We start from the raw sequence: 102,211 nt of genomic DNA on the forward strand, positions 1-102,211 counted from the left end.
ACAAGTTAGCCTGTCATTTCTTAAGTGCGGTTCATCTAGTTTCTTGTGTCGTTTGGCTTAATTGATGACACGCCCTAGTTTATTAAACCACTTTAATTTACACGTGCGCTACAAAAAGTAGCGTAAACGTAAATTTATAATGTCTTCCTATATGTTAATTTAAATTCAGAAGGATTGACGTTTCATAAGCAATGCTTATTAGTAACTGTTAATGATTTTTATTTGTGAGTGATTAACAATTAGAAATGAATAACGGTATAAGCAAGGGTTCTAAGGAAAGACAATCTGACCGTAAGGCCGTGATAAAAAATCAATAAATTGTAGTCATTTAATCATTAAGGACAATGTTATGAAACTGATCAAAATCGCCACTCTTGGCACCTTAGCACTTTCAATTGCAGGTCTTAGCGCTTGTAATAATATGATGCCAACCAAAACTCCGGTCACAAAAGCGCCAATGCAAAGCCAACCTATGGCCAGTATGAACGTAGTACAAATTGCCCAGAGCAACCCTGATTTTTCTCTATTGGTTGAAGCAGTAGTCGCCGCTGATTTGGCAGGCGCGTTATCTGATACCAGTGCCAGCTATACCGTACTTGCGCCAACCAACGCAGCCTTTGTACAGGTATTGCAAGAAACGGGCATGAGCAAAGCTGAGCTGTTTGCCAATAAGCCATTATTGACTAAAATCCTGACTTATCATGTGCTAAAAGGTAATACGCCTGTTTATCAAAAACACGTCAGACCTGGTAATTACACCATGCTTAGTAATGACACGCTAGTGATCACGCCACAAGGCAGATTACTGGATGAAAATGGTCGTACAACCAAGATTCTAAAAACAGATATCGCGGCGAGTAATGGCGTGGTACATGTGATTGATAGAGTGCTGTTGCCTAAATAAGGTGCTTTTACTTAAAGCTGTTGAATAAATAAACAGCACAAGAATAAATAGCATAACTGTGATAAAGCATTTTATACCTTACTCACTTAGGTAGTATTCAAGGTCATATAAGATATAAGCAGTTAATAGTACATAAACCATTAATAGCCTATAAGCCGAGATTGGTCGTTAAGCTGGTGATTCTTTAAGCTAACGATTCTTTAAGCTAGCGCCGGTGCGCTATACGTGATCGATACAGTGTTGCTACCTAAGTAAGCACTAAGTAAAAAATAATCAGCTAAGATGATAGGCGTTGAACCATAGTAATTAATGTGTTACTCGTTTACCAAGACTGTCCTTTCATAAAGCTTTAAACCTAAATAGCTCCATCCATAAACCAGTTATCTCAAAGGAATGCCCTATGTTAAAAAAGAATTTGTTATCTATCGCCGTTGTTACCGCTGCTATGTCGTTAGCAGCCTGTAACGATAAAGAAGCCGTTACTGAGCCAGTTGAGCCAGCAGCAACCACTGATGTGGTCGTAGAGCCAGAAGTTGCTCCTGAAGCAGTCGCAGAAGCTGATGCAGCACCTATGCCTGAAGCTGCAGCGACCCAAAGTATTGCTGAAATGGCTGCCGCCAACCCAGATTTATCAATACTAACTGCTGCATTGAAAGCTGCTGGTCTTGATACGATGATGATGGACGCAGGCACATATACTGTCTTTGCACCTACTGACGAAGCATTTGCTGCGGTATTGACTAAATTGAACGTGACCAAAGAAGAGTTGTTGGCTAATACTGATTTGCTAAAAAGTGTACTACCGTACCATGTTGTTCCTATGGTAGTGAAAGCCGCTGATATTCCTTATAATACAGCTATTGAAACCGTTAACGGTCAAACCATCATGATCAGTGATGCTAACGTTATTACTGATGCAAGTGGTAATACAGCAAACATCACTGGAACTGATATGATGGCAACCAACGGTGTAGTACATGTAATCGATACGGTCTTATTGCCTAAATAAGGCTTAATCATCAAAAATGTTGATAGTTAACAATATAAAAAGCCTAGCCACTGAGCTAGGCTTTTTTGTGACTACTAACTTATCGCAAAATATATCGCTATCTTTATGAGTCATTTACGCCCATAAAAAAGCCCGAGACTCTAGCCTCGGGCTTTTTGTTTTTATCGATGTTATCAATGCAATAGTATCAATGTCATCGATGCTGCTTAGATAACACTACAGTTGAGTAGATTATAGACGCTCTTTATGTAGTGGATCTTGTGCTGCCATTCTTTGTTGCTGTTTTAGATGACGCTCTTCCCAATACGTGGCGTTTTTGATACCAAATTTCGCTGGATCAAAAGTGTAGTGTTTCACGCCAGCTTTACGTTGTGCTTCGTAATCTCTAAGCATGGTAAGCGTTGGACGCGCCACGAAGAAGATGACCAAAATACCAACGATATTGAGCCAAGCCATAAGACCAACACCGATATCACCAATAGCCCAAACATAGCCTGCTGAGTTAAGACCACCGTAGGCAACCATCACCATGATTAAAACTTTAGCTAAGAAAAGACCTGTTTTATGAGCACCGCGACCGATAAAGCGTGTTAGATAAGTAACGTTAACTTCAGCAATATAGTAGTAAGCCAAGATGGTGGTAAAGGCAAAGAAGAACACAGCGATTGCGATAAAGACATTACCAAAAGTACCGTATACTGATTCCATTGCCATTTGGGTAAAGGCAGGTGAGTTAATTTCAGTAGCAGCAGCTACATTTTGTAGAATGAACTGACCTTCAGGTAGCGTACCTTGAATGTTATACATGCCAGTAGATAAAATCATAAATGCGGTAGCAGAACAAACCAGTAATGTATCAACGTAAACTGAGAATGCTTGTACCAAACCTTGCTGTGATGGATGCTCAACTTCAGCAGCAGCAGCAGCGTGAGGACCGGTACCTTGACCTGCTTCGTTAGAGTAAATACCACGTTTTACACCCCAACCAATGGCGGCACCAAAACCAGCTTGCGCAGTAAAGGCATCACCGATGATCAAACCAAATACATCTGGGATCAAACTGAAGTTACTGAACATGATAATTAAAGCTAACAAAATATAACCGATTGCCATAAATGGAACGGCGTACTCAGTAAAGGTTGCAATACGTTTGATACCACCGAAGATGATGATACCTAAGATTACCAAAATGATAGCAAGACCGACCAGACGCATAGAGCCGACTTCTAATCCTGCCACATTCATGATAGTTCCTTCACCCATGACTTGGGCAAAAGCACTAATAACGCCATTCGCCTGTACACCAGGTAAGAACATACCACATGATAAAATAGAAGCGATTGCGAAAAGTATACCGTACCATTTTTGACCAAGCGCACGTTCAAAGTAATAAGCCGGACCACCGCGATATTCGCCAGTGATGACGTCTTTTTCTTTATAAATCTGCGCCAGAGTTGACTCGACATAAGCAGTAGATGCGCCTAAAAAAGCCACAATCCACATCCAAAATACAGCACCAGGACCACCGAAGCCGATAGCTGCAGCTACCCCTGCGATATTCCCCATGCCCACACGACCTGCTAAGGATACGGCAAGTGCCTGAAATGATGAAATACCCTGTGCACTCGACTTACCTTTAAACAATAAGCTGATCATCTCACCAAATAAACGTACTTGTACAAAGCGCGTCATGATGGAATAAAATAAACCTGCACCCAAGCATAAATAAATCAGTGCTGGGCTCCAGATAATTCCGTTTACTAAATTGACTAAACCTTCCATATGTATATTCCTAGTACTGTCTCAAAGTGGCTATATATGATGATGCTAAAAGTAAGTTTGCTATTTAATATCCTTATTAAAGCAAACCCCTCAAATAATCTGCATGCACTTAAACATAGTCGTTAATCTTTCGTCTTGTTTAAGTTTCATACGCGCTTAGCCACCAAGAATGGACTGTAGTTGTCTGTTTTTATCCGCTTGTATTATTAGCCTTATTAATCGTAGGCAACCGCTTGTCTATACATCATCATAAATGTCATAAGCGACATATTGATTATAAGGCAGAGCAGTTATAAATAGACCAGCGGATAAAACAGGCGGTTATAGTTCATATAAATAGCCATCGCCTCAGTCATTGAGAGGATGGTACTTAACTTTTTATGAGTCATATCAGCTGACTACACTTGCATAGTAGTAGGGTAATAAAGCAACCTGCATGCATCTATCAGGCCTTTTTAATGAGGTATTGACGACTTGCTAGTATCAAACAGGTTATAAGTCCACTACCAAATGTATTCAAACCGTACAGCTACGTAACTGCAATTTGCCATATTTTTTAGCTAATTACTAGAATTTTCTTTATCAGGACGTTCATAACTCAGTGTTCGGTCGCTTTTAAATTATGATAAAGACCGATAGACTCTCGTATCTAACCCAATGTTTTAGTGATTTTTTGAGCACTTATTCAGACTTCATCATTATTTGCCAATCAATAAATTTATAAAAATGTACTGACGTCTTTACTAAAAGCCGCGCTTTGCGGTTGTGTTTTGGTAACGATGAATTGTAAAAGTAACCTGATAGCGCCATTATTAGCACAATGTATAGTAAGCGACACATTTGTAGCGTACAAAATATAAGTTTATATAAATGTGTCGGATTAAAAAGCCATTTAAAAAACGTCTTATTTATCATTTTAGGAGAGTCAACGATGACGCGTAAATCTTTTGTAAAACCTATGTTGCTATCAGCCGTATTAGCCACTTCTACCGTTGGTTTGAGCGGCTGTGGTTATAACAATCTACAGGCGCAAGATGAGCAGGTCACCGCTTCGTGGTCAGAAGTTGTCAACCAATATCAGCGCCGCTCGGACTTAGTACCAAACTTAGTCAAAGTCGTACAGCAATATGCTAAGCAAGAACAAGAGGTCTTTACCCAAGTTGCTGCCGCGCGCTCACAAGCTGGCGGTATCACCATCACTCCAGAGCTGCTCAATGACCCTGAAGCGATGGAGCGTTATGCTGCCGCCCAAGATCAGATGACTGGCGCGTTATCACGCCTTATGGCAGTATCTGAGCGTTATCCTGACCTAAAGTCAGATGCGTTATTCCAAGACTTACAGGCTCAGCTTGAAGGTACGGAAAACCGTATCGCCGTCGCGCGTAACCGTTATATTCAAGAAGTTCAAGGCTATAACACCACAGTGCGCCAGTTCCCAACCAATATTACCGCCAAAGTATTTGGTATGTCGCCAAAGCCAAACTTTAGCGTTGCCAATGAAAAAGAGATATCGACTGCACCAAGCGTAAACTTTGGTGATGACAATACGAAGACAGCTCAGTAAAGTGAAATCGTGGCGGATAAAAATGAGTGTTTATAGTGAGTTTTTCTATTGAACGCTTTCATATCCGTCGCTTTGCCGTTAGCTTGGTTTTGCAGCCATTAATTTAGTCCAGATGTTATTTGAGGTGGTATAGATTAGATGATTCATTCAAAAGCACTCTTACCAGCATTATTATTGACACTAACTATCGCTAGTGGCTCGCTGTTGCATGCTGCGCCTAATGCCGATGGCAGTGTTAACGATAATATTGCGGTTGCTAGCGATAGCGCCTCAGATATGCAAAGTCGTAGTGTCGAGGATTTGGTGGCTATTGCAAAAGCTGCCGAGTCTAACGAAGCCATTAACGATGCCGTCTTAGGTAACGAAGCGATTAATGAAGCTATCCTTGGCAATGATGCTATTAATCCCAATGCTACTAATTCTAATAATAATACGACTACCTCGCCAAACTCTAATCGACCACCGGTACAATCAAGCGCCCAAAGTGTCGATGCCGATAAACTCATATTAAATTCACCCGTTATTGACCAAGCCAATATCTTAAACCCGCAAGAAAAACAACGCTTAGAGGCGCAGCTAAGAAGTATCTATCAGCAAGGCTTGGCGCAAGCCGCAGTTGTTATTGTACCGACGACCAATGGCGTGCCAATCTTTGATTATGCGCTAAAGGTTGCAGAAAAATGGCAGCTAGGTAATAAAGATATCGACGATGGTTTGCTAATGGTGGTTGCCGTTAATGATCGCGATATGTATATTTTAACGGGTTATGGGTTAGAAGGGGTGTTGCCCGATTCTGCGGTTAACCGCATTATTCGTGAAGATATTACGCCGCTATTTAAGCAAAATAATTACGGCGCTGGGATATTGGCGGGCGTTGGCGCTCTGCAAACACGTTTGACCGCTGATCCTGAAGTTTTAGCGCGTGCCGATGCGCAAGCAGCCGAACGTAGTCAGAGCCAAAATGACATTGGTGACAGTCCATCACCAGTGTTTTTATTCGTGATGGCGATGATATTTGGCAGCTTTATTACCAGTATCTTTGGGCGTATATTTGGCTCTATTTTGACCGCTGGCGGCTTCTTTGTAGGCTCGCTGGCCTTGGGCGGCGGTTTCTTTATGACTTTAATTATGGCGATATTTTTATGGCTGTTTTTAATTTCGCGCGGCTCAGGTGGCGGGCGCGGTGGTCGTGGAGGACGCGGCGGCGGTGGTGGTATGGTGTTCTTACCGGGTATGGGCGGTGGTAGTGGCGGCTTCGGCGGCGGTGGTTTTGGTGGCGGCGGCTTCGGTGGAGGTGGCGGCGGCTTTGGCGGCGGCGGCGCGGGCGGTTCTTGGTAAAGGCGGTTTTGATAAGGGAAAGTCAGGTTCAGACATTAGATGACTGCCAGCAATGGCGTACTTGAGGAAATAATATAATGGTAAAAAGCAATTCGTCGCAGGCAAGTTTTGCTCGTTGGTGGCGTCAAGTACTGTTTGTCCCTATGCTGCATAGCAAATGGCTAACGCCCGCCGCTAAAGCGCGGCTAACAGAGCAGGTGACGTTGGCTGAGCGTGGGCATCGCGGTGAGGTGTTTTTAATTATAGAAAATCACTTACCTATCCAAGATGCCTATTTTCTTGACTGTCGCGATCGGGCAATTGATTTGTTTAGTGAATATCGCGTTTGGGATACTGAAGAAAATACCGGCGTTTTGATTTACGTCAATATCTGCGAGCATAAGCTAGAAATAGTCGCTGATCGCGGTATCAGCACGCACGTGAGTCCGACCGTGTGGAGCGCTATGTGTGAAAAAGCGGTCTCAGGTATCGCCAATCAAAAAACTGAAGAAAGTTTATTAGAACTACTGGATGAGGTAGGCCAGTTATTGCGTCAGTACTATCACCTTGAACATGATCCTGCCGGTAACGAGCTGTCTGATACCGTGGTATTTTTAAAATAACGACTTTAAAATTGGGGCTTTAAAGTTGTGATTTTAAAATAGTGTTCTAATATTTGTCTTTTGAATGGTCTTTATCTAACAATCTTTATAAAAGTGTATTTACAACTAGCATAAAGGGTTTGGTGTTTGTCTATAGGGTTTTATGGTTAATTGAAATATAATACTGCCTCTAAAAATAGAGCGTGCCGACAAATGGAGCGCTTAATAAATGCCCTCACTGGAATACTATGATTGAATTAATAAAGAAACTGCCAAAAGCAGAGCTACATTTGCATATTGAAGGCTCATTAGAGCCAGAACTGATGTTTAGATTGGCAAAAAAGAATAATATCGCCATCCCTTATAATGATATCGAAGACGTGCGCCGCGCCTATAATTTTACCAATCTGCAAACCTTTTTAGATATCTACTATGCGGGTGCCAATGTCCTGATTACCAAAGATGATTTTTATGATTTGACATGGGAATATATTCTCAAGTGTGTGCAAGACAATGTCATTCATACTGAGATATTTTTTGACCCGCAAACGCATACCGCAAGAGGTGTGCCTTTTGAAACGGTTATTACGGGTATCAAAGAAGCGCTCGCAGATGCTAAAGCACAATATGGCATTACTTCTTGTATTATCATGTGTTTTTTGCGCCATTTATCGCAAGAAGAGGCGTTTGCGACTTTAGAACAAGCGCTAGCGTTTAAAGACGACATTATCGGGGTTGGTCTGGATTCTTCGGAGTTGGGTAACCCTCCTGCCAAGTTTAGAGAAGTCTTTAAAAAGGCAAAAGAAGCGGGCTTCAAATTGGTCGCTCATGCTGGTGAAGAAGCCGATTTTTCGTATATTTATGAAGCGTTAGATCTATTGGATATCAATCGAATCGATCACGGAGTGCAATCGATAAAAAGTGCCGCATTAATGCAACGCTTAAAAGAGGAGCAAATGCCGCTGACGGTTTGCCCAAATTCTAATATTGAGCTCAAAGTTTTTGATAGTTATCAAGCGCATAATATCAAAGCGCTATTAGATTATGGTCTTAATGTCAGCGTCAACTCCGACGATCCTGCTTATTTCAAAGGCTATATCAATCAAAACTTTATCAATCTATGTGAAAACCTGCCGTTAACGGAAGGCGATATTGTTACTCTGGTAAAGAATTCTTTTAGATCTTCATTTATAGATGATGAATTAAAAGAAGCTTACTTAGCGAAGGTTGATCTTGCGCTACAATAAGTACTGACTGAAAAAAGCGCTGATTGCATACATTATTAATTATAAAGGCTTAACGGTTATAAATCGTTAAGCTTTTTTTTGCTACCTACTATTATTTTTAGGATAAATCCACTATAGCGCAGTGATTTTTTGGATTAGTAGCGGCATGATTATGCCTGCTTTTTCCGCCAAGGTAATATCAACGATAGTATTGGGTGCCGGATTTGGATTTATCTCGATGATTTTGGCACCATTATGCTTTGCTAATTGCGCCAGCCCAGCAGCAGGGTAGACGAGACTTGATGTGCCAATACTGATAAACACTTCACAATGAGCCGCTGCTTGTTCTGCCGTCTGCCATGCTTGCACAGGTAACGCTTCGCCAAACCATACGATATCAGGTCTGATATAACCATCACAATGCGAGCAGCTAATCAGTGCGTCGCTATAATCCATAGTGTCAGCGCTGCTATATGAGCCTCTAGATTGCTTTTGATAGGGCGCATCGCATTGGCTACAACGATTACGCCATAAATGCCCATGCAGATGGGTTGCCGTACTGCCAGCTTGTTCATGCAAGTCATCGACATTTTGGGTAATAAGCGTTACTTTCTGACCAGATGATTGAGTATGATACTGCCACTGCTCTAAGGCATCATGGGCAGGGTTCGGTTTTTTATCCGCAACCACTTGTCTGCGCCACTGATACCATGATCAAACCAGCTTTGGGTCGCGCGTAAAAGCCTCTGGTGTCGCCAATTCTTCAGCACCATAATTTTCCCATAAGCCTGTTTGCTTATCTCGAAAAGTGGGGATACCGCTTTCGGCGGAAATTCCTGCGCCTGTTAAAATACAAATATGCTGTTTTGCGCCCAGTAGTTTGGCAGCACGTTCGACTTCTGCTATTAACGCTGCTGATAATTCTGCTAACATGACCTAACCCTTATTAACGATGGATATAGACTTCTATGATAGATGGAATGTGGTGGCTTGTCATATTGCTCGCGGTGGTTGCCGGACTATGGTTGTTAGCAAAAGCGCGCGCACCTAAAGCTACTGATAAGCACAGGCTAAAGTCACAACGCACGAAAACACCGATAAATGATGCGTTGCAAAAAACCTCAGCTCTGGTGCAGCAGTATTTTCCTGACTATCGTGTCAACCGTAAAACCAATCATTTGCTTATCAGTAAGCAAGATAAAAAAATTGCTATGATTACGATTGATAAAAAGATTGCCGCCGGTCAGCGCCGTTTGGGTGACGTACCCGTGATTAATTACCACCGTGTACCTAGCGGCGCCCAATTAACGGCAAATTTACAAGATGCAGAATAGGGTTATATAAATTGAGTAAATTTAACAACTCTATGTACAACATTTCATAGATGTTAGCGCACAGTTATACGCAGCATTTAAGAACGCCAAGCGTTGCTGTTAAAGTGTTATAGAGATGATGAGTAGGAGTAGAGAAAGGTAAAAGAGTACTGATTATGGTGATTGGTGCGCTCGGCGGGAATCGAACCCACGACCCTCGGCTTCGGAGACCGATACTCTATCCAACTGAGCTACGAGCGCATAATTTATCGACTACCGCCAAACCAATTAACACTGAATATAAATGAATGTAATCAGTCGCAGTTAGAACTACAAGGCGTGTAAAATTAAGACCGCTTAGTCTAACAAATAAAAGCCATAAAGCCAATGAATGAAGGCCGCTATTGAGGTTTTTTAAGAAAAAACACCATAGTCGGTAAACAGGCATGGCAATCTACCTGTCTTTTCCCTTATAATGTCAGGGAGAATCCATATTTATAATCACCGATTACAAGCGCGCCTGCATGCAGGATGGCTGTTTGCTATTGATAACTGTTTGGTTGTCAAAGGAGGACAGACAGAATGTCTAAGCTGTGTTGGCCCTTGTATACGCAATAAGAGAACGTGACGAATGAGAAAAGTAGTTATGTTATCGGCAGCTGCCATTCTAGGAATCGCTAGTATCGCTGTGAGCCAAGCCGAAAGTGTTGTAGACACGCCTGTAACCGTATCTGATGTCGCAGAAGGGCAAGACGTTGTCGAAAACGCACCGCAAAAGTTAGGTGACGATACCCAAGCGGCTGCAGATACCACAGATAGCGCTACAGCTACTGATGAAACTGCGCAAGCAGACGCAACCGCTACAGATGCGCCAGCTGAAGCAACGGCCGCTGCAGCACCTGCTGCTGAAGAGCCAATTCCAGAGGACACACCGCAAGTACAAAAGCTGATTGCTTTGTATCCTAACTTGATTGCCCGTATCCAGCCTGTCGCTAAAGTATGCTTTGAAGACGATGAAGTCTGTGACGTGACCGCACGTTCTGCTGGCCCATCAGCGGGCGATGGTCCTCGTGATGGTAAAGCCGTTTATAGTGCTGTCTGCCAGACTTGTCACGCGTCAGGCTTACTTGGCTCGCCTATGTTAGGTGATGCTGGTGCTTGGGGACCTCGTATCGCAAAAGGTAAAGAGACTTTGTATACCCATGCTATTAACGGCTTCAATGCCATGCCTGCCAAAGGCGGCGCAGATATTCCTGATGAAGAAGTACAAAGCGCAGTTGATTATATGGTTGGTGAAGCGAGCTAATTAGCCGATTCATATATAGCAGAACAAGAGACGATAAAATAGTTATCGTCCCCTATTTTGCTTTTTTATCATTATTCTGCTCAGCAGTTTAAACTCAACGTAATATTCTTTAGCTTGTTTTCAAATATAAATGTTTTAAATAGCGTTTATATATAGTCAGCTTATAAAGCGCCTATTTCATTTAATGAGGTAGGCGTTTTTTTTATGGCTGATGATTGATATTATTAATATCGTTAATATTATGGTTATGTAGTCGTTATGCCATACTAGCGTTGAAATCTGCCTGTACTAGCCTCACATCAAGAAACGAGAGCAATGGTCAGAAAAATTAATTTGCTCAACTCACTTTTTATATTCTTTTATAGATAAATCACTAATAAAGAGGTATTCATGTCTGAAGTACCAGCGCTATCTATCCAGAACTTATCCAAAACTTATGATAACGGGTTTTCGGCATTAAAAGATGTCAGTTTAACGGTGCCACAAGGTGGATTTTTTGCGTTACTAGGGCCAAACGGGGCTGGTAAATCGACGATGATTGGTATTATTAGCTCGTTATTTAGGCCAACCAGCGGTAGTGTAAATATTTTTGGTGTTGACCTATTAGCCAATCCTTCAGTTGCCAAGCAATACTTAGGTGTGGTGCCGCAAGAGTTCAATTTTAATCAGTTTGAAAAAGTCGAAGATATTCTGATAACGCAGGCGGGTTACTTTGGTATACCTGCCAAAGAGTCAAAGCCACGTGCTGAGCGCTTACTAAAAGCATTGGGTCTTTGGGATAAGCGTGATAGTAAGTCGCGTGAGCTGTCGGGTGGTATGAAGCGCCGCCTTATGATTGCGCGTGCGCTGATTCATAAGCCCAAATTATTAATTCTTGATGAGCCTACTGCTGGCGTAGATATTGAACTGCGCCGCTCGATGTGGGAATTCATGCAGCAAATTAATATCGAAGAAAAGACTACAATAATTCTCACCACGCATTATCTAGAAGAGGCTGAGCAGCTGTGTAAGCGCATTGCAATTTTGGATCACGGTGAGATTCGGATTAATACTGAGATGAAAGATTTACTGGCGCAGCTGTCGGTTGAGACCTTTGTGTTGGATTTGACTAAGCCGCTTACCCAGCCTTTACTCATTGATAAGGTAACAAAGATTACCCAGCCCGATGAGCTAACGGTCGAAGTGACGTTGAGTGAAGGAGAGACGCTCAATTGTGTTTTTGAGCAACTGACTAAACTTGATATTAAGGTTGCAAGCATGCGCAATAAGTCTAACCGCCTAGAAGAATTATTTATGCGGTTGGTGGATAAAAATATTCAGAATGAGGACAGTATGAAGGAGGCAGGATTATGAAACAGGACGTCACTCATGAAATTACTATTGATCCTAATAAGACGATGTCTAGCGCCAAAAAGTGGATTGCTTTTCAAACTATCTTGGTAAAAGAGATTCGTCGCATTCTGCGTATCTGGCCACAAACCTTATTGCCACCGGTCATTACTATGGCTTTATACTTTATCATCTTTGGTAAGATGATTGGCTCGCGAGTGGGGGACATGGGCGGTGTGCCGTACATGCAGTTTATCGTGCCGGGTCTCATCATGATGGCGGTGATTACCAATAGTTACTCTAACGTGGTATCGAGCTTTTTTAGTGCTAAATTTACCGCCAGTATTGAAGAGCTATTAGTGTCTCCAGTCTCTAAACACGCCATATTAATGGGTTACATCGGCGGTGGTATTTTCCGTGGTCTAATTATTGCCCTTATTGTTTCTATCGTTGCCCTATTCTTTACTAAGCTGGGTATCGAGCATTTATTTGTTACGATATTTACGGTATTGGGAACGTCTATTCTGTTCTCACTTGGCGGTTTTATTAACGCCGCTTATGCACGCTCATTTGATGACATCACTATTATTCCAAGTTTCGTACTGACACCGTTGACCTTTCTTGGTGGGGTGTTTTATTCGATGGAGAACTTATCTTCATTTTGGTATAACGTCTCCTTGCTCAATCCTATCGTCTATATGGTAAACGCCTTCCGTTTCGGTATCCTTGGCTATTCGGATGTCAATGTGTGGTATTCGATGGTAGCGATTTTTGTATTTTGTGTGGTGTTTTATGTTATCTCTTATCGCTTATTAAGTGATGGTTCACATATTCGTTTGTAGTGCTGATCGCTTCAATTATTATAGTGATTGAGCGGTTATTTAAAATGTTTTAATGTTTAATATTAGGAAGTGCCAATGAGTATTCACGGTATTTTAGGCGAGAAAACTACCGATTATCCAACTGAATATAGTCCAGAAACGTTATATCCAATTGCCCGTAGTATGGGGCGAGACGTTATTGGCTGGCAAGCCGACAAGCTAAAGGTTGGTATTGACTGGTGGCAGGCATTCGAGATGTCTTGGTTAAATACGCAAGGTGTTTCGCAAGTGGCTATTGCGCGTTTCGGTATTCCGGCAAGCTCGCCATTTATCGTCGAATCTAAATCACTTAAGCTTTATTTAAATAGCATCAACTTTACTGAGTTCGCCGACTGGTCAGAGGTGCAAACGCTGATTGCTAAAGATTTATCGGCGTGCGTACAAGCAGCAGTAGAGGTTGAGTTATTCAGCTTAGAGAATGACACGTCAGGGCTGCTCATTGCACAGCCTGATGGTGTCTGTATTGATGAGGCACTTGCAAATAGAGGGGAGAGAGTAGCGCTAACGGAACACCCTGATGCGTCATTATTAGTAAGTGATTCAGTAGGTTCTAAAAAAGAAGTTGGCAAGATTTTTAGCTTTTATTCTAACCTGCTACGCAGTAATTGTCCGGTGACCAACCAGCCAGATTGGGGCACGTTGGCGGTTTCTATTACCAGTAACAAGGCAGTCGATGAAGCGAGCATGCTACGTTATATCTTAAGTTTCCGTCAGCATAATGGCTTTCATGAGCAATGCGTTGAGCAGATATTTGCTGATTTAAGTCAATATTATCAGCCAAGTGAGCTGATGGTTAGAGCTTGGTATACGCGCCGTGGCGGTATCGATATCAATCCTTGCCGTGTCAGTGATATAACCTTGCTACCTAAACCAAGTCGCTTGATTCGGCAGTAAATGAATGTTCACTATTATGTTGAATAATTAAGATTTTTAGCTTTAATAGATGAGCGTTCTTTTCTATACTCAATAAACCTTATTTCATTAATATTGAGATGCAGCTATGAAGTTAAAAACTGGCTTTTTAACCGCTCTAGGGACTGCTATTTTGTCTCTTTCTACCTTGCAGTTAGTACAGGCTGCATTTGTGGAAAATCAATATAACTGTGAAAATGCGTATATGGAAAAGGCTTATGATTGTGGTAACAATGCAATTATAGTCGAAAAAAACCGTCTTAATAAAATTTATCAGAGTGTTTATCGTACTTTGAATACGACACAGCAACAGCGCTTGGATAAAGAACAGCTCGTATGGTTAAAGACCCGCAATCAGAAGTGTGACTTTGGATATGACGGTCCAATGAATAATTCTGTGGTGTACGCCCAGATTAGCGCTAATGTTTGCACCGCTAATGAGACACAGAAACGCAGTAAAGCCCTTGCTAAGAAATATAATATTAAGTAGTTTATTTTAGACATAAAAAAAGCGCCTATTTCATTTAATGAGATAGGCGCTTTTTATGGCATAGTTTTTATTGAAAAACTATTTGCCGCTTACTTTTGCAATGACTTCTTCGCGGCTCAGCATTTGCTTTTCCGTTTCGCGGCGATTGACGTATTCGTATTTACCTTCAGCCAAGTTACGGTCTGAAACCACGATACGATGCGGAATACCAATCAATTCAAGATCGGCAAACTTAACGCCTGGACGCTCGTTACGGTCATCAAGTAGTACATTGATGCCTTGTGCTTTTAGCTCTTCATACAGAGCGGTCGCCGTCTGCATGACGGTTTCTTCTTTTGACTTCATCGGAATGATAGCCACTTCAAACGGCGCAATTGAATCATCAACGGTTGGCGTTTTTGGCCACATGATGCCGTTTTCATCGTTGTTCTGCTCGATAGCAGCAGCGATGATACGACTAACACCAATACCGTAGCAACCCATCATAAGCGTGACTGGCTTGCCATCTTCACCAGATACGGTCGCGTTCATCGCTTGTGAGTACTTATCACCCAACTGGAAAATATGACCCACTTCGATACCACGTTTGATTTTTAGGCTGCCTTTACCATCAGGAGATGGGTCGCCTTCCTGTACATTGCGCACATCAACGACGCGAGTAATGCTCGCATCACGCGCCCAGTTCATACCAACAGTATGTTTATTGACTTCATTGGCGCCCGTGACAAAATCTGACAAGGTTGCGGCTGAACGATCAACGAATACTGGCATATCCAAATTAACGCCAATATAGCCTTTATGCAGACCAGCGGCTTTGAGTTCTTCATCAGAAGCCATCGTGAGCGGCACATTGGCTTCTTCGATTTTTTCAGCTTTGATAGTATTGAGCTGATGATCACCACGTAAGACGATAGCAATTAACTGCGGTTCACCTTCTTCAGTATGACCATGAACGATTAAGGTTTTCACTGTGGTTTCTAGTGGTACGCCTAAATGCTCAGCAACGATTTTACAGGTGGTCATGTCTTCCGTTAAGACGTCTTCGCGCTCCATCTTCGGTGGCTGACGTTCAGCGATGCTTACTGATTCAGCAAGCTCAACGTTGGCCGCATAATCAGAAGAATCAGAAAAAGCGATATCATCTTCGCCGCTGTCTGCCAACACATGGAACTCGTGCGAAGCAAAACCGCCGATAGAACCGGTATCTGCTTGCACGGCACGGAAATCTAAACCCAAACGGGTAAAGATGCGCGTATAAGCGTCATACATGTCATGGTAAGTTTTTGCCAACGATGCTTGATCAACATGGAACGAGTAGGCGTCTTTCATAGTGAATTCACGCGCACGCATCACGCCAAAACGTGGACGAATCTCATCACGGAACTTGTTTTGAATTTGGAAAAAGGTAATCGGCAACTGCTTATAACTGCGCAGCTCACCTTGAGCAAGGTTGGTGATGACTTCTTCGTGCGTCGGACCCAAGACAAAATCGCGGTCATGACGGTCTTTGAAGCGTAATAGCTCAGGACCATAATCATTAAAACGACCGGTCATTTGCCAAAGCTCGGCAGGCTGGGTCATTGGCATCAGCACTTCTTGAGCGCCGACGTTTTGCATCTCTTCGCGAACGATGCGTTCGACTTTTTGCAACACGCGCAAACCCATCGGCAACCAGATATATAATCCAGAGGCGATTTTACGAATAAGACCTGCTCTTACCATTAATTGGCTTGAGGCGATATCAGCGTCGCTGGGAGTTTCTTTTAGCGTGGCAAACAAAAATTGACTGGCTTTCATAAATAAAGCATAACCTTATCAACGATAAAATAAATAAGAAATAGGAGGATATTGAGCGTGTGCTTTGATGGCCGACGCCAGCTTACCTTTTATCACTCGGTAATAGTCTAGGACTTGCCTAGCTAAAAAGTACTGCAACAAGCAGTACTTTAGTAGAAAGTGCGTTTATAAAACGCCTTGCAAAAGGTTGGAACTTTTATTTTTGTATGAATACATCAATATCGACAGCATCATATTCTTAACATAAAAGCCAGAAAAATGGGTGCATGCCAACATTTTGCTTATACAATCTGACTATGTTAGGTAAAGTTTGCCTAAGACGCAATGACTTTTTGTTGTTTCATCCCAAACATTATATAAACCGGCCTGGTTTGTTAAAAATAAGCCGCTTATTAGGTCGAAAATTAGTTATTTTTTGGCAAGTCGCTAGTCAAAGTTAGGCTTATTTAACATGAAAGAATGGCTAGTAACTTTTCTTGCGTAGATAGAGAGATATCAACTGTTATTTAAAAGCAGTTTGTAGAGAGTATATGATAAATATGGTTGTGTTGAGGATTGGTAGTAACTGCTTGAAATCGTTCTAAACAAATAGCATTAAAGGTTTAATATTTAGCAATTAAATGCTGATTAAAATTAATATAAAACCTTGAGGTAGTTTACATGGTCAACCCTGATAACCACTCTCCTGTGGGTAATAATAACGGCAATCGTTCGCAAGTGAAAAAACCTATCGCACTGATGTCGTGGCTAGTATTGCTTATTGGTTTAGCCGCGCTCGCTTTTGCGATTTATAGTCTGCAAAACCTCACCAAAGAAGAACCGATAGAAACCATTACCCGTGAAGGGGTAGTGATGCAAATCCAGAAATTAAATCGTTTAGAGACGGTGGCGTTTAGTGTCGATACGGTTATCACTAGCCAAAAACCAGGCAATTGGATGAAGCTGTGGCAAGATGAGCAAAAAGGCTTGTTTATCGCTCGTGGGCGCGTAGAAGCGGGGATTGATTTGAGTGCGTTGACGCCTGAGATGGTACAGGTGGTGCAACCTGAGATTGATGTTGATAAGGTGCAGGAAGCTAATGCTAATACGCCCGTCTCAATGATGCCGAAAATCACTATTACCTTGCCGCCATCAGAGATATTTTCGGTTTATCTAGACGATATCGAAATCTATGATTGGCAAACGGGCGCTTTTGGTATGATGCAGGTCGATCCAAAGATTTTGCAACAAGCGCAAAGTATGGCAAAAAAAGAAGTGCTTGAGCGTGCTTGCCGCGGTGATGTAATGAATATGGCATTAGAAAATGCGCAAACTCAATTGCAACAGTTATTTGCTTTGACTGGCGCCGTCGTAACGGTAACCACGCAGGGCGCAGGGGCGTGCCAATTGCCAACGGCTTAATGCTTAGGTTTTATTAATCTTAGATTCAAATAAGAAGCGCAAGGTTTTAGGGCTAGAATATGTTAGTACGAGTAGTTAACTCAAAATACTTTAACGAACCGCTACGCCGATTAACAGATGTTGCTTGAAATTATGAGTAATAGGGTTACTATATTATATAGCAGGACTTATTTATCATTAACGACAGCCTTATAAATGCTGTCGTTAAAATGAGCTTATATAATATAAGAGGTGGCATATATGACAACTCCTAATAATCAGCCGTCTACTCATGAGAAGCGCAAATTAACCAAACAACTCAAAGCAAAAGAGTCGCTATCTTTTGCGACTTGGGTACTGTTAATTATAAGCTTTACTTGTCTATCGTATGCCATTTATACGATTCAGACGCGAATAGTAAAGCCAGCTATCGATACGGGTAACGCTAAGGCGGCACAAAGTAGTTTGGTACAAACTGGCAGTACGCCGCAAAATAAAGCTAAACTATACAGCTAATGATCACTTCTTAAATATATCAGCTTTACGGCTTTTTTAAACTCATAACTGTTTTTTAAGTTCATGACTATTTTTTAAATTCAGCAATCGCTAATTGCCGGGCTAGTTTATGCTCAACCATTGGTGCTGGATAATCCAGTTTGTTAAACATATCTGCGCTGCTGATTGCTTGACGTAACTTCTCTTCTGAATGCAAAATACTGCTTGCAACGTCTTTCAATTCTGGCAGCCATGTCTTAATAAATAACCCATCAGGATCATGGGTCTTAGCTTGGCTAAAAGGGTTCATAATACGGAAGTAGGGTGCTGAGTCCGTGCCTGTCGACGCGCTCCATTGCCAACCGCCGTTATTTGATGCAAAGTCGCCGTCTATCAGCTGCTGCATAAAGTAACGCTCGCCCAAGCGCCAATCAATCAGTAAGTCCTTGGTCAAAAACATTGCCGTCACCATGCGCAAGCGATTGTGCATAAAACCTGTCGCATTGAGACAGCGCATCGCCGCATCGACCAATGGCACGCCTGTCTTACCTGTGCACCATGCATTAAAATCATCCTGATTATATGACCAATTAATCTTGTTATCTGTCTCTTCTTTATACGCTTTATGGCGAATAAGCTCGGGCTTATAGTCTAAAACATGACGATAAAAATCTCGCCAAGCCAGCTCACTTATCCATCGATTAATATCATTGTTATCGGACTTATCAAAGCTATCAAAATTGTCGCTATCATTACCCTGTAATTTCTCTAGGGCTTTTGTGGCTTGTAGATAGCAAAGTCTTGGACTGATTGCCCCAATGGTCAGGTAGGCTGATAGCTGGCTGGTCGCCTGTAAACTTGGCACATCACGGCTTATGTCATAGTTATTAATATCATCAGCGATGAAATCCTCTAAACGTTGGCATGCAGCCACTTCATCCGCAGGATACGCCGTCCTAGCTTGGTCAAGCTGAGTGTCAGTATTAAGGTGCTGATAATCAGCGCTATTCTCTAACAGTTTTTGATAATTTTTGACGGCTTTATTACTTAGTTGTTCTATGTCTTTGACCGTATGAGCACTGTCTTTTGAAGTTTTTAAGGTGGTTTTTGACTGGTTATTTACCGCCATGGCTTGGTGTACTTGTAAGCTGCTAACATCTAAAGTATGTCGCCATTTGTTATAAAATGGGGTAAAAACTTGATACATGCTATCGTCATTGGTGGTGATGGTCTTTGGTGGCAAGATACATTGGTCGTGCCAGCGGATAAATTCAATATCATTGTTTGCTAGTTGTTTGGTTAGTTCTTTATCGCGGTCAATCTCATTACCTTCATATTCGTGATTTGCCATTACGCAGCTGATATTATTTATCTCACACAACGTCGTTAGCGACTCAATACAGTCAGAAAAGCTTGCACAGACTTGTACGGTTAAGTTGATATTCAAGTGTTTTTGCAAAGATGTTGCTAAGATTGGCAAGGTGCGGGCGATATGATCAAGCTGTGTGAGCGACATGTCATGTGCTTGCCATTGTTCAGGTGTCATAAAGAAAATAGCACTTACTAATGCATTATCCTCATTTGCACGCTCGCAAAGCGCTGCCAATGCCGTATTATCATGAACTCGCAGGTCACGACGGAACCACATTAAATAATGAGTTGGGTTTACGCTCGTCGTATTGCTGTTCTTACTGCTATTGTTGCTAGCAGTGTGATGAGGCGTTTCCGCGACCGTTTTAGACATTCTGCTATTCCTATATTAATCAATCGCAATCATAAACAAAACTGTGAATAAAAGTATGCTAGGATAAGTTTTTGGATGCAATGGATTTGCCATTCAATTAACAAATTATCATATTTGCTTTTTAGCGTTGGCAATCAGTATTTATTGTCCGCTATATTAGTTAAGCCAATTTATCAACGTCATATTTAGTGTTATATCTACTTAGTGTTATATATAAGGTCACATTATGCAGGTTAAGTTTTGTGGTTTTACCCAGCCTAGTGATATTAAAATTGCTGCTCAGTTGGGTGTCGATGCCGTTGGCTTGGTGTTTTATCCACCGAGTCCGCGCGCTGTTACTATCGAGCAGGCGCAATTGCTAAGTGCTTCTTTGCCAGCTTTTATAAGTGTCGTGGCATTGGTGGTAAATATGCCGCGAGCAGAACTGATTGAACTGGCAAACCGTGTCTCTTTTGATATCATTCAATTCCACGGTGATGAAACGCCCGAGCAGTGTCAGCAGCTGGCAAGCGCGGTCAATAAGCGCTGGATAAAAGCGTTGCGTATCAATGCGGAACAGCACACCGCTGCTAGCGTAAGCGCCGAGATTAATGAGTTTGCTGCCGCTGGCGCGAACAGTATCTTGTTAGATGCTTATCATCCGCATAGGTATGGCGGTACTGGGGCACGATTTGATTGGAATCTATTACCGCAAGACAGCTCGCTGCCTATTATCTTAGCGGGTGGGCTTGACGCCTATAATGTCGCTGCTACTTTAGAGCTGCCTATTTATGCCGTCGATGTCAGCGGTGGGATTGAGTCTGACAAAGGCAAAAAAGACGCTGCCAAAATGCGCGCCTTTATGAAAGCGGTCAAACGCGACCAATGGCAAAACGAGACGCTTAGCGAACCTTCGAATATCAGTAATTAGCTTTGTAGCCGTGAACTTCTAACCGTTAAATAGCTAATTACGTAAAATATTTCCCCCTTATTTATTCTAAAAAATACCACTTATTATAGTAGGAATTATCATGAGTCATGTCGCGAGCAAAGATGTATCTGCCACTGCTAAAGCCATCAATACCTTTACCAACCCAGAAAACGTACAAGACTTTAACCAATATCCTGATGCGCGTGGACATTTCGGCGTTCATGGCGGTCGTTTTGTTTCTGAAACGCTGATGGCAGCATTAGAGGAGCTAGAGGCGCTATATACCAAAGTAAAAGCCGATCCGGCGTTTTGGGAAGAGTATCATAACGATTTGGTTAATTATGTCGGTCGTCCAACACCGCTTTATCATGCCAAGCGTTTGAGTGATGAGATAGGCGGTGCGCAGATTTACTTTAAACGTGAAGACCTCAACCATACAGGCGCCCATAAGGTGAATAACACCATCGGCCAGGCGCTACTTGCCAAGATGAGTGGTAAAAAACGTATCATTGCTGAAACGGGTGCAGGTCAGCATGGCGTAGCGACGGCGACGATTGCTGCGCGCTTAGGGTTAGAATGTATTGTTTATATGGGCGCTGATGATGTCGAGCGCCAAAAGATGAACGTTTATCGTATGCGTTTGCTTGGTGCGACAGTTGTGCCTGTTACCTCGGGTTCGCGTACGCTTAAAGACGCGATGAATGAAGCCATGCGTGATTGGGTCACCAATGTGGATAGCACTTATTACATTATCGGGACGGTTGCAGGCCCGCATCCTTATCCGCTATTGGTACGTGATTTCCAAGCGATTATTGGTAAAGAAGCGCGCATTCAGCATTTGCAAATGACTGGCAAATTACCAGATGCTCTAGTCGCTTGTGTCGGTGGTGGCTCAAACGCCATTGGTCTATTCTTTGATTTCTTAAACGATACAGAAGTGAAAATGTATGGCGTTGAAGCGACAGGTGATGGCATAGAAACAGGTCGCCATTCTGCACCATTAGCCGCTGGTCGTATCGGTGTCTTACATGGTAACCGTACGTATTTGATGGCGGATGATGAAGGTCAAATTCAAGAAACGCATTCTATTTCAGCGGGACTTGATTATCCGGGCGTTGGTCCTGAGCATAGCTTCTTAAAAGATATGAAGCGCGTTGAATATGTGGGTTGTACCGATAAAGAGTCGCTAGAAGGCTTTCATGAAGTGACGCGTAAAGAAGGGATTATCCCTGCGCTTGAATCTGCTCATGCCGTTGCTTATGCCTTGAAACTGGCTAAGACAATGACACCTGATCAAACCATCATTGTGAATATGTCAGGTCGCGGTGATAAAGATTTGCATTCAGTGATGAAAGCAGAAGGGATTGAGCTGTAGTCGCGTATTGTACTGCGAACTATCAATCCGCTTTTATAAACTAAATTGATTGGCTCTCTGATCAAATCGTAGAGAGCCAATATTGTCAGTTTAAATTAATTGTAGAGAACACTATGACCCGCATTGAAAGCACTTTTGAAACCCTAAAAGCCCAAAATAAAAAAGCCCTTATCCCTTATGTTATGGCAGGCGATCCTAATCCGAGTAACTTCGTTGGCCTCTTACATGACTTAGTTAAGCACGGCGCGGATATGATTGAAGTAGGCTTGCCGTTTTCTGACCCAATGGCCGATGGCCCAACTGTTGCATTGGCTGGCGAGCGTGCATTAGCAGCAGGAACCAGTACGCGTGATGCGCTAAAAATGGTGGCAGAATTCCGTCAGCAAGACACGCAGACGCCAATTATTTTGATGGGTTACCTCAATCCAGTTGAAATCATCGGTTATGATAAATTTGTCGCTTTATGCGAGCAGTCAGGCGTCGATGGTATTTTGATGGTTGATTTGCCACCAAGCGAGGCGGGTAGCTTCACTCAGCATTTAACTGAGCATGCGATGAATGAAATTTTCTTATTATCGCCAACGACTTTGCCTGAGCGCCGTGAGCAAGTACTGACCCATTGCGGTGGTTATATTTACTATGTATCGCTTAAAGGAGTGACAGGTTCGGCGACGCTTGATACCGATGATGTTGCGATCCAAGTACAAGCAATTAAAGCAGAGACAAACTTGCCAGTATGCGTGGGCTTTGGTATTCGTGATGCCGCTTCTGCCAAAGCCATTGGTAAGCATGCTGATGGTATTATAGTTGGTAGTGCGCTAGTACAAAACTTTGCTGATATAGATGCTAAAGATGTATCCGCAGTTGCAGCAGCTCAGCAAAAAATAATGGCAAAAATGGACGAGCTACGCGGCGCACTCGATAGTTTAACAGCCTAATATTGTCTCGAATATATTGGCATCAAAGTGTGAATAGCTCAGCAACGTCATCTTATTACTATTCATCAGAGAACCGATATAGATCTTTGTAGTAAAGGTTATTACAACTTTTATAACAATGTTTATAAAGACAGAATTAAATGACTTTGCTAAAGTTAGTTTACGTGTGTAAACTAACATCACATATAAATTATTACAGTTGCGTATAAGCGCCCTTTATAACTGCTGATGTTATAAGGCTATGTGACTTTTAAATTGATTCTTATAAACGGACTTCTTAGGGACAAGTAACTAAGCCAACTTGTTGATAAGCCTTTGATAATGGCGAATACTATGACTGATACGATAACAAAACCTGATATGACGACTGAAAAAAATGGTAATACTGCTGGGCAATCATGGTTTAATCGCCCGATACCGGGTATTAAACAGCAACTGACCGCACCTTTGACGGCGGTAGAGACCGAACCGTCAACGAAATGTAGCAGCTGTCATTCGATGATTACTAATACGGCGCTGATTTTTAATTGCTATGTCTGCCCACATTGTGACCATCATTTACCGATGAGTGCTCGTGAGCGCTTAAACTGGTTGCTCGATCAAGTAGAAGGTGAGCTTGGACAACAATTTACTGCCAAAGATCCATTGAGCTTTGTGGATAGTAAGCCGTATCCGCAGCGCATGACCGAAGCACAAGATAAAACAGGCGAGTCTGAGGCGCTGATTGTGATGTACGGTAAATTGCGCAATCTTGATATCGTTACGTGTGCCTTTGACTTCCGTTTTATGGGTGGCTCTATGGGCTCGGTGGTCGGCGACCGTTTCGTAGAGGCCGCTGAAAAAGCCCTTGAAGATAAAGTACCCTTGGTTTGTTTTGCTGCCTCAGGCGGTGCGCGTATGCAAGAGGGTCTGCTATCATTGATGCAAATGGCTCGTACTGCGGCGGCGATTGAACGCTTAAGAATTGCGGGCGTGCCATATATTGTGATATTGACGAATCCTGTTTATGGCGGGGTGACGGCATCGCTTGCTATGCTCGGCGATATCCATTTAGCAGAACCAAAAGCCATGATTGGCTTTGCTGGCAAGCGCGTGATTGAACAGACCGTGCGTGAAACACTAGAAGAGCCATTCCAGCGCGCTGAATTCTTGTTAGAGCACGGCGTGGTTGATGAGGTAGTCCATCGTCATCAGTTGATTGATACCATCTATCGCTTGCTAGCAAAGCTATGCCGCGTACCTAATGTTGATGCTTAATATACTGAGCTACTCAACAAATAGGTGATTGAATTTATCACTGCGTACTATTTAGTAGCATGCTAAATTCTGCCAATTATATAAAGCTAACTAATAGCATTTATCGTTAATAACGGTAAATGCTATTTTTGCTTTTCGGCCCAGTAGTTATATACTGTCTCTGTTTCCTAATTGACTACTGTCTAATTCTTTATTTTTTTGAAAAATTCTATATAGGTTCCGCCCATGTCTGACTCTTTAGTTTCTAAGCCTAATACTCCCACTACACATGCTAGTTTGAGCGAATGGCTCGATTATATGCAGCAGATTCATGTATCAGCGATAGATATGGGGTTGTCGCGAGTATTACCGGTTGCTGAGGCGTTAGGCGTGGTACAGTCAGCCAAAGACGATACTTATGTATTTACCGTAGCGGGTACCAACGGTAAAGGCTCAACGACTGCGGTCATCGCGCAGATGTGCCAAGAGGCAGGTTATAAAACCGCGCTGTATCAATCACCGCATCTGAGTGTATTTAACGAGCGCGTGCGCATCAATGGCGAGATGGTCAGTGATGAGACCTTAATTGATGCCTTTAGCAAGGTAGAGAATGCGCGGTTACAGTGCGCTTTGACCTTGTCATTCTTTGAGATGACAACGCTTGCTGCATTATTAATCTTTGCTGAAGCAGACTGCGATGTCTGGGTGTTAGAAGTTGGGTTGGGCGGTCGCTTAGATGTGGTCAATATTATCGATCCTGATATGACAGTGATTACTAACATTGCCATCGATCATGTCGATTGGTTGGGCGATAATGTCGAAGATATTGGCCGTGAAAAAGCGGGTATTTTACGCGATGGTATTACTTTAGTTTATGGCGCTACTGCGATGCCAGCTAGTGTACAGCAAGCGATTGATACGCATCAGGCAAGCTGTTATCAAGCTGGGCAAGACTTTGATTATCGTGAAGTGGATACAGACGTTTGGCAATATAGTAATGCCGCTGTCACCATGCAATTGCCACGCCCAGCGCTGTCGTTGACCAATACGGCCAATGCCTTATCAGCGGTGTTGGCTAGTCCATTAAATATTGATAAAAGTGCTATCGAACAGGCATTGCAGACGGTCAAGCTGGCTGGTCGTTTTGACTATCGTGAGACCCATAATCGTCATTGGTTATTTGATGTAGCACATAACGAGCAAGGTGTTGAGTTTTTATTGGCACAATTATTACCGCTTTGGCAACAGCATCTAGCGAAGCAAAATAGTTCCGAACAAGTAACTAGTAAATCTGCCAGCATTAAAATGCTATTTTCTATGTTGGGCGATAAGGATATTAATAAGGTCGTGCAGCATTTGACCGAAGCGGGCTTACCTATTAGCGATTGGTTTATCGCTGAGATTGATTATCCACGGGCGGCGAGCACTGAGCATTTGAAAAGTATCTTATCAAGCTATGTTGATAGTGCGCAAATACACGAGTTTCAACGTTTATCAGAAGCGACTTATGCCGTTATAGATGGTAGTCATTCGCAAGATTTAATCGTCGTATGCGGCTCGTTCCATACGATTGGCGAGGCGCTAGCGGCACTTTCGGTTGATCATTTAAGTTAAAATCGTGCTGATATAATGTTAGTCTTAGCAGTAGCATGACGGCAGACAGTAGGAAAAATATGCTTTATAATCAAATTGATTTAGCACCCTGCTATACAATGTTATGAGATAGAAGCTCGGCATAATATTTAAAAATGAATGGACGTAACTGGCGGCAATGGCAACTATTTAACTATCAAGGCTGTTTATTAAAGCTAGCTAAGGATAGTTTTGAGACGACCGTTTTTAAACGACAGTTGCGCCGCTCAATCAACCTTCTTACCAACTAAGAGACGTAAACGGATGAACTTTTCGAGACAAGCCTTATTGGGCATTGGGATGATTATTGGCGGTAGCGTGATGCTATACGCCATGGTGCAACAAATTGGTGATAGCAATAAACCACAACCAGCGTCAGCGATGATAGATAAGCCAAGCCCCGCACAAGAATCTCCTCAGCCATTAACGACGGATATCGAGACTGAAAAGCGGATCTTGGCACAAAAACAAAAAGAGCGCGCCGCTCGTGTTGCGGAACAAGAAAAGCGTGCCCAGCAGTTCTTAACCGAACAAGAAGCTGCTGAGGCCCAAGCATTGGCAAAAGCCCGTGCGGAAAGTCAGCAGTATATGGCCAGTAGCGCACGAGCTACTGAGGAGAGTGATAAATCCGACGCGGAAAAAAATGAGGCTACAACGCCAATAAAAAAGACTAGCGCTGCTGCGTCAGCTGAAAGCGAGACAAATACTGGCGACCAGCAGAAAGCTGCCCAAGCGCAAAAAGAGGCTCAAAGGCAAGCGGCGATTAAAGAGCAGGCTGCTGCTAAGAAACTAGCAGACAGTAAAAAAGAAGCAGATGCTAAGAAACAAGCAGATGCTAAGAAACAAGAGCAAGCTGCGGCTGAGAAAAAACGAGAGGCAGCAGAAGCGGCTAAAAGTGAGCCGCCTAAGTCGCCCTCTGATTATCAAGTCAAAAGAGGAGATGGGCTGATTAAACTGGCGCGGCAATACAATATGCCAGTGGAAGTATTGGCACAAGCGAATAACCTTTCACCGTCGACAGCGCTACAACTGGGTCAAAGTATTACCATTCCATCGCGTAAGCAGGTGGAGCGTTTGGCACGTGAAGCAGCCGCCGCTGAGCAGGCGCGCGAAGACAAGCGTCAAAAAGAAGAAGCTTTAGCTAAGAAGTCAGCGGATGCGAAGCGTGAAGCGCAGCAGAAACTCAGCGAAGCACGTAAAGAAGTAAAAGAAACGGATGCCAAAGGCAGTTTTGGTGTGCAAGTGGCTTTGGCAAATGACCAAGCTAAAGCGGATGAGTTAGCAAAGAAGTTACAATCTGCAGGATATCAAGTCAAGACCAGTCCGACCAGTCGCGGTGTGCGCGTCATCGTCGGTCCTGAACGTGGTAAAGTGGCAGCATTGGCGTTAAAAGATAAGATTAATAGCGATCCCAAAGTTAATACCACGAGTGCTTGGGTCTTATACTGGCGTTAAAATAGTGCCTATATTGCGACAACCAAATTACTATTTTTGCTAAATAAACAGCACAAGCTTAATTAGGGTTCTTTGTCTTTTCTGGTTCTAGCTGACTTTATTCAAACACGACATCTATTGTCGTGTTTTTTGTTTTAACGTTTGTCCATTTGCTCATACTTAGTTACGATGAGCGCCGCTCTTTCCTGCTTCTCTTTGTATAACCTGTCAGCCTGCAAAGGCTGCCCTGTCGCGGTCGGATATGTGTCGTAATTTGATTTGATTTGATTTGATGACACCATCACACGTAGTTGACTGCTTTCATTATGTATAAGGTAAAACTATGTCATTTGGCGTTATATTTTTAATACTGGCGGTTGGGTTTGTAGGGCTGATTACCCTGCCAAAACTGTTTTCTAACAAACAAGTCGCTGAACCTGAGCCGCCACCTGTGCGCGGTGATGAGCTGGCTATTTGGCCATTCGCACCCATGCCCATCATGACAGACACTGAAGTAATATTTTTCAAAAAATTGAAAAATGCCTTACCGGAATATCATATTTTTGTCCAAGTTCAGCTGTCACGCATCATCGAAGCCAATAGCAGTGAAACCTCCGAACGTAGCTTTTGGTTCAATCGTATTTGTCGTCAAAGCGTCGACTATGTCATTGTTGATATCGATGCTCAGACTACTTTGCTCGCCATCGAGCTTGATGATTGGACGCATAATAGTAAAGCGCGGCAAAAGGCGGACGATAAAAAGGATAAAGCGCTTGCCAGTGCCGGTATTGCTATCGTGCGCTTTCATGCCGAGCGTATGCCGAGTGCTGATATGCTGAGATATGAGCTGATGCAGGTGATTGAGAGTTATTAGGATTATAGTAAAAACTTAACCTTTATCTTTTGCTTAGTCGGGCTTTCTAGGATAAATAACTATTGGTCTATCACCTTCAAAATATAGCCCTGTTTTTAAGATAGCATTTTTAGAATTGATAAGTGGTAGCCGACGATTATCGTAGAAGTCGCGCTTACTAAACCATTCGATATAATGAGCAGCGCGCAATGTGCTGATGTCAATAGCCGCAAGAGTTTCGCTATCAGTTTTATCGCACCATTCGTGCATGGGAAAAGTTGGAGTTAGCCAAGTAGGGTAACTAAAGTGATGACGGTCTATGGGCAAAAAGAATCGCCCTTTTATCACGCCATAGCGCTTATCAATTTTAATTTGACTATGTTTTTCAGTATCTACCCATACGGTACGAAACTGCTTGGTTTGCATGTGGATCATTTTGCGCTGTAGATTGTCATTGGAATTGATACCAACCCAATTGATCGGCTCAAAAGGTGGGGAGCCCATAAAAAACTTAATCGCCAATTCCCAATGTTCCATTAGGTGTTCTTTATGATTGTACAAAATCAAATCCAGCTCACCAGTCGTCTGCTTACCGTTATACAACTGCACGTTACTAGCAAGCGTCTCGTATGGATGCAACTTACGCGTAAAGCCATCTGCTAGCCAAAAGGACAATAAGCCTTCAAAGTGAAAACCCAAGCGATTGGGGCTCGGACGTTTTAATAAATAGCGGGTCAGCGCCTGATACGCATTGGTGTTATCCAGCTCTTCTAAACGCTGCTGATAGGCTTCAAACTGCTGTCGCCAAAAGTTTGCGCTATGAACTGATACGGTATGTGTATTCCGATGCGGTGCAAAGTCCAGCCATTCGGTTAAGACGTTAGGGCAGGCAAGTACATACGCCAAATCACGTACATAAGGTCGCTGGTATGCTTCCCAAGGTGCGTTATTTATGAGAGTAGGAGAAGGCTGGGTGGTAGGCTCGATCATAGTTTGAAGCAAATTGAGTAATGGAGAATTTACCCTAACGGCTCGCTCGCTAAAAGTCTATAGGTAATCGCAATATGTTAAGATTGTAATTGTCTGGCAGCATGTACTTTGCCAATCATTCAATAATAATTAGGATTAACTTATGAAATACCTTTTGCAAATCGACTTTCCTTATAGCGGACCTTTTGGCAGTGCGTTTTTTGACGCCATGAAAGAGCTGGCCGAAGATATCGTAACCGAAAACGGTCTGGTCTATAAGCTATGGACAGAAAACGAAGAGACGCAAGAAGCGGGCGGAATTTATGTGTTTGATAATCTAGAGGATGCCAACAGATATTTAGAAAAGCATACCCAAAGACTGACTTCATTTGGTTTCAAAGACATTAAATCTAAAGTATTTATCATTAATGAAGCGCTAAGTGCGATTACCAAAGCGTCTTTATAATACTGAATGAAGAATAATTAAGTATAAAAAAGCCAGCCATTGAATTTAATGGCTAGCTTTTCTGTATTACTAGTATGTTTGGTCGGAACGGCAGGATTTGAACCTGCGACCCCTACACCCCCAGTGTAGTGCGCTACCAGACTGCGCTACGCCCCGAATGACTGACTATTTTACGCAAAATTATGTATATTGCAAGGGCTATTTATTTTAGCCAAAATCTACAATCATATTTTACATACCATAGTCAGCATAACCAATGAGCAGTTAACCTTAACCCAGTAGTTCTTTTAGAATTTGGTTCACTTGCTGCGGGTTGGCACTACCGCGGCTGGCTTTCATGACTTGACCAACCAGACCGTTAAAAGCTTTTTCTTTCCCGCCGCGATACTCTTCAACCATCGCTTGGTTTTTCGCAATGACCTCTTCAACGATGGCTTTAATAGCGCCCGTATCAGTTTCTTGCTTAAGACCTTTTTCTTCGATGATTTTATCAGCCGCATCATCAGCATTGCCGCCTTCACGCTCATAGAGAGCACTAAACACTTTCTTCGCCAATTTACCAGATAAGGTATCGTCTTTAATACGGGCTAGCATGCCAGCCAATTGCTTGGCGCTGATAGGGGAGTCAGTAATTTCTTTGTCATCTTTATTTAGCGCACCGAGTAGGTCACCCATGACCCAGTTAGCCGCCATTTTGGTATCTTGTTGCCCAACTTCAGCGACAACGGCTTCAAAGTAATCGGCTAGCGGACGGCTACCTGTTAGGATACGAGCGTCATATTCTGATAGACCAAGCGCCTCTTCAAAACGTGCACGACGGGCAACAGGCAGCTCAGGCATTGCCGCCCGAATGCTATCAACGGTATGCTGCTCGATACGCACAGGTAGCAAGTCTGGGTCAGGGAAGTAGCGATAGTCGTTGGCGTCTTCTTTGGTACGCATGGTGCGAGTTTCATCGCGCTCTGGATCATATAGCATCGTGGCTTGGATAACTTTACCACCATCTTCGATGATATCGATTTGACGCTCGATTTCACGATTAATGGCGCGCTCGATAAAGCGGAACGAGTTGAGGTTTTTAAGCTCAGTACGTGTGCCCAATTCTGCACCTGGCTTGCGCACAGAGACGTTACAGTCGCAGCGGAATGAGCCTTCTGCCATGATGGCATCTGAGATACCGAGCCAAGTGACCAGTTGATGAATGGCTTTGATATAAGCAAGGGCTTCATAAGCTGAGCGCATGTCAGGCTCAGAGACGATTTCGATTAATGGCGTACCAGCTCGGTTAAGATCGACGCCCGTCATACCGTCGACGGCATCATGCACTGATTTACCGGCATCTTCTTCTAGATGTGCGCGAGTGATACCCATGCGTTTAGGGTATTCGTTTTTCTCGCCTTCATTGACCACGACATCGATATAACCCTTGCCAACGATAGGGTTGGCCATTTGGGTGATTTGATAGCCTTTTGGCAAATCAGGATAGAAGTAGTTTTTTCGGTCAAACGTATTAAATAACCCTAGCTCAGCATTGACGCCGATACCGAATTTTAAGGCACGATCGACCACGCCGCTGTTTAACACAGGCAATACGCCTGGTAGACCTAAGTCAACGATACTGGCTTGGGTATTTGGCTCATGACCAAAGTCAGTTGGTGCGCTTGAGAATATTTTACTTTCGGTATTTAGCTGGCAGTGAATCTCAATCCCGATGACCACTTCATAGCCATCGACGAACAGCTCTTTGCGGACGATTTCTTGGTGAGCGGCATGATCAGTAGTAGTTGCTGTGTTCATTATACCGTCTCCTTCGCGATGGTAGAGTGTTGTAAGTGGTGGTCTGTATGCTGCTGGAATAGGTGCGCGGTAGAGAGCAGTTTGCTCTCACACCAATATTGACCAATCAATTGCAAGCCAATTGGTAAGCCGCTTGAGGTTAAACCAACAGGCTGACTAAGCGCAGGTAGACCGGCTAAGTTGACACCGATGGTATAAACGTCACCTAAGTACAGCGTCGCAGAGTCAAGGTCTTCACCAAGCTTATAAGCAGCGGTTGGTGCAGTTGGACTGGCGATGACATCACAGTTAGCAAAGGCGTCTTCGAAGTCTTTGACAATGATACGACGCACTTTTTGTGCTTTGGTATAATAAGCATCGAAGTAACCAGCCGATAGCGCATAAGTACCAGTCAAAATACGACGTTGTACTTCAGGACCAAAGCCTTCTGAGCGTGAGCGCGTGTACAAGTCGAGAAGGTCAGTTGGGTTTTCACAGCGATAACCAAAGCGTACACCATCGAAACGTGACAAGTTCGAAGAGGCTTCAGCCGGTGCGAGCATATAATAAGTCGCAAGGGTGATCTCAGGGTCAGTAATATTGACATCTACAATCGTCGCACCAAGCGTTTCATATTGTTCAAGCGCTGCACGTACCGCTTGCTCGACTTCCGTATCTAGTCCGCTCGTAAAGTAATCTTTTGCCACGCCAATACGCAAACCTTCTAATGGCTTCGCATTGTCGCCAGCAGCCGTTACCGCAGTATTTAAGTCTTGGACATAATCTGGCATATCATATTTGATAGAAGTGGCATCGCGTGGGTCATGACCAATCATTGGTTGCAACAGATAAGCACAGTCCATGGCACTACGACCCATGCTACCCGCTTGATCAAGGCTTGAAGCGTAGGCAATCATACCGAAGCGTGAGACGCGACCATAAGTCGGTTTGATACCCGTTAAGCCGCAAAATGACGCTGGCTGACGAATAGAGCCACCCGTATCACTAGCGGTAGCAACGGGCAAAAACCCTGCGGCGACGGCAGCAGCACTACCACCCGATGAGCCACCGGGTACATGATTTAAATTCCAAGGATTGTGTACAGCGCCATAATGCGAGCTCTCATTATCTGAGCCCATCGCAAACTCGTCCATATTGAGCTTACCAAGGCTAATCATGCCTGCCTTATCGATGTTGGAGACGATAGTAGCGCTATAGGGTGAGATAAAATTGTGCAGCATTTTAGAGCCACAAGTCGTCAATACACCTTGGGTACAAAAAATATCTTTGTGCGCCATGGGTACACCAAGTAATGGGCGCTTATCGCCTTGGGCACGCATCTCGTCTGCCGCTTGTGCTTGCGCGCGCGCAGTTTCAGAGGTATGGGTGATAAAGCTGTTAATCTTACTATCAAGGGCATCGATGCGTTTGATATAGTGTTCAGTCAGCTCAAGGCTGCTAAATTGTTTGTCTTGCAAGCCCGTAATAAGCTGCTGGGTACTTAATAGGTGAAGTTCAGACATAAGGTGTCGTCCGTCAAAATGTGAATAGCAGTAAATAGGATAAAATAAAGGTAAAAATTATTAGAATAATTATTCAATCACTTGTGGCACAAGGTATAAACCCGCTTCAACAGCAGGTGCCATCGATTGATTGCGCTCGCGATTGATATCGTGTTTGGCGACATCGGCGCGCAAATCTTGGCAAACTTCATGAATATTTGATAAAGGTTTGATGTCAGTGGTATCTACATTGCCAAGCGTTTGCATCAGCTTTAACACTTTGCTGATATCATCGGCGTAACTGCTGGCGGTATCTTCATCTACACCTAAGCGTGCAAGGCGGGCAACTTCTAGAATTTCTTGACGGCTGACATTGCTTTCAGCTGCTGTGATTGGCTGTGACATAATTTCTCCAGTGAAGGACAGTTTTTATTAGAGTAGAGAATAAATCAAATAGGTCAGTGTTCAGACAAATAATGGCTAAAGCACAAAAACATATTAAAAAAGCGCATTATCTGTATGTTTTATAGAGAGTGCCTTTATTATAAAGCATCTTACCCAAGATTACAGAGCATGGGCTTTGATTGCTGCACTATCTTTACTAACTTTACTAAAATAAAGAGATTTGCAAAATTGACCAGATAGTTATGGATTGATTATCAATTGCTCACTATTTGGTTATGAAATACGTTACAGTATGCACGCACTACTAAGCTCAACGTTAAGTAAGCTATTAAACAAACTGCTGAGCAAAATACCAAGTAAGGTACTTGGCAGCAATGTCACATAGCCGTAGTACCTCGTTAGTTATTGAATTAAATGATGTTTCAGATAAGGGAGTGGTATTATTCGCCATTTCAAACTTTGTAACAATTTTTATGGCTTAAGCCCGAAATTCTAGCGTGCTGATGCAAATATCTGTGTTTTTTTTGAGCTAAATCGGTATAATTTAGCTCAGTTTTTTCATTTCATCATTATTGCTTCGGTTTGACTGGTTGCGATGATAAACTCTCGCGACGGGTCATGTTCAACGACGACCTGCTTAATACTGACGAGTAAGCCCTCAGTCAATTTCGTTCGCCTCATTCGCCTCATTTGTAATACGCTGGATATATTAGTCATGAACCTGTTTGGATTCTTATCGAATAATATCGCAATCGACCTCGGTACTGCGAACACTCTTATTTTTATTCCTGGTAAAGGCGTGGTGCTCGACGAGCCTACGGTGGTCGCGCTACGCAGTAATCGTACCCAAAACCCTACCGTCGCTGCTGTTGGTGTTGATGCCAAGCAAATGCTGGGTCGTACGCCTGCCAATATTACGGCGATTCGCCCGTTAAAAGACGGCGTGATTGCAGACTTTGAAGTGACGCAAAAAATGCTCAAGCATTTTATCACTAAGGTTAGGGCTAAGCGTTTTATGGCCCAGCCTAACGTAGTGGTTTGCGTGCCATGTAAGTCGACCCTCGTTGAGCGTAAAGCGATTCGCGAAGCGGTCTCATCGGCCGGCGCAAGCAAAGTACTGTTGCTAGAAGAGCCAATGGCGGCGGCAATCGGTGCTGGCTTGCCAGTTCATGAAGCCAGTGGCTCGATGGTGGTTGATATCGGTGGTGGTACCACTGAGATTGCCGTTATCGCACTGTCAGGTTGCGTTTATGCCGAGTCGATTCGTATCGGTGGCGATATGTTTGATGAAGCGATTATCACGCATGTGCGCCGTACCCATGGTTGCGTGATTGGTGAAACCACCGCTGAGCGTATCAAACAAGAAGTTGGCTCGGCATTAAATGAAGACAGCCAGCTAGAAGTTGAAGTTCGCGGTCGTAGCATGGCAGAAGGTGTACCAAAGACCTTTACAGTCAATTCTGAAGAAGTGCAAAAAGCCCTCAGCGACCCATTAAGCGGTATCGTCAGCGCGGTAAAAACCGCACTCGAGCAAACACCACCTGAGCTGTCATCAGATATCGCAGAACGCGGTATTGTATTGACGGGCGGCGGCGCGTTATTAAGAGGTTTGGATAAGCTGATTTCAAAAGAAACGGGTCTACCTGTGACCGTTGCTGAAGACCCATTAACTTGCGTCAGCCGCGGCGGTGGTATTGCCCTTGATTTTATCAATAACAAAAGTCTAAATATGATTTTTGTCTAAATTGCTATTGTTCATATAATAGTGGGTACTGTTTATATAGGTGGTAATTGAGCATAGCTACATTTGCTGTGCTTGATAAACGCTAAAATGACATTACGTGAGCGCTTTATCATAAAAATCGTTTTTTCTTATTCGTTTTATTTTATTAAAGGTAGCCAATCAGGTTGCCTTTAATAACATTAACCCATACCAAAACCTATGCCAAAATTAACTAGCAGTACTATTTAGATTAACTGACTTAGATTAACTGGTAATCGGTTTCTAACATTTATCACTGCTATTTGTAATATGCTAAGTAAGAATTCGATAAGGTCATATTTTATAGCTTGATATTTGTTACTGTTATGTCAAGTAGCAATTATTGCTCACATTAAAACCTCTAGATTAGACCAACTATGATTCCAAGTATTTTTGCTCGCCAGCCACTCGCACTGCGTAAGACTGCTATTGTATTGATAGTGGCATTGGTACTGATGTGGTTTGATAGCAAAAATCCAGAATGGTTCAATCCGATACGTACCACTACCCATGCTGCTATGCAGCCTATTTATGAGCTGTCGTTATTGCCAAGCTATGCAAAACACTGGTCAAGCGGTAGTCTGCAGTCTAAAGAAGCGCTACGCCGCGAAAATATGCAGCTCAAATCGCAACTCATCCATGCTCAAGCCAAGCTGCAGCAGCAAGATTATATCTTAGCGCAAAATGCCCGCCTACAAGGTATCCTCTCGACGACGCGTCCCGAACAATTTGATTTGAATTTAGCTCAAGTAATTGGTACCGATACCAATCTACTCAGGCAAATTGTCGTCCTTAATAAAGGCGAGCAAGATGGCGTGCAAGTGGGTCAAACGGTCATCGATGAAGACGGTATCTTAGGGCAGATTATCAACGTTTATCCTAATACCAGCCGCTTATTACTGATTACCGATGAGCAGCAATCCGTTGCCGTGACCGTCAAACGCACCGGACAGCGGGCTATTGTTACGGGCGAGGGTATACCGACGTCTTTACGCCTTAATTATGTTTTTAAAACCTCAGATGTGCGCGTCGGCGATGAGTTGGTGTCATCAGGATTGGGCGGACGTATACCAGCAGGCTATCGAGTTGGTCGCATTGCTCATGTTGAAGACACGCAGGAGGATAACTTTAGAAGCATTGAAGTTACGCCAGCGGCAAACTTTATTGACAATGCTTACGTGCTGGTACTACAAGACAAGGTGATCAATAAAAATAACACAGACATTAAGGAAGATTGATAGGTTGCCTGCTGTTTTAACTCAATATAATAGTCACAGCTACCTCTTAACCACCGCTTTTATTCCCACCAATGCTAGATAAATCGTTACATAGCAGCCGCTAAGTATTCGCTAAAGGTAAGTATTCATGGCATATCCTGATTCTGAACATGCAACGGGGCTGTTGCTTGCCGTGATTGTCCTGAGCTTTATTGTCGCCTCATCGCTCAGTGTTTATCCATTAAGCCCGAGCATGGCAACATTGCGCCCGATGGTTATGATGATGGTGTTGATTTTTTGGCTCCTGTTTCAGCCCCGTTATGTCGGAATTTTTAGTGCTTTTATCGTTGGCATTATCGCCGATTTATTAATGGACACGCATTTAGGTCAGCAAGCTTTCGCCGCCGTGATGGTCGCAATGGTAATAAAAGTCACCAGCATTTATATCAGACAATTAAATACCATCAGCGCTTGGCTCATAGCAAGCTTAGGATTGGTCATATTCCAAGTGACTTTATGGATATTACAGATGTTTATCCAAAATACCTTTGTCGCCCAATCTGCCTTATCCTTATTAATGAGTATCATAAGCTGGCCGCTGGTGCTATTTATACTACGCAAATTTGCACGCTAGCTTATACTGTCATGTGTCTGCAAAACTAAAAAACCATAAATTTATAAAACAAGAGAATAGCGATGGAACTCATTTTAGCGTCTAGCTCACCGCGCCGTCATGAGCTGCTAACCAGAGCGCAACTCGACTTTACAGTGATGAGCGTCGATATTGATGAAACGCCGGATGCTAATGAATCTCCTAAAGATTACATTGAACGCATGGTCGCTACCAAGGCAGAGGCGGCACTCCAACAATTAAACAAAGAATTAAATAAAAACTTAAAAAATAATCAAACTGATTTACTTGAATCAATCATTATTTTAACCGCTGATACCATCGGTGTCTTAGCAGATGGCAAGACAGTATTGGTTAAACCAGATAATCGTAAAGATGCTTATCGCATGTGGCAGCAGATGTCCGATAATGTCCATGAAGTCTGGACAGCGGTGCAAGCAACTCAGGTGTCATTATCCTTTAAAGCGGCTAACGACCTAAATCACGAGCCAGTATTGCAAGTCGTTAATCAGCAACAAATCACTGAGCGTACTGAAGTGACTTTTATAGCGCTCAGCACAGAGATGATGAGTGATTACTGGGAAAGCGGCGAACCTGCTGATAAAGCGGGTGGTTACGGCATTCAAGGTTTGGGTGCAGCATGGGTGAGCCGTATCAATGGCAGTTATACTAATGTGGTTGGTTTGCCGCTTGCACAGACATTGGCGCTTATCAATGAGATAAAAGAGGATAAAGCCAAGATTTTCAATTCGCCAAAAGTAGATGCTTAACCCTGATGCACATAATGACACGGTAGGTTGATGGGCAAACGCAAGGCGCATTTGCTACACTGTGAGGCTACCAAACTATGAACGCTTCACCAGAAAGCTGAGTGATAAGAGAAAATATTATGTCCGAAGAGCTGCTGATTAATATTAGTCCCATGGAATCGCGCGTCGCCGTGTTAGATAACGGTATCTTAGGGGAGATTTATATTGAGCGTCATCATAAACTGGGTTTGGTCGGCAATATCTATCTGGGCACGGTAGTAAGGGTGCTTCCTGGTATGCAAGCGGCTTTCGTTGATATTGGACAATCGCGCACGGCGTTTTTACATGTCAACGATATGCAGCGTGAGCCGCGCCCAGTTGCCGAAAACAAAAGTAAAGTAAGTGACATCATCGATAATGAAAGTACTGTTATAGAAGCCACTACTGATGACCTAGCTGTTACGCCGCCGGTTATTAGTCCACAAAGCACTGAAGTCGTACCCGTTGCAAAAACCCTTATTCAACATCGTCTGCACGAAAGCCAACGCATTTTAGTACAAGTCACCAAAGATCAGTTGGGCAGTAAAGGTGCGCGCTTAACCACTAATATATCACTGCCGTCACGTTACTTGGTCTATCTACCATCAAGTGAGCATATTGGTATATCACAACGTATTGATGGCGATGAAGAGCGTACCCGTCTCAAGACTGAACTTACTAGCCTGATGCAAACCGTCAACCTAAAAGGTGGACTAATTGCGCGTACAGCAGCCGAGCGTGTCCCTGTCGATAAACTTGAAGAAGATATTTATTATTTATTACAATTATGGCGAACTATCTGCGCTCGTCGCCAAGAAATGAAGCCCAATCAAAGCTCCGAACTTATTTATCAAGAATTATCACTGCCGCTGCGCTCTATTCGCGATTTGGTACATGTTGGTACAGAAAAAGTAGTGATTGATAACGAACAGATTTATGAGCAAGTCAGATATTTTGCCAAAGAGTTTGTTCCTTTTGTCTATGATCGGATTGTGCACTATACCGCTGAGCAATCTTTATTTGACGTCCATCGGGTTGAAGACGATTTACGTGATGCTTTAAAACGGAGAGTCGACTTAAAGTCTGGTGGCTATCTGATTATCGATCAGACTGAAGCCATGACCACGATTGATGTCAATACCGGCTCTTTTGTCGGCGCACGCTCATTAGAAGATACCGTTTATAAAACTAATTTAGAAGCCACTCATGCGATTGCGCGGCAGCTGCGTCTGCGTAATCTGGGTGGTATTATCATTCTAGATTTTATCGATATGCTTGAGCAGCAGCATAAAGACGATATCCTTGAGAGTTTGCAAGCACAGCTAGTACAAGACTACGCCAAAACCAAAATTACCCAAGTCAGTGAGCTCGGTTTGGTGGAAATGACCCGTAAACGTACCCGTGAATCGCTCGGTCAGCAGCTTTGTGAGCCGTGCTCAACGTGTCAGGGTCGCGGCTTTGTTAAAACCGCTGAAACCGTCTGCTTTGAGATATTCCGTGAAATCATGCGCTGTGCACGTACTTATAACTCCCCTAAGAAGTTTACAGTCGTTGCCCATGCTGCGGTCATTGATTTACTACTCACTTCAGAGTCAGATACGGTGGCAGACTTGGAATATCTGCTTGGCAGAGTCATTACTTTTGATGTAGAAAACCTTTATACCCAAGAGCAGTATGATATTGTTTTAGATTAAGCATTCATTATTAAACACCCAAGGCAAGTATTTTGGAAATAAGCCACTGCATAAGTTAATCTTTAATGACCAATACTTCTATAAATAGCAGAGATGTACTGTACAAATAATGTTTTATATCAACTACTATCTGCCATCATTGCAAATAACCTCCTTGCAATGGGTTAAAAATTATGTATAATACAAACCACTGAATTATATATGCGCAGCCAATCAAACAGCTGGCGCTATGACAGCTAGAGCATCGTTTCTAGCACTATTTCATTATGCCTTTGCTGACATCCTATAATGGAAGGGTCGGCGGGGCTTTAAACTATTTTACTTTTAGTACGCTATAAGTTCCGTTAACGAACTCATTCTGGTTTAGAACAGAAGGCCGCTTTAAGTGAATATTTAACCAAACGGCTTTTGCTCATATCCTTGCAAAGCAAGAATGACAAAGGCACATATTAGGAGCTTGCTGGCATGGCTAACCAGAGAATCCGTATCCGTCTTAAGTCTTTTGATCATCGTCTGATTGATCAATCTGCACAAGAGATTGTTGATACTGCAAAGCGCACCGGTGCGCAAGTTTGTGGTCCTGTACCGTTGCCGACTCGCATTGAGCGCTTCAACGTTCTAACTTCACCACACGTAAACAAAGACGCTCGTGATCAGTACGAAATCCGTACTCATAAGCGTATGGTTGACATCGTTCAACCTACCGACAAAACTGTGGATGCGCTAATGAAGCTTGATTTAGCGGCGGGTGTTGACGTTCAAATTGCTTTGGGTTAATGCACATAAACACCCAACCCATTAATATAAGATATAAAGAGGTCTAAAATGGCGATCGGTTTAGTCGGTAAAAAATGCGGCATGACCCGTGTCTTCACTGAAGCAGGCGCATCTATCCCTGTAACAGTGGTTGAGATCAGTGCTAACCGCATAACTCAAGTAAAAAATACTGATGTAGATGGCTATCAAGCCATCCAAGTTACTACAGGTACCCGTCGTGACAGCCGCGTAACAGCAGCTCAAAAAGGTCACTTCGCTAAAGCTGGCGTTGCCGCTGGTCGTGGTGTTTGGGAATTTCGTGCCAATGACAGCGATCTTGAAGGTCGTGAGATTGGTGGTGAGATCCTAGCTGACTTGTTCGAACAAGGTCAGATGGTTGATGTCACAGGTAACAGTAAAGGTAAAGGCTTTCAAGGCGGCGTGAAGCGTCACAACTTCAGCATGCAAGATGCCACTCATGGTAACTCAGTCTCTCACCGTGCGCTTGGTTCAACTGGTCAAAACCAGTCACCAGGTAAAGTCTTCAAAGGCAAAAAAATGCCAGGTCAGATGGGTAACAAACGCGTTACCGTTCAAGGCCTAGAAGTGATATCGGTTGATGTTGAAAATGGGTTACTTGTCATCAAGGGTGCTATCCCAGGTGCCACCGGTGGCGATGTCATCGTACGTCCGTCAGTCAAAGCCTAAGCAAGGGGATTAACGTGGATTTAAAAACAGTTACAGGGGCGGCAGTTGAGCTTTCTGATACGGCTTTCGGTCGTGAATTCAACGAAGCATTAGTGCATCAAGTCGTCACCGCATATCTTGCTGGTGCTCGCCAAGGTACACGCGCTCAAAAGACCCGTGCCGAAGTTTCTGGTGGTGGCATTAAGCCATGGCGCCAAAAAGGTACTGGTCGCGCTCGTGCAGGTTCTATTCGTAGCCCAATCTGGCGTGGGGGCGGTCGTGCATTCGCGGCTAAGCCACAGGATTGGTCACAGAAAGTTAACCGTAAAATGTATCGCGGTGCGATGCAGTGCATCCTAGCCGAATTGATTCGTCAAGATCGTCTAATTTTGGTTGAAGAGCTAAGTGTTTCTGGCCCTAAGACCAAAGAGCTGATTGCAAAGTTAAATGACTTAGGCGCACCTCGTGCACTAATCGTCACCAAAGAAGTTGACGAAAACTTATACTTAGCGGCTCGCAACATTCCACACGTCAATGTACTTGGTACAAACGAAGTGGACCCAGTGAGCTTGATTGCTTTTGATAAAGTAATCATGTCAGTTGAAGCTGCGAAACAATTTGAGGAAGCACTAGCATGAATAACGCAAGACTTTATCAGATCCTAAGAGGACCTGTATTCTCAGAGAAATCTCAAATGCTTGGCGATTCACTTGGTGTGCAGGTATTTAAAATTGACTCTAACGCTACTAAGCTTGAAGTCAAAAAAGCAGTTGAGATGATGTTCGAAGGTGTTGAAGTTTTAAAAGTAAACACATTGAATGTTAAAGGTAAGACAAAGCGTTTTGGTAAGAACATCGGCCGTCGTAATGACTATAAAAAAGCCTACGTTACCTTAAAAGCTGGTCAAGATGTACAAATGGCTGATGCTGGTGAAGACGTCGCAAAAACGACTGCTTCTACTAGTGAAACAGCGAACAACGAATAAGGATTACACTCATGCCTATCGTAAAAGCAAAGCCAACATCACCAGGCCGTCGTTTTGTTGAAAAAGTGGTGCATCCACACCTTTACAAAGGTCGTCCTTTTGCAGCGCTTCTCGAATCAAAAAGTAAAACTGGTGGTCGTAACAATAATGGTCGCATCACGACTCGTCACATCGGTGGTGGTCATAAGCAGCATTATCGTATTATCGATTTTAAACGTACTAAAGACAATATCCCAGCCACGGTAGAGCGTATTGAATACGATCCTAACCGTACTGCGCACATTGCTTTACTTAAGTACGCTGACGGCGAACGTCGCTATATCATTGCTGCTAAAAAGCAAGCAGTGGGCGATACCGTTATGTCAGGCGAAAACTCTCCAATTCGCCCAGGTAACTGTTTACCGCTGAAAAACATCCCATTGGGTACTGTGATCCACAATATCGAACTTAAAATCGGTAAAGGTGCACAGATTGCTCGTTCTGCGGGTGCCAGCGTTCAATTACTAGGTCGTGACGGTATTTATGCTATTCTACGTCTACGTTCTGGCGAAACTCGCCGTGTACACGTGAATTGCCGTGCTGTTATTGGCGAAGTTTCTAACACTGAAAACAACTTGAAATCACTTGGTAAAGCCGGTGCTTCACGTTGGCGTGGTGTTCGTCCTTCTGTTCGTGGTGTTGCTATGAACCCGGTTGATCACCCACATGGTGGTGGTGAAGGTCGTAACAAAGGTCGCCATCCAACCAGCCCTTGGGGTCAGAAGTCTAAAGGACTTAAAACGCGTCATAATAAGCGTACTGACAGTATGATCATCCGCCGCCGCGCCAAGAAGAAATAAAGGAAGAATTTCATGCCTCGTTCATTGAAAAAAGGTCCATTCATAGACGCGCACTTGTTTGCTAAAGTTGAGAATGCATTAGACACCAACTCACGCAAACCAATTAAGACTTGGTCGCGCCGCTCGATGATTTTGCCACAAATGGTTGGCCTAACTTTATCTGTTCACAACGGCCGTACTCATGTACCGGTTATCGTGAGCGAACAGATGGTTGGTCATAAACTAGGTGAATTTGCCCCGACTCGTACGTATCGTGGTCATGGCATTGACAGAAAAGCTAAGAAATAAGGTGCTTACCATGGAAGTAACTGCAAAATTACGCGGTGCCGCCATTTCGGCACAAAAAGTTAGACTCGTTGCTGATGAAGTTCGCGGCAAATCTATCGAGCGTGCTTTGGATATCCTAACGTATAGTAATAAAAAAGGCGCTGTGTTCGTTAAGAAATGTCTTGACTCAGCCATCGCCAATGCCGAACACAACAACGGTTTAGATATTGATACGCTTAAAGTATCAACCATCTACGTTGATGAAGGCATTACGCTAAAACGTATCCTACCACGTGCTAAAGGTCGCGCTGATCGTATCAGTAAGCGTACTTGTCACATCACTATAAAGGTAGGAGAATAAGTTATGGGACAAAAAGTACATCCAATCGGAATTCGTCTTGGTGTTGTCAAAAAGCATAACGCAAACTGGTATGCTAACCCTAAACAATACTCAGAATACCTGATCAACGACATCCAAGTACGCGAGTATCTACGCAAAAAACTAGATAATGCTATGATTAGCAATATCATGATTGAGCGTCCTACTGGTGCTGCTAAGATTACCATCGCCACTGCGCGTCCTGGTATTGTTATCGGTAAGAAAGGCGAAGATATTGAAAGACTTCAAAAAGAATTGACCAAAATTATGGGCGTACCTGCTCAGGTCAACATTGAAGAGATCACCTCGCCTGATCTTGATGCTCATTTAGTAGCACAAGGTATCGCAAGTCAGCTTGAGCGTCGTGTGATGTTCCGCCGTGCAATGAAGCGCGCGGTACAGAACAGCATGCGCTCTGGTGCTAAAGGTATTAAAGTTGAGTTGTCTGGCCGTCTTGGCGGTGCTGAGATTGCTCGTACTGAATGGTACCGTGAAGGTCGTGTGCCATTGCATACACTACGCGCCGATATTGACTATTCGTCAGTACGTGCGGAAACCACTTATGGCACCATCGGTGTAAAAGTTTGGATCTTCCGTGGCGAAATCCTTGACGGTATGAACAGCGTTTATAACCCCGTTAAAGAAGAGCAGACTCGTGCGCCAAAACGCCGTGGTCGTGGAAACGGAAACCGTCGAAACACAGACAGAGGTTAAACTATGTTACAGCCAAAACGTACCAAGTTTCGTAAAATGCATAAAGGTCGTAACACTGGGCTAGCTCATCGTGGAAGCACCGTTGCATTCGGACAAATTGGTCTAAAATCTTTGACTCGTGGTCGTATGACTGCCCGTCAAATTGAAGCAGCACGTCGTACCATCACTCGTAAAATTAAGCGTGGCGGTAAAATCTGGATTCGTGTATTCCCAGACAAGCCAATTACCAACAAGCCATTAGAAGTACGTATGGGTAAAGGTAAAGGTCCTGTAGAATATTGGGTATGCGAAGTCAAACCTGGTAAAATACTATATGAACTTGAAGGGGTATCAGAAGAGCTTGCTCGCGAAGCCTTAACGCTTGCAGCAGCAAAACTGCCCTTTAAAACTACCATTGTTAAGCGGACGATAATGTAATGAAGATCAGTGAATTACGTGATAAATCATTAGAAGAACTGACTCAGTTACTTGATGAAAAGCAACTTGATGCTTTCCGTATTCGTATGGCTAAAGCAACCGGTCAGTTGGGGAATACCCATGAAGTACGTGTCAATCGTCGTGCGATTGCTCAGCTTCAGACTTTGATTAACGAGAAACAACGAGGCGACTCATGAGCGATAACAATCAAGCAACGACCAATGCTAGTGTTCTGACAGGACGAGTTGTCAGTGACAAGATGGACAAGTCCATCACGGTTTTGATTGAGCGTCTGGTTCGTCATCCTTTATATGGCAAACAGCTTCGTCGTTCTACCAAAATTAAAGCACATGATGAAGACAACGTTTGCCAACAAGGCGACCTTGTCCGTATCAAAGAAACGCGTCCAATCTCAAAAACCAAGTCTTGGACTTTGGTTGAAGTGGTTGAAAAAGTAGAAAAAATCTAAGTAAATTGCATTAAAAGCCAGAAGCTGTTAAAATGTCCGCCTTTTTAAGGATGCTGATTGCGCCGAGCGTATATCACTCACATTAAGAGTAAGCTGCGGTTATTTACATTAAATGCCGTCTACTCATACTGTGCTAGCGGCAGCAACTGGTTTTTATTGCTCATACGTGCGGAGTTAACGCTATGATTCAGGTTGAGTCAATGCTGGAAGTTGCAGACAATAGCGGTGCAAGACGAGTTCAGTGCATTAAAGTACTGGGTGGCTCTCATCGTCGTTATGCATCAGTCGGCGATATCATTAAAGTAACGGTTAAAGAAGCCATTCCTCGCGGTCGTGTTAAAAAAGGCGACGTGATGAATGCGGTAGTTGTGCGTACCAAAAAAGGCGTTCGTCGCCCTGATGGTTCGGTATTACGTTTTGATGACAATGCTGCGGTATTGTTGAACCAAAACAAAGCACCGATTGCAACTCGTATTTTTGGACCGGTAACTCGTGAACTACGTGGTGATCAGTTTATGAAAATTGTATCACTAGCACCAGAAGTATTGTGAGGTAATCCATGTCAAAATTACGTAAAGGCGATACAGTTATCGTGATTGCCGGTAAAGATAAAGGCAAACAAGGTACTGTACAAGCTGTAAAAAATGATCGTATTAAAGTTGAAGGCATTAATATTGTTACTAAACATCAGAAGCCCAATCAGGCAACTGGCGTTGAAGGCGGCATTCTTAAGCAAGAAGCTTTTCTACACATCTCAAATGTCGCAATCTTAAATGCGCAAACCCAAAAAGCAGACCGTATTACTTATCAGTTCGGCGAAGACGGCAATAAACAACGCGTCTATCGTTCGAACGGTGAAGTAGTGGCGACTGCGTAAGACACTAAGGGTGTAATGGTAATGGCAAGATTAAAAGCTTTATATAACGAAGAACTCAAGCAAAAGATTAAAGAAGAGCTTGGTTTAGATAACGTGATGCAAGTGCCTAAAATCACTAAAATCACACTTAATATGGGTGTAGGCGGCGCGTCTCAAGACAAGAAATTGCTTGAAGGTGCAGTAGCTGACATGACCGCTATCGCTGGTCAAAAGCCTGTAGTCACCAAAGCGCGTAAATCAATTGCTGGCTTTAAGATTCGTGAAGAATGGCCAATTGGTTGCAAAGTAACGCTACGCGGTGAGCAAATGTACGAATTTTTAGATCGTCTCATTGCCGTTGCAATTCCTCGTGTTCGTGACTTCCGTGGTTTTTCATCTAAAGCCTTTGATGGTCGTGGTAACTACTCATTGGGTATCAAAGAACAAATCGTATTCCCAGAAGTAGACTTCGACAAGATTGATCGTATCCGCGGTATGGATGTGACCATCACTACGTCAGCTGCTACTGATGATGAAGGTCGTGCGTTGCTTAAAGCATTCGGCTTCCCATTTAAATAAGGTAAAGACGTTATGGCAAAGAAGAGCATGATTAACCGCGAATTAAAGCGCGAGAAAATGGTAGCTAAATATGCTGACAAGCGTATCAAGCTAAAAGAAACTATCAGTGATATGACTGCAAGTGACGAAACTCGTATGGAAGCGATGTTAGAGCTACAAGCTTTACCACGTAACGCATCACCAGTACGTCTGCGCAATCGTTGTGCTATCACAGGTCGTCCTCACGGTTACTTCCGCAAGTTTGGCTTATCACGCAATATGTTGCGTGAGCGTGTCATGCAAGGCGATGTGCCTGGTGTTCGTAAAGCAAGCTGGTAAGGAGTAACTATATGAGTATGCAAGATACCGTTGGGGATATGCTAACCCGTATTCGTAACGCACAAATGGCTAATAAAGTATCGGTAGCAATGCCGAGCTCTAAACTACGTAAATCTATCGCTGACTTATTGGTTAACGAAGGTTATGTAGCTAATGCTGTTGTTACTGAAGAAGACAACAACAAAGCAACTTTATCTATCGAATTAAAATACTTCGAAGGTAAAGCTGTTATTGAAACGATTCAACGTTTCAGCCGTCCTGGTTTACGCCAGCATCGCGGTAAAGACGCTATCCCTACTGTTAAACAAGGTATGGGTGTTGCTATCGTATCAACCAGCCAAGGTATCATGAGCGATCGTGCTGCACGCGCTGCTGGTATCGGTGGTGAAATCGTTGCATTTGTAGCGTAAGCTAAACGACGATAAAGTCTATTTGATGCTTGTTAGACTGCTATCAATTGAGTAATGATAAATTATTTCAAATTGATAGGTGTCTAACGCCATCAATTATGCTAAACTAACACGCTTTTTAGCCTGTTAGTTTTTTCGCTAATAGAAGTAAGTTAATTTTTTAAGGAATATTCCTATGTCTCGTGTGGCTAAAGCCCCAGTAGCACTGCCTAGCGGCGTAAGTGTTACTTTGAACGATCGGCAGGTCGAAGTTAAAGGCAAGAACGGCAATTTGTCTTTACGCCTGCATGAATTGGTCGAGCTGAAACAGGAAGATGATGCAATCATTTTCTCACCTACAGTCGATTCAAAAGAAGCCATGATGCACACTGGCACCATGCGCGCTTTGCTTAACAACTATGTTACAGGCGTGAATGAAGGCTTTGAAAGACGTCTTCAACTAATTGGTGTTGGTTATCGTGCTCAAGCTACTGGTAATAAAGTAACGCTAAACGTTGGTTACTCACATCCAGTAGAATATACGCTACCTGAAGGTGTGTCGGCTGAAACCCCAACGCAAACTGAAATTGTTTTGAAATCAAACAATAAACAGCAGCTTGGTCAAGCAGCGGCTAATATCCGCGCTTTCCGTCCACCAGAGCCTTATAAAGGTAAAGGTATTCGTTATAGTGACGAGCATGTGATTCGCAAAGAAGCCAAGAAAAAATAAGGTGAGTTGAAATGTTTGATAAAAAAGCAGCTCGTCTACGTCGAGCAAAGAAAACCCGCGCACATATCCGTTTTTTAGGCGTTCATCGTCTAACGGTTAACCGTACGCCAAGACATATTTATGCCCAGATTATCTCTCCGAACGGTGGTGAAGTGATTGCTCAGGCATCTACCTTAGACAGCAGCTTGCGTTCAGGCGCGACTGGTAACGCTGATGCAGCGACGTCTGTAGGCCAATTAATCGCAGAACGCGCAAAAGCAGCTGGTATTACTAAAGTTGCCTTTGACCGTAGTGGTTTTAAATATCATGGTCGAGTAAAAGCTTTAGCTGAAGCGGCTCGCGAAAACGGATTGGAGTTTTAATCATGGCTAGAAATGATAAAAATGATAAAAATGAACAGACTGACGGTCTAGTAGAACGCTTAGTTACCGTTGATCGCGTTGCAAAAGTTGTTAAAGGTGGTCGTATTTTTTCTTTCACTGCTTTAACCGTAGTGGGCGATGGCAATGGCCGTGTTGGTTTTGGTCGTGGTAAAGCACGTGAAGTGCCAGCTGCTATCCAAAAAGCGCTAGAAGCTGCTAAACGCAATATGATTACTGTTGAACTTAATGGTGCAACTTTATTCCATCCGATCAAAGCACGTCATGGTGCTAGTAAAGTCTATATGCAGCCTGCATCTGAAGGTACTGGCGTAATCGCTGGTGGCGCAATGCGTGCAGTATTAGAAGTTGCGGGTGTTAAAGATGTTTTAACAAAATCTCATGGTTCTACCAACACTGCGAACGTTGTACGTGCAACATTCAACGGTTTACGTGATATGTCAACTCCAGAAAAGATGGCAGCGAAACGTGGTAAATCTGTAGACGAAATCTTGGGTTAACTTAGACTAGGTGAGTTACGATGAAAAAAATGAAAGTCACTCAATTTAAATCGGGTGCCCATCGCCTCAAGAGCCACAAAGCGAGCTTGAAAGGATTGGGTTTACGCCGTATTAATCATACTGTTGAAGTAGAAGATACTCCTTCAAACCGTGGTATGGTCAATCGCGTTAACTACATGGTAAAAGTGGAGGAAGCGTAATGGGACTTAGATTAAATGAATTATCACCAGGTGTTGGCGCAAAGAAAACTGCCCAACGTCGTGGTCGCGGTATCGGTTCAGGCCTTGGCAAAACCGGTGGTCGTGGTGTAAAAGGTCAGAAATCTCGTTCAGGTTCTAGCATTCGCTCAGGATTTGAAGGTGGTCAAATGCCTTTATATCGCCGTCTACCAAAATTTGGTTTTACCAGTAAAATGGCGATGACGACTGCTGAAGTTCGTCTGTCTGAACTGAACCAAATTGAAGGCGATGTGGTTAGCATTGAAACATTAAAAGCTGCTAACCTTATCCGTCACGACATGAAGCGCGCTCGTATTATGTTGTCAGGCGAAGTCACTAAAGCTTATACTTTCAAAGGTATCAAAGTGACTAAAGGCGCTAAGCTAGCAATCGAAGCTGCTGGTGGTAGCATCGAGGAGTAGTAACGTGTCAAAGCAATCAATGTCATCGTCTGGTATACCGCTCAATCCATTTGCCTTTATACGCAAGTATGATGAGCTTTGGTCGCGTTTATTATTCTTAATCGGCGCATTGATTGTTTATCGTTTTGGGTCGCATATTCCAGTACCGGGTATCAACCCGGTTAACTTGGCTGATCTGTTTTCGCGCAACGAAAATACCATTTTGAGCATGTTTAACATGTTTTCAGGTGGTGCACTAGAACGTATGTCCATTATGGCACTTGGTATCATGCCATATATCTCAGCATCGATTATTGTACAGATGATGTCTGCGGTATTGCCATCGCTAGAAGCCCTCAAAAAAGAGGGTGAGGCGGGACGACGTAAGCTAAACAAGTATACCCGTCAAGGTACGCTTGCGTTAGCCCTAGTACAGTCATTAGGGATGTGTGCTGGTTTAATCAGCCAAAACCTTACCTTATCTTCTGGTCTGACCTTTTATATTCCAGCGGTTACTTCATTGGTAGCTGGCGCTATGTTCTTAATGTGGCTTGGTGAGCAGATTACAGAACGCGGTGTAGGTAATGGTATCTCAATGCTCATTTTTGCGAGTATTGTGGCTGGTACGCCAGGTATGATTTCGCAGTCTATCGAACAGGTCAATCAAGGGCAGATGAACTTGATTGTACTCTTTATCTTTGTATTGCTAGGCATCGCAGTGACTGCCGGTATCGTTTATATTGAACGTGCTCAGCGCCGTGTGCCAGTGAACTATGCACAGAAACAACAGCAAGGTCGCAAGATATATGCTCAGCAGCAGTCACATTTGCCGTTGAAGCTGAACATGGCAGGGGTTATCCCCGCCATTTTTGCTAGCTCATTATTGTTGTTTCCAGCAAGTTTAGGGCAGTGGGTTGGTCAATCGGCTGATCCTACCTTGACGCAAAAGATATTGCAAAATATGGCATTGGTGTTGTCCCCAGGGCAGCCGCTATATTTGGTTCTGTTTGGCGCAATGATTATTTTCTTCTGCTATTTCTATACGGCACTGGTATTTAGTCCGCGTGAAGTTGCAGAAAACCTTAAACGTAGTGGTGCGTATATCCCAGGTATTCGCCCCGGACAACAAACTCAGCGTTACCTCGATCATGTATTAAACCGACTGACCTTTATTGGCGCGATGTATATGACGGTTATTTGTTTAATGCCAATGGTCGTCCAGTCATCGTTTGGTGTACCGTTTCAACTTGGTGGTACGTCGCTACTGATTATGGTGGTTGTGGTGATGGACTTCATCTCGCAAATCCAAGCGCATTTGATGACCCATCAATATCATGATCAGACGTTAATTCAATCGCCCACTCAACCTTAAATGAGCGGTACGATATTTCAAAGGAGTATGCTATGAAAGTTCAAGCATCAGTTAAGAAGATTTGTGGTAGCTGTAAAGTTGTGCGCCGTAAAGGCCGTGTACATATTATTTGTACCGCAGAACCTCGCCACAAGCAACGTCAAGGTTAATATTTTTAATAGAACAATGCGCTAAGCTTGTACTATTTACTAAATTAATACTTGAAAAATGACGGCGGATGGGATATCATCCGCCACTTGCCGTAGTTTATGCAAAACCTTTTATAAAATGTTCAATGAATAGATTGGTTTACCAACTCGAAGCAGTGATTATAATTATAAAAGCTTTAGTATTGACAGCAACAAATCTGAAAAGTAATGCCTTATCGATAGATAAAGCTTATTTTTCTTTAATGGAGAGAAATCAATGGCTCGTATTGCCGGCGTAAACATTCCGGATAATAAGCATGCTGTTATTTCACTAACTTACATCTTTGGTGTAGGTCGTACCACTGCTCAGAAAATCTTAGAAGCAGTTGGCATTGCCCCTACTACTAAAGTCAGTCAGTTAGATGATACACAGTTAGATGCTATCCGTGCACAAGTTGCAGAATACATGACTGAAGGTGATCTTCGTCGTGAAGTGTCAATGAACATCAAGCGCTTGGTTGATCTTGGTTGTTACCGTGGCATCCGCCATCGTCGTAACTTACCAGTTCGCGGTCAGAATACCAAGAACAACGCTCGTACTCGTAAGGGTCCGACACGCCCTCTCAAAAGATAATTAACTTAGGAAGCTAAAAGATGGCAAAAGACACTCGCAGTCGCAAAAAGGTGGCTCGTCGTTCAGTATCGGAGGGCATTGCCCATATCCATGCGTCTTTTAATAACACCATTGTTACGATTACCGATCGTCAGGGTAATGCATTGGCTTGGGCCACTTCAGGTGGACAAGGCTTCCGTGGTTCACGTAAATCTACACCATTTGCAGCTCAGGTTGCAGCTGAAGTCGCTGGTAAAGCGGCTCAAGAATACGGTGTTAAGAATATCGACGTTTTGGTCAAAGGACCAGGACCGGGTCGTGAGTCTGCGGTAAGAGCACTAGGTGCATTGGGTTATAAAGTCAACAGCATCTCTGATGTAACCCCAATCCCACACAATGGTTGCCGTGCGCCGAAAAAGCGCCGCGTCTAATATTAAAGACGAAGCTTTTTATCATAAGAGCTTATAGGAGACATAACAATGGCCCGTTATATTGGACCAAAACTCAAATTATCACGTCGTGAAGGTACAGACTTAGGCCTTAAGTCTGGTGTTAAACCATACGACGTAAAAACGAAAAAATCGGCTCGTCCACCTGGTCAACATGGTGTTAGCCGTAATAAAAGTTCAGAATACTCTCTACAGTTACGTGAAAAACAAAAAGTTAAGCGTATCTATGGTGTATTAGAGCGTCAGTTTGCAAACTACTACAAAGAAGCTGCTCGTAAGCGTGGCGCTACTGGTGAAAACCTGTTAGCAATGCTTGAGAGTCGTCTTGATAACGTAGTATACCGCATGGGCTTCGGCTCAACTCGCGCTGAAGCACGTCAGCTAGTTAGCCATCGCACTGTGATGGTAAAAAAAGCTGGCCGTGATGAGTTTGTTCGTGTGAACATTCCATCAATTCAGTTGCAAGATGGTGATGTCATCGCTATCCAAGAGAAGTCTCGCGAACAACTACGTATTAAAAACGCTATCGAATTAGCGACACAACGTGGTATTCCAGAATGGCTAGATGTTGACCACAGCAAACTACAAGGCACGTTTAAGAAAGCGCCTGATCGTATTGATCTACCTGCTGAAATCAACGAAAGCTTGATCGTTGAGCTATACTCTAAGTAAGTAACGTGATGCTCGATGTTATGAAAATAGCATTGAGCAATTGACGTTAATTAAACCAGTTTAATAAATCGAGGTGACATCATGATGCTAAGTGCAACTGAGTTTCTAACGCCGAATGCCATTAACGTGGATACGGTTAATGAAACGATTGCGAAAGTCACGCTCGAACCGTTAGAACGCGGCTTTGGGCATACCTTAGGTAATGCCTTACGTCGCATCTTGTTATCTTCATTACCTGGTGCTGCAGTCATTGAAGCTGAGATTGATGGTGTTGACCATGAATACTCAACGCTTGAAGGGCTACAAGAAGACGTGCTTGACTTGCTTTTGAACCTAAAAGGTTTGGCAATCACCCTTCATGACCAAAATGAAGTATTTTTGACCTTGGATAAACAAGGTCCAGGCACTATTACTGCTGCAGACATCACCTTGCCGCATAATGTTGATATTATCAATCCAGAATTGGTATTAGGTACATTAAGCGATCGTGGTCATCTTAAGATGCGTTTGCGTGTAGTAATGGGTCGTGGATATGAGCCAGCAAACCAGCGCCGTGAAGACGGTGACACTAAAGCGATTGGACGCTTAAAGCTTGATGCAAGTTTTAGTCCAGTACTGCGTGTTGCTTATCAGGTTGAGAACGCACGTGTAGAACAACGTACCGATCTTGATCGTCTTATCATTGAGCTTGAAACTAATGGCACTATAGATCCAGAAGAAGCAATTCGTAAAGCAGCCACTATACTACAACAACAGATTTCTATCTTTGTTGACCTAGAAGCTGAAGAAGCGCCTGAGCCTGTGAAAGAAAAAGAAGAGGTTGATCCGGTGCTATTACGCCCTGTGGACGATCTTGAACTAACGGTTCGCTCAGCCAACTGCTTAAAAGCTGAAAACATTTACTATATCGGTGATTTGGTACAGCGTTCAGAGACTGAACTACTAAAAACCCCAAATCTTGGTAAGAAATCATTGACGGAAATCAAAGACGTATTAGCGTCTAAAGATTTAGAGCTCGGTATGCGCCTAGATAACTGGCCGCCAGCTGACCTTCGTGTTGATGATCGCTTTTCTTATCGTAGCCGTTAAACTTTAAGGATTTTTGACTATGCGCCATCGTAAGAGTGGAGTCAAGCTGGGTCGTACCGGCAGTCATCGTAAGGCAATGTTTCAGAACATGACCAACTCATTATTTGAGCATGAACTGATCAAAACAACTTTACCAAAAGCAAAAGAGTTACGCCGTGTTGCTGAGCCATTAATCACTATGGCTAAAGAAGACAGCGTTGCTAACCGCCGTTTGGCGTTCAGCCGTATGCGTAGCAAAGCTATGGTAGGCAAACTATTTGGTACTCTTGGTCCTCGTTACCAAGCTCGTCCAGGTGGCTATTTGCGTATCGTAAAATGTGGTCACCGTGATGGTGACAATGCGCCAATGGCTTATGTAGAACTGGTTGATCGTGACTAATTTTACATGCTAATTGTAAGATAAAAAAAGCTCCAATTTATTGGAGCTTTTTTTTATGCGTTTTTTATCTATGTTTCTTTGTTTATAATAGCGAACTAACGTCAGCCGCACCTTGTCTGATGATTTCAGGCTGACCACTGGTCATATCTACAATGGTCGTCAGCTTGGTGGTTTTGATACCAGCATTAATGAGCCCGTCTATCTGATTGCCTAATAATTCTTCAATCTCGAAAGGGTCATCTAGAATTTCATCGCGATTCGGCATTATTAATGAGCTGGTCAAAATAGGCTCATCCATCGCCTCTAACAGCGCTTGAGCAATAGCGTTGCTTGGTACTCGAATACCAATGGTCTTTTTCTTGGCATGAGCCAGTTTCTTTGGCACATCTTTGGTGGCATTGAGGATAAAAGTAATAGGCGCGGGCGTATGTGCCTTGAGCTGTTTAAACTGGATGTTGTCTACGGCGGCATAATTGGCAATTTCGCTTAAGTCACGGCATAGCAAGGTAAACTGGTGCTTGTCATCAAGCGCGCGTATTTTTTTGAGTTTTTCTAGTGCATCCTTTGCACCTAATCGACAACCAAATGCGTAACTTGTGTCAGTAGGGTAGATAATCAGTTGATCTTTACGTAATAGGTCAGCTGCTTGTTCAATAAGTCGTGGCTGTGGATTCTCTGGATGAATGTAAAATACTTGCATAATCATTCCTCGTTTTATAATTATATATTATTTGATACTAGGTTTTGATATAAGAGATTTAATGAATCATGATTGAATCGAACAATTTCAATATCAGACTTTTTTCTGGTTAGCTATGCTAATAAATTATTAAGTATAGAAAAAATTAAAACTACCTACCCAGTATAACGCAAAGCAAATATAAGTTTATTGGTAAGGCGTTACTATGAGTAGGGAAACGTTAACGTTATAAAATGGATTACTCGTGATAAGTAGCAAGTATGATGTGAGCAGCATTGTGCAGCTAAGCAGCAGTATAGATAGTCAACAATGCCTGCAATAACGTTTTGGCATCACGTGGTAGTGTATGAGGCTCGGTAATGTACGCTTTGGCTTGTTGATACACATCATCGGTAAAGGTACTAGTGCTAGTATCAAAGTCTGCAAAGAGGTTGTCCTGTGATACTTGAAAATCACGACCGCAAGCCAAGCTAAACAAACCCTCAAGTGCCTGTGGTTTAATCTCTACACGCTCAAATGCTTGCTGCTGAGCTGCTGTGCGTCCATCAGGTGCATACCAGTAACCAAAGTCAGAGAGCTGTCTACGCTGTTCACCTGCAATAAAAAAGTGGCTAAGCTCATGCAATGCACTTTGAAAAAAACCATGGGCGAATTCAATACGTGCTGGCTGATTGTCTTTAGCAGGGAAATACTCTGGCTCCCCATTACCGCGAACTAAAATAACCTGTTGCTCAGAAAATAGGGTATTGAATAAGCTTATAAGCCAGTCGGTCGCTGTTTTTTCATTCTCATCAAAAGCGTTTGTATCTTCAGCATGGATAATTTTCAGCCATTGTTCTGACAGTGTTTGTAACTGGGGTTTTATTTTATTATCGAAATTAGCATTGGTTTTTTTACTGTCCAATTCATTGAGACGTTTTAGTAAGCGTTTAGCATCAGGCGTAGAAAGTAAGTGGGAAAAATTAGGGTTAACAGCAGGCGATATCATATTGAATAGCAACCAAGTAAAAGCAACCAAGTAAAAAAGTCAGAGCGCGTTATTTACAGACGCGAGCAATCTAAAGTAGATGCAAATCTATTGTGAAAACTAGTACCAAAAATCTTAACATACTAGCCCTAGCGCTAATCAGCGCTTTCCGTTAGTATGGCAGGCAATATTATACACCGTTTTTGATCAATGAGGCCGCGCATGTCAAGTACCCCAACAAACAAGCCGTCAGCGCTTCAGGCTGATAAAGCATCAGCTCCTACGTCAGCGAATCTTCCAGAACATATCTCCTTAAGTAAATGGGAAGACAGTGGTTTTGAATGGGTAGGGCAAGTCGCACCGGGCTCTTTTGAGCGTCTTAATGCCTTACTGACGACCGAGCATTTGCAGTCAGACCTTCAGATTAATGCCAATCTCTATCGCCGTAATAATGTCTTGCATCTCTCTTTTACCTTGAGCGGTGAGATATGGTTAACCTGCCAGCGTTGTTTGCAACCAATTGTGATTGATTTGACCGATGATTATGATATTGCATTGCTCGATAATGAAAGCCAAGTGCGCTTGGTTGGTGAAGAGCAGGACTATTTATTGCTCGATGAAATTATCACTGAGCCGGCTCCTGAGCGCTTATTACCGCTTAAAAAACTGGTCGAAGATGAGATTTTACTCAAAACACCGATGGCACCAAAGCATGATGATTGTGAGATGAGTGTTGAGCAGTTTGGTGAAATACCTGAAGAAGAAGAAACGGAGAATCCTTTTGCCGCTTTAGCGTCTTTAAAAGGCAAGTTATAACCTTATAAACTGTATTAGTGATAAATAGTATGGAAGTTTTAGACCATCTTTTTATCAGCTTTATGCAGAAGATTGAAAAGCAGGGCTTTATTAATCCGCGAAACATGCGTATAATGTCCCGTTTATTGCATTCTAGCAATCTGCTACTGGCAGATAGGCGCTGACCTTGCAAACTAACTATAGATTTTAGACGTTATCAGCACTTTAATACGTGGCAGTCTATTTAACTAATGATGCGTAAGACTTAGGTTGTTGTGATTATATAGCCTCTGTCAGTGTCGATTAAAGCTGAATTTCAAGCTTATCCCTTTTTAAGTATAGGAGCTATATCATGGCCGTTCAAAAAAGTCGTAAAAGTCGTTCACGTCGTGACATGCGCCGTTCACATCACCGTATGGAAATTGCTGAAATAAGCATCGATGCTACTACTGGTGAAAAACATCGTCGTCATCACATGACTAAAGATGGTTTTTATCGTGGTCGTCAGTTGTTTAAAGTAAGTCAAGATGCTTAATTTATTGTTATTTGATGGCGGCTAAAGATTATGATGGTTCTCATGACTGTCGATGTTCTTTATAACGCTATTATCCAGCAATTGGTTTGAGCTAAAGAAAGCCAAGTTATTTCGCTATCATATATTATGTAGCTGGATAACTTGGCTTTTTGCTATTCTTTTTTTAAGCAGTAATTATTATAAATAAACCATTTCACGCCAGTGGCTTGTTGGCAGCTATGCTAATGGCCTGCGTCAGTGTATAGTTTAATCACCGTTAGCTGTCTTAAAGGAATAATGATAGCCATCACTTTATATCATAAATCTTCTAATTACTTTCTAACTCTATAATGCACCCCATTAATTTAGGGGTATTGCCAATTAAATAAGGAATATTGGTTATGGCCTCTGTACCCGATATGATAAAGAAACAACCCACTCGCATCGCAGTCATCTTCCCAGGACAAGGCTCGCAAGTCGTCGGTATGCTGAGTGAGCTTGCTGAAACCTATCCTGAAATTCTTGATACTTTTACTGAGGCGAGTACGGCGCTTGGTGAAGATTTATGGGTAATTTGTCAGGACGAAGACAAGCTTAATCAAACCCAGTACACTCAGCCGGCCTTATTGACCGCTAGCATCGCCGTTTGGCGCATTTTACAACAAAAAATAAAAGATAAGCCTTGTTACCTAGCGGGCCATTCTCTAGGAGAATACAGCGCCCTGTGTGCCGCTGGTGTGATAACGCTTGCGGATGCGGTCAAGCTGGTACATAAGCGTGGCCAATTGATGCAAGCGGCGGTGGTTGGTATCGATACCGCGATGGCAGCCGTGCTAGGTCTAGAAGACCATCGGGTAGAGAACTTGTGTGAACAAGCCACCGAGCATGTTGATGATGCCATTGTCGGGGCAGCAAACTTTAATAGCCCAGGACAAGTTGTGGTTTCAGGTAATGCGGCAGGCGTTAACGCCGTCATTGATAAAGTTCAAAATACTGGCAAAAAAGCCATTCCATTAAAGGTCAGTGTGCCGTCACATTGTGCTCTTATGGAACCTGCAACCAGTGCCTTGGCCGAAGAGCTGGCGGCGATTCAATTTGATCAAGCGACTATTCCAGTCATTCAAAACCGTCATGCGCGGGTTGAAACTAGCGCCACAGGCATCAAGCAGGCATTGACCGAGCAGTTAAGTGAACCTGTCTTATGGTCAAAAACCATGCAAGAGCTAGCAGATAAACAAATTAATATTTTAATCGAGTGTGGCAGTGGTAATGTCCTGAGTAATTTGGCGAAGCGTCAAGCGCATCCTATTGCCAGTTATCCTACCGACAAGCTCGCCCGTCTAGATAAGTTAATGGAGGTATTATCATGAGTCGTACGATTATATTAGTGACGGGTGCTAGCCGCGGTATTGGCAAAGCCGTTGCCAAACGTTTTGCCAAAGAAGGCCATTTTGTCATTGGTACCGCCACCACGGAAAAAGGCGCGGCGCTTATTGACGAATATCTACACGATAGTGGCGGTATTGGTCGAGTATTAGATGTGCGTGATACGGCGCAGATTGATAAACTGTTTGAAGAGATTGAAAGCGTCTATGGCGCGGTACAAGTATTGGTCAATAATGCCGGCATTACCCAAGATGGCTTATTGATGCGTATGAAAGATGAAGATTGGGACAATGTGATTGATACCAATTTGACCTCAGTTTATCGTATGAGTAAACGCGCGATACGCGGTATGATGAAAGCACGCCGTGGTCGTATCATCAATATCACCTCTGTCGTCGCCCAAATGGGTAATGCAGGCCAATCTAACTATGCGGCAACCAAAGCCGGTGTCGAAGGTTTTAGCCGTACCTTAGCGCGTGAAATAGGCTCACGGCAAGTGACGATTAACTGTGTCGCGCCAGGTTTGATCGAAACGGATATGACTGATGAGCTTGATGAGCGCTTATTGAACTCCATGCTCGATGCGGTGCCGATTAGCCGTCTTGGTCAGCCAGAAGATATCGCTGCTGCCGTCTCGTTTTTAGCAAGTGATGAAGCCAGCTATATTACCGGTGCGGTTATTCCAGTTAATGGTGGCATGTATATGTAGCGTTAGAATTTATTATTCTAATGAAGCGTTACATAGTTATAATAAAAAACTCTGTGAACGAGTGTAAACTATAATAAAGGGTGCTATAATGACGGATACTTTTTCGTCAAAGCACTGTATGATAGCAAGGCTTTACCAGACATTAGTCAAAACGTATAATTGGTTATAGTACACTCAGACAGCCATGCTAATCTGACTAGCCCATTTTATATACAATGCTATAGCCTCCAATCACGGCACTATAGTAATTTGTCAAAATAATAGATCAAAAAGGAGAAATCTACATGAGTAATGATACCGAGCTAAGAGTTAAAGCTGCAGTAGCGGAACAATTGGGTATGAATGTTGAAGACATCAACAACGATGCATCATTTATGGAAGATCTAGGCGCTGATTCGTTAGACCTAGTTGAATTGGTTATGTCATTTGAAAGCGATTTTGGCATCACTATTCCTGATGAAGCTTCAGCAGAACTAACGACTGTTCAAAAAGCCATTGATTACGTGCAAGCGCAGCTATAATTAGCGATTAGCTTAACGTGTTTGATATGACCGCTTATCTGTATAGATAGGCGGTTTTTTTTGCTGATTTTTTATAGATATCGGCTAGCTATTAACTATTGTCTTTCTTAATTTAGCGTAATAGCTTTTATAGATTACTCGTTACCACCAACGATTACGTTAACATAAGCTACGCCAAATCAACATTACTCAACATACTATTACTATTCATCGCTTATATCTTTGCTTATACTCATAATGGTAAGCAAAAAGAATGATGACCGATATGAGTTATCATTGTAATAATAATTAATAATATCTCAAGGAGCAGTTATATGGGTATGTTCAGTTTTGCAAAAGATATCGGTGATAAAATCTTTAACCGTGACGATGCCAAGCATGACGCTAAAGCAGAAACCAAAGCGGATGCGAACACTCCAGTCCAAAGCAGTGAGCCTTCAGCTCAGTCAGTAGCCAATATTTTACTGCGTCGTATTCAGCAACAAAATCTGAATATCAGCGACTTAAAAATCAAATACAATGGTTCAACCGATACTGCTGAAATCAGTGGTAAAGCGAAAACGCAAGCAGACCGTGAAAAAGCCATTATTGCCATTGGTAACGTGCAAAACGTTGCTAAAGTCATCGACAACATCGATATTGAAGAAGATGCACCTGAATCTACTATGTATACCGTAAAATCTGGTGATAGCTTGTCTAAAATTGCAAAAGAAGTTTATGGTTCAGCGAATGATTATATGAAAATCTTCGAAGCCAATAAGCCAATGCTTTCTGAGCCAGACAAAATTTATCCTGGTCAAGTACTACGTATCCCTAAGCCATAAGATGATTTTGAATATAAAAGATATATTTTTAAACATAAATATTTAAAGTTACATGCTAATAAAAATGCCTCTTACTAAATAAGAGGCATTTTTTTGTTTGATATATTTGATATAGAAGTTATGGCTCAAAGGTTTCTAACTTTTCCTGCTGCTCTTTGATAGCCCAAGTAATATGTTCGTCCAGCATGGCATTATGTATCGCTAATCTTGTACGAAGGTGAGTTATTATCTCTTTACTTCCATCTGCATTGCCGAGAGCAATGGCAATATTACGTAAAAAATTCGCATAACCCGTGCGTCTAAGTGGGCTGCCTTCGGTCTTCTTCATAAACTCTGCTTCTTGCCATTGCCATAGCTCAAGTAAACTGCTGCTATCAAGATTGTGCCTTGGCGCAAAATCTTCTACCGATGTCAGATTGGCATAGCGGTTCCATGGGCAAATAAGCTGACAGTCATCACAGCCAAAGATACGATTACCAATAGCGCGGCGGTATTTGCTATCTATAATGCCATCGTGCTCAATGGTGAGGTAGGAGATACAAGCAGAAGCATTCAGCTCGTAAGGCGCAATAATCGCTTGGGTAGGGCAGATGTCGATACATGCGCTGCAGCTACCACAATGCTCTTTGACCGGTTCATCATCAGGCAGCTCGAGGCTCATAAACAGCTCGCCCAGTACAAAAAATGAGCCAGCTTGCTTATTTATAAGTAAAGTATGTTTGCCCGTCCAACCAAGCCCCGCTGCATCGGCAATAGGGCGCTCAAAAATAGGTGCCGAATCACTAAAGGGTCTAAAAATAAAGTTTTGCTCTGAGCCGATATTAAGATGCTGCCATTCAGGAAGCATGGCTTCAATTTTTAATGCCAATTGCTTGAGACGACTACGCATTGTTTTATGATAGTCGCGTCCTCGAGCATAACGGGCAATGATACCTTGATTAGGATATGCGTTATCAGTGACTGCTCGTGGCGTAGGAGTTTGGGTTAAGTAATCCATGCGCACGCTTATGATGGTTTTCGCGCCTTCTACCAGTTGTTCGGGATGAGCACGCAAATGATGGTTATTATGCATAAACTGCAATTGTCCCTCATAACCCTTAGCTAACCATTGCTGCAGTCGCTCCGTTTGCTGAATAAATAAAGGGTGATGCACCGATAAAAAGCCACAGTCAGCAAAGCCTAATGCTTGTGCTTGGGCTTTAATCCATTGCTTAACCTCGGCTAGCGTTGTAAATCTCAGTGTATTATTAACAACAATTTTGATTTTTCGTGCATGATTGGACGCAGTCGTCTGCGCTGCTAACGTCTGTGTGTCTGGCTGTGTGAACTGAGACTGAGTAGATTGGGATTTGCTATTCATAATGAGCTATAAATGATAATGTGAATAGCAGTATGATAAGCCAGTGAGCTAAGAGCGCAAGTAGAAAAGTAAGTAAATCTGTATTTACACTGATACCTAATTGAACAAAACCTTTGATTAAGCTCAGATGGATTATACGTCATCTTATTATTAGAATAATAAAACCACCAAATAAAAATAAGCGAGAATCAGCCATGCCAATACCATTTAATCTATTAGCAAATACCACCATGCCTATCGCGCTTTATAACAGTAAACAACTTTATGCCATGGAGCAGGCATGGTTTGCCGATGGTCATGACAGTTTTGGATTAATGAAACAAGCGGCATGGCAAATGGCACAGTATATTGCGGCGCTTTATGAGCAAAAGATGCTCAATACTCATGCGTTAGCTAACGTTAAATTTTACCGTTGTCATACTTATAAGCGTCGAGCGAGTATTTGGGTCGGGCACGGAAATAACGGTGGTGACGGTTGGCTGATTGCTTACTATTTGCAGCAAATGGGCTGGCAAGTAGAGGTAGTAACCGTTGGTTTTGATAGTCATCATTTTGCGATAAATGATACAACGCAACATCATAACGAGAAAAAAGCGCTATCTGATGCACAAAAAGCGCTACAAATAGCTTTGTCTACTAACTGTTCTTATCAGCGCTTTGAAGACAGTAATGATAATGAAAAGGTAGATAAGCAGCTGCAAGCGGATGTTTATGTTGATGCGCTATTTGGTATCGGTCTGGATCGTGCGCCTACAGGCATCTATAAGCAGGCAATCTTCGCCTTTAATGCTGTTGCTCAGGATGATAGTGCTTTAACGATTGCAGTTGATATTCCTAGCGGATTGGTGGCTTCTACGGGTCAAGTATTCGACCAAATAGCGGTGCAGGCTGATGCGACGTTATGTTTAATTGCACGTAAATTGGGCTTGCATACTAAGGATGGTATGGATTATAGCGGCCAGATTATTGATATACCGCTGATACCTTATCAAATGGGCAATACAGCATTTGAGCCAGCTGCCAAATTAATAACGACTGCACATCCTTTAAATCCCCGTCGACAAAATAGCTATAAAGGCAGTTATGGACACGTATTGGTCATTGGTGGTAACCGTATTGACGGCTCCCAAGGTATGGGCGGTGCCGCTATCCTTTCGGCCTCAAGTGCGATGGCAACAGGGGCAGGTAAAATAACTGTTGCCTGTCATGAGGCATTTCATGGGGCGCTCTTAACCTCACTGCCAGATGCGATGACGATAAATTTGCATGATGCAGATGGGATAAAAAGCCTTATGAAGGAAGCCAGTGTAATAGTTGTCGGTATGGGGCTGGGCCGTGATGAAAAAGCAAAAGCAGTTTTTATGACTTATATTGAAACGGCGATAGTAGAAGGTAAGCCGATAATCATTGATGCTGATGGTCTTTATCATTTGGCAGCATTGCATATAGATGAGAATCAACTGGTGTCGCAGTTAAAAGCGCATAGCGTTAAAAATCAGGTTTGTTTCACCCCGCATAGTGGTGAAGCCGCTAAGTTATTAAATAAAAAGGTTAGTGAAGTAGAGGCTGATAGATTGGCAGCGATAAAACAGTGTACCGAAAACTATGGTGGTAACTGGGTGTTAAAAGGGGCAGGGTCTTTAGTTTTGGAGCAAGATAAAGAAGAACATCGCGTTTATGTTTGCGGCGTCGGTAACGCTGGCATGGCAAGCGCTGGGATGGGCGATGTATTATCAGGTGTGATTGCAGGTATGCTAGCTCAAGAAGATTTAAGCGAAGAAGCGGGTAGTTTGCACCAAGCGGTTCTCCTTCATGGATTGGCGGGAGACTGTTTAGTCAATAAGACGGAAAAACTTGGCAGTATGACCAATAATGATAGGTCATTATTGGTCGGGCAACGAGGCTTACAAGCGCAAGATATGCCCGCTGCTATTCGTCATGTTATGCAGTTAATGACTGAGTAGTTAGCTACTGACAAGCCTTCAATAGAACATGCTTAAGATTAGGTCTTAGCACCATTACAATATTGATTGATGGCTTGCTGTACGCGCTCACGCTTTAGCTCAATCTCACGGCCATCTAAGTATTGACGTTTACCATTGGCATCCATCTCATAGATACGTCCGCCAACATTTAGATTGGTCAAATTGTTACGTAATGACTGGCAACGCTGCGCATTTGCCTGCGCCTCTTGTTCTTTGATACGCGCCTCTAACTGTGCAACCCGTTGTTCTTCTGCACTTTGCGGTGCCGCTTGGTTGGCTTCGGTCTTACCAGCCAATTGTCCAGCGTTACTTTGTCTGCCGTCACTGCGAAATTCAATCACTTCAATATTTTTACCGTTTTGCGGTGCATGTTGGCTGTATTTCACCTCACCATGCGCACCGATAGATTTGTATACCTGAATAGCGTGACTGGCATTGATTGGTAGCATGATCATACACGCTGTGCTGATACTCATAAGCAGTTTGGCAGCGGTATTTATGGTAGACGCATATGCCATAGTAACAATCCTCTTAATAGGGAAAAAACGTATGTATTTGTCAGTTAAGGATAATATTTAAACGTCTTGATAACAATATAAATACATTAGCGTTTGATTTTAGCAAATATTACTTATAAATGTACATTATTTAATAACTAATAGTTAGGGATGGGGTTTAGAAGTTTTTCTTGACAATGGTGGCCAAACCATCGAATATAATAGCAGTTGATTGGTCAGTGAGCGGCTTTTATGATATTGCCGTGGCACTTGAAAATAAGGACTACGGATTACTTATCAGTAGCTCGCTTAGCTTTATTTTCTTTGTGACAAAAATATAAAATAGATGGTCATTATCGTAATGGTTATCAGATTCTATATTTATTGTCTCCGGACTTATCCGTCTACAATGACTAAGATAAACTTATTATTACTGTGTTTGCTAAGATTTGGCTGTAATAAAAATAGGGCATAATGTGTGGTTATAACATTTACTCATCAAACAGGTTATAAGATTTAAAAATCCTATAATGTGGTAACCATCTTGAGATTTGTTTTTCATGCGGTATCGATTTATTTATTACTGGCGTAAGTACGTATTCATCACAAATAATAAGCCTCTTTTATAGATGCACTCGCATCTTGTCACTGTCTATCGATAAAATCCTGTCACAACGCTGACCTGACATATATTGCTGTGTTTGAGTGGCTTGCTGTCTTATAAAGCAGCGTTACTTAGATATAGTGGGCACACATTCTTGATATGGACAAGGATTCGTATTCATTTTAAGAGCCAGACAACCCTATGTAGCTATCGTGGTTTTCTCTTATGAATGAACGCCAATTCCTACCACAAAAAAAGGTGATGACAGTGACGCAAACCACGCAAAGTCCAAATATGACTGGACATACCCAAACGGGTAATGCCGCCAAAAATTTTGAAGAGAAGCAACAACGCCTTGCTGAAGGTAGCGCCGAGCCTGTAATGCTATCTGGCGCTGAGATGCTGGTGCAATCACTCACAGATGAAGGAGTCAAATATATTTTTGGCTATCCAGGCGGCGCTGTTCTGCATATTTATGACGCCTTGTTTCAACAAGAAAATATCGAGCATATCTTAGTACGTCATGAGCAAGCAGCCGGTCATATGGCCGATGCTTATTCGCGAGTCACTGGTCAGACTGGTGTGGTTTTAGCGACTTCAGGCCCAGGCGCCACCAACACGGTGACGGCTATTGCCACAGCGTTTATGGATTCTGTGCCGATGGTGGTCATCGCAGGACAGGTACCGAGCAGCCTAATCGGTGAAGATGCTTTCCAAGAAACCGATATGATTGGTGTGTCGCGTCCTATCGTCAAGCATAGCTTTCAAGTACGCCATGCTAGCGAGATTCCAATGATTGTCAAAAAAGCATTTTATATTGCGCAGGCTGGACGTCCAGGTCCTGTTGTAATCGATGTGCCAAAAGATATGACGGCGCCAAGCGAAAAATTTGCTTATGAATACCCAAAAGAGGTGTTTATACGCTCGTATCAGCCGTCATTAAAAGGTCATAGTGGTCAAATCAAAAAAGCGGTTGAAACACTACTTGCTGCTAAGCGCCCGATTATTTACTCTGGTGGCGGTGTTGTTTTAGGCAATGCACATAAAGAGCTCACTGCTCTTGCGCATCGCTTAAACTTACCCGTAACCAATACCTTAATGGGCTTGGGTGCCTTTCCTGGTTCTGATAGCCAGTTCTTGGGTATGCTTGGTATGCATGGCACCTATGAAGCCAATATGACCATGCATCACGCCGACGTAATCTTGGCAATTGGGGCACGGTTTGATGACCGCGTGACCAATAATGTGAAAAAATTCTGCCCGAATGCGACGATTATACATATCGATATTGATCCTACGTCCATCTCAAAAACGATTAATGCGCATATTCCGATCGTAGGCGATGTTAAATCTGTGCTTACCGATATCATAGAAATTGTCGGTGAAGATAAAGAGCTAGAGCAACATGCATTGTTAGATTGGTGGTCACAGATTAATGAATGGCGTAAGCGTCATGGCCTACGTTATGACACCAGTACCGATAATGGTATTAAGCCACAAGCGGTCGTGCAAGCCTTAGATAAAGTGACTAATAGTAACGCTATTATCACTAGTGACGTCGGTCAGCATCAGATGTTTGCCGCGCTTTACTATACTTATAATGAGCCACGTCAATGGCTAAACTCAGGTGGTCTTGGTACCATGGGCGTTGGCCTGCCATACGCAATGGCAGCAAAACTTGCTAATCCTGAGCGTGATGTGATTTGTATTACCGGTGAAGGCTCCATTCAGATGAATATCCAAGAGCTCTCAACTTGCTTGCAATATGATTTACCGGTCAAAATCCTAAATTTAAATAACGCTCAGTTAGGCATGGTGAAGCAGTGGCAAGACATGCTGTATGAAGGCCGTCATGCCCATTCTTATATGAATTCACTACCAGATTTTGTCAAATTGGCTGAAAGCTATGGCCACGTCGGTATTAAGATTACGGATCCTGCAACTATGGAAGCACAGTTGGCGGAAGCTATGGCGATGAAGGATAAGTTGGTATTTATCGACGTTTATGTCGATCGTAACGAGCATGTGTATCCGATGCAGATCGCTGGGCAAGCGATGCGTGATATGTGGTTAACCAAAGGGGAGCGTACCTAATGCAACAACAACATCTGATTTCGGTATTGATGGAAAACGAAGCGGGTTCGTTGTCGCGAGTGGTCGGTTTGTTCTCTCAACGTGGCTACAACATTGAAACGCTAAACGTTGCACCAACAGACGATCCGAGTATTTCTCGCTTAACGTTAACAACGATTACCTCACCTGAAAAGATAGAGCAAATTACCAAGCAATTGCATAAATTGATTGAAGTCGTTAAAGTGCTTAATCTATCAGATACCGTACACGTCGAACGCGAACTGATGCTAATCAAAGTGCGAGCGACAGGCGGCGTACGTGAAGAGATTAAACGCAGTGCCGATATTTTCCGTGCACAAATCGTTGATGTGAATTCAAACCTTTATACCATTCAAATCGTCGGTGACGAAGCCAAGCTTGACGGCTTTATCGATGTGATTGGCCGTGAACGTATTATGGAAGTCGTGCGTTCGGGTGTGATTGGTATTGCACGCGGCGAAAAAACGCTGAGCTTATAGGCAGCGTTTATCGCAAAATATATGGTTTAAAGCGTGGTATTTTAAATTTAATTATTCAACACTTAACATAGCGCTTATATGGCAAATCACTTTATGATAGTGACTGTAATCTAAGCGTTTATTTATCCATGGCCCGCCATGATTGAGGAAAAGGACTCTACTTATGAACGTTTATTATGACAAAGACTGTGATTTATCGATTATCCAAGGCAAAAAAGTTGCGATTATTGGTTACGGTTCACAAGGCCATGCACACGCGCTTAACCTGCAAGATTCAGACGTCGATGTGACCGTTGGTCTACGTGCCAACTCTGGCTCATGGAAAAAAGCGGAAAACGCTGGTCTAAAAGTTGCTGAAGTAGAAGAAGCAGTAAAAGCTGCTGACGTTATCATGATTTTGACGCCTGATGAATTCCAAAAAGAGCTATATCAAAAAGAGATTGAGCCAAATATCAAAGAAGGTGCAACGCTAGCTTTCGCTCATGGTTTTGCGATTCATTACAACCAAGTCGTTCCACGTAGCGATCTTGACGTTATTATGGTTGCGCCTAAAGCACCAGGTCATACTGTACGCTCAGAATTTACCAAAGGCGGCGGTATTCCAGATTTGATCGCTATCTACCAAGATGCATCAGGTCAAGCCAAGCAGTTAGCATTGTCTTATGCTGCTGGTGTTGGTGGTGGTCGTTCAGGTATTATTGAAACCACATTTAAAGATGAAACTGAAACTGACCTATTTGGTGAGCAGGCGGTTCTTTGTGGTGGCGCTGTTGAGCTAGTAAAAATGGGCTTTGAAACCCTAACAGAAGCGGGCTATGCCCCAGAAATGGCTTACTTTGAGTGCTTACATGAGCTTAAGCTTATCGTAGACCTCATGTATGAAGGCGGTATCGCTGACATGAACTACTCAATCAGTAACAACGCTGAATACGGCGAGTATGTGACTGGTCCTGAAGTTATTAATGAGCAATCACGTGAAGCTATGCGTAATGCGCTAAAACGCATCCAATCTGGTGAATATGCAAAAATGTTCATCAGTGAAGGCGCAACCAACTATCCATCAATGACCGCCCGTCGTCGTAACAACGCTGAGCACCAAATCGAAGTAACTGGTGCTAAATTGCGCGGCATGATGCCTTGGATTGGTGGCAACAAAATCATCGATAAAGACAAAAACTAATTTGCTAGAAGGCGATTAAGCGATTAATCAACTCTCTATCATTTTAATCATCTAGAATCCAAAACCCGTGTTATCACTTGATGGCACGGGTTTTTTTAATTGCTATCATTTCGATAAGCTAAGTAAGGTTTTCATGTCAATTGCTTTGATATTGGTTGAAAACGCATCATCGCTACCTCATATAGACAGCCTTCATCATTTTTACTTAAAGTGTTATTTCGTTTATTGCTCCATTTAAGCAACTGTTAGTAGAACCAATCGGCTACTAAATTTTAAAGTGATTGTTTTTCTTATTCTTATTTTTTATTGATTACAGGTTGTCTGCTGTGCAAATACCAAATCCAAACTGGCTAACGCCGCAATTCGCATATATTACTCTGAGTGCTGTCGTGGCTGTACTAATATGGATAGAAGGGGAGATGCTCAAAAGCAATCAGGGTAAACTGCCAAAGTCCAAATTTTTTCAAATCAGCTCCCTAATTGATACTGCTTGGTTTTTTGTATCAACAGTGGCGTTATACGTCATTGATCTAGCGCCATTAGCGCTCGCAGTTCCAGTCGCTTATAGCATTTATACCATCTATGGTTGGATATATGGCACACGGCTACTCAAACGTAAAGGCATACCCAACTCACCGAAAGACTTGGTCGTTCCCGCTAAGTACATCGCTTATAGCCAATCGTTTTCCCTGATATTTTTTGCACTATGTCTACTGGTATTATCGTCACCATGGCTACCGTTACCGCAATAGATATCTAGTTAAACCGTTAATCCATTGATTTTATCGCTTAGAAAAATATCATTAGTGTTCGTTAAAGATTGCTAAATAAATAAAAATAGTCATATAAATCAATATTTTAGATAAAATAGCGATATATTAATCATTACCTTTACATAAGAAGTGGATTATTTACAAAAAAAAGTAATTTAACCTGTTGCCGTTGAGAAAAGCTGTTATAATCAGCCTGTACTCAAAGGATTTGAGGCAAGAACAGATAGTATATCTTATAGATATATCAAGGGTTTAAGTCGACGCATTCAGCAGAAAATACTTGAGTATATATCAATTAATCGGTGATGACACACGTCTCGCCAACAGTTAAAGAGTTAGGAAAATTTATGTCAGATAAAGTTGAAGGCACTGTAAAGTGGTTTAATGAAGCTAAAGGTTTTGGTTTTATCGCGCAAGACAACGGCGGACAAGACGTATTCGCTCACTACAGCGCTATCCAAGGCGGTGGTTTCAAAACTCTAGCCGAAGGCCAAAAAGTGTCTTTCATCTTAGGTGATGGCAAGAAAGGCCCACAAGCTGAGCAAATCGAAGCTATCTAATCTCATTTGACATTGAGTAAGCTGTTTTTTCAGCTAGCTCGGTGAAAGTAAGATTAATCAATATGCATTGATACCTTTGTTTGTTAAAACAATAAAAATACTGTTTAGACTTTAAAAAAAAGCAACCTCTCATCAGGTTGCTTTTTTTATGAAATTTTTCTAATAAAACAGACCAAATATTTAAGGTTATGAAGCTTATCGTCATTAAGGTTGCAAATAGAATGGTAGGTTTTCAATATAATAACAGCCTTAAGTAAGAGATAGCCGACTATCAGTTAGTCTACAAAAGGTGGAAAGCGTGATAAATATTGTACTGGTTAAGGCCTTTAATAAGATAAATGGTTAATTAATGCGCTTATAGACGCTTTTTGCAATAATGGTGACAAATTTATGACGCATTATTCACGGCGTTGTCTTGACCTTATGAGCATGCTGACGCAAGATAGATAGGTCTGATAATAACGGTTGGCTTAGCTTTAACAGCAAATTTTAATGCTTTACTCTTAAATTTATATTTTTAGTAAATGCAAAGTAATGAATAACAAATATCATGGCGATATACTTTTAGTGATTGGCTTATGAGTGTTTATTTGAAATTTCTGTTAATGTAATAAAAAGCTTTAGTAATATTTTGAACGACAATTTGAACAACAGTTTAAAAAAATGAACCCTTGGTTCTTAACTGGCAATTTTAATTCATAACATTAATAAACGAGGAACGTATGAAAGCATTAGTAGCGGTCAAGCGTGTCATTGATTACAACGTAAAAGTTCGTGTAAAAGCTGATAACTCTGGCGTAGATTTATCTAACACTAAAATGTCAATCAACCCTTTTGATGAAATTGCTGTTGAAGAAGCGGTTCGTCTAAAAGAAGCGGGCGTGATTGATGAAATCATTGTGGCATCAATTGGTCCAAAAGAATCACAAGAGCAAATTCGTGCCGCTTTAGCATTGGGCGCTGATCGCGGTATTTTGGTCGTGTCTGATCAAAAACCTTATCCATTACAAATTGCTAAAATACTTAAGAGTATTGCTGAATCTGAGTCCACTGATATTATCCTTTTAGGTAAGCAAGCGATTGATGATGACAATAACCAAACTGGTCAGATGCTCGCGGCATTGATGGGCATTGGTCAGGGTACGTTCGCGTCAGAAGTAAAAGTTGACGGTAGTAAAGTAAATGTCACGCGTGAAATTGACGGTGGTTTGCAGACCCTAGCGCTTGAGCTACCAGCGGTTATCACCACTGACTTACGTTTAAATGAGCCACGTTACGCTAAATTGCCTAACATTATGAAAGCTAAAAAGAAACAGCTTGATGAGAAAACACCTGCTGATTTCGGTGTTGATATGATATCTAAGCAAGAAATTATCAAAGTCGTGCCACCTGCTGAGCGTAAAGCTGGTATCAAAGTGGGTTCAGTTGACGAGTTGATCGATAAGCTAAGAAATGAAGCAAAAGTTATTTAATGATTGAATAATTTGCTACGGCATATCATGTACAACGTTATGAAGTTTGAGTAGTTTAGTATTTAAGCTAAATCGATAAATAACGCTGTACACAAACAACCGCATGAATAGATGATACGAATAAATAAAGGACAAAAACAATGGCAATTTTGGTATATGCAGAACATGACAATGCCAGTCTAAAAAAGGCAACTTTGAACACAATCGCTGCCGCTCAGCAAATCGGCGGTGATATCCATGTATTAGTCGCTGGTAGTGGTGCGCAAGCAGTAGCTGATGAAGCAGCAAAGGCAGCAGGCGTAACTAAAGTATTATTAGCAGATAACGCCGCTTATGAGCATCAATTGGCTGGTAACGTTGCGTTATTGGTTGCTGATATTGCTGGTGATTATAGCCATATCATTGCACCTGCTACCACTACTGGTAAGAACTTTATGCCACGTGTAGCGGCTTTACTTGACGTAAGCATGTTGTCAGAAATCTCTGCTGTGATAGATGCACAAACGTTTGAGCGTCCTATCTATGCAGGTAACGCCACGGCAACCGTTAAGACTACAGAAGATAAAGTCGTCATGACAGTACGTACGACAGCGTTTGATCCAGTAGCAAGTGAAGGCGGTTCAGCGACTGTTGAAGCTATCGACAACGTGCAAGAGACTGGTAAAGCAAGTTTCGTTAATGAAGAGATGGCCAAATCTGACCGTCCTGAATTGACATCAGCAAGCATCGTGGTTTCTGGTGGTCGTGCATTGGCAAATGGTGAAAACTTCACTAAATACATTGAGCCATTAGCTGACAAGCTAGGCGCTGCTGTTGGCGCATCACGTGCCGCTGTGGATGCAGGTTATGTACCAAACGATATGCAGGTTGGTCAAACGGGTAAAATCGTTGCTCCAGACCTATATATCGCAGCTGGTATCTCTGGTGCCATTCAGCATTTAGCTGGTATGAAAGATTCTAAAGTCATCGTTGCTATCAACAATGACCCAGAATCACCTATCGCTAGCGTTGCTGATTACTTCTTAGAAGCTGATCTGTTTGAAGCATTACCTGAGCTGACTAGCAAGATTTAATTGTTACCTCTTGCATAAGTAATGAAGCAAAAAAACCCGCTATAAAAATAGCGGGTTTTTTTATGTCTATTCTGAAGTCTTATTGAAACATTTATTTATATTGTCTGAGGTTGCTATTTTATAGGATAATCTTCTATAGTAGACTAAAGTAATATCTAGCTATTAAGTAATACGTTTTTTATAAATGATATTACCATTATGGCGCTATGTGATTATCTATTTTGAATAAACGGAATCAAGAATCTAGGTCAAATACAGTTTTTTAATGATAAAAATTTATTTTATAAGCTAGTTAATATGCTATTTAATTTTTTAAATAGTTAGGAGGAAAGGATGAATGTAGCAATGGATTTTACAGAACAGTTACCTAAAGAATGGGATGATTGGATTACGACGAATATTATGCGGGGTATTTCAAAAGAGGTGATTATACAGACATTAAAAGACAATAACTTTTCAGATACTCAAATTCAAATAGCTTTGAAGAAAGGTTTAAATAGAGATACAAATGAAAGTATACAAAATATTAGAAAATTGCCAAACAATTTGAAAGAATGGGTGGGTTTAAATTTACTACAAGGAGTGAGTAAAGATAATATCGCCCAAGTATTATTGCAACAAGGTTATACTCATGCAGAGGTTTTACTAGAACTAGAAACTGCATCTAAAAGCCCTTATTTGAAAGCCGGACTTAAACCTACTAAAATTTTAAATAAACGAGAATGGCTTCTTCAGACCTGCGACGATCTAGCTAGATTGGATCCCGGATACAATCAAAAAATTGATGTCATCGAAACACCGTCTTTTGATATATTTATTAGAGATTATTATAGCAAGCACAAGCCTGTGGTGCTTAAAAAAGGCATTGATCATTGGCCAGCGCTAAAGAAATGGAGTCCACAGTATTTTGCTGATACGTTAGGGGAGGTAGAAGTTCAGATTCAATTTAATCGTGAAAGTGATATTTTATTTGAACGCAATTCTAATAAACATCGCAAGTCCATGCGTATGGCTGAGTTTGTCGATATGATTGAAAATCATGGTGATAGTAATGACTACTATATGACAGCTAATAATACCCAACAAAATGTCGATGCCATTAAACCGGCGTTTGAAGATATTGGTGACTTCGGTGACGGTTATCGGAAGCTAACCGACGACCCCTCTTTAAGTACATATTTTTGGATGGGACCCAAAGGTGTTTTTACACCTTTACATCATGATTTAACCAATAACATGCTAGTTCAAGTTTATGGAACTAAGAAAGTTACTTTGATTCCAGCTTGGCAAGTGCCTTGGCTCTATAATGACTTGCACGTGTATAGTGAAGTAGATTTTCCTAATTTCGATCTAAAAAAGCACCCATTAATGCAGCATGTAACGCCAGTTGAAGTCAATATTGAAGCTGGTGATGCATTATTTATTCCTATTGGATGGTGGCATTGTGTTAATGGACTAGAAAAATCTATTAGCATCAGTTTTACTAATTTCAATGCACCGAATAACTATTCTGCGAGCTTCATGGAAGCACAAGGTTAATGCGTTTATAGAGTTAAACAAATAAGCCTTAAATAAAAATGACTGAATAAATACAATTATTTATTTAGTCATTTTTTTTAATAGATTCTACATATATGACAGTAAGTTTTAAGAGTAGCTTCTTTGGCGCAACGTCTCATACAAGCACAATGAGCCTGCAATCGCTACATTCAAGCTTTCTTGCCCATTAGGCTGTGGTAGAGCGATAGGGGTGGCACACTGCATCAACTCATCACAAACGCCTTGCCCTTCATGTCCCATAATCCAAGCAATAGGTTGCTTTAAATCATGCTGATAAATGACTGTATCGGTATGCGAGCTGGTCGCAAATAGCGGCGTTTGTACATAATCCAAAATATCTTGCACACTTAGATCTTCATAAATGGTTAGGGCAAACTGTGCGCCCATACCTGCTCTAAGCGTCTTTGGTGACCATGCTTGCGCGGTACCACTGGTACAGAGGATATTGCGTATGCCAACTGCGGCGGCAGTGCGCAACAGCGTGCCAACATTCCCATTGTCTTGTACATCATTAAGAATCAGACAGTCATCACTGATTGCCGCTAAGCTCGGCACTGGTATAGTAATCAGCGCCATAATGTCGATACCGGTACCCAAGCTACGAATACTCTCATACAGTACATCGGACAAAGTCAAAATAGGCGTGTAGGTTGGCAGTCGAGTCAAAATCTGCTGAACCTCAGGATGCTGATGCGCTGAGTCTGCAAGTAATATTTGCACGAACGGATAATCGCTACGCAAAGCCGCATCGATTAAATGCACACCCTCAATGACGGTTTGACCTTGCTTTTTGCGTTGGCGCGCTTGCGTTAATAAGCCTTTGACAAGCTTGACGGTCATGTTTCTATCTGAGGTAATCAGCTCGGTGGGATTTGCTACCATAATGGTTCGCTTAGAAAAATATAGAAAGTTTGAACCGTCATTATAAGGACTATCAACATAAGGTGTATCGATTATATCGCTTTGTAATGACGGTTAGCAGATTGGCTCGGCTGAATTATTTATCAGTGTAATTTACATGTAAATTCTTAACATACTCGACTTCATTTTTGCTACCAAGTACCACAGGCACACGTTGGTGAATATCAGTTGGTGCTATATCCAAGATACGATTGACTGCGTCAGTGGCAGCACCGTCTGCACGCTCAATGAGTAAACTCATGGGATTGGCTTCGTACATTAGACGTAGTTTGCCAGCTTTATTGGCATACTTAGTGTCAAAGGGATAAGTAAACAGCCCACCGCGACATAAAATACGATGTACATCGCCGACCATCGCCGCCACCCAACGGGTATTGAAATCGCGACCACGCACACCAGTTTTGCCAGCGATAAGCTCATCGATATACTGCTGCATCGGCGCGCGCCAGTAGCGATAGTTTGACGCATTGATAGCGTATTCGCTGGTATCAGCATCGATGGTGACATTTTCTTCTATTAGCACATACTCATTGGTATCAGGGTCTAAGCTAAACATCACGACATTATCGACGATGGTCAGCGCCAATACCGTAGAGGTACCATATAATAAATAACCGGCAGCTAACTGTTGATTGCCTGCTTGTAAGAAGTCGCTACTTTCACTGATTTGACCTTGGCGTTGGTACGGTAAAATAGAGAAGATAGTACCGACGGCCATATTAATATCGATATTTGATGAGCCATCAAGTGGGTCGAACAATACCAGTAAACTACCATCAGCATTGGCAGGGGTTGCATCATCGAGCTCTTCTGAAGCGACACCTGCACAATGCGCGTTTTTTGCTAACGCATCTAATAATAAATCATTAGCCAATACGTCGAGTTTTTTCTGTTCTTCACCTTGAACATTTTGATTGCCAGCTTCACCTAAGATATCTGCAAGCGCTCCTTTTCTCAATAACTGCGAAATGGTCTTACCGACATCAGTCACGGTAGTAATCACGTCATTGAGGGCAGGGTTGCTGGAATGAGCGTCTAGGTAGTTTGCTAAGGTTGTCATAAGGGTTCCTGATAAAAGCTATTAAAATGAATGTTTTTAAAATTGAGGAAAGTGAGGGTAAAGAGTATATAAAGGTTTGAAAAATCTTTTAGGTCATACTTAATGGCATGAAATCTGGTAAATTTTTAAATACCCCGCAAGGCATCTTTGTCCTGACCACAAAATCAGCTACACTAGCGCTATTATTATTTATTTATCGTTTGGCTAAGCCGATTTTTGATGGTGATTTTGACAAGTCTACGGCTATTGGTCAAGAAGATGACGAAGACGTCTGTTTTTACGGCGCTATGTCTGTCATTGCCATAGGTGTAAATTGTAGCAAATAAGTGCCGAAATGTCCTTGTCTCCGTGCTTATCGACCATAAATCGCCAAAAAACGCATCAATGATGCTTAGCAAATCATATAAACCAACAATAAAGACCTGCCATTATGCCAAATTCTACTGATAGCCGCTCAACCCAGATAGTCTCGCCAACCGATTATGCTAAATTCGACCCTGATACCATTCATGAGAAACTGGATGCGTCGTTAAGTCGTCCGCAGCTCAATAGCGATGGTAGTATTCGCCATTTCTTGGGGGTAGAAGGTCTTAATAAAGCGCAGTTGCAAGCAATTATTGCCAAAGCTGAGACATTCTTTGATGAAAATGGGCAGCTGATTAATCGGCCTGAGCTTGAAGGTTATACGGTGATGAATCTGTTTTTTGAACCATCAACGCGTACCCGCACCACTTTTGAAGTCGCCGAAAAGCGCCTCGGTGCCAATGTGCTCAATATCGATATCGAGCGCTCAAGTACCAAAAAAGGTGAAAGCTTGCGCGATACCTTGTGGAATCTACAAGCGATGACGGCAGATATCTTTGTGGTACGGCATTCAGCGTCGGGCGCTGCTCATTTTATGGCCACAGAAGTAACACCAGATATTGCCATTATTAATGGCGGTGATGGCTGGCATGCGCATCCAACGCAAGGGATGCTTGATATGCTGACCATTCACCGTGAAGCGCCGCGACCATTTGAAGAATTGTCAGTGGCTATCGTCGGTGATATTAAACATTCACGTGTCGCACGCTCAGATATCAGTGCGCTACAAACCTTGGGCGTTAAAGACATTCGCGTCTGCGCGCCACGCACTTTGTTACCCAAAGGGATTGAGCGTTTCGGCGTACAAGTCTATGAAGATATGAATGACTGTGTCACGGACTGTGATGTCATTATGGGATTAAGAATACAAAACGAGCGCATTGGCTCGCCGCTGCTGGCGTCATCGAGTGAATATTATAAGCATTATGGTATTACACCAGAGCGCATGGCATTGGCTAAGCCTGATGCTTTGGTGATGCATCCAGGGCCGATGAACCGCGGCGTTGAAATTGCCTCAAGTGTTGCCGATGGTGTGCAATCTGTGATTTTAAAGCAGGTAAATAACGGTATCGCTATTCGTATGGCTGTGTTGTCACTGGCAATGGAAGGTCAGCGCGCTCATCAAGCCGCAAGTAAGTAAACCTCTGCCACGCTGCTTTATATTTATTTATCCCATTTTATTGATACGGTAATAACGCTCATGACCACTATGTTAAATACGGATGCACCGATAATTAACCATCTTCCTCAAGCATTTAAAGACTCATTACCAAATGCTGCAACAACAGCTAAATTAGCTGCAGTTGCAGCGGGCCGTGAAATGTGGCTGCTACCGCCACTAGTTGATTTATGCGCGCGTCTACGTGAGCCGGGGCAACAACAACACGGCACTTTAGAGTCAGAAGGGCGCGCTGCCCGTGGCAATGGTTTTTTGCATGTGGTGATTCCGCCTGATACCAATCCTATTTTAGAAAACGGCTCGCTGCTAAAAGGTTTACGTGAGCGCGCGCTTGGTGATGGCGGTATTTATTTACATATTTTAGGTGCGTTGACAGAAGGACTTCGTGGAGAGAATCCCTCTAATATTGCTGGCCTTAAAAAAGGCGGCTGTATTGCCGTTTCAAACGCGCGTCGCCCTTTTCGCAATGACTTAGTGTTACTGCGTACATTGGAATATGCGGCGACTTTTAATATGAAAGTATTCTTTTATCCTGACGAGCCAAGTTTATCTGGTGATGGGGTAGCGCATGAAGGCTATATCGCGTCATATCATGGTCTGCAAGGGATTCCTTGGATTGCAGAAACGGTTGCTTTGTCAACGCAGTTATTAATGGTGGAAGAAACGGGTATCGCGGCGCATTTTAGCCAGTTATCTTGTAAGTCTTCGATTGAGCTGATGCGCTGGGCGAAAGATAAAGGTTTGCCGGTGACTTGTGATGTGGCCATGCATCAGCTTTATTTAACCGATGATAATTTAAAAGGCTTTAATGCCCAAGCTTATGTGCTACCACCGCTGCGTAGTAATACGGATCAGCAAGCTATCCGCCGTGGTTTAAAAGACGGCACTATTGATGCCATTTGTAGCCACCATGAGCCGCTAAATAGTACCGCTAAAAAGGCACCGTTTGCTGAAAGTACGCCCGGTATCTCAAACTTTGATACGTTTATGGCGCTGGCATGTCAGCTAGTACGTGATGAGGTATTAACGCTTGAGCAACTGGTCGATAAAATCTGCCTCAATCCGGCAAAAATCGCAGGTATTAGCGAGCAGTATGAAAGTATCGGCGGCGCCGTGTTGGTAGATCCAAATCTTGAGTGGCAAGTAACCACAGAATCTATGCTGTCAAATGGTAAAAATACGCCATTCTTCAATGAGCAGTTGCAAGGGCGTGTGGTGGAGACTTTCTTTGGCTAATTTGCCTAGGCAGGATGATAAGCTGCAACCATCCTCGAAGGATAACGACCAAGATACCAGCCAGCAGCATACACCGCGCAGTGGCGCTAGTACCTCTAGCGAATCTATTAAAGCAGTCGCAATATATGAAGTGGTCAAAGGCGTCGGTGCGTTATTAGGGGCGGGGGCTTTATGGTCATGGCATAGTGACCTTGAGCGTTGGCTAACGACAGCGACCGCTTCTTGGCAACAAACCTTTGGCCAGCTACTGGCACCGCAAGTTGATAGTGCAGTACGCATAGCCCAGCAGGCAAGCAAAAATTGGCCAGTATTCTTGTTAATAATTTTTGCTTATGCCAGTTTGCGCTTTCTTGAAGCCTATGGTTTGTGGCAAGACAAAACCTGGGCCTATTGGTTTGGCGTATTAGGCTACGGGATATTTATTCCTATTGAGATTTACTATCTGTTTGCTAGCCCATTTGACTGGTTTAAACTTGCCATCTTAGTATCAAATATTATTATAGTCATCGTGGTTTATCGCAATATGAAGCGCAAGGGTTTGATATAACTAGGCTGTTATAAAAATAGATAAACAAGTTTAATAGACCTAAAAAAGCCAGTATAAGATATTATCTTATACTGGCTTTTCTTTTACTAAAACGACTAATTCAAAACTATTTAAAGGCTATATCTCTGTGACTTTCTCATCCGTACGGATGCTTCTAGCCACTTTACCGACGCTCAAACCTTGTACCAAGATAGAGAATATCACCACCGCATAAGTGAGCGCCAATAAAATATCTCGCTCGCTGCCTGCCGGTAGCTGCAATACCAAAGCAACCGAAATGCCACCACGTAATCCGCCCCATGTCAGCACTTTCCATGCGCCTGTCGGCAAATCAAGCTGACGATGAAAGGTTTTGGTGGTCATGCCAACCACAATAAAGCGTGCAAGTAGGGCAATAATAATTGTCAAACCAGCGGCTATAAATAAATTACCCGAATAAGCAATCATTACTACTTCAAGACCAATTAATACAAATAAAATAGCGTTGAGGATTTCATCAATCAATTCCCAAAATAAATCAATATAATGACGCGTCTTATCGCTCATTGCCAACGCTCGTCCGCGATTACCAACCATTAATCCCATCATTACCATCGCAAGTGGACCTGATAGATGCCAATGGCTGGCGAGTGCATAGCCACCTATCACGCCTGCAAGCGTTAATAAAACTTCTTCTTGGTAGCTGTCGATGCTTTTAAGCATGTAATACAAAATGGCCCCGAGTACCAGACCAAAGATAATACCGCCACCAGCTTCAACGGCTAATGTATGGGCGACATAATTTGCCGTTGGAATATCGCCGCTCGATAAAATACCGAGCAGCAGTACGAAAATAACCACGCCAATACCATCATTAAATAATGACTCACCGGCGATGACGGTTTCAATGCTTTTTGGCGCGCCAGCCGATGCTAAAATACCCATCACGGCAATCGGATCAGTTGGCGATATCAAAGCGCCAAATAATAAGCACCACAAAAACGGCAGCCCAAAACCAAAGAGCGGCAGCATAAAGTACAGGGCAGCGGCAATTAATAGCGCCGATACGATTGTGCCTATACAGGCAAGGATACCAATAGGTAATTTATAACGTTTTAAATCGCCAATATTGACATGTAGCGCGCCAGCAAAGAGCAACATAGACAGCATGCCGTCTAATAAGACTTCGGTAAAATCAAGCTGCTCCAATAGACTTACTTCGTAATCAATCAGCTGATCAAAACCTAAAAAGCCCAAAAATATCGCACCGATAGATAATAAAATGGAGATAACCATCACGCCAATAGTCGTTGGTAGGCCGATAAAGCGATGATTCACATAAGTTAATAAGGCAGTAATCGATAAAAAAATAGCGCTGATTTCTAGTACGGTCAAGCTGCTGGTAGGAGCCATAAAAAAGGTCTCAAATAATGATAAAGAATTGCCCTAAATTTAGAACTTAGAAAGGTTGAATGGGTTTTATGTTAGTTATTTTTGCGTTGGCTTGCCAGTTATGAATAGCCCACTTGTTTTTAGTAATAAAGTCTGTTTTAGATATTACCTTGATTGCATTTGTAATGCTTGATGAATATGAGCATCAAACTTAGGGACATAAGCAAAGTATTGATGTTGGGCGTCTTCTTCAAGGATAAATTGTTTGGCTTGTTGGCACATGGCGATTAAGTCATCGACCAATTCTTGATAGCTGAGATTGTCTTGTCCTGCATGTTCAATCAATGTCAGTTCATGCAATATCGTTTGCTGCTGAGCATTATTAACTTTAGCGTAATTAAGATCTACCAATGCCTGACAAAGCGCCTTTAATACCATTAAGTCTGCGGTTGCGTAACGCCGTATCTCACCAAGCGATGTATCAATAAAGTCTGATATTTTAGGAGTATGAGTCACGACGGCTAATATGGCGACGCGTGGTTTATTGCTTATGCTTTCAACACTGCTGTTGTCTGAGCTTGCTTTATATGGCGTCGGTTGATGTGATCTTGATTGATTTAGCGTCGACTTATCTGGGTTTGGTAGATAGAAGTGATAGGGGCTGGGTGGCTGACGACGCATCATAATACTTAAACAAGCGGTCAAAGACTGAACACAATTGACCGCTGTTTTTGGATCATTGATACCCGGTGATAGGGCGCGTACCGCAATCTCAGTCATTTGTCCTAAGCTATAAGCGATATCGTTGGAGTGGCTTAAGCGTTGCTCAATACGTATACAGCCAGCAAAGCGCTGCCAGAACAACCCATCGGGCGTACGTGGGACGATAGCAAGCTTTGGTGTGTTGGTTTGATGGCAATTGTCTGAATGGGTGGCTGGACGCTTATAAAAATAGCCAATGATATTTCTATCAGTGACAAAATCACCAAGATTGGCGTTAATATGCACCACGCCGCCATAATCTTGGGTCAGGGTGATAAGGGACTCAAAGTAGATTTGCTGAATATAACCTGAGCTTGGTGAATAAATCGGCGTGGCAAGCCAAGTATGGAATTGTTCGACGTCGTGATGCTCAACGTCACGTTGATGCTCGATATCGCAGCGGTCTTTATACCAGTAGTGAATGTTTTTAATCGCCTCATTACTTGCGCCTTGAATCACATGCGATGCCTGAATCGCATGCACCATATGCTGCACAAAATAAACCAATAATAAAGCGCAAATAATCGCCATGATAATGGCAAAGGTCACCGCCAATTGCGGCACCCCAAAACCAACATCATATTTATGAATCGCTTTTAACACCAATAAGCTATAACTAAAGGTGCCAATAAACGCGCCTAGAACAAATTGATTTGGCGTATCTGTCAAAAAATTACGCAGCAATCGGGGGCCAAATTGTGAAGATGCCATCGACAATACGGCAATCGTAATCGAAAAAGTGGTACCGGCAACACCGAGTACGGCGCCAGCAATGGTGGTCATAATAGCGCGAGCGGCATCATCATCACCTGTAAAAGCAAAGGTAAGTTCTCTAACCGTTTCGCGGTCGAAATGTTCATCAATGGTGACCAATAAAGGTGCCAGTAAAATACCTACTACTACGCAAGCGGTTGGAATAAACCAATAAGAGCCAATAAGCTGCTGCCATAGATTTCTTAGGCGATCAGGTAAATCGGTCAGCGTCTGTAGCGACCAGAGCTGGGTAAACTGCTTTAGCCTGTGCATGATTGTGAGCCATACCGATTTAAGCCAGCCATTTTTAGGGTGTTTGTCCAATATTATATGCTCCAGAAATGACCTAAAAACCGACCTAAGAATAATCCCACTATTATTAACAAGGTAAGGATTCTATTTGGCTAATAAAATCTCTTAAAAGTAAATTACCTTACCATATAAGCCATAAAAATTTAGTAAAAAATAAGCCCCTATGATAGGAGCTTATTTATAAATTATTATTAATATAAAAAACTATAAAAAATGATAATGAGCTAAGTAGCTGTTGGGTTATCCGCTTCAGTAATGATATCGCTTTTATCAGTCATACGTTTCTTGCTATCAGCATTGACTTTATCATCGCCAATGTCTTTAGGAATGATGATTTCATTATTGCGCTCATCGCATTCTATATCGCTGTCTTTGTCATAAGCGACCGGGTCAAAGCGCGGCGTGTCGTTATCACTACCTTTATCTTCTTTAGATAAATGGCTAGGCGTAGCAGCGCTCGATTTTCTAAAGAGTTTAGAGACATTATCTTTAGCCAAATCGGCTTCATTTTTCGCTGATTTTTTACGTGGTTCACTGTGAGTAAAGATAGCATTTAACGGCACATTTAATTGTTGTTTGGCATAGGCTTCGGTGTTCTCAAAGCGATTGACCAATAAGCTTAGCCAAGGTTTTTGATCCTCTATACTCATCTCATCAAGCTCATCTTTGATAGGCAATGGATAAGGTAAAGTGCGATAAAAGTCCCACAAGGTCATCTTGCTCAAATCTTTTTTCAGTACATAATCTTCTTCTTCCGTCATGGTGATTAAATTGCTGTCTTGCAGATATTTAAGATAGGTATACCATTTTGGCAGCTCTTTGCGCCCCAATACATTGCGTAGCGCCTGTTCACTGACTGCCTCGCCTTTTAAATGATGGGTATAAACGAGATTTAACATATCGAGCAAACTTAAGAGCGGATGGCGTGGATAGACTTCTTCGGTCTCGAAAATAGTCAAGGTATAACTAATCTCAACGCCCAACAAAATCAAATTCCAAGACAGATATATCCATAATAAGAAAATTGGCAGCGCCGCAAACGCGCCATAAATGACTTCATAGCTGGTAAAGTTTGCCATCACCGTACCAAAAAGATTCTTCATTAGCTCAAAGATAATCGCGACAAATATACCGGCAATAGCGGCGTTTTTTGCAGGGACACGGGCTTTTGGAATGAACCAATACATACTGATAAAACCAGCGACCGTAATACCAAAGGAGACGACTTGTACCCAAAACGACCAGTCGATGCCATAACCTGCAATTTGTCGGTTTAAAAAACTTAGGCTTTGTACCGCACTTGAGGCAAGAAATGCGGTACCCAACACTAACGGTCCCAACGTGACGATGGTCCAATACCGCAACATACTTTTCATACCGCCAGAGCGATTTTCTACCCGCCAGATTTGGTTGAAAGCACGCTCAATGGTGGTCAAAGTCATGATGGTGGTAAAGACTAAAACCATCGCGCCAATAATAGTCAGGTTTGATGATTGCTCAGCAAAGGTATTGATATATTTACTGACCTGTAAGCTCGACTGGGGCAGCAAGTTGCTATATACCACCTCATAAATCTGTGCTCTGACGGAAGCCAAAGCTGGCACTGAAGACAAAATCATCAAAAGCACGGTTAAGATAGGCACAATGGATAATAAAGTCGTGTAGGTCAACGACGCAGCTTTTTGTTGGCAGTCGTCTTCAAAAAAATGCCGAGTCAGAAAACGCAGAAACTGAAACCAACGTTGGTGTAAAAAAGGGAGTTTTTTTAATAAATTTTCCATGACAACCATTTAGCAGGAATAAGAGTGCAAATAGTGTAGCAAAAATGGCCATCCACAATCTGCCACTTAATTGTGTCAAAATGCATTTAAGTCATCGTAAGTTTAAGGTTGTCTATATCATCCGTAAAACTATAATGCTAAGTGAGCTTTGTTTGCATGTCAGTGAATGACTCGGGCATAATGTGTACATCTTATAATGCTTGTTGTCTGCTATATATATATAGCTGAAATAACACATATATAAAATAACAACGTCAATGATTTTAGAAGGAAGTTTTGCTAATGAGTCAGACCGCCCCTTATGTTTTGGTGCTTTATTATTCAAATTATGGTACGACTAAGACATTAGCATATGCTATCGCCCAAGGTATTGAAGACGCTGGCATGACGGCGCGTATTCGTACCGTGCCGACAGTTGCGCCTGAAACCACCGCAATTAAACCTTCGATACCTGATGAAGGCGATCTTTATTGCACCATGGATGATTTAAAAGATTGCAGCGGCCTTGCGCTTGGTAGTCCGACGCATTTTGGTAATATGGCTGCACCTATGAAGTATTTTTGGGACAATACTGTGACGCTATGGCTAGCCGGCAATCTACAGAACAAACCGGCAGCCGTATTTACCGCAACCGGTTCGATGCATGGCGGACAAGAGACAACTTTGCTTACCATGATGATGCCGCTATTGCATCATGGCATGATGATTGTGGGCGTCCCTTATGCTGAGCCTGCTCTAAATCGCACCCGTGGTGGCGGCTCACCTTATGGTGCCAGTCATGTGAGCGGTGCTTTACATGATCAGCCTGTATCAGCGGATGAGCGCGAGCTGGCGATTGCTCAAGGGCGCCGCTTGGCGATTACGGCGTCTGCCTTAGCGCAAGCCAATTGGAAACGTTAATTGACTTCTATCTATTGCTGCTTGCCGCTATCAATTAGGAAATAAATATCTCTCATGGCTACTAACCGCTCCAATCAGGACAGTGACATTCAAACCCCTGCAGAAAAAACAGCTCAGGCTACTAATGCTGTGAAGGCGCAAAAACCGATAACACCTATTCGGCAGCATTTGATGGTGACATGGTTGGTTTGGCTGGTTTTTAGATTATTGGCGCTGCCGATTTTAATCAGTATTTTTAACCCCAGTAATCCAGATATTATCGGCGGTATTGCTTGGCAAGCGCTATGGTTGGTACCAGCATTTGTCTTAACGCCATCGATATTACGCGGGCGTTCGCCTTATGCGCTATTGATAGATAGCATGTTTACTCTGGTTTATCTCGGGGCAAGCGGTGTAGTGCTATTCACGCGCGTTTATGGTAGTAGTTGGGCTGAGATAATGGTATATCTGCTTGATTTTGTGTTATTGCTGGCAATCAATGTTTGGTTATTTATATTGTTAAAACGCCTACCGTCAATGAATAATGTCGTTAAGCAGCCACGTTCTCGCTAGATGAGTCTTGGCATCTTGTATTGTTGTATCCGGTATTTACAGCAAAAAAAGCGGCGCTCTAATTAGAGCGCCGCTTTTTTATGTTAACCCTTTATGCAGAGATAATGGCTTAATTAACCTTGGTTAATTCTAAATCCATCTTTTTACCATCATTAATCTGACTTACTTTTACCGGTAAGTAATCTAAGCTTGGCGCCAACCAAAAACTGGTCGAGCGACTGTTATCATCATGCACACGGTCGACACGTACGGTATCAAAGGTACCCGCTGGCACGGTTATTTTAGTGTTACCAGATTTTTTAAACGGCGTTTTCTCAATCTTATCTTTTTTCGCCATGTAATAGTTGCCAGAGAATTTACCGTTTAATAAATCTTGGCGAATTTGCACCTCGAGGCTCAAATCATCAAAGGCTTGTTGCGTCATGTTCAGGGTTGTTGATTTGCCTTTATAATTGCTCACGACTTTTTTAGTGCTTGGGTTAAAGTCCAATTTGTGTGTGCGACCAACGCCTAATAGTTTATAAGTGGTACTGGCTTGGGTTGGGATGACATTATTACCGTTAATAGTAAAGGTGCTATTTTGCGCGGCGGTCGCGACACCAGCCACCCGAGCATCGACATTGTATTTCCATGTATTGCCAGACTTATTCAAAGTACGAGTAGCAGTACCTTTATATTTATCTTCAATGGTAAAGCTGTAGTTGGCGCTTGACGGTTCAACGCTCTTGGCATTGACAAGGCTAGGTGCGGTCATACTTAAAGCTCCAATCGCAGCAATACTCACCCCCGTAGTTAGGGCGCTTAAAAACTTAGAACGGCTGCGTTTTGGGTTATTAGAATCAGTTGCTAGGGATTGTTTATTGTGTGATAAAAAACTCATGGATATTCCTTAATTTGTTTTCAGGTTGTGATATCAGCTGTCATCAGTAACTGTTGTATTTTTATAAATCTTATTATGTGCTCAGTCTTATATATATTGTCATACTCTGTTACATTTTCAAGGGCAGCGGTGGAGGTAAGCGTTTGGCTATTGTAGTCAATGTTGCTGGTTTCGCTAAACAAAGCTGGCGCAGTAACTTGCTGTAATCCTAGTAAGATGCGGTAAACTAAATGGTGAGTAATAATAGTGACTAATAACGAAAGGGTGCTAATGTATCACAGCTTATATTTACAACCACTACTCAATAGTAAGTCTAATTTTTAAAATACTGCTAACGCCTTTAATAGCGTGCAATTGAATCAAACAGCCTTTTATAACCGTTATTACTCACTTAATAAGCGATGATGTGCAAAATTCTTGTAAATTTTTGGCCTTTAGACTTGAACCGAACTCACCTTGCCCCCACTTTTTGATACAAGCTCAAAGCTTATCTGAAGAATAATGTTTTTAAGCAGTCATTCTGATAGATCTTGGTATTGAGATCATTAATTCAAATAAACCCTTATTTTAAATAACCAAATTATTGGAGACATATTGATGAATATTCGTCCTTTACATGATCGTATTGTTGTCCGCCGCATAGAAGAAGAAACAAAAACGGCTGGTGGTATCTTGCTTCCTGGTTCTGCGCAAGAAAAACCTTCACAAGGTGAAGTGCTAGCAACTGGTAATGGTCAGATTCGTGACAACGGCGAAACTCGCGCGTTAGATGTAAAAACTGGCGACAAAGTCTTGTTCGGTCAATATGCTGGTCAAACTGTGAAAGTTGACGGCGAAGAACTACTTATTATGAAAGAATCTGATGTATTGGGTGTGCTAGAAGGCTAGTCCTTTTTGAGTGTTTTTATACTCAACGCATTTAAGACAATTGTTCTTAACAATACTGTATCGACTCATTCAATTGTATTTCTATACTTATAATAATGGAGTAATTTAACATGGCAAAAGACGTAAAATTCGGCATAGATGCCCGTAAACAAATGATGGACGGCGTAAACGTCCTAGCAAACGCAGTACGTGTAACCTTAGGACCTAAAGGTCGTAACGTGGTTATCGATAAATCTTTTGGCGCACCTACCATCACTAAAGATGGTGTTTCGGTTGCCAAAGAAATCGAGCTTGAAAACAAATTCGAGAACATGGGCGCGCAATTGGTCCGTGAAGTTGCTAGCCGTACTAATGATGTTGCTGGTGATGGTACGACTACAGCGACCGTATTGGCTCAGTCAATCTTGCAAGAAGGTATGAAATCTGTTGCCGCTGGCATGAACCCAATGGATCTGAAACGCGGTATCGATAAAGCGGTACGTGCTGCTGTTGAGCAAATCCATTTGTTATCAACCCCAGCTGATGATTCAAAAGCGATTGCCCAAGTTGGTTCTATCTCTGCCAACTCAGACACCAAAATTGGTGAATTGATTGCGGAAGCGATGGAAAAAGTCGGCAAGCAAGGCGTTATCACAGTTGAAGAAGGTTCAAGCTTTGAAGATACCTTAGAAGTTGTCGAAGGCATGCAGTTTGACCGTGGTTATATCAGCCCGTACTTTGCTAATAAGCAAGACAGCCTAACCGCTGAGTTTGAAAACCCTTACATCTTGCTTGTAGACAAAAAAATCAGCAATATCCGCGAAATTGTACCATTACTTGAGCAAGTGATGCAGCAGAGCAAACCTTTGCTAATCATCGCTGAAGACGTCGAAAACGAAGCCCTAGCAACGTTAGTAGTCAACAACATGCGTGGTGGCTTAAAAACTTGTGCCGTTAAAGCACCAGGTTTTGGCGATCGTCGTAAAGCTATGCTAGAAGATATCGCAACGTTAACTGGCGGTACCGTGATTTCTGAAGAGATTGGTCTGAGCTTAGAGACTGCGACTCTTGAGCAATTGGGTACGGCTAAGAAAGTCACTATCGGTAAAGAAAACACCGTCATCGTTGATGGCGCTGGTAACTCTGCTGATATCGAAAACCGTGTTGAATCTATCAAACGTCAAGTAGAAGAATCAACGTCTGACTACGATAAAGAAAAGCTTCAAGAGCGTATGGCGAAACTGGCTGGCGGCGTTGCCGTTATCAAAGTTGGCGCTGCGACTGAAACTGAAATGAAAGAGAAAAAAGATCGCGTTGATGATGCACTACATGCGACTCGCGCTGCGGTTGAAGAAGGCGTTGTACCTGGCGGCGGTGTTGCCCTAGTTCGTGCAATGAATGCATTGTCTGAGCTACGTGGCGATAACGATGACCAAAACGCTGGTATCAATATCTTACGTCGCGCAATGGAAGCACCATTACGTCAAATCGTGACCAACTCAGGCGAAGAAGCTTCAGTTGTCGTGAACGAAGTGAAGAGCGGTACTGGTAACTATGGTTACAACGCCGCTTCTGGCGAATATGGCGATATGCTAGAGATGGGTATCCTTGATCCAGCCAAAGTGGCACGTTCAGCACTAGAAAACGCTGCTTCTGTAGCTGGCTTAATGCTCACGACCGAAGTCATGATTACTGATTTGCCACAGGGTGATGATGGTATGTCTGGCATGGGCGGCGGTGGAATGGGCGGTATGGGTGGAATGGGCGGCATGATGTAATTTTACTTCTGTTACAAAGCGATTTCTCTTTGTCAGACGCGCTCAATGTACAATAGGTACTATTTTTGCACGTCTTCCTCGATAAATCACTTTTCGCTAGAAGTATGAATTTGTCATAATGTACTTGTTAAACCTAGTTTAAATAAAACCCCGATAGGCTGAGCTTATCGGGGTTTTTTCATACAAATTAAATATTATTTTAAAAACTACTGACTTACTTCCTCTCGTCTAAACGTCCACGTTTTATCATCAGACAACTCATCGACATAATAATATCCTGCCAAATCAAACTGCTTTAATTGTTCCGCATTGGTCAATTTATTATCAGCAGCATATTTCACCATCAATCCACGAGCTTTTTTTGCATAAAAGCTAATCACTTTATATTGACCATTTTTTTCATCTTCAAATCGTGGAGTGATAATTTCCGCATTTAGTGCTTTCTTTTTTATTACCTTAAAATATTCATTAGAAGCTAGGTTAACTAGAACTTTGTCATTACTATCTGCCATGCGCGCATTGATAACATTGGTCACTTCGTCGCCCCAAAATTCATAGAGGTTATCACCGCGCGCATTTTTCAGTTTGGTGCCCATCTCTAAGCGATAGGGTTGAATTAAATCTAACGGTTTAAGTACCCCATATAAGCCAGATAAAATTCCTAAGTGTTCATTGACATAAATAGCGGTGTTTTTATCCATATGATACATATCAAGACCGGTATAAACATCACCATCGAATAAATAGCCCGCAGGTTTGGCATTGTCTAAAGTAAAGGGCTGTTCTTTGCTCCAGCGCCATTGTTGGTTGCGTTCGGCATTCAGCTGCGCCAAATCGTCAGAGATGCTCATCAGCTCTTGCAAATCAATCGGCTCTTTTGCTTTTAAGTTTTTCATGAGGGTTTGCGAGTGTTCAATCAGCTCGGGCTGACTATAGTAGTTACCAATATTAACCGGCACAACATCTTTCTCATTAAGAGATTTGGCAGGGGAAAGTAAAAAATACATGGTTATTCCTTATTTATAATGAGTTAAAGGGCGTTCTAATTAAGTGTCAAGTTTTCTTATTATACGGCAGACAGTATTTTATCTTGACTTAGTCGTAGCTGTTTTGTATTTTTAAACGTCATCGTAGACATATGTCAAATATTAAAACAATTTATGCGCTAGCTCAGAGCTAATAACTTACAGGCTTTGCGCGCTTTTGGAAAAAATAAAAGTTTTTAATATAACAATAAAAGTTATGATGATGGTGTAAATACCTAACTTTTTATTTTACTTGTGGGTCATCATTAGGCAATGAAAGTTAGCAGACGATATCTCTATAATAAAAAGGCATGATGGCAAAGTCGTCATCATTTATTAAATTGATAATCTTTGGTCTTAAGTGTTAAACCAACCATGACCAAGGATTTTTTGTCCCCTGTGCTTTTTAAATGTGCGTTGAGGGTGTTAAAAGGTAGTCATTAGACGTGAGTATAGTCATTAGACGTAAGTAAGGAGACGGTATGAGAATCGGTGTTATTAGTGCAGATAGCGCAAGTGAAAGTCGGGTAGCGCTAACCCCAGACGCGGTAAAAAAATTACGTAAACTAGGGTTTGAAGTCGTCATTCAGTCAGGTGCAGGTCAAGCAGCATATTATGCTGATGAGCTGTATCAAGCGGCGGGTGCTGACATTGCTAGCAATAGTACCGAGGTCGTCAGCCAGTCTCAGATTATTACTACTGTCAATGACCTGCCAGCGGCAGTAACTGAACATTTAACGGCCGGTCAAGTGGTTGTCGGTATGCTTGACCCGTATCGTAATAGCCAGCTAGATACTTATGCTGCTAAAGGCGCGACCGCCTTTGCGATGGAGTTGTTGCCACGTACCTTGTCACGTGCCCAGAATATGGATGTCTTGTCCTCGCAAGCCAACCTTGCCGGTTATAAAGCAGTATTGTTAGCCGCCAATGAATATTCGCGTCCGTTCCCAATGTTTATGACTTCAGCTGGTACGGTGAAACCTGCCAAAGTCGTTATTTTAGGCGTTGGGGTGGCAGGTTTGCAAGCGATTGCCACAGCGAAGCGTTTAGGCGCCGTCGTTGAAGCCAGTGATTTACGTCCGACCGCTCGTGAGCAAGTAGAATCCTTAGGTGGTAAATGGCTTGATGTCCCGATGAGTGCAGAGGAAGCAGAAACAGCTAAGTCTACAGGTGGCTATGCTTGGACACCATCAGAGCAATATGTCAAAGACCAAGCGGCAGTGGTTGACAACGCATTAAGCAATGCTGATATCGTCATTACCACAGCGCAAATTCCTGGTCGTAATGCACCGCGTTTAGTGCACGGGGCGACGCTTGCCAAAATGAAAGCGGGCTCAGTGCTGATTGATATGGCGGCTGGTACCGGCGGCAACGTCGAAGGCAGTGTACCAGATGAAACGATTACCACAGCAAATGGCGTGCGTATCGTTGGGGCGGCTAATATTCCATCGCAACTCGCAGCGCAGTCGTCAGACCTATATGCCAATAACCTTGTTAATTTTATCACCACTTTAATTGCTACTGCAGCTACAGACGACGCTTCAGCGAAGCCACTGGCACTAAATTTAGATATGAATGATGAGATTCAAGGGGCGTTAGCAGTGACACATGACAACCAAGTGCGACTTGCTAAACGCTAAGCCTTGAACCTCAAGCCTCGACTACCTCATTACCCTACATTTGCCAGACACGAACAAATTTTTAGGAGGATTAGATGATTGCCACTATTTTAGCTGCAGCGCCAGCCGGTGCGGCCATGAGTAGCACACCGTTTGTAGCGATTTTCACTGTATTTGTACTCGCTATTTTTGTCGGCTACTACGTCGTTTGGGGCGTTACCCCTGCACTACATACACCATTGATGGCGGTCACCAACGCTTTATCAAGTATTGTAATCGTCGGTGCGATGCTACAGACCGTCACTATTGACGGCTCGATGTTCACCCCAACCAGTTTACTAGGTGCCTTTGCGGTATTTTTAGCCAGTATTAATATCTTCGGTGGTTTTGCCGTGACTGAGCGTATGCTTGCGATGTTCAAACCGAAAGTAAAAAAAGCACCCGCTCTTGAAACTGGGACGACTGAAAGTGGAGGCGATGCATGAGCGATTTAACAAATATGATTGCAGCAAATGCAGATTGGTTTTACTTAGTGGGTGCCATTCTTTTTGTCTTAACCTTACGTGGTCTATCTAGTCCAAAAACCGCTATTCGCGGTAACCGCTTCGGTATGGTGGCGATGGCGATTGCTGTAGCAACGACCTTTTTCTTAGCTGAAGGTCCTGTGCTGTGGCTAATTATCGGTGCGATGGTATTGGGTGCACTCGTCGGTATGTGGAAAGCAAAAACGGTCGCGATGACCCAAATGCCAGAAACCGTGGCCTTGATGCATTCATTTGTTGGTTTGGCAGCGGTGGCGATTGCATTAGCAACGGTACTGCATACTGAACAACAGCATGGCGCGGTTGCCCGTGTTGAATTGTTTATCGGTTGTTTCATTGGTGCGATTACTTTCTCAGCGTCGGTATTTGCCTTTGGTAAATTGGCAGCGAAGAGTTGGGCGAAGACCTTGGTTGGTAGTTGGGTAAAACCCGTACAGGCACTGTTGTTTATTGCCATGATTGGCTTCGGTATCGTCTACTTTATGACCGATTCGTTGCCAGCATTTTATGCGATGGCAGTGATTGCAGTCATCTTTGGTTGGATGTGGATTGCCCCAATCGGTGGCGGCGATATGCCAGTGGTTGTGTCGCTATTGAACTCGTTCTCAGGTTGGGCGGCAGCTGGTATTGGCTTTACCCTTGGCAACTCGATGCTTATTATCGCAGGTTCGCTAGTCGGTTCATCAGGTGCGATTCTATCTTACATCATGTGTAAAGCCATGAACCGCTCATTGCTTAACGTCTTGTTTGGCGGTATGGGTACGACAGCTGCCGCAGTGGGTGGCGATGATGGCGCACCCAAGAATTATAAAGCAGGCTCAGCAGAAGATGCTGGCTTCTTAATGGCCAATGCAAGTAGTGTGGTCATTGTACCGGGTTACGGTATGGCGCAAGGCCGTGCACAAAACGCGGTCAAAGAATTGTATGAGCTATTAAAAGAAGAAGGCGTCAATGTACGTTTTGCGATTCATCCGGTCGCTGGTCGTATGCCAGGACACATGAACGTACTATTGGCGGAAGCTGATGTCCCTTATGATGATATTCTTGAGATGGATGAGATTAACTCTGACTTCGCCAGTACTGATGTGGTATTAGTCATAGGTGCCAATGACGTTGTTAATCCTTCAGCAAAAGATGATCCATCGTCGCCAATCTTTGGTATGCCGATTCTAGATGTCACCAAAGCGCAAACAGTGATGGTCATCAAACGTTCGATGAACACGGGTTATGCAGGTCTTGATAACAGCTTATTCTATATGGACAAAACCATGATGATCTTTGGTGATGCCAAGAAAATGGTCGAAGAAATGGTGCGTAGTATCAATGGTGCGCATTAATCTTTAAAGCAAGTGGTTCAAGATAAGTTATTAAATCTAAGCTTTGCCATAAAAAAGTCACTGAGGTGGCTTTTTTTGCGTTAAGGTAGGCAGCATTTACATTCAACTATATGCAATTATGATTAATAAATAATAATAGTTAAGAGATTTCCTTATGAACATGTTGATACGTTTTTTTATTATGGTCAGCTTATTAAAACAGCAACTTAAACAGCAATCAGCTAGCGAACACTTAAGTGTCGAAACCTTGACTGCACCAATTGTACGTCACTATCGAGTGTTGCCACATGATATGGGCTTTCGTGATCATCTGCCTAATTATCGCTACTTATCTTTTATTGAGTTAAACATCACCAACTGGCTGATGGCGTGCTGTCATCAAAAGGGCATTAAAAATCTCGGCTGGATTATCGCCATGCAAGAAATGGTCTATCTCAAAGAAATTAAGTTTCTGAATAAAATGACGGTGAATAGTACGCTTGTTGGCTGGGATAAAAAATACGTTTATTTTGAAACGCGCTTCTTTGTGAAAGATCAGTTGATGGGCGTCGGTATGACTAAGTTTGTATTGACCAATAAAAAAGGTAAATGCGTGCCAGAGATATTGGATATGACAAGCGCGCATACAAATGAGATCATTGATTCTTGGAATCAGCATCAAGTAGCGATTAAGTCTTATGAATCTGCTAAATAGAGAAAATAAGCTAAATCAATAAAGGCTGCATAACGAACTTGTCTATAATCAGCGGGCGAATTTTGCTACGATAGAGGGTATTAAATGGTCAAGAAAATGGTTAAGCAAATAACCAGTCAAGCTGACCATCAATTCGATGACATTTATAAAATGATGACAAGTTAAGGATCTACCATGACCCCGCAAAAATTAAAATGGACAGACAGCTTAGATATTGCTATTGAGCTTTACGAAAAATTTCCAGAGACCGATCCGCAGTACATTCGCTTTACCGATTTGCATCGCTGGGTGACTGAGCTTGAAGGCTTTGATGATGACCCGCAGCGCTCAAACGAAGGTATCTTGGAAGCCATTCAAATGAACTGGATTGATGAAGCAGATTAGAGTAATGCTGCAATATTAATCGTATTAACACTCATTTTAAATATTTTTTTAAATAGCATTTTAAATAAAAAGCAGCATCAATATATAGGACATACTGCATTATGACATCAGAAATCAAAGAGCTACCCGAAGCGATAGCGTGCAAAGGCATCAGCGTTCGCACCACCAATAATGCTGAAATTAGCCATGAAACAGCCAAGTTAGGTCGACTATGGCAAAAGTTTTATCAAAATCATGCGGTCAATCTTCCTAAGGGCGAAGATATTTATGCTATCTATCATAACTATGAGAGCGATGACTTGGTCGGTGCTTTTGATGTTGTGGCCGGTTGGAAAGTAGATAGCGAGCAAGAGCAGTCAGATAATGGCGCTAATGCTAAGAATGGCGATCTAGTCAGCGTAGATATTCCTGCAGGCAAGTATTTGGTCTTTTCTGAAGAAGGTAGAATGCCTAATACCGTCATGAATGCTTGGGAAAAAGCGTGGACCTATTTTAACGACAGAAGCTGCGAGCAGGTACGAACCTACAATGTTGATTTTGAGCATTATATCGGTGGCAACTTAGAGTATGGGAAAGTAGATCTCTATATTGGTATTGAGTAAAGCCAGAAAGTAAAATTATTGAGGCGATAGTTTTTAGAATTCTTATTCCTATCGCCACTTTCTTGTAAGAATTAAGGTACCAAAATTATACTTATAGTCTGTTTCGTTGCCGTATATTGAGGTCTCTTATTGCATGTTTGGCAATACCCTATTAATTGCTTCTAGCCTTATATTAAGAGATATAAAATGAGCGACGACCCAGTTTTCTCTACCTATGAGTTGGGTATCATACAAAATTCTTTGCGAAAAAGAATGGCGATGATAGAAGATTTTAGAACAGATGTGGTAACGCAGGATTTAGAACCAGAAATAGAGATGAGCCAACAAATAGATGTCTTTAAGCAGGAAGTACAGCATATTCAAGATAAAGTAAGGTCTATGGTCGAAAGCAGAGTTGAATAAAGCCAAACCTAAATGACTACTACTCATTTATTGATTACTTAACTAAGACACTAAGCTGTTAAACGGTTATTTAGTTAAAAAATCATAATAAAAAAGCGCCAAATCTAATTCAGATGGCGCTTTTTTGTTTTTATCGTTTACGTTTAATCAAGCAGCAAATTCTCTAAAATCTTTTCATAAATCTGTGCTAATTTCCCCAAATCATCTACTTCCACCTTTTCATCGATCTGATGAATGGTGGCATTACGTACGCCAAGCTCAACAACTTGCGCACCTGTTGGCGCGATAAAGCGTCCATCTGAGGTGCCGCCAGAAGTTGATAATGTCGTATCGGTTCCAGTCACAGATTTGATTGCTTGCTGGCATGCCGAGACCAATTTACCTTCAGGAGTTAAAAATGGCTGACCGGATAATTTCCAATGAATATCATAGCTAGCTTTACTGTTATCAAAATATTTATCAAAGATAGCATGAGTTTTTGCTTTTAGCTCATCTTCGCTTGTTTCTGTAGAAAAGCGGAAATTAAAGACAACCTTTAGCGTTTCAGGAATGACATTGGTTGCACCTGTACCGCCATTGATATTTGAGATTTGCAGGGAAGTTGCAGGGAAGTAGTCATTGCCATTATCCCAAGTCGCCGCCGTAAGCTCTGCTAATGCTGCCATCGTTGCATGAATAGGATTGCAAGCCAGATGCGGGTAGGCTACATGACCTTGTTTACCAGTGACGATAAGCTCTGCACCCAATGAACCGCGGCGACCATTCTTAATGATATCGCCCAGCGTATCAGTGCTTGATGGCTCACCAACAAGACAATAGGTGATTTTTTCATTGCGCGCTTCTAAGGTCTCTATGACTTTGACCGTACCATTGATGGACGGACCTTCTTCATCTGATGTGATTAGAAATGCTATCGAGCCATTATGTTGAGGATAATTGGCAACAAAACGCTCAGCGGCAATGGTAAATGCGGCAATGCCAGTTTTCATATCAGCAGCACCGCGCGCCCATAAATAACCGTCTGCAATGGTTGGAGTAAATGGCAGATAAGTCCAATTTTTTTCATCGCCCGTTGGAACGACGTCGGTATGACCAGCAAAACAAATAACTGGATCAGTGGTGCCACGGCGCGCCCATAAGTTTTTGACTTCAGCGTGCTCGCCTTTTGCCTGTCTATCACCGTAATACATAAACTCACAGTCAAACCCTGCTTGTTGCAAGCGCTCTGATAATATATCTTGGCAGCCATCATCATCTGGGGTGACAGAAGGACGTTCAAGTAGGGCGATACTTAATTCTAAAGTTTGTTGTTGATGGGTTTTACTATTATTTTCTGAACTCATGACATTCCTAGATAAGTTGATTTAATGTTTCTTGTGATAAAATCTGGCTTATTTTTATAAGATTTATCTAATGCTGATGTTTATCAACTCTGATGGTCAAAATAACTTTAGTTTTTATTCAAGTAAATTTTCTCATAATCGCCGTAATATATTGCCAGATACTCTGTAATGCACTTTTCGGCTGGCGTATTACTATAGTTTTTAACTTTGTCACTGTTGTAAGCACGCACATAGCCACCTGCAGAAATGACATCACCCATTTTATAACTTGTTCCTAATAATTTTAAAGTCTTATAATGACTATCAAAAGTTGCTTGTCCTTCGGGAAATACGGGTGTCATCCATCTGCTTCCGTCAAATGCAAGTAGACACTCGTCCTCATATTTGAATTCAGTAGTAATAGCGGTCGGATTAATTATTAGAGGTTTTTCAGGAGTGGACTTCGGTAAATAATAGGTAAAAAAGAACTCATTGTGTTGTTGAGTAGGGGCTTGATGATTAAGCGTCTCGCAGCTAACAATTAGAGGAAACATAACAATTAAGAGTAAGCTTCTAAATAAGGTTTTATGCATTGTCATTATCCTTAATTAACAAGGCTTATTTAAAGTAAAAGTAATAGCTGATGAATTTTAAATATTGTCTTCAACAAAAGGCACCAGACCATCACGGCGCATCCAAGTCGCGATAGAATATCGCTGACGATGAGCGATTTGTACTTGATGTTGTAGGTCACTATCAAATATCACAAGCCGATTGGCAACAGGCATGACATTATGATGGACACCATGCTTATCGACTATTTCTAATACGCCGCCGTCACTATCACTCCAATCATCATTAAGATAAAACACCGCCGAGATAACGCGCTCATCACGTCCAGCCGGATTATCGCTATGCCATTGATAGCCAAAACCTACTGGATAACAAGCATAATGCGCCTCACTATGGCGAATACCGGCAAACAAACTGCGATTAAACAAAGCGGCAAGCGTATTGATACTTTGCAGATAGTAAAACCCTGCAAAGAAGTTTTCGGTAATCCAGCGAATCCGATCACCGCGAATATCGCTGACCCGAATACCAGCCGTCAACTCTGCGTCACGATAGTCAATAAAACCGCTCTCGGACTGCAAGGCTAATAGTGCTTGATTTTCAAATACTTCATTAATAATCATCCAGCCATCATCTACAAATTTATCCAGCTGTTCATCGGTCAGCTTATTTTGCCAATCGACATCAAAATCGGATAACGCTAATACGTGCTGAGTCGGCGGCTTTTGGCTATCGTCGCCATCATGAGGAAACAGTAATGGAGGATTGTGTTGTCCAATCGGATTCTCAACGACTAGCTGTGTCACCTCAAGATTGCTAATAATCTGCGTCATTTTGTCTCGCCGTTATCAATAAACATGCCATTCGCTGTCAATACACAGCCAATCCATGCCTTTTTACCAAAACCATCGTTATCTTTTACCCTGTCTATGCTACCATAGATGCAATTTTTCTTATTTAAACTTTTGATCTTATGAATTATAAACACGCCTATCACGCCGGTAACTTTGCCGATGTCGTAAAACACATTTTATTGGTACAACTACTGAATCAAATGGGGCAAAAAAACAAACCTTTTTATGTGCTTGATGCTTATGGCGGTCGAGGACTGTATTCGCTCGGCAGTGAAGAGGCGCGCAAAACAGGTGAATCCAAAGGCGGTATCCAAGCCTTGGTAAAAGCTGACGTCGAAAAAGCACCGACGGCAGTCAAAGACTATATGGAAGGCATTAAGCAAGCGCGTTTCACTTATGACAAAAAAGTCTATCCCGGTTCGCCGTGGTGGATTGCGCATCATGTGGAGAAAAATCCAGATGCCGGCGTGCGCGGCGAAGCGTTTGAGGCCAAAGCCAGTGAGTATGATGCACTGAATTATCAGCTGCATAAATTGCCAATTGGTATTCATCATCGTAATGCGTTTGAAGGTATCGCTGCCGTTATTCCGCCGAAAGAGAAGCGCGGTCTGATTTTCCTTGATCCTCCTTACGAGCAAGAGCACAAAGACTTTACCCGCCTGATTAATCTATTAGTCGCCTCTTATGAGAAATGGCCACAAGGCACTTATGCGTTATGGTATCCCATTAAAAACATCGAAGCGGTTGAGCTGTTCTACAAAAAGCTTAAGCGTACCGAGATGAGACGTCAATTGGTCTGTGAGCTTAATATATATCCTAACGATATCGCCGTCGGTCTGAATGGTACAGGTCTACTGATTATCAATCCGCCTTGGCAGTTTGACAATCATGCGCGTGAGATATTACGCTTTTTACAACCGGTGTTAAAAGTTGAAGATGCGCCAGACTTGTCTGCAGACAGTGCTACTAATGTCCGCTGGCTGGTTGGCGAATAAGGATATCGTTATGACGACTGATCACTCATCAAATAGCTTAGTAACCGACAAGGTTATGAATGACGGTTTGGTAAAAGAGCCACTATTACAAGATAGCGCTGCCACTCAGCCGCCTTTTGTCGATGAGCATGAGTTCAATATTCGCCTAGCGGATAATGACAATTATGATGGCTTAACCTTTGAGGTGATTGAAGCAGAAGTCGCTGAAGGCAAGCGCGTGGTCAGTCGCGGTGTATATTTAGCACCCAATCTCATCACGACTTTATCGTTACTATCCGGTTTCTATTCTATTTTAGCCAGTACCCAAGGCGAGTTTTATAAAGCATCACTGGCGATTTTCTTATCCGCGATCCTTGATGGTGCTGACGGGCGAGTTGCGCGTATGCTCAATGCGCAAAGCCCTTTTGGCGAGCAGTACGACTCACTCGCTGATATGCTAGCTTTTGGCGTTGCACCTGCGATTTTAATATATAGCTTTGCTTTAGAGCCTTTAGGTCGGATTGGTCTTGGTTGCGCTTTTGTCTTTACCGCTTGCGCCGCTTTCCGCCTCGCGCGTTTTAACGTTCAAGTTGGTATTGTCGATAAAAAGTACTTTGTCGGCTTGGCAAGTCCGCTCGCTGCTATATTAGTTACAGCAGCGGTGATGGTTGCGGTCGATCATAATGAATGGATCGGACAATACGATACTGGCGTTATGTTCTTATTTGCCGCTTGGGTCGTTATCTGCGGCTTATTGATGGTCAGTAACGTCAAATACTATAGCTTTAAAGAGTTCGATAAAAAGAAAGTACCATTCGTGGTGCTTATCATTGGTGTATTGGTGATGAGTATCATCTTATATGATATCCCTGTGGGCATCTTAGCGATTGGTGTTATTTATGCCTTGTCAGGTATTGTTACTACCTTACAAACCAAAGTTAGCAGTTAACGCTATGACTGCTTTATAGTAGATTTTAGCTTAAGACATGCACATACGAACCGCCTATTTTTTAATAGGCGGTTTTTTTGTGGGAAATATTTATAGGATAAATAATAAGATTGAAAGTTCAGAATATAAGTAGAGGGGTTTAATACAAAAGACTAAGAATGAATTTTAATAGGATGCCTTATAAAGTGCTATGGTATAGATTCTTCATTCAATATTGAAGTATCGTTTTAAAAAGTATCATTCTAGCATTGGTATTTCTATGACTTCATATAGTCAAAGTCGAGGTTATTATGCTGAACTTACCTAGTTTTAATCGTCTATTGCCTGTCTCAAATATCTCATCGTATCTGCTAAAAGGGTTAATGGCAAGTGCTTTACTGTCGTTGTCATTCGTTTCACTATCTTCACATGCAGCTACTAGCAACTTAGTCAGTCCCATATCTCGCGCTGAAGCGGCCAATCCTGCTAACTTTTATCATTTAAATATTAATGGTGGCGCCGTTACTTCTGCATCAGCGCCGTGTTCTATGAAAAAAGGACTGATTACTTGTGGACTTGAAAAGCTTAAACTCATCAATAGCAGTATTAATGAAGTAGATGCTGACTATGATTTGGCACAAGCTTTTTACTATCCGTCAAAATCACAGCCTAAGACAGCTGTTGTTGTTGTTACCCGCTCTGGTCTAATGGATGATAGTGTTAGCGCGGAACGTTATCGTATTAGCTTTGCGTTAAAAGGTAAGTCGTCTGATTTAAATTGGCAGTGGGTGCAGTATGGGGTTCAATATCAATGTCTTCGCGGTAACAAAATAGGGAAATGGAGTAAAAATCTTTGCCCTTAAAGAAGTCATATATTTATAGATAGATTAAAGACTATTAAAGAATTATAGATTTATTCTCCAAACCCCCTTGACCCCCTTATAAAACCGCGTATAATGCGCCCTAGTCGAAAGGGAAGGATGACTTGGGAAGTGGTTGACCACTTATTATAATAGCCAGTTATTAACTAAGCTATTCACCAATCAGCCGATAGTTTTACAGTTTCAATCCACTACCAAGGTAGTGCAGATAAAAACTTTAAAACTAAATAAACTTACCTCTTGACTTAACTGTTTAAACGTCTATAATACGCACCTCATTAAGACAAACGGAATAACTTATATGTGAATTACATATAACAAACCTGACTAACTTACTGAAACAATTTATAAAAAAGCTTGACAAACCAATCCATTGTGATATGATAGTCGGCTCGCTAGATAGGATAAGTTCTTAACTTAGACTGACTAGCAAAGAGAAATACCCTATATATCAACTACTGGACGACAGTAGCTTGACACTATTTAAAAGCATAACTAAAGAACAACTAGTGTGG

109 protein-coding genes, 2 tRNA genes and 1 pseudogene are annotated in these 102,211 nt (G+C 42.5%); 88 read left to right on the plus strand and 24 right to left on the minus strand.

All coding sequences use genetic code 11. The features are described 5' to 3' along the window. Positions 1 to 349 precede the first annotated feature (349 nt). Positions 350 to 904, plus strand: coding sequence for a fasciclin domain-containing protein (locus AC2FA3_RS09440; protein ID WP_201611135.1), 555 nt, complete (start codon positions 350 to 352; stop codon positions 902 to 904). A 400-nt stretch (positions 905 to 1,304) separates the two neighbouring features. Beyond that, positions 1,305 to 1,913, plus strand: a complete 609-nt coding sequence (locus AC2FA3_RS09445) for a fasciclin domain-containing protein (protein WP_490509355.1) — start codon at positions 1,305 to 1,307, stop codon at positions 1,911 to 1,913. Between the two features lie 231 nt (positions 1,914 to 2,144). Here the strand turns inward: AC2FA3_RS09445 and AC2FA3_RS09450 are convergent, their stop codons facing one another. Continuing rightward, positions 2,145 to 3,695, minus strand: coding sequence for an alanine/glycine:cation symporter family protein (locus AC2FA3_RS09450; RefSeq protein ID WP_490509356.1), 1,551 nt, complete (start codon positions 3,693 to 3,695; stop codon positions 2,145 to 2,147). A 931-nt stretch (positions 3,696 to 4,626) separates the two neighbouring features. On the opposite strand from AC2FA3_RS09450, the gene AC2FA3_RS09455 reads away from it, so the two are divergent. From AC2FA3_RS09455 to AC2FA3_RS09470, 4 genes are all read left to right on the plus strand, one after another. Then, positions 4,627 to 5,259, plus strand: coding sequence for a LemA family protein (locus AC2FA3_RS09455; RefSeq protein WP_201546325.1), 633 nt, complete (start codon positions 4,627 to 4,629; stop codon positions 5,257 to 5,259). A gap of 138 nt (positions 5,260 to 5,397) precedes the next feature. After that, positions 5,398 to 6,597: a TPM domain-containing protein gene (locus tag AC2FA3_RS09460; RefSeq protein WP_490509357.1), complete on the plus strand. Its 1,200-nt coding sequence runs from the start codon at positions 5,398 to 5,400 to the stop codon at positions 6,595 to 6,597. 77 nt (positions 6,598 to 6,674) lie between these two features. Then, positions 6,675 to 7,199, plus strand: a complete 525-nt coding sequence (locus tag AC2FA3_RS09465; RefSeq protein WP_490509358.1) for a TPM domain-containing protein — start codon at positions 6,675 to 6,677, stop codon at positions 7,197 to 7,199. Between the two features lie 227 nt (positions 7,200 to 7,426). Next, on the plus strand, positions 7,427 to 8,425 hold the full coding sequence (locus AC2FA3_RS09470) for an adenosine deaminase (RefSeq protein ID WP_490509359.1): 999 nt from the start codon (positions 7,427 to 7,429) through the stop codon (positions 8,423 to 8,425). 111 nt (positions 8,426 to 8,536) lie between these two features. On the opposite strand, the pseudogene AC2FA3_RS09475 reads toward AC2FA3_RS09470, so the two are convergent. Next, positions 8,537 to 9,337: pseudogene (locus AC2FA3_RS09475) on the minus strand (SIR2 family NAD-dependent protein deacylase). Positions 9,338 to 9,384: 47 nt separating this feature from the next. Here AC2FA3_RS09475 and AC2FA3_RS09480 point away from each other — a divergent pair. Further along, complete coding sequence (locus tag AC2FA3_RS09480; RefSeq protein WP_490509360.1) at positions 9,385 to 9,738, plus strand: hypothetical protein; 354 nt, start codon at positions 9,385 to 9,387, stop codon at positions 9,736 to 9,738. 163 nt (positions 9,739 to 9,901) lie between these two features. Here the strand turns inward: AC2FA3_RS09480 and AC2FA3_RS09485 are convergent. After that, a tRNA-Arg gene (locus tag AC2FA3_RS09485) sits at positions 9,902 to 9,978 on the minus strand. A 370-nt stretch (positions 9,979 to 10,348) separates the two neighbouring features. On the opposite strand from AC2FA3_RS09485, the gene AC2FA3_RS09490 reads away from it, so the two are divergent. From AC2FA3_RS09490 to AC2FA3_RS09510, 5 genes are all read left to right on the plus strand, one after another. After that, positions 10,349 to 11,023: a c-type cytochrome gene (locus AC2FA3_RS09490; RefSeq protein WP_490509361.1), complete on the plus strand. Its 675-nt coding sequence runs from the start codon at positions 10,349 to 10,351 to the stop codon at positions 11,021 to 11,023. Positions 11,024 to 11,413: 390 nt separating this feature from the next. Continuing rightward, a complete protein-coding gene (locus AC2FA3_RS09495; RefSeq protein WP_201546332.1) occupies positions 11,414 to 12,376 on the plus strand; it encodes an ABC transporter ATP-binding protein in 963 nt (320 codons plus the stop codon). Further along, positions 12,373 to 13,194, plus strand: a complete 822-nt coding sequence (locus AC2FA3_RS09500; RefSeq protein WP_490509362.1) for an ABC transporter permease — start codon at positions 12,373 to 12,375, stop codon at positions 13,192 to 13,194. The genes AC2FA3_RS09495 and AC2FA3_RS09500 overlap by 4 nt, the downstream gene beginning before the upstream one ends. A gap of 75 nt (positions 13,195 to 13,269) precedes the next feature. Continuing rightward, entirely contained in the window at positions 13,270 to 14,127 is an 858-nt protein-coding gene (gene queF / locus AC2FA3_RS09505) for an NADPH-dependent 7-cyano-7-deazaguanine reductase QueF (RefSeq protein WP_490509363.1), read from the plus strand. Positions 14,128 to 14,233: 106 nt separating this feature from the next. Further along, positions 14,234 to 14,635 (plus strand): lysozyme inhibitor LprI family protein, encoded by a 402-nt coding sequence (locus AC2FA3_RS09510; RefSeq protein WP_490509364.1) that lies wholly within the window; start codon positions 14,234 to 14,236, stop codon positions 14,633 to 14,635. Between the two features lie 78 nt (positions 14,636 to 14,713). On the opposite strand, the gene AC2FA3_RS09515 is transcribed toward AC2FA3_RS09510, so the two are convergent. After that, positions 14,714 to 16,432 carry a proline--tRNA ligase gene (locus AC2FA3_RS09515; protein ID WP_490509365.1) on the minus strand — a complete coding sequence of 573 codons (1,719 nt, stop codon included), beginning with the start codon at positions 16,430 to 16,432 and terminating at the stop codon, positions 14,714 to 14,716. A gap of 660 nt (positions 16,433 to 17,092) precedes the next feature. Here AC2FA3_RS09515 and AC2FA3_RS09520 point away from each other — a divergent pair. Beyond that, positions 17,093 to 17,833, plus strand: coding sequence for a DUF4230 domain-containing protein (locus tag AC2FA3_RS09520; protein WP_490509366.1), 741 nt, complete (start codon positions 17,093 to 17,095; stop codon positions 17,831 to 17,833). 240 nt (positions 17,834 to 18,073) lie between these two features. Then, the gene (locus tag AC2FA3_RS09525; RefSeq protein WP_490509367.1) at positions 18,074 to 18,328 is read left to right on the plus strand and encodes a hypothetical protein; all 255 of its coding nucleotides are present in this window, start codon (positions 18,074 to 18,076) and stop codon (positions 18,326 to 18,328) included. Positions 18,329 to 18,395: 67 nt separating this feature from the next. Here AC2FA3_RS09525 and AC2FA3_RS09530 read toward each other — a convergent pair whose 3' ends face one another. Beyond that, positions 18,396 to 20,051 (minus strand): cryptochrome/photolyase family protein, encoded by a 1,656-nt coding sequence (locus tag AC2FA3_RS09530; protein ID WP_490509368.1) that lies wholly within the window; start codon positions 20,049 to 20,051, stop codon positions 18,396 to 18,398. A 226-nt stretch (positions 20,052 to 20,277) separates the two neighbouring features. Here AC2FA3_RS09530 and AC2FA3_RS09535 point away from each other — a divergent pair, with 226 nt between their 5' ends. The 7 genes from AC2FA3_RS09535 (at position 20,278) to AC2FA3_RS09565 (ending at position 28,450) form a co-directional block, all read left to right on the plus strand. Next, positions 20,278 to 20,961 carry a phosphoribosylanthranilate isomerase gene (locus AC2FA3_RS09535; RefSeq protein ID WP_490509369.1) on the plus strand — a complete coding sequence of 228 codons (684 nt, stop codon included), beginning with the start codon at positions 20,278 to 20,280 and terminating at the stop codon, positions 20,959 to 20,961. Between the two features lie 100 nt (positions 20,962 to 21,061). Beyond that, the gene (gene trpB / locus AC2FA3_RS09540; RefSeq protein ID WP_227686236.1) at positions 21,062 to 22,336 is read left to right on the plus strand and encodes a tryptophan synthase subunit beta; all 1,275 of its coding nucleotides are present in this window, start codon (positions 21,062 to 21,064) and stop codon (positions 22,334 to 22,336) included. A 113-nt stretch (positions 22,337 to 22,449) separates the two neighbouring features. Beyond that, positions 22,450 to 23,274 (plus strand): tryptophan synthase subunit alpha, encoded by an 825-nt coding sequence (gene trpA / locus AC2FA3_RS09545; RefSeq protein ID WP_490509370.1) that lies wholly within the window; start codon positions 22,450 to 22,452, stop codon positions 23,272 to 23,274. Between the two features lie 333 nt (positions 23,275 to 23,607). Further along, a complete protein-coding gene (gene accD, locus AC2FA3_RS09550) occupies positions 23,608 to 24,531 on the plus strand; it encodes an acetyl-CoA carboxylase, carboxyltransferase subunit beta (protein WP_490509371.1) in 924 nt (307 codons plus the stop codon). A gap of 225 nt (positions 24,532 to 24,756) precedes the next feature. Beyond that, positions 24,757 to 26,124, plus strand: a complete 1,368-nt coding sequence (locus tag AC2FA3_RS09555; protein ID WP_490509372.1) for a bifunctional folylpolyglutamate synthase/dihydrofolate synthase — start codon at positions 24,757 to 24,759, stop codon at positions 26,122 to 26,124. A 282-nt stretch (positions 26,125 to 26,406) separates the two neighbouring features. After that, positions 26,407 to 27,597: a LysM peptidoglycan-binding domain-containing protein gene (locus tag AC2FA3_RS09560; RefSeq protein WP_490509373.1), complete on the plus strand. Its 1,191-nt coding sequence runs from the start codon at positions 26,407 to 26,409 to the stop codon at positions 27,595 to 27,597. A 322-nt stretch (positions 27,598 to 27,919) separates the two neighbouring features. After that, complete coding sequence (locus tag AC2FA3_RS09565) at positions 27,920 to 28,450, plus strand: DUF2726 domain-containing protein (protein ID WP_490509374.1); 531 nt, start codon at positions 27,920 to 27,922, stop codon at positions 28,448 to 28,450. 33 nt (positions 28,451 to 28,483) lie between these two features. Here AC2FA3_RS09565 and AC2FA3_RS09570 read toward each other — a convergent pair whose 3' ends face one another. Beyond that, a complete protein-coding gene (locus AC2FA3_RS09570; protein ID WP_490509375.1) occupies positions 28,484 to 29,419 on the minus strand; it encodes a DUF1853 family protein in 936 nt (311 codons plus the stop codon). A gap of 142 nt (positions 29,420 to 29,561) precedes the next feature. Between AC2FA3_RS09570 and AC2FA3_RS09575 the strand changes: the two genes are divergently transcribed. Beyond that, a complete protein-coding gene (locus tag AC2FA3_RS09575; RefSeq protein WP_490509376.1) occupies positions 29,562 to 29,864 on the plus strand; it encodes a monooxygenase in 303 nt (100 codons plus the stop codon). 79 nt (positions 29,865 to 29,943) lie between these two features. Here the strand turns inward: AC2FA3_RS09575 and AC2FA3_RS09580 are convergent. The 4 genes from AC2FA3_RS09580 to gatC form a co-directional block, all read right to left on the minus strand. Beyond that, a tRNA-Pro gene (locus tag AC2FA3_RS09580) sits at positions 29,944 to 30,020 on the minus strand. Positions 30,021 to 30,134: 114 nt separating this feature from the next. Continuing rightward, positions 30,135 to 31,661 carry an Asp-tRNA(Asn)/Glu-tRNA(Gln) amidotransferase subunit GatB gene (gene gatB, locus AC2FA3_RS09585; RefSeq protein ID WP_490509377.1) on the minus strand — a complete coding sequence of 509 codons (1,527 nt, stop codon included), beginning with the start codon at positions 31,659 to 31,661 and terminating at the stop codon, positions 30,135 to 30,137. After that, a complete protein-coding gene (gene gatA, locus AC2FA3_RS09590) occupies positions 31,661 to 33,163 on the minus strand; it encodes an Asp-tRNA(Asn)/Glu-tRNA(Gln) amidotransferase subunit GatA (RefSeq protein ID WP_490509378.1) in 1,503 nt (500 codons plus the stop codon). The genes gatB and gatA overlap by 1 nt, the downstream gene beginning before the upstream one ends. A gap of 69 nt (positions 33,164 to 33,232) precedes the next feature. Then, positions 33,233 to 33,547, minus strand: coding sequence for an Asp-tRNA(Asn)/Glu-tRNA(Gln) amidotransferase subunit GatC (gene gatC, locus AC2FA3_RS09595; protein WP_201611031.1), 315 nt, complete (start codon positions 33,545 to 33,547; stop codon positions 33,233 to 33,235). Between the two features lie 715 nt (positions 33,548 to 34,262). Between gatC and AC2FA3_RS09600 the strand changes: the two genes are divergently transcribed. From AC2FA3_RS09600 to rplQ, 33 genes are all read left to right on the plus strand, one after another. Further along, entirely contained in the window at positions 34,263 to 35,291 is a 1,029-nt protein-coding gene (locus tag AC2FA3_RS09600; RefSeq protein WP_490509379.1) for a rod shape-determining protein, read from the plus strand. A gap of 395 nt (positions 35,292 to 35,686) precedes the next feature. After that, positions 35,687 to 36,547 carry a rod shape-determining protein MreC gene (gene mreC / locus AC2FA3_RS09605; protein ID WP_490509380.1) on the plus strand — a complete coding sequence of 287 codons (861 nt, stop codon included), beginning with the start codon at positions 35,687 to 35,689 and terminating at the stop codon, positions 36,545 to 36,547. Positions 36,548 to 36,674: 127 nt separating this feature from the next. Then, entirely contained in the window at positions 36,675 to 37,160 is a 486-nt protein-coding gene (gene mreD / locus AC2FA3_RS09610) for a rod shape-determining protein MreD (RefSeq protein WP_490509381.1), read from the plus strand. A gap of 62 nt (positions 37,161 to 37,222) precedes the next feature. Beyond that, the gene (locus AC2FA3_RS09615; protein ID WP_490509382.1) at positions 37,223 to 37,927 is read left to right on the plus strand and encodes a Maf family protein; all 705 of its coding nucleotides are present in this window, start codon (positions 37,223 to 37,225) and stop codon (positions 37,925 to 37,927) included. Positions 37,928 to 38,046: 119 nt separating this feature from the next. Next, positions 38,047 to 39,639 carry an Rne/Rng family ribonuclease gene (locus AC2FA3_RS09620; protein WP_490509383.1) on the plus strand — a complete coding sequence of 531 codons (1,593 nt, stop codon included), beginning with the start codon at positions 38,047 to 38,049 and terminating at the stop codon, positions 39,637 to 39,639. Between the two features lie 465 nt (positions 39,640 to 40,104). Further along, positions 40,105 to 40,416 (plus strand): 30S ribosomal protein S10, encoded by a 312-nt coding sequence (rpsJ, locus tag AC2FA3_RS09625; protein WP_010196670.1) that lies wholly within the window; start codon positions 40,105 to 40,107, stop codon positions 40,414 to 40,416. A 48-nt stretch (positions 40,417 to 40,464) separates the two neighbouring features. Further along, the gene (gene rplC, locus AC2FA3_RS09630) at positions 40,465 to 41,103 is read left to right on the plus strand and encodes a 50S ribosomal protein L3 (protein WP_201546354.1); all 639 of its coding nucleotides are present in this window, start codon (positions 40,465 to 40,467) and stop codon (positions 41,101 to 41,103) included. A gap of 14 nt (positions 41,104 to 41,117) precedes the next feature. Beyond that, positions 41,118 to 41,720: a 50S ribosomal protein L4 gene (gene rplD / locus AC2FA3_RS09635; RefSeq protein ID WP_201546355.1), complete on the plus strand. Its 603-nt coding sequence runs from the start codon at positions 41,118 to 41,120 to the stop codon at positions 41,718 to 41,720. After that, positions 41,717 to 42,067 (plus strand): 50S ribosomal protein L23, encoded by a 351-nt coding sequence (gene rplW / locus AC2FA3_RS09640; protein WP_183621135.1) that lies wholly within the window; start codon positions 41,717 to 41,719, stop codon positions 42,065 to 42,067. Before rplD ends, rplW begins: the two co-directional genes overlap by 4 nt. An 11-nt stretch (positions 42,068 to 42,078) precedes the next feature. Next, positions 42,079 to 42,906 carry a 50S ribosomal protein L2 gene (rplB, locus tag AC2FA3_RS09645; RefSeq protein ID WP_201546356.1) on the plus strand — a complete coding sequence of 276 codons (828 nt, stop codon included), beginning with the start codon at positions 42,079 to 42,081 and terminating at the stop codon, positions 42,904 to 42,906. Positions 42,907 to 42,918: 12 nt separating this feature from the next. Further along, complete coding sequence (gene rpsS / locus AC2FA3_RS09650) at positions 42,919 to 43,194, plus strand: 30S ribosomal protein S19 (RefSeq protein WP_021813372.1); 276 nt, start codon at positions 42,919 to 42,921, stop codon at positions 43,192 to 43,194. Between the two features lie 10 nt (positions 43,195 to 43,204). Then, entirely contained in the window at positions 43,205 to 43,534 is a 330-nt protein-coding gene (gene rplV / locus AC2FA3_RS09655; RefSeq protein WP_068408473.1) for a 50S ribosomal protein L22, read from the plus strand. Positions 43,535 to 43,537: 3 nt separating this feature from the next. Continuing rightward, complete coding sequence (rpsC, locus tag AC2FA3_RS09660; RefSeq protein ID WP_201546357.1) at positions 43,538 to 44,266, plus strand: 30S ribosomal protein S3; 729 nt, start codon at positions 43,538 to 43,540, stop codon at positions 44,264 to 44,266. A gap of 3 nt (positions 44,267 to 44,269) precedes the next feature. Beyond that, the gene (rplP, locus tag AC2FA3_RS09665) at positions 44,270 to 44,683 is read left to right on the plus strand and encodes a 50S ribosomal protein L16 (RefSeq protein WP_201546358.1); all 414 of its coding nucleotides are present in this window, start codon (positions 44,270 to 44,272) and stop codon (positions 44,681 to 44,683) included. Further along, complete coding sequence (gene rpmC, locus AC2FA3_RS09670) at positions 44,683 to 44,880, plus strand: 50S ribosomal protein L29 (protein WP_011279794.1); 198 nt, start codon at positions 44,683 to 44,685, stop codon at positions 44,878 to 44,880. The genes rplP and rpmC overlap by 1 nt, the downstream gene beginning before the upstream one ends. After that, a complete protein-coding gene (gene rpsQ, locus AC2FA3_RS09675; protein ID WP_201546359.1) occupies positions 44,877 to 45,152 on the plus strand; it encodes a 30S ribosomal protein S17 in 276 nt (91 codons plus the stop codon). The genes rpmC and rpsQ overlap by 4 nt, the downstream gene beginning before the upstream one ends. 182 nt (positions 45,153 to 45,334) lie before the next feature. Continuing rightward, on the plus strand, positions 45,335 to 45,703 hold the full coding sequence (rplN, locus tag AC2FA3_RS09680; protein ID WP_010196702.1) for a 50S ribosomal protein L14: 369 nt from the start codon (positions 45,335 to 45,337) through the stop codon (positions 45,701 to 45,703). An 8-nt stretch (positions 45,704 to 45,711) separates the two neighbouring features. Beyond that, a complete protein-coding gene (gene rplX / locus AC2FA3_RS09685) occupies positions 45,712 to 46,029 on the plus strand; it encodes a 50S ribosomal protein L24 (RefSeq protein ID WP_010196703.1) in 318 nt (105 codons plus the stop codon). 21 nt (positions 46,030 to 46,050) lie between these two features. Continuing rightward, a complete protein-coding gene (gene rplE / locus AC2FA3_RS09690) occupies positions 46,051 to 46,587 on the plus strand; it encodes a 50S ribosomal protein L5 (protein WP_201546360.1) in 537 nt (178 codons plus the stop codon). Positions 46,588 to 46,599: 12 nt separating this feature from the next. Further along, entirely contained in the window at positions 46,600 to 46,905 is a 306-nt protein-coding gene (gene rpsN, locus AC2FA3_RS09695) for a 30S ribosomal protein S14 (protein ID WP_011279798.1), read from the plus strand. A gap of 11 nt (positions 46,906 to 46,916) precedes the next feature. Next, positions 46,917 to 47,315, plus strand: a complete 399-nt coding sequence (rpsH, locus tag AC2FA3_RS09700) for a 30S ribosomal protein S8 (protein WP_201546361.1) — start codon at positions 46,917 to 46,919, stop codon at positions 47,313 to 47,315. 175 nt (positions 47,316 to 47,490) lie between these two features. Then, positions 47,491 to 48,024, plus strand: coding sequence for a 50S ribosomal protein L6 (rplF, locus tag AC2FA3_RS09705; protein WP_201546362.1), 534 nt, complete (start codon positions 47,491 to 47,493; stop codon positions 48,022 to 48,024). A gap of 11 nt (positions 48,025 to 48,035) precedes the next feature. Then, a complete protein-coding gene (gene rplR, locus AC2FA3_RS09710) occupies positions 48,036 to 48,386 on the plus strand; it encodes a 50S ribosomal protein L18 (RefSeq protein WP_201546363.1) in 351 nt (116 codons plus the stop codon). Positions 48,387 to 48,388: 2 nt separating this feature from the next. Beyond that, a complete protein-coding gene (gene rpsE, locus AC2FA3_RS09715; RefSeq protein ID WP_201546364.1) occupies positions 48,389 to 48,904 on the plus strand; it encodes a 30S ribosomal protein S5 in 516 nt (171 codons plus the stop codon). A 20-nt stretch (positions 48,905 to 48,924) separates the two neighbouring features. Further along, a complete protein-coding gene (gene rpmD, locus AC2FA3_RS09720) occupies positions 48,925 to 49,104 on the plus strand; it encodes a 50S ribosomal protein L30 (RefSeq protein ID WP_201540379.1) in 180 nt (59 codons plus the stop codon). Then, positions 49,104 to 49,544 carry a 50S ribosomal protein L15 gene (gene rplO / locus AC2FA3_RS09725; RefSeq protein ID WP_201546365.1) on the plus strand — a complete coding sequence of 147 codons (441 nt, stop codon included), beginning with the start codon at positions 49,104 to 49,106 and terminating at the stop codon, positions 49,542 to 49,544. Before rpmD ends, rplO begins: the two co-directional genes overlap by 1 nt. Before the next feature lie 4 nt (positions 49,545 to 49,548). Continuing rightward, positions 49,549 to 50,895, plus strand: a complete 1,347-nt coding sequence (secY, locus tag AC2FA3_RS09730; protein WP_490509384.1) for a preprotein translocase subunit SecY — start codon at positions 49,549 to 49,551, stop codon at positions 50,893 to 50,895. A gap of 32 nt (positions 50,896 to 50,927) precedes the next feature. Continuing rightward, positions 50,928 to 51,044: a 50S ribosomal protein L36 gene (rpmJ, locus tag AC2FA3_RS09735; protein WP_010196721.1), complete on the plus strand. Its 117-nt coding sequence runs from the start codon at positions 50,928 to 50,930 to the stop codon at positions 51,042 to 51,044. A gap of 256 nt (positions 51,045 to 51,300) precedes the next feature. Next, positions 51,301 to 51,657: a 30S ribosomal protein S13 gene (rpsM, locus tag AC2FA3_RS09740; RefSeq protein WP_149490921.1), complete on the plus strand. Its 357-nt coding sequence runs from the start codon at positions 51,301 to 51,303 to the stop codon at positions 51,655 to 51,657. Positions 51,658 to 51,677: 20 nt separating this feature from the next. After that, positions 51,678 to 52,067: a 30S ribosomal protein S11 gene (gene rpsK / locus AC2FA3_RS09745; RefSeq protein ID WP_010196728.1), complete on the plus strand. Its 390-nt coding sequence runs from the start codon at positions 51,678 to 51,680 to the stop codon at positions 52,065 to 52,067. Positions 52,068 to 52,115: 48 nt separating this feature from the next. Then, positions 52,116 to 52,757, plus strand: coding sequence for a 30S ribosomal protein S4 (gene rpsD / locus AC2FA3_RS09750; RefSeq protein WP_011279807.1), 642 nt, complete (start codon positions 52,116 to 52,118; stop codon positions 52,755 to 52,757). Positions 52,758 to 52,838: 81 nt separating this feature from the next. Next, complete coding sequence (locus AC2FA3_RS09755) at positions 52,839 to 53,846, plus strand: DNA-directed RNA polymerase subunit alpha (RefSeq protein ID WP_068408445.1); 1,008 nt, start codon at positions 52,839 to 52,841, stop codon at positions 53,844 to 53,846. Positions 53,847 to 53,865: 19 nt separating this feature from the next. Next, positions 53,866 to 54,225, plus strand: coding sequence for a 50S ribosomal protein L17 (rplQ, locus tag AC2FA3_RS09760; RefSeq protein ID WP_025652195.1), 360 nt, complete (start codon positions 53,866 to 53,868; stop codon positions 54,223 to 54,225). An 82-nt stretch (positions 54,226 to 54,307) separates the two neighbouring features. Here the strand turns inward: rplQ and AC2FA3_RS09765 are convergent, their stop codons facing one another. Then, positions 54,308 to 54,925 (minus strand): L-threonylcarbamoyladenylate synthase, encoded by a 618-nt coding sequence (locus AC2FA3_RS09765; protein WP_490509385.1) that lies wholly within the window; start codon positions 54,923 to 54,925, stop codon positions 54,308 to 54,310. Between the two features lie 283 nt (positions 54,926 to 55,208). Then, complete coding sequence (locus AC2FA3_RS09770) at positions 55,209 to 55,913, minus strand: elongation factor P hydroxylase (RefSeq protein ID WP_490509386.1); 705 nt, start codon at positions 55,911 to 55,913, stop codon at positions 55,209 to 55,211. Positions 55,914 to 56,114: 201 nt separating this feature from the next. Between AC2FA3_RS09770 and AC2FA3_RS09775 the strand changes: the two genes are divergently transcribed. From AC2FA3_RS09775 to lysM, 6 genes are all read left to right on the plus strand, one after another. Continuing rightward, on the plus strand, positions 56,115 to 56,708 hold the full coding sequence (locus AC2FA3_RS09775; RefSeq protein WP_490509387.1) for a YceD family protein: 594 nt from the start codon (positions 56,115 to 56,117) through the stop codon (positions 56,706 to 56,708). A gap of 331 nt (positions 56,709 to 57,039) precedes the next feature. Next, a complete protein-coding gene (gene rpmF / locus AC2FA3_RS09780) occupies positions 57,040 to 57,222 on the plus strand; it encodes a 50S ribosomal protein L32 (protein WP_011279813.1) in 183 nt (60 codons plus the stop codon). 380 nt (positions 57,223 to 57,602) lie between these two features. Further along, positions 57,603 to 58,571, plus strand: coding sequence for an ACP S-malonyltransferase (fabD, locus tag AC2FA3_RS09785; protein ID WP_490509388.1), 969 nt, complete (start codon positions 57,603 to 57,605; stop codon positions 58,569 to 58,571). Continuing rightward, positions 58,568 to 59,296, plus strand: a complete 729-nt coding sequence (fabG, locus tag AC2FA3_RS09790) for a 3-oxoacyl-ACP reductase FabG (RefSeq protein ID WP_490509389.1) — start codon at positions 58,568 to 58,570, stop codon at positions 59,294 to 59,296. The genes fabD and fabG overlap by 4 nt, the downstream gene beginning before the upstream one ends. 284 nt (positions 59,297 to 59,580) lie before the next feature. Then, the gene (gene acpP, locus AC2FA3_RS09795; RefSeq protein WP_201546371.1) at positions 59,581 to 59,817 is read left to right on the plus strand and encodes an acyl carrier protein; all 237 of its coding nucleotides are present in this window, start codon (positions 59,581 to 59,583) and stop codon (positions 59,815 to 59,817) included. A 314-nt stretch (positions 59,818 to 60,131) separates the two neighbouring features. Beyond that, on the plus strand, positions 60,132 to 60,641 hold the full coding sequence (gene lysM, locus AC2FA3_RS09800; protein ID WP_183621148.1) for a peptidoglycan-binding protein LysM: 510 nt from the start codon (positions 60,132 to 60,134) through the stop codon (positions 60,639 to 60,641). 118 nt (positions 60,642 to 60,759) lie between these two features. On the opposite strand, the gene queG is transcribed toward lysM, so the two are convergent. Further along, positions 60,760 to 62,001 (minus strand): tRNA epoxyqueuosine(34) reductase QueG, encoded by a 1,242-nt coding sequence (gene queG, locus AC2FA3_RS09805; RefSeq protein WP_490509390.1) that lies wholly within the window; start codon positions 61,999 to 62,001, stop codon positions 60,760 to 60,762. Between the two features lie 194 nt (positions 62,002 to 62,195). Here queG and AC2FA3_RS09810 point away from each other — a divergent pair, with 194 nt between their 5' ends. Then, a complete protein-coding gene (locus AC2FA3_RS09810) occupies positions 62,196 to 63,965 on the plus strand; it encodes an NAD(P)H-hydrate dehydratase (protein ID WP_490509391.1) in 1,770 nt (589 codons plus the stop codon). A gap of 38 nt (positions 63,966 to 64,003) precedes the next feature. On the opposite strand, the gene AC2FA3_RS09815 is transcribed toward AC2FA3_RS09810, so the two are convergent. Further along, positions 64,004 to 64,504, minus strand: a complete 501-nt coding sequence (locus AC2FA3_RS09815) for a hypothetical protein (protein WP_490509392.1) — start codon at positions 64,502 to 64,504, stop codon at positions 64,004 to 64,006. A gap of 808 nt (positions 64,505 to 65,312) precedes the next feature. Here AC2FA3_RS09815 and AC2FA3_RS09820 point away from each other — a divergent pair. From AC2FA3_RS09820 to AC2FA3_RS09855, 8 genes are all read left to right on the plus strand, one after another. Further along, positions 65,313 to 67,181: an acetolactate synthase 3 large subunit gene (locus AC2FA3_RS09820; protein WP_490509393.1), complete on the plus strand. Its 1,869-nt coding sequence runs from the start codon at positions 65,313 to 65,315 to the stop codon at positions 67,179 to 67,181. Further along, on the plus strand, positions 67,181 to 67,678 hold the full coding sequence (ilvN, locus tag AC2FA3_RS09825; RefSeq protein WP_201546375.1) for an acetolactate synthase small subunit: 498 nt from the start codon (positions 67,181 to 67,183) through the stop codon (positions 67,676 to 67,678). The genes AC2FA3_RS09820 and ilvN overlap by 1 nt, the downstream gene beginning before the upstream one ends. Before the next feature lie 163 nt (positions 67,679 to 67,841). Further along, a complete protein-coding gene (ilvC, locus tag AC2FA3_RS09830) occupies positions 67,842 to 68,858 on the plus strand; it encodes a ketol-acid reductoisomerase (protein WP_490509394.1) in 1,017 nt (338 codons plus the stop codon). A gap of 326 nt (positions 68,859 to 69,184) precedes the next feature. After that, positions 69,185 to 69,610: a hypothetical protein gene (locus AC2FA3_RS09835; RefSeq protein WP_490509395.1), complete on the plus strand. Its 426-nt coding sequence runs from the start codon at positions 69,185 to 69,187 to the stop codon at positions 69,608 to 69,610. Positions 69,611 to 69,978: 368 nt separating this feature from the next. Beyond that, positions 69,979 to 70,191 (plus strand): cold-shock protein, encoded by a 213-nt coding sequence (locus AC2FA3_RS09840; protein WP_010196799.1) that lies wholly within the window; start codon positions 69,979 to 69,981, stop codon positions 70,189 to 70,191. Positions 70,192 to 70,913: 722 nt separating this feature from the next. Further along, a complete protein-coding gene (locus AC2FA3_RS09845) occupies positions 70,914 to 71,663 on the plus strand; it encodes an electron transfer flavoprotein subunit beta/FixA family protein (RefSeq protein ID WP_490509396.1) in 750 nt (249 codons plus the stop codon). Between the two features lie 140 nt (positions 71,664 to 71,803). Next, positions 71,804 to 72,736 carry an electron transfer flavoprotein subunit alpha/FixB family protein gene (locus tag AC2FA3_RS09850; RefSeq protein WP_201546379.1) on the plus strand — a complete coding sequence of 311 codons (933 nt, stop codon included), beginning with the start codon at positions 71,804 to 71,806 and terminating at the stop codon, positions 72,734 to 72,736. 333 nt (positions 72,737 to 73,069) lie between these two features. Beyond that, positions 73,070 to 74,275, plus strand: coding sequence for a cupin-like domain-containing protein (locus AC2FA3_RS09855; RefSeq protein WP_490509397.1), 1,206 nt, complete (start codon positions 73,070 to 73,072; stop codon positions 74,273 to 74,275). A 108-nt stretch (positions 74,276 to 74,383) separates the two neighbouring features. Here the strand turns inward: AC2FA3_RS09855 and AC2FA3_RS09860 are convergent, their stop codons facing one another. Both AC2FA3_RS09860 and AC2FA3_RS09865 read right to left on the minus strand, forming a co-directional pair. Next, positions 74,384 to 75,178, minus strand: a complete 795-nt coding sequence (locus tag AC2FA3_RS09860) for a TrmH family RNA methyltransferase (protein ID WP_490509398.1) — start codon at positions 75,176 to 75,178, stop codon at positions 74,384 to 74,386. A 115-nt stretch (positions 75,179 to 75,293) separates the two neighbouring features. After that, the gene (locus tag AC2FA3_RS09865) at positions 75,294 to 76,277 is read right to left on the minus strand and encodes a class 1 fructose-bisphosphatase (RefSeq protein WP_490509399.1); all 984 of its coding nucleotides are present in this window, start codon (positions 76,275 to 76,277) and stop codon (positions 75,294 to 75,296) included. Between the two features lie 107 nt (positions 76,278 to 76,384). On the opposite strand from AC2FA3_RS09865, the gene AC2FA3_RS09870 reads away from it, so the two are divergent. The 4 genes from AC2FA3_RS09870 to AC2FA3_RS09885 all read left to right on the plus strand — a co-directional run bounded on the left by AC2FA3_RS09870 (position 76,385) and on the right by AC2FA3_RS09885 (position 79,603). Next, on the plus strand, positions 76,385 to 76,603 hold the full coding sequence (locus AC2FA3_RS09870; RefSeq protein ID WP_490509400.1) for a hypothetical protein: 219 nt from the start codon (positions 76,385 to 76,387) through the stop codon (positions 76,601 to 76,603). A gap of 104 nt (positions 76,604 to 76,707) precedes the next feature. Next, positions 76,708 to 77,781, plus strand: a complete 1,074-nt coding sequence (locus AC2FA3_RS09875) for an aspartate carbamoyltransferase catalytic subunit (RefSeq protein ID WP_490509401.1) — start codon at positions 76,708 to 76,710, stop codon at positions 77,779 to 77,781. Positions 77,782 to 77,841: 60 nt separating this feature from the next. Beyond that, positions 77,842 to 79,056 (plus strand): dihydroorotase, encoded by a 1,215-nt coding sequence (locus AC2FA3_RS09880; RefSeq protein ID WP_490509402.1) that lies wholly within the window; start codon positions 77,842 to 77,844, stop codon positions 79,054 to 79,056. Then, positions 79,049 to 79,603 (plus strand): DUF2127 domain-containing protein, encoded by a 555-nt coding sequence (locus AC2FA3_RS09885; protein WP_490509403.1) that lies wholly within the window; start codon positions 79,049 to 79,051, stop codon positions 79,601 to 79,603. The genes AC2FA3_RS09880 and AC2FA3_RS09885 overlap by 8 nt, the downstream gene beginning before the upstream one ends. Before the next feature lie 117 nt (positions 79,604 to 79,720). Here AC2FA3_RS09885 and AC2FA3_RS09890 read toward each other — a convergent pair whose 3' ends face one another. From AC2FA3_RS09890 to AC2FA3_RS09900, 3 genes are all read right to left on the minus strand, one after another. Continuing rightward, a complete protein-coding gene (locus tag AC2FA3_RS09890) occupies positions 79,721 to 80,995 on the minus strand; it encodes a cation:proton antiporter (RefSeq protein WP_490509404.1) in 1,275 nt (424 codons plus the stop codon). Positions 80,996 to 81,139: 144 nt separating this feature from the next. Next, positions 81,140 to 82,762, minus strand: a complete 1,623-nt coding sequence (locus AC2FA3_RS09895; protein ID WP_490509405.1) for a DUF2254 domain-containing protein — start codon at positions 82,760 to 82,762, stop codon at positions 81,140 to 81,142. Positions 82,763 to 83,025: 263 nt separating this feature from the next. Further along, the gene (locus AC2FA3_RS09900) at positions 83,026 to 84,582 is read right to left on the minus strand and encodes a YihY family inner membrane protein (protein WP_490509406.1); all 1,557 of its coding nucleotides are present in this window, start codon (positions 84,580 to 84,582) and stop codon (positions 83,026 to 83,028) included. 282 nt (positions 84,583 to 84,864) lie between these two features. Between AC2FA3_RS09900 and wrbA the strand changes: the two genes are divergently transcribed. Both wrbA and AC2FA3_RS09910 read left to right on the plus strand, forming a co-directional pair. Continuing rightward, the gene (wrbA, locus tag AC2FA3_RS09905; RefSeq protein ID WP_490509407.1) at positions 84,865 to 85,482 is read left to right on the plus strand and encodes an NAD(P)H:quinone oxidoreductase; all 618 of its coding nucleotides are present in this window, start codon (positions 84,865 to 84,867) and stop codon (positions 85,480 to 85,482) included. A 54-nt stretch (positions 85,483 to 85,536) separates the two neighbouring features. After that, positions 85,537 to 86,034, plus strand: a complete 498-nt coding sequence (locus AC2FA3_RS09910) for a hypothetical protein (protein ID WP_490509408.1) — start codon at positions 85,537 to 85,539, stop codon at positions 86,032 to 86,034. Positions 86,035 to 86,143: 109 nt separating this feature from the next. Here AC2FA3_RS09910 and AC2FA3_RS09915 read toward each other — a convergent pair whose 3' ends face one another. Then, complete coding sequence (locus AC2FA3_RS09915; RefSeq protein ID WP_490509409.1) at positions 86,144 to 86,914, minus strand: DUF3108 domain-containing protein; 771 nt, start codon at positions 86,912 to 86,914, stop codon at positions 86,144 to 86,146. 597 nt (positions 86,915 to 87,511) lie between these two features. Between AC2FA3_RS09915 and AC2FA3_RS09920 the strand changes: the two genes are divergently transcribed. Both AC2FA3_RS09920 and groL read left to right on the plus strand, forming a co-directional pair. Further along, entirely contained in the window at positions 87,512 to 87,802 is a 291-nt protein-coding gene (locus AC2FA3_RS09920) for a co-chaperone GroES (protein WP_011279842.1), read from the plus strand. Positions 87,803 to 87,912: 110 nt separating this feature from the next. Beyond that, on the plus strand, positions 87,913 to 89,559 hold the full coding sequence (groL, locus tag AC2FA3_RS09925) for a chaperonin GroEL (protein ID WP_201546392.1): 1,647 nt from the start codon (positions 87,913 to 87,915) through the stop codon (positions 89,557 to 89,559). A gap of 206 nt (positions 89,560 to 89,765) precedes the next feature. Here the strand turns inward: groL and yaaA are convergent, their stop codons facing one another. Next, positions 89,766 to 90,566, minus strand: a complete 801-nt coding sequence (yaaA, locus tag AC2FA3_RS09930; RefSeq protein WP_490509410.1) for a peroxide stress protein YaaA — start codon at positions 90,564 to 90,566, stop codon at positions 89,766 to 89,768. Positions 90,567 to 91,066: 500 nt separating this feature from the next. Here yaaA and AC2FA3_RS09935 point away from each other — a divergent pair, with 500 nt between their 5' ends. From AC2FA3_RS09935 to AC2FA3_RS09965, 7 genes are all read left to right on the plus strand, one after another. Beyond that, positions 91,067 to 92,224: an NAD(P) transhydrogenase subunit alpha gene (locus AC2FA3_RS09935; protein WP_490509411.1), complete on the plus strand. Its 1,158-nt coding sequence runs from the start codon at positions 91,067 to 91,069 to the stop codon at positions 92,222 to 92,224. 74 nt (positions 92,225 to 92,298) lie between these two features. Beyond that, on the plus strand, positions 92,299 to 92,688 hold the full coding sequence (locus AC2FA3_RS09940; protein ID WP_183621173.1) for a proton-translocating transhydrogenase family protein: 390 nt from the start codon (positions 92,299 to 92,301) through the stop codon (positions 92,686 to 92,688). Further along, entirely contained in the window at positions 92,685 to 94,082 is a 1,398-nt protein-coding gene (locus AC2FA3_RS09945) for an NAD(P)(+) transhydrogenase (Re/Si-specific) subunit beta (protein WP_490509412.1), read from the plus strand. The genes AC2FA3_RS09940 and AC2FA3_RS09945 overlap by 4 nt, the downstream gene beginning before the upstream one ends. Positions 94,083 to 94,236: 154 nt before the next feature. Further along, on the plus strand, positions 94,237 to 94,776 hold the full coding sequence (locus AC2FA3_RS09950) for an acyl-CoA thioesterase (RefSeq protein ID WP_490509413.1): 540 nt from the start codon (positions 94,237 to 94,239) through the stop codon (positions 94,774 to 94,776). 174 nt (positions 94,777 to 94,950) lie between these two features. Beyond that, complete coding sequence (gene iscX, locus AC2FA3_RS09955; protein WP_011279849.1) at positions 94,951 to 95,160, plus strand: Fe-S cluster assembly protein IscX; 210 nt, start codon at positions 94,951 to 94,953, stop codon at positions 95,158 to 95,160. Positions 95,161 to 95,261: 101 nt separating this feature from the next. Next, entirely contained in the window at positions 95,262 to 95,762 is a 501-nt protein-coding gene (locus AC2FA3_RS09960) for a GyrI-like domain-containing protein (RefSeq protein WP_490509414.1), read from the plus strand. Positions 95,763 to 95,948: 186 nt separating this feature from the next. Further along, positions 95,949 to 96,164, plus strand: a complete 216-nt coding sequence (locus AC2FA3_RS09965; protein WP_490509415.1) for a hypothetical protein — start codon at positions 95,949 to 95,951, stop codon at positions 96,162 to 96,164. 143 nt (positions 96,165 to 96,307) lie between these two features. Here the strand turns inward: AC2FA3_RS09965 and dapE are convergent, their stop codons facing one another. The 3 genes from dapE to AC2FA3_RS09980 form a co-directional block, all read right to left on the minus strand. Next, a complete protein-coding gene (dapE, locus tag AC2FA3_RS09970; RefSeq protein ID WP_490509416.1) occupies positions 96,308 to 97,507 on the minus strand; it encodes a succinyl-diaminopimelate desuccinylase in 1,200 nt (399 codons plus the stop codon). A 107-nt stretch (positions 97,508 to 97,614) separates the two neighbouring features. Next, positions 97,615 to 98,079 carry a hypothetical protein gene (locus tag AC2FA3_RS09975; protein WP_490509417.1) on the minus strand — a complete coding sequence of 155 codons (465 nt, stop codon included), beginning with the start codon at positions 98,077 to 98,079 and terminating at the stop codon, positions 97,615 to 97,617. A 57-nt stretch (positions 98,080 to 98,136) separates the two neighbouring features. After that, positions 98,137 to 98,892, minus strand: coding sequence for a 2OG-Fe(II) oxygenase (locus AC2FA3_RS09980; RefSeq protein WP_490509418.1), 756 nt, complete (start codon positions 98,890 to 98,892; stop codon positions 98,137 to 98,139). Positions 98,893 to 99,032: 140 nt separating this feature from the next. Here AC2FA3_RS09980 and AC2FA3_RS09985 point away from each other — a divergent pair, with 140 nt between their 5' ends. From AC2FA3_RS09985 to AC2FA3_RS09995, 3 genes are all read left to right on the plus strand, one after another. Continuing rightward, positions 99,033 to 99,908: a 23S rRNA (adenine(2030)-N(6))-methyltransferase RlmJ gene (locus tag AC2FA3_RS09985; RefSeq protein ID WP_490509419.1), complete on the plus strand. Its 876-nt coding sequence runs from the start codon at positions 99,033 to 99,035 to the stop codon at positions 99,906 to 99,908. A gap of 10 nt (positions 99,909 to 99,918) precedes the next feature. Continuing rightward, positions 99,919 to 100,836 carry a CDP-diacylglycerol--serine O-phosphatidyltransferase gene (pssA, locus tag AC2FA3_RS09990; RefSeq protein ID WP_490509420.1) on the plus strand — a complete coding sequence of 306 codons (918 nt, stop codon included), beginning with the start codon at positions 99,919 to 99,921 and terminating at the stop codon, positions 100,834 to 100,836. Between the two features lie 290 nt (positions 100,837 to 101,126). Further along, entirely contained in the window at positions 101,127 to 101,678 is a 552-nt protein-coding gene (locus tag AC2FA3_RS09995) for a hypothetical protein (RefSeq protein WP_490509421.1), read from the plus strand. Positions 101,679 to 102,211 lie beyond the last annotated feature (533 nt).

It is taken from the genome of Janibacter sp. CoH_79_TC_3 (genome assembly GCF_058197955.1).

What these genes read in the sequence shown, in the direction of transcription:
- AC2FA3_RS09495 (WP_201546332.1), top strand. Translation starts at nt 11,414, where the DNA reads ATGTCTGAAGTACCAGCGCTATCTATCCAGAACTTATCCAAAACTTAT.
- rpmF (WP_011279813.1), top strand. Translation starts at nt 57,040, where the DNA reads ATGGCCGTTCAAAAAAGTCGTAAAAGTCGTTCACGTCGTGACATGCGC.
- AC2FA3_RS09870 (WP_490509400.1), top strand. Translation starts at nt 76,385, where the DNA reads ATGAAATCTGGTAAATTTTTAAATACCCCGCAAGGCATCTTTGTCCTG.
- pssA (WP_490509420.1), top strand. Translation starts at nt 99,919, where the DNA reads ATGACGACTGATCACTCATCAAATAGCTTAGTAACCGACAAGGTTATG.
- AC2FA3_RS09615 (WP_490509382.1), top strand. Translation starts at nt 37,223, where the DNA reads ATGGAACTCATTTTAGCGTCTAGCTCACCGCGCCGTCATGAGCTGCTA.
- AC2FA3_RS09945 (WP_490509412.1), top strand. Translation starts at nt 92,685, where the DNA reads ATGAGCGATTTAACAAATATGATTGCAGCAAATGCAGATTGGTTTTAC.
- accD (WP_490509371.1), top strand. Translation starts at nt 23,608, where the DNA reads ATGACTGATACGATAACAAAACCTGATATGACGACTGAAAAAAATGGT.
- AC2FA3_RS09555 (WP_490509372.1), top strand. Translation starts at nt 24,757, where the DNA reads ATGTCTGACTCTTTAGTTTCTAAGCCTAATACTCCCACTACACATGCT.
- AC2FA3_RS09940 (WP_183621173.1), top strand. Translation starts at nt 92,299, where the DNA reads ATGATTGCCACTATTTTAGCTGCAGCGCCAGCCGGTGCGGCCATGAGT.
- AC2FA3_RS09445 (WP_490509355.1), top strand. Translation starts at nt 1,305, where the DNA reads ATGTTAAAAAAGAATTTGTTATCTATCGCCGTTGTTACCGCTGCTATG.
- AC2FA3_RS09455 (WP_201546325.1), top strand. Translation starts at nt 4,627, where the DNA reads ATGACGCGTAAATCTTTTGTAAAACCTATGTTGCTATCAGCCGTATTA.
- AC2FA3_RS09560 (WP_490509373.1), top strand. Translation starts at nt 26,407, where the DNA reads ATGAACTTTTCGAGACAAGCCTTATTGGGCATTGGGATGATTATTGGC.
- rpsQ (WP_201546359.1), top strand. Translation starts at nt 44,877, where the DNA reads ATGAGCGATAACAATCAAGCAACGACCAATGCTAGTGTTCTGACAGGA.
- AC2FA3_RS09890 (WP_490509404.1), bottom strand. Translation starts at nt 80,995, where the DNA reads ATGGCTCCTACCAGCAGCTTGACCGTACTAGAAATCAGCGCTATTTTT.
- queG (WP_490509390.1), bottom strand. Translation starts at nt 62,001, where the DNA reads ATGAATAGCAAATCCCAATCTACTCAGTCTCAGTTCACACAGCCAGAC.
- rplF (WP_201546362.1), top strand. Translation starts at nt 47,491, where the DNA reads ATGTCTCGTGTGGCTAAAGCCCCAGTAGCACTGCCTAGCGGCGTAAGT.
- AC2FA3_RS09490 (WP_490509361.1), top strand. Translation starts at nt 10,349, where the DNA reads ATGAGAAAAGTAGTTATGTTATCGGCAGCTGCCATTCTAGGAATCGCT.
- AC2FA3_RS09855 (WP_490509397.1), top strand. Translation starts at nt 73,070, where the DNA reads ATGAATGTAGCAATGGATTTTACAGAACAGTTACCTAAAGAATGGGAT.
- AC2FA3_RS09500 (WP_490509362.1), top strand. Translation starts at nt 12,373, where the DNA reads ATGAAACAGGACGTCACTCATGAAATTACTATTGATCCTAATAAGACG.
- rplQ (WP_025652195.1), top strand. Translation starts at nt 53,866, where the DNA reads ATGCGCCATCGTAAGAGTGGAGTCAAGCTGGGTCGTACCGGCAGTCAT.
- AC2FA3_RS09985 (WP_490509419.1), top strand. Translation starts at nt 99,033, where the DNA reads ATGAATTATAAACACGCCTATCACGCCGGTAACTTTGCCGATGTCGTA.
- AC2FA3_RS09875 (WP_490509401.1), top strand. Translation starts at nt 76,708, where the DNA reads ATGCCAAATTCTACTGATAGCCGCTCAACCCAGATAGTCTCGCCAACC.
- gatA (WP_490509378.1), bottom strand. Translation starts at nt 33,163, where the DNA reads ATGTCTGAACTTCACCTATTAAGTACCCAGCAGCTTATTACGGGCTTG.
- rplO (WP_201546365.1), top strand. Translation starts at nt 49,104, where the DNA reads ATGGGACTTAGATTAAATGAATTATCACCAGGTGTTGGCGCAAAGAAA.
- AC2FA3_RS09880 (WP_490509402.1), top strand. Translation starts at nt 77,842, where the DNA reads ATGACCACTATGTTAAATACGGATGCACCGATAATTAACCATCTTCCT.
- rplP (WP_201546358.1), top strand. Translation starts at nt 44,270, where the DNA reads ATGTTACAGCCAAAACGTACCAAGTTTCGTAAAATGCATAAAGGTCGT.
- AC2FA3_RS09820 (WP_490509393.1), top strand. Translation starts at nt 65,313, where the DNA reads ATGAATGAACGCCAATTCCTACCACAAAAAAAGGTGATGACAGTGACG.
- AC2FA3_RS09960 (WP_490509414.1), top strand. Translation starts at nt 95,262, where the DNA reads ATGACATCAGAAATCAAAGAGCTACCCGAAGCGATAGCGTGCAAAGGC.
- AC2FA3_RS09775 (WP_490509387.1), top strand. Translation starts at nt 56,115, where the DNA reads ATGTCAAGTACCCCAACAAACAAGCCGTCAGCGCTTCAGGCTGATAAA.
- rpmD (WP_201540379.1), top strand. Translation starts at nt 48,925, where the DNA reads ATGAAAAAAATGAAAGTCACTCAATTTAAATCGGGTGCCCATCGCCTC.
- AC2FA3_RS09950 (WP_490509413.1), top strand. Translation starts at nt 94,237, where the DNA reads ATGAACATGTTGATACGTTTTTTTATTATGGTCAGCTTATTAAAACAG.
- AC2FA3_RS09515 (WP_490509365.1), bottom strand. Translation starts at nt 16,432, where the DNA reads ATGAAAGCCAGTCAATTTTTGTTTGCCACGCTAAAAGAAACTCCCAGC.
- mreD (WP_490509381.1), top strand. Translation starts at nt 36,675, where the DNA reads ATGGCATATCCTGATTCTGAACATGCAACGGGGCTGTTGCTTGCCGTG.
- AC2FA3_RS09525 (WP_490509367.1), top strand. Translation starts at nt 18,074, where the DNA reads ATGACAACTCCTAATAATCAGCCGTCTACTCATGAGAAGCGCAAATTA.
- AC2FA3_RS09765 (WP_490509385.1), bottom strand. Translation starts at nt 54,925, where the DNA reads ATGCAAGTATTTTACATTCATCCAGAGAATCCACAGCCACGACTTATT.
- trpB (WP_227686236.1), top strand. Translation starts at nt 21,062, where the DNA reads ATGAGTCATGTCGCGAGCAAAGATGTATCTGCCACTGCTAAAGCCATC.
- queF (WP_490509363.1), top strand. Translation starts at nt 13,270, where the DNA reads ATGAGTATTCACGGTATTTTAGGCGAGAAAACTACCGATTATCCAACT.
- AC2FA3_RS09810 (WP_490509391.1), top strand. Translation starts at nt 62,196, where the DNA reads ATGCCAATACCATTTAATCTATTAGCAAATACCACCATGCCTATCGCG.
- groL (WP_201546392.1), top strand. Translation starts at nt 87,913, where the DNA reads ATGGCAAAAGACGTAAAATTCGGCATAGATGCCCGTAAACAAATGATG.
- AC2FA3_RS09895 (WP_490509405.1), bottom strand. Translation starts at nt 82,762, where the DNA reads ATGCACAGGCTAAAGCAGTTTACCCAGCTCTGGTCGCTACAGACGCTG.
- rpsH (WP_201546361.1), top strand. Translation starts at nt 46,917, where the DNA reads ATGAGTATGCAAGATACCGTTGGGGATATGCTAACCCGTATTCGTAAC.
- AC2FA3_RS09440 (WP_201611135.1), top strand. Translation starts at nt 350, where the DNA reads ATGAAACTGATCAAAATCGCCACTCTTGGCACCTTAGCACTTTCAATT.
- acpP (WP_201546371.1), top strand. Translation starts at nt 59,581, where the DNA reads ATGAGTAATGATACCGAGCTAAGAGTTAAAGCTGCAGTAGCGGAACAA.
- AC2FA3_RS09570 (WP_490509375.1), bottom strand. Translation starts at nt 29,419, where the DNA reads ATGATCGAGCCTACCACCCAGCCTTCTCCTACTCTCATAAATAACGCA.
- rplV (WP_068408473.1), top strand. Translation starts at nt 43,205, where the DNA reads ATGGAAGTAACTGCAAAATTACGCGGTGCCGCCATTTCGGCACAAAAA.
- rplR (WP_201546363.1), top strand. Translation starts at nt 48,036, where the DNA reads ATGTTTGATAAAAAAGCAGCTCGTCTACGTCGAGCAAAGAAAACCCGC.
- AC2FA3_RS09975 (WP_490509417.1), bottom strand. Translation starts at nt 98,079, where the DNA reads ATGCATAAAACCTTATTTAGAAGCTTACTCTTAATTGTTATGTTTCCT.
- AC2FA3_RS09815 (WP_490509392.1), bottom strand. Translation starts at nt 64,504, where the DNA reads ATGGCATATGCGTCTACCATAAATACCGCTGCCAAACTGCTTATGAGT.
- AC2FA3_RS09520 (WP_490509366.1), top strand. Translation starts at nt 17,093, where the DNA reads ATGGTCAACCCTGATAACCACTCTCCTGTGGGTAATAATAACGGCAAT.
- AC2FA3_RS09460 (WP_490509357.1), top strand. Translation starts at nt 5,398, where the DNA reads ATGATTCATTCAAAAGCACTCTTACCAGCATTATTATTGACACTAACT.
- ilvC (WP_490509394.1), top strand. Translation starts at nt 67,842, where the DNA reads ATGAACGTTTATTATGACAAAGACTGTGATTTATCGATTATCCAAGGC.
- rplB (WP_201546356.1), top strand. Translation starts at nt 42,079, where the DNA reads ATGCCTATCGTAAAAGCAAAGCCAACATCACCAGGCCGTCGTTTTGTT.
- AC2FA3_RS09535 (WP_490509369.1), top strand. Translation starts at nt 20,278, where the DNA reads ATGCAGGTTAAGTTTTGTGGTTTTACCCAGCCTAGTGATATTAAAATT.
- fabG (WP_490509389.1), top strand. Translation starts at nt 58,568, where the DNA reads ATGAGTCGTACGATTATATTAGTGACGGGTGCTAGCCGCGGTATTGGC.
- AC2FA3_RS09470 (WP_490509359.1), top strand. Translation starts at nt 7,427, where the DNA reads ATGATTGAATTAATAAAGAAACTGCCAAAAGCAGAGCTACATTTGCAT.
- AC2FA3_RS09920 (WP_011279842.1), top strand. Translation starts at nt 87,512, where the DNA reads ATGAATATTCGTCCTTTACATGATCGTATTGTTGTCCGCCGCATAGAA.
- AC2FA3_RS09575 (WP_490509376.1), top strand. Translation starts at nt 29,562, where the DNA reads ATGAAATACCTTTTGCAAATCGACTTTCCTTATAGCGGACCTTTTGGC.
- mreC (WP_490509380.1), top strand. Translation starts at nt 35,687, where the DNA reads ATGATTCCAAGTATTTTTGCTCGCCAGCCACTCGCACTGCGTAAGACT.
- AC2FA3_RS09770 (WP_490509386.1), bottom strand. Translation starts at nt 55,913, where the DNA reads ATGATATCGCCTGCTGTTAACCCTAATTTTTCCCACTTACTTTCTACG.
- gatC (WP_201611031.1), bottom strand. Translation starts at nt 33,547, where the DNA reads ATGTCACAGCCAATCACAGCAGCTGAAAGCAATGTCAGCCGTCAAGAA.
- rpmJ (WP_010196721.1), top strand. Translation starts at nt 50,928, where the DNA reads ATGAAAGTTCAAGCATCAGTTAAGAAGATTTGTGGTAGCTGTAAAGTT.
- AC2FA3_RS09480 (WP_490509360.1), top strand. Translation starts at nt 9,385, where the DNA reads ATGTGGTGGCTTGTCATATTGCTCGCGGTGGTTGCCGGACTATGGTTG.
- rpsM (WP_149490921.1), top strand. Translation starts at nt 51,301, where the DNA reads ATGGCTCGTATTGCCGGCGTAAACATTCCGGATAATAAGCATGCTGTT.
- rplN (WP_010196702.1), top strand. Translation starts at nt 45,335, where the DNA reads ATGATTCAGGTTGAGTCAATGCTGGAAGTTGCAGACAATAGCGGTGCA.
- AC2FA3_RS09620 (WP_490509383.1), top strand. Translation starts at nt 38,047, where the DNA reads ATGTCCGAAGAGCTGCTGATTAATATTAGTCCCATGGAATCGCGCGTC.
- rpsK (WP_010196728.1), top strand. Translation starts at nt 51,678, where the DNA reads ATGGCAAAAGACACTCGCAGTCGCAAAAAGGTGGCTCGTCGTTCAGTA.
- AC2FA3_RS09565 (WP_490509374.1), top strand. Translation starts at nt 27,920, where the DNA reads ATGTCATTTGGCGTTATATTTTTAATACTGGCGGTTGGGTTTGTAGGG.
- AC2FA3_RS09865 (WP_490509399.1), bottom strand. Translation starts at nt 76,277, where the DNA reads ATGACAACCTTAGCAAACTACCTAGACGCTCATTCCAGCAACCCTGCC.
- rplW (WP_183621135.1), top strand. Translation starts at nt 41,717, where the DNA reads ATGAATAACGCAAGACTTTATCAGATCCTAAGAGGACCTGTATTCTCA.
- AC2FA3_RS09850 (WP_201546379.1), top strand. Translation starts at nt 71,804, where the DNA reads ATGGCAATTTTGGTATATGCAGAACATGACAATGCCAGTCTAAAAAAG.
- rpsC (WP_201546357.1), top strand. Translation starts at nt 43,538, where the DNA reads ATGGGACAAAAAGTACATCCAATCGGAATTCGTCTTGGTGTTGTCAAA.
- rplC (WP_201546354.1), top strand. Translation starts at nt 40,465, where the DNA reads ATGGCGATCGGTTTAGTCGGTAAAAAATGCGGCATGACCCGTGTCTTC.
- rpsS (WP_021813372.1), top strand. Translation starts at nt 42,919, where the DNA reads ATGCCTCGTTCATTGAAAAAAGGTCCATTCATAGACGCGCACTTGTTT.
- gatB (WP_490509377.1), bottom strand. Translation starts at nt 31,661, where the DNA reads ATGAACACAGCAACTACTACTGATCATGCCGCTCACCAAGAAATCGTC.
- AC2FA3_RS09910 (WP_490509408.1), top strand. Translation starts at nt 85,537, where the DNA reads ATGGCTACTAACCGCTCCAATCAGGACAGTGACATTCAAACCCCTGCA.
- rplX (WP_010196703.1), top strand. Translation starts at nt 45,712, where the DNA reads ATGTCAAAATTACGTAAAGGCGATACAGTTATCGTGATTGCCGGTAAA.
- rpsJ (WP_010196670.1), top strand. Translation starts at nt 40,105, where the DNA reads ATGGCTAACCAGAGAATCCGTATCCGTCTTAAGTCTTTTGATCATCGT.
- dapE (WP_490509416.1), bottom strand. Translation starts at nt 97,507, where the DNA reads ATGAGTTCAGAAAATAATAGTAAAACCCATCAACAACAAACTTTAGAA.
- AC2FA3_RS09915 (WP_490509409.1), bottom strand. Translation starts at nt 86,914, where the DNA reads ATGAGTTTTTTATCACACAATAAACAATCCCTAGCAACTGATTCTAAT.
- AC2FA3_RS09935 (WP_490509411.1), top strand. Translation starts at nt 91,067, where the DNA reads ATGAGAATCGGTGTTATTAGTGCAGATAGCGCAAGTGAAAGTCGGGTA.
- rpsD (WP_011279807.1), top strand. Translation starts at nt 52,116, where the DNA reads ATGGCCCGTTATATTGGACCAAAACTCAAATTATCACGTCGTGAAGGT.
- rpmC (WP_011279794.1), top strand. Translation starts at nt 44,683, where the DNA reads ATGAAGATCAGTGAATTACGTGATAAATCATTAGAAGAACTGACTCAG.
- AC2FA3_RS09845 (WP_490509396.1), top strand. Translation starts at nt 70,914, where the DNA reads ATGAAAGCATTAGTAGCGGTCAAGCGTGTCATTGATTACAACGTAAAA.
- rplE (WP_201546360.1), top strand. Translation starts at nt 46,051, where the DNA reads ATGGCAAGATTAAAAGCTTTATATAACGAAGAACTCAAGCAAAAGATT.
- trpA (WP_490509370.1), top strand. Translation starts at nt 22,450, where the DNA reads ATGACCCGCATTGAAAGCACTTTTGAAACCCTAAAAGCCCAAAATAAA.
- AC2FA3_RS09980 (WP_490509418.1), bottom strand. Translation starts at nt 98,892, where the DNA reads ATGACGCAGATTATTAGCAATCTTGAGGTGACACAGCTAGTCGTTGAG.
- AC2FA3_RS09510 (WP_490509364.1), top strand. Translation starts at nt 14,234, where the DNA reads ATGAAGTTAAAAACTGGCTTTTTAACCGCTCTAGGGACTGCTATTTTG.
- AC2FA3_RS09465 (WP_490509358.1), top strand. Translation starts at nt 6,675, where the DNA reads ATGGTAAAAAGCAATTCGTCGCAGGCAAGTTTTGCTCGTTGGTGGCGT.
- AC2FA3_RS09965 (WP_490509415.1), top strand. Translation starts at nt 95,949, where the DNA reads ATGAGCGACGACCCAGTTTTCTCTACCTATGAGTTGGGTATCATACAA.
- lysM (WP_183621148.1), top strand. Translation starts at nt 60,132, where the DNA reads ATGGGTATGTTCAGTTTTGCAAAAGATATCGGTGATAAAATCTTTAAC.
- yaaA (WP_490509410.1), bottom strand. Translation starts at nt 90,566, where the DNA reads ATGTATTTTTTACTTTCCCCTGCCAAATCTCTTAATGAGAAAGATGTT.
- AC2FA3_RS09530 (WP_490509368.1), bottom strand. Translation starts at nt 20,051, where the DNA reads ATGTCTAAAACGGTCGCGGAAACGCCTCATCACACTGCTAGCAACAAT.
- AC2FA3_RS09995 (WP_490509421.1), top strand. Translation starts at nt 101,127, where the DNA reads ATGCTGAACTTACCTAGTTTTAATCGTCTATTGCCTGTCTCAAATATC.
- AC2FA3_RS09450 (WP_490509356.1), bottom strand. Translation starts at nt 3,695, where the DNA reads ATGGAAGGTTTAGTCAATTTAGTAAACGGAATTATCTGGAGCCCAGCA.
- AC2FA3_RS09600 (WP_490509379.1), top strand. Translation starts at nt 34,263, where the DNA reads ATGAACCTGTTTGGATTCTTATCGAATAATATCGCAATCGACCTCGGT.
- rpsE (WP_201546364.1), top strand. Translation starts at nt 48,389, where the DNA reads ATGGCTAGAAATGATAAAAATGATAAAAATGAACAGACTGACGGTCTA.
- AC2FA3_RS09840 (WP_010196799.1), top strand. Translation starts at nt 69,979, where the DNA reads ATGTCAGATAAAGTTGAAGGCACTGTAAAGTGGTTTAATGAAGCTAAA.
- ilvN (WP_201546375.1), top strand. Translation starts at nt 67,181, where the DNA reads ATGCAACAACAACATCTGATTTCGGTATTGATGGAAAACGAAGCGGGT.
- fabD (WP_490509388.1), top strand. Translation starts at nt 57,603, where the DNA reads ATGGCCTCTGTACCCGATATGATAAAGAAACAACCCACTCGCATCGCA.
- wrbA (WP_490509407.1), top strand. Translation starts at nt 84,865, where the DNA reads ATGAGTCAGACCGCCCCTTATGTTTTGGTGCTTTATTATTCAAATTAT.
- AC2FA3_RS09900 (WP_490509406.1), bottom strand. Translation starts at nt 84,582, where the DNA reads ATGGAAAATTTATTAAAAAAACTCCCTTTTTTACACCAACGTTGGTTT.
- iscX (WP_011279849.1), top strand. Translation starts at nt 94,951, where the DNA reads ATGACCCCGCAAAAATTAAAATGGACAGACAGCTTAGATATTGCTATT.
- AC2FA3_RS09860 (WP_490509398.1), bottom strand. Translation starts at nt 75,178, where the DNA reads ATGGTAGCAAATCCCACCGAGCTGATTACCTCAGATAGAAACATGACC.
- rpsN (WP_011279798.1), top strand. Translation starts at nt 46,600, where the DNA reads ATGGCAAAGAAGAGCATGATTAACCGCGAATTAAAGCGCGAGAAAATG.
- AC2FA3_RS09755 (WP_068408445.1), top strand. Translation starts at nt 52,839, where the DNA reads ATGATGCTAAGTGCAACTGAGTTTCTAACGCCGAATGCCATTAACGTG.